Annotated in this window: 109 protein-coding genes, 1 pseudogene, 2 riboswitches and 2 other annotated features (2 of these 114 cut by a window edge); of the genes and pseudogenes, 25 read left to right on the top strand and 85 right to left on the bottom strand. The window is 51.0% G+C overall.

Annotation, left to right across the window (positions count from 1 at the left end; genetic code table 11):
• The 4 genes from EIZ37_RS26630 to EIZ37_RS11575 all read right to left on the bottom strand — a co-directional run.
• Nucleotides 1-1,731: the 5' portion of a S8 family serine peptidase gene (locus EIZ37_RS26630; protein ID WP_134684766.1), read on the bottom strand. It extends 2,049 nt beyond the left edge of the window; only the first 1,731 of its 3,780 coding nucleotides appear in the window; its start codon is at nucleotides 1,729-1,731; its stop codon lies off the left edge, out of view.
• A 521-nt stretch (nucleotides 1,732-2,252) separates the two neighbouring features.
• Nucleotides 2,253-3,002, bottom strand: coding sequence for a succinate dehydrogenase iron-sulfur subunit (sdhB, locus tag EIZ37_RS11585; protein WP_134684765.1), 750 nt, complete (start codon nucleotides 3,000-3,002; stop codon nucleotides 2,253-2,255).
• A 2-nt stretch (nucleotides 3,003-3,004) separates the two neighbouring features.
• Nucleotides 3,005-4,768, bottom strand: coding sequence for a succinate dehydrogenase flavoprotein subunit (gene sdhA, locus EIZ37_RS11580; protein WP_134684764.1), 1,764 nt, complete (start codon nucleotides 4,766-4,768; stop codon nucleotides 3,005-3,007).
• An 18-nt stretch (nucleotides 4,769-4,786) separates the two neighbouring features.
• The gene (locus EIZ37_RS11575; RefSeq protein WP_134684763.1) at nucleotides 4,787-5,401 is read right to left on the bottom strand and encodes a succinate dehydrogenase cytochrome b558 subunit; all 615 of its coding nucleotides are present in this window, start codon (nucleotides 5,399-5,401) and stop codon (nucleotides 4,787-4,789) included.
• 436 nt (nucleotides 5,402-5,837) lie between these two features.
• On the opposite strand from EIZ37_RS11575, the gene EIZ37_RS11570 reads away from it, so the two are divergent.
• Complete coding sequence (locus EIZ37_RS11570) at nucleotides 5,838-6,302, top strand: DUF2507 domain-containing protein (protein ID WP_134684762.1); 465 nt, start codon at nucleotides 5,838-5,840, stop codon at nucleotides 6,300-6,302.
• 42 nt (nucleotides 6,303-6,344) lie between these two features.
• On the opposite strand, the gene metX is transcribed toward EIZ37_RS11570, so the two are convergent.
• The 16 genes from metX to trxA all read right to left on the bottom strand — a co-directional run bounded on the left by metX (nucleotide 6,345) and on the right by trxA (nucleotide 23,277).
• A complete protein-coding gene (gene metX / locus EIZ37_RS11565; protein WP_134684761.1) occupies nucleotides 6,345-7,406 on the bottom strand; it encodes a homoserine O-acetyltransferase MetX in 1,062 nt (353 codons plus the stop codon).
• Between the two features lie 100 nt (nucleotides 7,407-7,506).
• Nucleotides 7,507-7,612: riboswitch (SAM riboswitch) on the bottom strand.
• A 62-nt stretch (nucleotides 7,613-7,674) separates the two neighbouring features.
• Nucleotides 7,675-8,919, bottom strand: coding sequence for an aspartate kinase (locus EIZ37_RS11560; protein ID WP_134684760.1), 1,245 nt, complete (start codon nucleotides 8,917-8,919; stop codon nucleotides 7,675-7,677).
• A gap of 194 nt (nucleotides 8,920-9,113) precedes the next feature.
• Nucleotides 9,114-9,303, bottom strand: a riboswitch (Lysine riboswitch).
• Nucleotides 9,304-9,394: 91 nt separating this feature from the next.
• Complete coding sequence (gene uvrC, locus EIZ37_RS11555) at nucleotides 9,395-11,167, bottom strand: excinuclease ABC subunit UvrC (protein WP_134684759.1); 1,773 nt, start codon at nucleotides 11,165-11,167, stop codon at nucleotides 9,395-9,397.
• Between the two features lie 114 nt (nucleotides 11,168-11,281).
• Nucleotides 11,282-12,028: an amino acid ABC transporter ATP-binding protein gene (locus tag EIZ37_RS11550; RefSeq protein WP_134684758.1), complete on the bottom strand. Its 747-nt coding sequence runs from the start codon at nucleotides 12,026-12,028 to the stop codon at nucleotides 11,282-11,284.
• 14 nt (nucleotides 12,029-12,042) lie between these two features.
• Nucleotides 12,043-12,702 (bottom strand): amino acid ABC transporter permease, encoded by a 660-nt coding sequence (locus EIZ37_RS11545; RefSeq protein ID WP_134684757.1) that lies wholly within the window; start codon nucleotides 12,700-12,702, stop codon nucleotides 12,043-12,045.
• Between the two features lie 65 nt (nucleotides 12,703-12,767).
• Complete coding sequence (locus tag EIZ37_RS11540; protein ID WP_134684756.1) at nucleotides 12,768-13,544, bottom strand: amino acid ABC transporter substrate-binding protein; 777 nt, start codon at nucleotides 13,542-13,544, stop codon at nucleotides 12,768-12,770.
• Between the two features lie 155 nt (nucleotides 13,545-13,699).
• Nucleotides 13,700-15,352, bottom strand: a complete 1,653-nt coding sequence (locus EIZ37_RS11535) for a multicopper oxidase family protein (protein ID WP_134684755.1) — start codon at nucleotides 15,350-15,352, stop codon at nucleotides 13,700-13,702.
• A 79-nt stretch (nucleotides 15,353-15,431) separates the two neighbouring features.
• Entirely contained in the window at nucleotides 15,432-16,394 is a 963-nt protein-coding gene (locus EIZ37_RS11530) for a class I SAM-dependent methyltransferase (protein WP_134684754.1), read from the bottom strand.
• Nucleotides 16,395-16,421: 27 nt separating this feature from the next.
• Nucleotides 16,422-16,679, bottom strand: coding sequence for an ATP-binding cassette domain-containing protein (locus EIZ37_RS11525; RefSeq protein ID WP_235827967.1), 258 nt, complete (start codon nucleotides 16,677-16,679; stop codon nucleotides 16,422-16,424).
• Between the two features lie 213 nt (nucleotides 16,680-16,892).
• Nucleotides 16,893-17,609 (bottom strand): ABC transporter ATP-binding protein, encoded by a 717-nt coding sequence (locus EIZ37_RS11520; RefSeq protein ID WP_134684753.1) that lies wholly within the window; start codon nucleotides 17,607-17,609, stop codon nucleotides 16,893-16,895.
• The gene (locus tag EIZ37_RS11515) at nucleotides 17,609-18,370 is read right to left on the bottom strand and encodes an ABC transporter ATP-binding protein (protein ID WP_134684752.1); all 762 of its coding nucleotides are present in this window, start codon (nucleotides 18,368-18,370) and stop codon (nucleotides 17,609-17,611) included. Before EIZ37_RS11515 ends, EIZ37_RS11520 begins: the two co-directional genes overlap by 1 nt.
• On the bottom strand, nucleotides 18,371-19,330 hold the full coding sequence (locus tag EIZ37_RS11510) for a branched-chain amino acid ABC transporter permease (RefSeq protein WP_134684751.1): 960 nt from the start codon (nucleotides 19,328-19,330) through the stop codon (nucleotides 18,371-18,373).
• Nucleotides 19,331-19,342: 12 nt separating this feature from the next.
• On the bottom strand, nucleotides 19,343-20,209 hold the full coding sequence (locus EIZ37_RS11505) for a branched-chain amino acid ABC transporter permease (RefSeq protein WP_134684750.1): 867 nt from the start codon (nucleotides 20,207-20,209) through the stop codon (nucleotides 19,343-19,345).
• A gap of 131 nt (nucleotides 20,210-20,340) precedes the next feature.
• Nucleotides 20,341-21,519 (bottom strand): ABC transporter substrate-binding protein, encoded by a 1,179-nt coding sequence (locus EIZ37_RS11500; protein ID WP_134684749.1) that lies wholly within the window; start codon nucleotides 21,517-21,519, stop codon nucleotides 20,341-20,343.
• 154 nt (nucleotides 21,520-21,673) lie between these two features.
• Nucleotides 21,674-22,477: a LysM peptidoglycan-binding domain-containing protein gene (locus EIZ37_RS11495; RefSeq protein WP_134684748.1), complete on the bottom strand. Its 804-nt coding sequence runs from the start codon at nucleotides 22,475-22,477 to the stop codon at nucleotides 21,674-21,676.
• A 482-nt stretch (nucleotides 22,478-22,959) separates the two neighbouring features.
• Nucleotides 22,960-23,277 carry a thioredoxin gene (gene trxA, locus EIZ37_RS11490; RefSeq protein ID WP_134684747.1) on the bottom strand — a complete coding sequence of 106 codons (318 nt, stop codon included), beginning with the start codon at nucleotides 23,275-23,277 and terminating at the stop codon, nucleotides 22,960-22,962.
• 157 nt (nucleotides 23,278-23,434) lie between these two features.
• Between trxA and EIZ37_RS11485 the strand changes: the two genes are divergently transcribed.
• Nucleotides 23,435-23,743 (top strand): hypothetical protein, encoded by a 309-nt coding sequence (locus tag EIZ37_RS11485; RefSeq protein WP_134684746.1) that lies wholly within the window; start codon nucleotides 23,435-23,437, stop codon nucleotides 23,741-23,743.
• A gap of 11 nt (nucleotides 23,744-23,754) precedes the next feature.
• Here the strand turns inward: EIZ37_RS11485 and EIZ37_RS11480 are convergent, their stop codons facing one another.
• The 15 genes from EIZ37_RS11480 to EIZ37_RS11410 all read right to left on the bottom strand — a co-directional run bounded on the left by EIZ37_RS11480 (nucleotide 23,755) and on the right by EIZ37_RS11410 (nucleotide 39,762).
• Complete coding sequence (locus tag EIZ37_RS11480) at nucleotides 23,755-24,582, bottom strand: carbohydrate ABC transporter permease (RefSeq protein WP_134684825.1); 828 nt, start codon at nucleotides 24,580-24,582, stop codon at nucleotides 23,755-23,757.
• Nucleotides 24,583-24,596: 14 nt separating this feature from the next.
• Nucleotides 24,597-25,910 carry a carbohydrate ABC transporter permease gene (locus EIZ37_RS11475; RefSeq protein ID WP_134684745.1) on the bottom strand — a complete coding sequence of 438 codons (1,314 nt, stop codon included), beginning with the start codon at nucleotides 25,908-25,910 and terminating at the stop codon, nucleotides 24,597-24,599.
• Between the two features lie 195 nt (nucleotides 25,911-26,105).
• Nucleotides 26,106-27,434: an ABC transporter substrate-binding protein gene (locus EIZ37_RS11470; protein WP_134684744.1), complete on the bottom strand. Its 1,329-nt coding sequence runs from the start codon at nucleotides 27,432-27,434 to the stop codon at nucleotides 26,106-26,108.
• 52 nt (nucleotides 27,435-27,486) lie between these two features.
• Complete coding sequence (locus EIZ37_RS11465) at nucleotides 27,487-28,542, bottom strand: Gfo/Idh/MocA family protein (RefSeq protein WP_134684743.1); 1,056 nt, start codon at nucleotides 28,540-28,542, stop codon at nucleotides 27,487-27,489.
• Nucleotides 28,543-28,552: 10 nt separating this feature from the next.
• Nucleotides 28,553-29,521 carry a sugar phosphate isomerase/epimerase family protein gene (locus EIZ37_RS11460; RefSeq protein WP_134684742.1) on the bottom strand — a complete coding sequence of 323 codons (969 nt, stop codon included), beginning with the start codon at nucleotides 29,519-29,521 and terminating at the stop codon, nucleotides 28,553-28,555.
• 5 nt (nucleotides 29,522-29,526) lie between these two features.
• Entirely contained in the window at nucleotides 29,527-30,528 is a 1,002-nt protein-coding gene (locus tag EIZ37_RS11455) for a LacI family DNA-binding transcriptional regulator (protein WP_268898744.1), read from the bottom strand.
• Between the two features lie 203 nt (nucleotides 30,529-30,731).
• On the bottom strand, nucleotides 30,732-31,691 hold the full coding sequence (locus tag EIZ37_RS11450; protein WP_134684741.1) for an electron transfer flavoprotein subunit alpha/FixB family protein: 960 nt from the start codon (nucleotides 31,689-31,691) through the stop codon (nucleotides 30,732-30,734).
• A 17-nt stretch (nucleotides 31,692-31,708) separates the two neighbouring features.
• A complete protein-coding gene (locus tag EIZ37_RS11445) occupies nucleotides 31,709-32,476 on the bottom strand; it encodes an electron transfer flavoprotein subunit beta/FixA family protein (RefSeq protein ID WP_134684740.1) in 768 nt (255 codons plus the stop codon).
• Between the two features lie 15 nt (nucleotides 32,477-32,491).
• Nucleotides 32,492-33,268: an enoyl-CoA hydratase gene (locus EIZ37_RS11440; protein WP_134684739.1), complete on the bottom strand. Its 777-nt coding sequence runs from the start codon at nucleotides 33,266-33,268 to the stop codon at nucleotides 32,492-32,494.
• A 139-nt stretch (nucleotides 33,269-33,407) separates the two neighbouring features.
• On the bottom strand, nucleotides 33,408-33,995 hold the full coding sequence (locus EIZ37_RS11435; protein ID WP_134684738.1) for a TetR/AcrR family transcriptional regulator: 588 nt from the start codon (nucleotides 33,993-33,995) through the stop codon (nucleotides 33,408-33,410).
• Between the two features lie 248 nt (nucleotides 33,996-34,243).
• Nucleotides 34,244-35,947 carry a long-chain-fatty-acid--CoA ligase gene (locus tag EIZ37_RS11430; protein ID WP_134684737.1) on the bottom strand — a complete coding sequence of 568 codons (1,704 nt, stop codon included), beginning with the start codon at nucleotides 35,945-35,947 and terminating at the stop codon, nucleotides 34,244-34,246.
• 114 nt (nucleotides 35,948-36,061) lie between these two features.
• Entirely contained in the window at nucleotides 36,062-36,367 is a 306-nt protein-coding gene (locus EIZ37_RS11425; protein ID WP_134684736.1) for a hypothetical protein, read from the bottom strand.
• Between the two features lie 24 nt (nucleotides 36,368-36,391).
• Nucleotides 36,392-37,408, bottom strand: coding sequence for an LCP family protein (locus EIZ37_RS11420; RefSeq protein ID WP_134684735.1), 1,017 nt, complete (start codon nucleotides 37,406-37,408; stop codon nucleotides 36,392-36,394).
• A 130-nt stretch (nucleotides 37,409-37,538) separates the two neighbouring features.
• Complete coding sequence (locus EIZ37_RS11415) at nucleotides 37,539-38,711, bottom strand: thiolase family protein (RefSeq protein ID WP_134684734.1); 1,173 nt, start codon at nucleotides 38,709-38,711, stop codon at nucleotides 37,539-37,541.
• A 127-nt stretch (nucleotides 38,712-38,838) separates the two neighbouring features.
• Nucleotides 38,839-39,762, bottom strand: coding sequence for a 50S ribosomal protein L11 methyltransferase (locus tag EIZ37_RS11410; protein ID WP_134684733.1), 924 nt, complete (start codon nucleotides 39,760-39,762; stop codon nucleotides 38,839-38,841).
• 294 nt (nucleotides 39,763-40,056) lie between these two features.
• Between EIZ37_RS11410 and csaB the strand changes: the two genes are divergently transcribed.
• From csaB to EIZ37_RS11395, 3 genes are all read left to right on the top strand, one after another.
• Nucleotides 40,057-41,154, top strand: coding sequence for a polysaccharide pyruvyl transferase CsaB (gene csaB, locus EIZ37_RS11405; protein WP_134684732.1), 1,098 nt, complete (start codon nucleotides 40,057-40,059; stop codon nucleotides 41,152-41,154).
• A gap of 33 nt (nucleotides 41,155-41,187) precedes the next feature.
• On the top strand, nucleotides 41,188-42,039 hold the full coding sequence (locus EIZ37_RS11400; protein ID WP_134684731.1) for a class I SAM-dependent methyltransferase: 852 nt from the start codon (nucleotides 41,188-41,190) through the stop codon (nucleotides 42,037-42,039).
• Nucleotides 42,040-42,107: 68 nt separating this feature from the next.
• Entirely contained in the window at nucleotides 42,108-43,187 is a 1,080-nt protein-coding gene (locus EIZ37_RS11395; RefSeq protein WP_134684730.1) for a GerAB/ArcD/ProY family transporter, read from the top strand.
• A 13-nt stretch (nucleotides 43,188-43,200) separates the two neighbouring features.
• On the opposite strand, the gene EIZ37_RS11390 is transcribed toward EIZ37_RS11395, so the two are convergent.
• The 5 genes from EIZ37_RS11390 to EIZ37_RS11370 all read right to left on the bottom strand — a co-directional run bounded on the left by EIZ37_RS11390 (nucleotide 43,201) and on the right by EIZ37_RS11370 (nucleotide 49,030).
• Entirely contained in the window at nucleotides 43,201-43,404 is a 204-nt protein-coding gene (locus EIZ37_RS11390; protein ID WP_134684729.1) for a hypothetical protein, read from the bottom strand.
• A complete protein-coding gene (locus EIZ37_RS11385) occupies nucleotides 43,404-44,576 on the bottom strand; it encodes a Ger(x)C family spore germination protein (protein ID WP_134684728.1) in 1,173 nt (390 codons plus the stop codon). Before EIZ37_RS11385 ends, EIZ37_RS11390 begins: the two co-directional genes overlap by 1 nt.
• 16 nt (nucleotides 44,577-44,592) lie before the next feature.
• Nucleotides 44,593-46,104, bottom strand: coding sequence for a spore germination protein (locus tag EIZ37_RS11380; RefSeq protein ID WP_134684727.1), 1,512 nt, complete (start codon nucleotides 46,102-46,104; stop codon nucleotides 44,593-44,595).
• Nucleotides 46,070-47,194 carry a GerAB/ArcD/ProY family transporter gene (locus EIZ37_RS11375; RefSeq protein ID WP_134684726.1) on the bottom strand — a complete coding sequence of 375 codons (1,125 nt, stop codon included), beginning with the start codon at nucleotides 47,192-47,194 and terminating at the stop codon, nucleotides 46,070-46,072. Before EIZ37_RS11375 ends, EIZ37_RS11380 begins: the two co-directional genes overlap by 35 nt.
• A gap of 162 nt (nucleotides 47,195-47,356) precedes the next feature.
• Nucleotides 47,357-49,030 (bottom strand): putative polysaccharide biosynthesis protein, encoded by a 1,674-nt coding sequence (locus EIZ37_RS11370; protein ID WP_134684725.1) that lies wholly within the window; start codon nucleotides 49,028-49,030, stop codon nucleotides 47,357-47,359.
• Nucleotides 49,031-49,184: 154 nt separating this feature from the next.
• On the opposite strand from EIZ37_RS11370, the gene EIZ37_RS11365 reads away from it, so the two are divergent.
• Nucleotides 49,185-50,558: a phenylacetate--CoA ligase family protein gene (locus EIZ37_RS11365; RefSeq protein WP_134684724.1), complete on the top strand. Its 1,374-nt coding sequence runs from the start codon at nucleotides 49,185-49,187 to the stop codon at nucleotides 50,556-50,558.
• Nucleotides 50,559-50,565: 7 nt separating this feature from the next.
• On the opposite strand, the gene murJ is transcribed toward EIZ37_RS11365, so the two are convergent.
• Entirely contained in the window at nucleotides 50,566-52,095 is a 1,530-nt protein-coding gene (gene murJ, locus EIZ37_RS11360; protein ID WP_134684723.1) for a murein biosynthesis integral membrane protein MurJ, read from the bottom strand.
• Between the two features lie 170 nt (nucleotides 52,096-52,265).
• On the opposite strand from murJ, the gene EIZ37_RS11355 reads away from it, so the two are divergent.
• The 4 genes from EIZ37_RS11355 (at nucleotide 52,266) to megL (ending at nucleotide 57,327) form a co-directional block, all read left to right on the top strand.
• On the top strand, nucleotides 52,266-53,528 hold the full coding sequence (locus tag EIZ37_RS11355) for an O-antigen ligase family protein (RefSeq protein ID WP_134684823.1): 1,263 nt from the start codon (nucleotides 52,266-52,268) through the stop codon (nucleotides 53,526-53,528).
• A gap of 21 nt (nucleotides 53,529-53,549) precedes the next feature.
• The gene (locus EIZ37_RS11350; protein WP_134684722.1) at nucleotides 53,550-55,184 is read left to right on the top strand and encodes a hypothetical protein; all 1,635 of its coding nucleotides are present in this window, start codon (nucleotides 53,550-53,552) and stop codon (nucleotides 55,182-55,184) included.
• A complete protein-coding gene (locus tag EIZ37_RS11345; protein WP_134684721.1) occupies nucleotides 55,177-56,004 on the top strand; it encodes a hypothetical protein in 828 nt (275 codons plus the stop codon). Before EIZ37_RS11350 ends, EIZ37_RS11345 begins: the two co-directional genes overlap by 8 nt.
• Before the next feature lie 132 nt (nucleotides 56,005-56,136).
• Nucleotides 56,137-57,327, top strand: a complete 1,191-nt coding sequence (gene megL / locus EIZ37_RS11340) for a methionine gamma-lyase (protein ID WP_134684720.1) — start codon at nucleotides 56,137-56,139, stop codon at nucleotides 57,325-57,327.
• Nucleotides 57,328-57,388: 61 nt separating this feature from the next.
• On the opposite strand, the gene EIZ37_RS11335 is transcribed toward megL, so the two are convergent.
• Nucleotides 57,389-58,789 (bottom strand): glycosyltransferase family 4 protein, encoded by a 1,401-nt coding sequence (locus EIZ37_RS11335; RefSeq protein ID WP_134684719.1) that lies wholly within the window; start codon nucleotides 58,787-58,789, stop codon nucleotides 57,389-57,391.
• A 128-nt stretch (nucleotides 58,790-58,917) separates the two neighbouring features.
• Between EIZ37_RS11335 and EIZ37_RS11330 the strand changes: the two genes are divergently transcribed.
• From EIZ37_RS11330 to EIZ37_RS11320, 3 genes are all read left to right on the top strand, one after another.
• Nucleotides 58,918-60,060: a glycosyltransferase gene (locus EIZ37_RS11330; RefSeq protein ID WP_134684718.1), complete on the top strand. Its 1,143-nt coding sequence runs from the start codon at nucleotides 58,918-58,920 to the stop codon at nucleotides 60,058-60,060.
• Between the two features lie 27 nt (nucleotides 60,061-60,087).
• The gene (locus tag EIZ37_RS11325) at nucleotides 60,088-60,912 is read left to right on the top strand and encodes a M55 family metallopeptidase (RefSeq protein WP_134684717.1); all 825 of its coding nucleotides are present in this window, start codon (nucleotides 60,088-60,090) and stop codon (nucleotides 60,910-60,912) included.
• Between the two features lie 452 nt (nucleotides 60,913-61,364).
• Entirely contained in the window at nucleotides 61,365-62,567 is a 1,203-nt protein-coding gene (locus EIZ37_RS11320) for a saccharopine dehydrogenase family protein (protein WP_134684716.1), read from the top strand.
• A gap of 187 nt (nucleotides 62,568-62,754) precedes the next feature.
• Here the strand turns inward: EIZ37_RS11320 and EIZ37_RS11315 are convergent.
• Nucleotides 62,755-63,102 (bottom strand): annotated as a pseudogene (locus tag EIZ37_RS11315) (aldo/keto reductase); the annotation flags it as partial.
• A gap of 675 nt (nucleotides 63,103-63,777) precedes the next feature.
• Here EIZ37_RS11315 and EIZ37_RS11310 point away from each other — a divergent pair.
• Complete coding sequence (locus EIZ37_RS11310; RefSeq protein ID WP_134684715.1) at nucleotides 63,778-64,101, top strand: DoxX family protein; 324 nt, start codon at nucleotides 63,778-63,780, stop codon at nucleotides 64,099-64,101.
• A gap of 76 nt (nucleotides 64,102-64,177) precedes the next feature.
• On the opposite strand, the gene EIZ37_RS11305 is transcribed toward EIZ37_RS11310, so the two are convergent.
• The 6 genes from EIZ37_RS11305 to EIZ37_RS11280 all read right to left on the bottom strand — a co-directional run bounded on the left by EIZ37_RS11305 (nucleotide 64,178) and on the right by EIZ37_RS11280 (nucleotide 69,573).
• Complete coding sequence (locus tag EIZ37_RS11305; RefSeq protein ID WP_134684714.1) at nucleotides 64,178-65,158, bottom strand: quinone oxidoreductase family protein; 981 nt, start codon at nucleotides 65,156-65,158, stop codon at nucleotides 64,178-64,180.
• A gap of 110 nt (nucleotides 65,159-65,268) precedes the next feature.
• On the bottom strand, nucleotides 65,269-66,270 hold the full coding sequence (locus tag EIZ37_RS11300) for a siderophore ABC transporter substrate-binding protein (RefSeq protein ID WP_134684713.1): 1,002 nt from the start codon (nucleotides 66,268-66,270) through the stop codon (nucleotides 65,269-65,271).
• 126 nt (nucleotides 66,271-66,396) lie between these two features.
• Nucleotides 66,397-67,155: an iron ABC transporter ATP-binding protein gene (locus EIZ37_RS11295; RefSeq protein ID WP_134684712.1), complete on the bottom strand. Its 759-nt coding sequence runs from the start codon at nucleotides 67,153-67,155 to the stop codon at nucleotides 66,397-66,399.
• Entirely contained in the window at nucleotides 67,149-68,099 is a 951-nt protein-coding gene (locus EIZ37_RS11290) for an iron chelate uptake ABC transporter family permease subunit (RefSeq protein ID WP_134684711.1), read from the bottom strand. Before EIZ37_RS11290 ends, EIZ37_RS11295 begins: the two co-directional genes overlap by 7 nt.
• Nucleotides 68,092-69,042, bottom strand: coding sequence for an ABC transporter permease (locus EIZ37_RS11285; protein ID WP_134684710.1), 951 nt, complete (start codon nucleotides 69,040-69,042; stop codon nucleotides 68,092-68,094). The genes EIZ37_RS11290 and EIZ37_RS11285 overlap by 8 nt, the downstream gene beginning before the upstream one ends.
• Nucleotides 69,043-69,285: 243 nt before the next feature.
• Nucleotides 69,286-69,573: a hypothetical protein gene (locus EIZ37_RS11280; protein WP_134684709.1), complete on the bottom strand. Its 288-nt coding sequence runs from the start codon at nucleotides 69,571-69,573 to the stop codon at nucleotides 69,286-69,288.
• 128 nt (nucleotides 69,574-69,701) lie between these two features.
• Between EIZ37_RS11280 and EIZ37_RS11275 the strand changes: the two genes are divergently transcribed.
• Nucleotides 69,702-70,610, top strand: a complete 909-nt coding sequence (locus EIZ37_RS11275) for a DMT family transporter (RefSeq protein WP_134684708.1) — start codon at nucleotides 69,702-69,704, stop codon at nucleotides 70,608-70,610.
• 11 nt (nucleotides 70,611-70,621) lie between these two features.
• Nucleotides 70,622-71,452, top strand: coding sequence for a DUF5995 family protein (locus EIZ37_RS11270; protein WP_134684707.1), 831 nt, complete (start codon nucleotides 70,622-70,624; stop codon nucleotides 71,450-71,452).
• Here EIZ37_RS11270 and EIZ37_RS11265 read toward each other — a convergent pair.
• From EIZ37_RS11265 to EIZ37_RS11240, 6 genes are all read right to left on the bottom strand, one after another.
• Nucleotides 71,445-72,014, bottom strand: coding sequence for a DinB family protein (locus tag EIZ37_RS11265; protein WP_235827966.1), 570 nt, complete (start codon nucleotides 72,012-72,014; stop codon nucleotides 71,445-71,447). The genes EIZ37_RS11270 and EIZ37_RS11265 overlap by 8 nt on opposite strands.
• 26 nt (nucleotides 72,015-72,040) lie before the next feature.
• Complete coding sequence (locus EIZ37_RS11260; protein ID WP_134684706.1) at nucleotides 72,041-72,985, bottom strand: helix-turn-helix transcriptional regulator; 945 nt, start codon at nucleotides 72,983-72,985, stop codon at nucleotides 72,041-72,043.
• A 69-nt stretch (nucleotides 72,986-73,054) separates the two neighbouring features.
• Nucleotides 73,055-74,353, bottom strand: a complete 1,299-nt coding sequence (locus EIZ37_RS11255; RefSeq protein WP_134684705.1) for a nucleotide sugar dehydrogenase — start codon at nucleotides 74,351-74,353, stop codon at nucleotides 73,055-73,057.
• 256 nt (nucleotides 74,354-74,609) lie between these two features.
• Entirely contained in the window at nucleotides 74,610-74,906 is a 297-nt protein-coding gene (locus EIZ37_RS11250) for a 2Fe-2S iron-sulfur cluster-binding protein (RefSeq protein WP_134684704.1), read from the bottom strand.
• Between the two features lie 20 nt (nucleotides 74,907-74,926).
• Nucleotides 74,927-75,337, bottom strand: coding sequence for a DUF350 domain-containing protein (locus EIZ37_RS11245; RefSeq protein WP_134684703.1), 411 nt, complete (start codon nucleotides 75,335-75,337; stop codon nucleotides 74,927-74,929).
• 34 nt (nucleotides 75,338-75,371) lie between these two features.
• Nucleotides 75,372-77,726: an endonuclease MutS2 gene (locus EIZ37_RS11240; protein WP_134684702.1), complete on the bottom strand. Its 2,355-nt coding sequence runs from the start codon at nucleotides 77,724-77,726 to the stop codon at nucleotides 75,372-75,374.
• A gap of 181 nt (nucleotides 77,727-77,907) precedes the next feature.
• Here EIZ37_RS11240 and EIZ37_RS11235 point away from each other — a divergent pair, with 181 nt between their 5' ends.
• Nucleotides 77,908-78,282, top strand: coding sequence for a phage holin family protein (locus EIZ37_RS11235; RefSeq protein WP_134684701.1), 375 nt, complete (start codon nucleotides 77,908-77,910; stop codon nucleotides 78,280-78,282).
• Nucleotides 78,283-78,345: 63 nt separating this feature from the next.
• On the opposite strand, the gene EIZ37_RS11230 is transcribed toward EIZ37_RS11235, so the two are convergent.
• Nucleotides 78,346-78,795: an SRPBCC family protein gene (locus tag EIZ37_RS11230; RefSeq protein ID WP_134684700.1), complete on the bottom strand. Its 450-nt coding sequence runs from the start codon at nucleotides 78,793-78,795 to the stop codon at nucleotides 78,346-78,348.
• Nucleotides 78,796-78,913: 118 nt separating this feature from the next.
• On the opposite strand from EIZ37_RS11230, the gene EIZ37_RS11225 reads away from it, so the two are divergent.
• Complete coding sequence (locus EIZ37_RS11225) at nucleotides 78,914-79,738, top strand: helix-turn-helix domain-containing protein (protein ID WP_134684699.1); 825 nt, start codon at nucleotides 78,914-78,916, stop codon at nucleotides 79,736-79,738.
• Between the two features lie 40 nt (nucleotides 79,739-79,778).
• Here EIZ37_RS11225 and larB read toward each other — a convergent pair whose 3' ends face one another.
• The 5 genes from larB to pheS all read right to left on the bottom strand — a co-directional run bounded on the left by larB (nucleotide 79,779) and on the right by pheS (nucleotide 85,312).
• Nucleotides 79,779-80,528 (bottom strand): nickel pincer cofactor biosynthesis protein LarB, encoded by a 750-nt coding sequence (gene larB / locus EIZ37_RS11220; RefSeq protein WP_134684698.1) that lies wholly within the window; start codon nucleotides 80,526-80,528, stop codon nucleotides 79,779-79,781.
• Complete coding sequence (gene larE / locus EIZ37_RS11215) at nucleotides 80,521-81,390, bottom strand: ATP-dependent sacrificial sulfur transferase LarE (protein WP_134684697.1); 870 nt, start codon at nucleotides 81,388-81,390, stop codon at nucleotides 80,521-80,523. Before larE ends, larB begins: the two co-directional genes overlap by 8 nt.
• Before the next feature lie 88 nt (nucleotides 81,391-81,478).
• Nucleotides 81,479-81,754 carry a cell division protein ZapA gene (zapA, locus tag EIZ37_RS11210; protein WP_134684696.1) on the bottom strand — a complete coding sequence of 92 codons (276 nt, stop codon included), beginning with the start codon at nucleotides 81,752-81,754 and terminating at the stop codon, nucleotides 81,479-81,481.
• 89 nt (nucleotides 81,755-81,843) lie between these two features.
• The gene (gene pheT, locus EIZ37_RS11205) at nucleotides 81,844-84,264 is read right to left on the bottom strand and encodes a phenylalanine--tRNA ligase subunit beta (protein ID WP_134684695.1); all 2,421 of its coding nucleotides are present in this window, start codon (nucleotides 84,262-84,264) and stop codon (nucleotides 81,844-81,846) included.
• A 13-nt stretch (nucleotides 84,265-84,277) separates the two neighbouring features.
• Entirely contained in the window at nucleotides 84,278-85,312 is a 1,035-nt protein-coding gene (pheS, locus tag EIZ37_RS11200) for a phenylalanine--tRNA ligase subunit alpha (protein ID WP_134684694.1), read from the bottom strand.
• A gap of 45 nt (nucleotides 85,313-85,357) precedes the next feature.
• Nucleotides 85,358-85,595: a binding site (T-box leader), on the bottom strand.
• Nucleotides 85,596-85,699: 104 nt separating this feature from the next.
• Here pheS and EIZ37_RS11195 point away from each other — a divergent pair.
• Nucleotides 85,700-86,407, top strand: a complete 708-nt coding sequence (locus EIZ37_RS11195) for a DUF2225 domain-containing protein (protein ID WP_134684693.1) — start codon at nucleotides 85,700-85,702, stop codon at nucleotides 86,405-86,407.
• A gap of 7 nt (nucleotides 86,408-86,414) precedes the next feature.
• Here the strand turns inward: EIZ37_RS11195 and EIZ37_RS11190 are convergent, their stop codons facing one another.
• The 3 genes from EIZ37_RS11190 to EIZ37_RS11180 are packed head-to-tail and all read right to left on the bottom strand — an operon-like array spanning nucleotide 86,415 to nucleotide 88,095.
• Nucleotides 86,415-86,654: a hypothetical protein gene (locus tag EIZ37_RS11190; RefSeq protein ID WP_134684692.1), complete on the bottom strand. Its 240-nt coding sequence runs from the start codon at nucleotides 86,652-86,654 to the stop codon at nucleotides 86,415-86,417.
• Nucleotides 86,626-87,438, bottom strand: a complete 813-nt coding sequence (locus EIZ37_RS11185; RefSeq protein ID WP_134684691.1) for a TrmH family RNA methyltransferase — start codon at nucleotides 87,436-87,438, stop codon at nucleotides 86,626-86,628. The genes EIZ37_RS11190 and EIZ37_RS11185 overlap by 29 nt, the downstream gene beginning before the upstream one ends.
• 3 nt (nucleotides 87,439-87,441) lie before the next feature.
• Nucleotides 87,442-88,095 carry a potassium channel family protein gene (locus EIZ37_RS11180; RefSeq protein WP_134684690.1) on the bottom strand — a complete coding sequence of 218 codons (654 nt, stop codon included), beginning with the start codon at nucleotides 88,093-88,095 and terminating at the stop codon, nucleotides 87,442-87,444.
• A 169-nt stretch (nucleotides 88,096-88,264) separates the two neighbouring features.
• Here EIZ37_RS11180 and sspI point away from each other — a divergent pair, with 169 nt between their 5' ends.
• A complete protein-coding gene (sspI, locus tag EIZ37_RS11175; protein ID WP_134684689.1) occupies nucleotides 88,265-88,501 on the top strand; it encodes a small acid-soluble spore protein SspI in 237 nt (78 codons plus the stop codon).
• 61 nt (nucleotides 88,502-88,562) lie between these two features.
• On the opposite strand, the gene EIZ37_RS11170 is transcribed toward sspI, so the two are convergent.
• The 5 genes from EIZ37_RS11170 to EIZ37_RS11150 form a co-directional block, all read right to left on the bottom strand.
• The gene (locus EIZ37_RS11170; protein ID WP_134684688.1) at nucleotides 88,563-89,645 is read right to left on the bottom strand and encodes a M42 family metallopeptidase; all 1,083 of its coding nucleotides are present in this window, start codon (nucleotides 89,643-89,645) and stop codon (nucleotides 88,563-88,565) included.
• Between the two features lie 31 nt (nucleotides 89,646-89,676).
• The gene (locus EIZ37_RS11165) at nucleotides 89,677-90,030 is read right to left on the bottom strand and encodes a DUF1294 domain-containing protein (protein ID WP_235827965.1); all 354 of its coding nucleotides are present in this window, start codon (nucleotides 90,028-90,030) and stop codon (nucleotides 89,677-89,679) included.
• A gap of 6 nt (nucleotides 90,031-90,036) precedes the next feature.
• Nucleotides 90,037-90,651 carry a DedA family protein gene (locus EIZ37_RS11160; protein ID WP_134684687.1) on the bottom strand — a complete coding sequence of 205 codons (615 nt, stop codon included), beginning with the start codon at nucleotides 90,649-90,651 and terminating at the stop codon, nucleotides 90,037-90,039.
• 175 nt (nucleotides 90,652-90,826) lie between these two features.
• Nucleotides 90,827-92,599, bottom strand: coding sequence for a B12-binding domain-containing radical SAM protein (locus tag EIZ37_RS11155; protein WP_134684686.1), 1,773 nt, complete (start codon nucleotides 92,597-92,599; stop codon nucleotides 90,827-90,829).
• A 34-nt stretch (nucleotides 92,600-92,633) separates the two neighbouring features.
• Complete coding sequence (locus EIZ37_RS11150; protein ID WP_134684685.1) at nucleotides 92,634-93,140, bottom strand: MogA/MoaB family molybdenum cofactor biosynthesis protein; 507 nt, start codon at nucleotides 93,138-93,140, stop codon at nucleotides 92,634-92,636.
• A gap of 185 nt (nucleotides 93,141-93,325) precedes the next feature.
• On the opposite strand from EIZ37_RS11150, the gene EIZ37_RS11145 reads away from it, so the two are divergent.
• The 3 genes from EIZ37_RS11145 to EIZ37_RS11135 all read left to right on the top strand — a co-directional run bounded on the left by EIZ37_RS11145 (nucleotide 93,326) and on the right by EIZ37_RS11135 (nucleotide 95,746).
• Nucleotides 93,326-93,709: a sigma-w pathway protein ysdB gene (locus EIZ37_RS11145; RefSeq protein ID WP_134684684.1), complete on the top strand. Its 384-nt coding sequence runs from the start codon at nucleotides 93,326-93,328 to the stop codon at nucleotides 93,707-93,709.
• A gap of 67 nt (nucleotides 93,710-93,776) precedes the next feature.
• Nucleotides 93,777-94,379, top strand: a complete 603-nt coding sequence (locus tag EIZ37_RS11140) for a DedA family protein (RefSeq protein WP_134684683.1) — start codon at nucleotides 93,777-93,779, stop codon at nucleotides 94,377-94,379.
• A gap of 14 nt (nucleotides 94,380-94,393) precedes the next feature.
• Complete coding sequence (locus EIZ37_RS11135; RefSeq protein WP_134684682.1) at nucleotides 94,394-95,746, top strand: TrkH family potassium uptake protein; 1,353 nt, start codon at nucleotides 94,394-94,396, stop codon at nucleotides 95,744-95,746.
• A gap of 79 nt (nucleotides 95,747-95,825) precedes the next feature.
• Here EIZ37_RS11135 and leuB read toward each other — a convergent pair whose 3' ends face one another.
• The 16 genes from leuB to EIZ37_RS11055 all read right to left on the bottom strand — a co-directional run bounded on the left by leuB (nucleotide 95,826) and on the right by EIZ37_RS11055 (nucleotide 114,473).
• Nucleotides 95,826-96,926, bottom strand: a complete 1,101-nt coding sequence (gene leuB, locus EIZ37_RS11130) for a 3-isopropylmalate dehydrogenase (protein ID WP_134684681.1) — start codon at nucleotides 96,924-96,926, stop codon at nucleotides 95,826-95,828.
• Nucleotides 96,927-96,973: 47 nt separating this feature from the next.
• Nucleotides 96,974-98,512, bottom strand: a complete 1,539-nt coding sequence (locus tag EIZ37_RS11125; protein WP_134684680.1) for a 2-isopropylmalate synthase — start codon at nucleotides 98,510-98,512, stop codon at nucleotides 96,974-96,976.
• 49 nt (nucleotides 98,513-98,561) lie between these two features.
• Entirely contained in the window at nucleotides 98,562-99,587 is a 1,026-nt protein-coding gene (gene ilvC / locus EIZ37_RS11120; protein WP_134684679.1) for a ketol-acid reductoisomerase, read from the bottom strand.
• Nucleotides 99,588-99,650: 63 nt separating this feature from the next.
• The gene (gene ilvN, locus EIZ37_RS11115) at nucleotides 99,651-100,151 is read right to left on the bottom strand and encodes an acetolactate synthase small subunit (protein ID WP_134684678.1); all 501 of its coding nucleotides are present in this window, start codon (nucleotides 100,149-100,151) and stop codon (nucleotides 99,651-99,653) included.
• Between the two features lies 1 nt (nucleotide 100,152).
• The gene (ilvB, locus tag EIZ37_RS11110) at nucleotides 100,153-101,886 is read right to left on the bottom strand and encodes a biosynthetic-type acetolactate synthase large subunit (RefSeq protein WP_134684677.1); all 1,734 of its coding nucleotides are present in this window, start codon (nucleotides 101,884-101,886) and stop codon (nucleotides 100,153-100,155) included.
• 61 nt (nucleotides 101,887-101,947) lie between these two features.
• Nucleotides 101,948-102,211, bottom strand: a binding site (T-box leader).
• Nucleotides 102,212-102,464: 253 nt separating this feature from the next.
• Nucleotides 102,465-103,634 carry a sulfate adenylyltransferase gene (gene sat / locus EIZ37_RS11105; protein ID WP_134684676.1) on the bottom strand — a complete coding sequence of 390 codons (1,170 nt, stop codon included), beginning with the start codon at nucleotides 103,632-103,634 and terminating at the stop codon, nucleotides 102,465-102,467.
• 14 nt (nucleotides 103,635-103,648) lie between these two features.
• Entirely contained in the window at nucleotides 103,649-104,350 is a 702-nt protein-coding gene (locus EIZ37_RS11100; RefSeq protein ID WP_134684675.1) for a phosphoadenylyl-sulfate reductase, read from the bottom strand.
• 177 nt (nucleotides 104,351-104,527) lie between these two features.
• Nucleotides 104,528-106,306 carry a methyl-accepting chemotaxis protein gene (locus tag EIZ37_RS11095; RefSeq protein WP_134684674.1) on the bottom strand — a complete coding sequence of 593 codons (1,779 nt, stop codon included), beginning with the start codon at nucleotides 106,304-106,306 and terminating at the stop codon, nucleotides 104,528-104,530.
• A 147-nt stretch (nucleotides 106,307-106,453) separates the two neighbouring features.
• Nucleotides 106,454-106,813, bottom strand: coding sequence for a 50S ribosomal protein L20 (gene rplT, locus EIZ37_RS11090; protein ID WP_134684673.1), 360 nt, complete (start codon nucleotides 106,811-106,813; stop codon nucleotides 106,454-106,456).
• A 108-nt stretch (nucleotides 106,814-106,921) separates the two neighbouring features.
• On the bottom strand, nucleotides 106,922-107,119 hold the full coding sequence (gene rpmI, locus EIZ37_RS11085) for a 50S ribosomal protein L35 (protein WP_134684672.1): 198 nt from the start codon (nucleotides 107,117-107,119) through the stop codon (nucleotides 106,922-106,924).
• Between the two features lie 30 nt (nucleotides 107,120-107,149).
• Nucleotides 107,150-107,656: a translation initiation factor IF-3 gene (infC, locus tag EIZ37_RS11080; protein WP_134684671.1), complete on the bottom strand. Its 507-nt coding sequence runs from the start codon at nucleotides 107,654-107,656 to the stop codon at nucleotides 107,150-107,152.
• A 336-nt stretch (nucleotides 107,657-107,992) separates the two neighbouring features.
• Nucleotides 107,993-109,906, bottom strand: a complete 1,914-nt coding sequence (gene thrS / locus EIZ37_RS11075) for a threonine--tRNA ligase (RefSeq protein WP_134684670.1) — start codon at nucleotides 109,904-109,906, stop codon at nucleotides 107,993-107,995.
• Between the two features lie 333 nt (nucleotides 109,907-110,239).
• Complete coding sequence (gene ytxC / locus EIZ37_RS11070; protein WP_134684669.1) at nucleotides 110,240-111,154, bottom strand: putative sporulation protein YtxC; 915 nt, start codon at nucleotides 111,152-111,154, stop codon at nucleotides 110,240-110,242.
• Nucleotides 111,155-111,926: 772 nt separating this feature from the next.
• Entirely contained in the window at nucleotides 111,927-113,069 is a 1,143-nt protein-coding gene (mqnC, locus tag EIZ37_RS11065) for a cyclic dehypoxanthinyl futalosine synthase (RefSeq protein WP_134684668.1), read from the bottom strand.
• 145 nt (nucleotides 113,070-113,214) lie between these two features.
• Entirely contained in the window at nucleotides 113,215-113,433 is a 219-nt protein-coding gene (locus EIZ37_RS11060) for a hypothetical protein (RefSeq protein WP_134684667.1), read from the bottom strand.
• Between the two features lie 74 nt (nucleotides 113,434-113,507).
• Nucleotides 113,508-114,473 carry a spore coat protein gene (locus tag EIZ37_RS11055; RefSeq protein WP_134684666.1) on the bottom strand — a complete coding sequence of 322 codons (966 nt, stop codon included), beginning with the start codon at nucleotides 114,471-114,473 and terminating at the stop codon, nucleotides 113,508-113,510.
• A 162-nt stretch (nucleotides 114,474-114,635) separates the two neighbouring features.
• On the opposite strand from EIZ37_RS11055, the gene EIZ37_RS11050 reads away from it, so the two are divergent.
• Together EIZ37_RS11050 and EIZ37_RS11045 are read left to right on the top strand one after the other, a co-directional pair.
• A complete protein-coding gene (locus EIZ37_RS11050) occupies nucleotides 114,636-115,205 on the top strand; it encodes a YqaA family protein (RefSeq protein ID WP_134684665.1) in 570 nt (189 codons plus the stop codon).
• A 120-nt stretch (nucleotides 115,206-115,325) separates the two neighbouring features.
• Nucleotides 115,326-115,343 carry the 5' end (the start) of a cell wall hydrolase gene (locus tag EIZ37_RS11045; RefSeq protein WP_134684664.1) on the top strand. Its footprint extends 405 nt past the window's final position, so 18 of the gene's 423 nt are visible here — the first part of the coding sequence; the start codon lies at nucleotides 115,326-115,328; its stop codon lies off the right edge, out of view.

The raw sequence follows: 115,343 nt of genomic DNA, 5'->3' as shown, positions 1-115,343 counted from the left end.
GGTCTGAATGGCTTTCGCGATTTGCAGCATGCCAGCTCCCTGCACACGCGGTGAGTAGGGGAGCTCGCCTTTTTGGCTTCCTACAGTGGCAGTAGCGGTTTCTCGCGGATCTAAAATCGGTTGGGCTGTGTTCATCGCGGCAGCCTTCATCGTTTCGACGAGGGCCCTTCCTTGCAGGGTGCGTCCCATTTTTTGATAAGATTGCTTCATCAAAGCCATTGCCCCCGCCACATGCGGAGTCGCCATGGACGTCCCGCTTTTTACCGCGTAATCGCCCTCTTTTACCGTAGAGAGGATGCCACCGCCGGGCGCTGTAATTTCCGGCTTGAATTGCAAATCTGGTGTCGGCCCCCAAGAAGAGAAGGAAGAAATCGTGCCACCGTGCGGGTAAGGCAAGAGATTTTGCCCATATTGGCCATCGAAAGAGATACTGACCTTTTTCCCTTTTTTCAGCGCTGCGGCCAGTGTTTCTCCTGTCTGCTTCAAGATGGAAACAGCAGGGATATTCTTGCTTTCTTCCGCACTGATGATGATGGGGCCCGGTTGATCATTGTACACGATGACTCCCGCAGCTCCTGCTTCTTTGGCCAAGCGAAGCTTCTCATCAAAGGTAATGACACCCCGTTCTACCAGCACTACTTTTCCTTTGACCGAGACGTTGTAATCTTCCTTTTTCCCTTTTCCCATGTAGATGAGCGGGTATTCCCGCGTAAGCGCCTGGGTTGGACGCAAAGACTCGCCATTGCTTGCATGTGCCTGCAGGTAGACCACACGCTCGAGTCCCTCCACTTGCTTGACGGCAAAGCTTACCCCCGCCAATGTGGTGCTGTTGGCAGAAGCGACAGAGAGCGCATCCGGCGCAAGTCCTGGCGAACCGACCATGGACGTATCCGGATTTTGCTCCAATACTTTATCGCTGCCAAAGTAACCATCATTTCCTGCGGCGGCAACCACGATCACACCGTTGTCAACCGCCCGCTTGATTGCATATTGCTCCATGTTCGTATCATCCACATAGCCTGCGGAAGAGCCGAGGCTTAGATTGATTACATCCGCTTTTTTGGCAATCGAGTCATTGATCGCAAACAGAATCGATTCCGTCAAGCCCGGTACGTCTCCTTGATAATTGCTGAATACCTTTTGGCTGAGCAGCTGGGCTTCTGGCGCGACACCCTTCACCTTTCCATTGCCTGCCGCAATGCCTGCGACATGCATCCCGTGCTGCGATTCTCCGACATCTTTGGTGACTTGGTCACGATCGGCCCAGTTATATCCGGGAATGACTTTTTGCGTCGATCCTGCTTTTTGCTGGGCGCTGCGCTTGTCCCTCGGAGGAGCCATGTCCGGATGCTTCGGGTTGATTCCGGTATCGATCACGGAGATCAGCATCCCCTCGCCTCTCACCCCATATTGCTGCCATGCCTTTGTGGCCTCAATCATTTCCAGGTTGGAGGAAGGCCCTTCATTCACTTTTTCGCCCAGTACCACTTCTCCCACATTCATCCATTCATCAGCGGTCATCCCATTCTTTTTGGTTGCTGCGCCGCTGCCTGGAAACGCGTTGTATACACGCGCTGCATGAATATCCTGGGTCACTTGTTTCGTGAACGTATCACGTGAAGAAACAGACTGAAACGGTTGTGCGTTTGCGGAAGTTTCGGGGGAATAGACCGAGATGGGAAAGATGAGTAATGATAACGCTGTTCCTGAACTGATCAACCGTTTTTTCATTGCAACCTCCTATCGAAAACTTGCGTTCGCCAACGGTTTTCGCTTGGCCATCGGGCACACTTCTCCGTTTTACAAAAGATGTGCCATTTTCATCAGTTTTCCATCCGAGGCAGAAAGGTATTCATCAGCGAGCAGGATAAAAATTGAATAAACAAGCTTTTTGGCGTTGGCTGTTGTGCATTTCCAGCTTCCTGAAGCTGCTCCCTGCATTACTTATTCAAAAAAGCTTCTGCTACGCGGGTGAGCATATTCCGAAACGGAGCGCCTGCGGAACCCGACCCAGCGGAGCAGTGAATCGTGGGAAAAAGGGGTGCAAACCCGGCTAAACTGCAAAGCGATACCACTTTTTGCACACCCCGCGATTTGCTGCGGAGCGGCCAGTCCCACCCACAGCGGGGTGGAGAATGAAGCGGAGTTTTGGAATATACTCACCCCCACCGCAGTAGCGGAAGCACCACCGCAGCAAAAAACAAAACCCCTTGCCGGCTTTTTTACCGACAAGGGGCTCTTTTTCCGCAATCTTAGGAGAAGAAAAACTTCTTGATTGCGTGTTTGGTTGTTTCTTTATTCATATGCGCGATGGAAGTGGTGAGTGGAATGCCTTTCGGGCAAGCCTGTACGCAGTTTTGCGAGTTACCGCATTCCTGGATACCGCCTTCTTCCATCAATGCTTCCAGACGCTCGTGTTTGTTCATTTGACCAGTTGGATGCTGGTTGAACAGACGCACTTGGGAGATCGCGAAAGGTCCGATAAACGCTGTTTTGTCATTCACGTTTGGACATGCTTCCAAGCAAACCCCGCAAGTCATGCATTTGGACAGTTCATACGCCCATTGGCGCTCAACCTCTGGCATGCGAGGTCCAGGTCCCAGATCGTGTGTACCATCAATCGGAATCCATGCTTTTACCCGTTTCAGAGCATCAAACATACGGCTGCGGTCGATGGACAGGTCACGTTGGACTGGGAATGTGCGCATTGGTTCCAGACGGATCGGCTGCTCCAGCTTGTCAATCAGTGCTGTACATGCTTGGCGCGGTTTGCCGTTAATCACCATGGAGCATGCTCCACATACCTCTTCCAAGCAGTTGGATTCCCAGGTGATAGGAGATGTATGCTGCCCGGTTGCATTGACTGGATTGCGCTGAATCTCCATCAACGCGGAAATCACGTTCATGTTGGGACGATATGGAATCTTGAATTCTTCTTTATATGGAGCGCTGTCAGGACTGTCCTGACGGGTGATGATCAGGTGAATAACTTTTTCCGCCATGATCATTCCCCACCTTTCTTATTTTGAGAGTAGTCGCGTTTACGCGGCGGGATCAACGAAATATCGACGTCTTCGTAGTAAATTTCCGGTGCTGTAGTCTCAGCGTTGTATTTCGCCATCGTGGTTTTCAGGAACTGCTCGTCATTACGCTCAGGGAATTCAGGTTTGTAGTGAGCGCCGCGGCTCTCATCACGCTGCAGTGCGCCCAGTGTAATGACACGAGAGAGCACCAGCATGTTCCACAGGTGACGCGTAAATGAAGCTCCGCTGTTGCTCCAACGATTGGTATCGTTGATGTTGATGCGCTTGTAACGCTCCATGAGCTCCTGAATTTTCTCGTCTGTTTTTTGCAGACGATCATTGTAGCGCACTACCGTCACGTTGTCTGTCATCCATTCGCCCAGTTCGCGGTGGATCACATATGCGTTTTCGGTCCCGTCCATTTTCAAGATGTTGTCGTATTTCTCTTGCTGCTGTTTCGTAGCTGCATCAAACATCGTGGTGGACATGGAATCCGTGCTTTGCTTCAAGCCATTGATGTATTCCAATGCTTTCGGACCCGCTACCATTCCGCCGAAGATGGCAGAAAGGAGGGAGTTAGCACCGAGACGGTTCGCACCGTGCTGGGAATAATCACACTCACCTGCTGCGAACAAGCCAGGAATATTGGTCATTTGGTTGTAGTCAACCCACATGCCGCCCATGGAATAGTGAACAGCAGGGAAAATCTTCATAGGCACTTTGCGTGGGTCTTCGCCTGTGAATTTTTCGTAGATCTCGATGATACCGCCGAGCTTCACATCCAGCTCTTTTGGATCTTTATGCGACAAGTCCAAGTATACCATGTTCTCGCCGTTGATCCCCAGCTTCAAATCTACGCAAACATGGAAAATTTCGCGGGTTGCAATATCGCGTGGAACCAGGTTTCCGTAAGCCGGATATTTTTCCTCGAGGAAGTACCATGGTTTCCCGTCACGATAAGTCCAGATGCGTCCGCCTTCTCCACGAGCCGATTCCGACATGAGACGGTTTTTGTCATCCCCTGGAATCGCAGTCGGGTGAATTTGGATGAATTCGCCGTTTGCATAAATAACGCCTTGTTGATATACCGCAGAAGCAGCCGTACCAGTGTTGATGATGGAGTTGGTCGTTTTCCCGAAGATGATCCCCGGTCCGCCTGTCGCCAAAATGACGGCGTCAGAAGCGAAGGAAACGATTTCACCGGAACGAAGGTTTTGTGCGGTAATCCCGCGACAGGTACCCGCATCATCCTGTACGATTCCGAGGAAGTCCCAATACTCATATTTTTTCACAAGACCTTCCGCTTCAAAGCGGCGCACTTGCTCATCCAATGCATACAGAAGCTGTTGACCGGTCGTTGCACCCGCAAATGCGGTACGGTGGTGCTTCGTTCCACCAAAACGACGGAAATCCAGCAAGCCCTCTGGTGTACGGTTAAACATAACACCCATGCGGTCCAGCATGTAAATGATTCCAGGTGCCGCATCACACATTGCTTTTACCGGTGGTTGGTTCGCGAGGAAGTCGCCGCCGTAAATTGTATCGTCAAAGTGTTCCCATGTAGAGTCGCCTTCCCCTTTTGTATTAACCGCTCCGTTAATACCGCCCTGCGCACAGACAGAGTGAGAACGTTTTACAGGAACCAGGGAGAAGAGATCTACAGGGACACCTTTTTCTGCTGCTTTAATTGTCGCCATCAAGCCGGCAAGTCCACCGCCGACGATGATCAGTTTGCCTTTTGCCATCGCGAAAGTCCCCCTATCCTACTGAATGAATGCTGCCATCGCGCGCAAGCCAATGAAAGACACCACGACAAAGATACCCATTGTCAAGTATGTTGCCAAGCGTTGCGAACGAGGACCAACAGTGATTCCCCAATGAACAAGGAAAGACCAGATTCCGTTGGAGAAATGGAAAACCGCGCTCAAGATCCCGATGGTATAGAATACAACCATCGCAGGGTTGCTCAAGATGTCCGCCATCATTTGATAATTCAATTCTTTATTCCCCAGCGCAAATTGAATCCGTGTTTCCCATACATGCCATGCAATGAAGATCAGCGTAATAATACCTGTAATGCGTTGCCACATAAACATCTGGTTGCGTCCATAGCTAAAGCTTCCTACATTGTGCTTTGCCTGAAACGCGATATAGATGCCCAGGATCGCGTGGAACAGCAACGGAATGTAAATAATGACGAATTCAATTACGATCAAAAATGGCAAGCTCTCGATCAAACCTACCGCTTGGTTGAATGCCTCAGGACCTTTTGTTGCTTGATGGTTCGCCAACAAGTGGAAAATCAAGTAGATACCGATTGGAAACAAACCAAGCAAAGAATGAAGCCTGCGACTTAAGAATTGATGGCTATTCGCCATGCATGGGTCCCCCCTTCGTAGTATGTAAAGCAGTAAACCAACGGAAAAGCGCTCTGCACTTTTCCATTATCCCCTTTTCCCCACTATCCTTACCCATTGTATAGCACCTTAATCGCCTTGAAACCGTGCGAATCTATCTTGTCTACGCGTTCTTTTCTCCTTTTTCTTGCAAAAAGAAAAGAGTTGCATTTGCACAGCAAAATCGCCTTCTTCGTTCCCTAACAATGACAGTAAAGTATAGCAGGTAAAAGTGAACTAAAAGTGACCAAAACCATTGTACTCCTGTGGCTTGACAGCGTCAAGAAGTGATTAGACTGATTCTATTGTTAGAATAATCACATAATTTCAATGCACCTCTTTCTCTTCTTTTCTGTCATTTTCTCTACCCTTTTTTCATAGGATAGTAACACGAAAAAGAAGAAAGGTGATAGGTGACATGAAAACCACTCAGGATAAACTGGCCCAACTGCTGCCTGCTGATTTGATTGCACACGCCGAACGGACAAGCATGCCCTATCTTGGCTATCATGTGCTCCGCCAAACGATTTGCCAACAGCTCCTCGGCGATTCGGAAGCGCCCATTTTGCACTGGATCGGCAAAGACATCGGCCGAAAAATTCCGATCACCTCCTCACAAGGACTGCTGTTCCCGTTCATTCGTCTGGGATTGGGCAAGCTGGAACTGCTGTCCGAATCGGCCAATCGGTTTACGTATCGGCTAACACATCCTATGTTCGACTATCTTCCCGCGGAACGATTGGGGCAGAGCTTGTCCCTGGAATGCGGGATTCTCGCGGGAGCCATCGGTCGTTGGCAGGAGAAAGAGGCTGAGGTGCACATGGAAATACATCAAGTCGCGGACGGCACCCAGCTGGAGGCACGCATAACCGTCAGCTGTTAGTCAGAAAAAAACCAGCTTAGCATCACGCCAGCCGGTCATCACCTATGCAAAGTATGGGGTAATCAGCGGTGCGATCTTGTGAAAATCGACCAGAAACGCATCGTGCCCGTAAATCGAATCGATGGTGTGAAATTCCACCTCTACGCCGTTCTGCTGCATGATCTCAACCATTTCGCGCTGATGGTCAACCGGATAAATCAGATCATTCTGAATACCGATCGCAAGAACCCTCGCACGTACCCGGGAGATGGCTTCGTGTATGCCGCCTCTACCTCTGCCGATGTCATGCGTATCCATCGCTTTCATTAAATGCAGATAGCTGTTCGCATCGAATCGGTTGACCAGCTTTTCTCCTTGGTAACGCAGATAGCTCTCGATCTGGAATACAGAACCGGTCAACGGATTATCCACCTGTTCACGCATATTGCGGCCAAATCGTTCCTCAAACAGCTCCGTGGTGCGGTAGGTGAGCATGCCAACCATCCGGGCGATCGAGAGTCCCTGTCTTGGCCCCTCTCCAGGATAGTAATCGCCATTCTTCCATTCAGGGTCGCTGCAGATCGCCTGTCTGCCTACATCATTATAAGCGATGCCTACTGCAGACATCCGTGCACAGGTGGCGATCGGTACGGCCAAATCAAAGAGATCGGGATATTCGACCATCCATTCGTATACCTGCATGCCGCCCATGGAACCGCCAATGACGGCGTACAGATGATCAATGCCCAGTTCGGCAATGAGCTTCCTTTGCGTCCGTACCATATCCCGTACGGTTACCACCGGAAAGGACGAGCCGTATGGCCTGTTGGTGCGGGGATTGATGCTGGCAGGTCCGGTCGTGCCATAACAGCCACCCAGGACGTTGCTGCAGATCACAAAATATTTGTTCGTATCCACCGGCTTGCCGGGACCAATCAGCCCGTCCCACCAGCCTTCCTGTTCTTCATCCGTTACGGCATAGGCCGTTCCTGTCAAGGCATGACAGACCAAAATGGCATTTCCCCGATCGGGATCATAGGTGCCGTACGTCTGGTAAGCGACTTCCACGTCGTGCAGTACATCGCCAGATTCCAGCAGCACTTCGCCCAGTCTAGCCTTTTTCATCCTTGCTTTCGCCTCCATCCCGGTATAAGTCTTCGCTTGCCGCAGCAGAAAAAGAAAAACCCCTCTTCGAAAAGAGGGGTTGTCTTGCGAAAGTCAACCACTCTTATCTGCCAGACGCGTGTGACGTCTGCTGGAATTAGCACCTCTCCGCATTGCGGGGTTGCCGGGTTTCATCGGGCCAGTCCCTCCACCACTCTAGATAAGAGAATCCGTATGCATTTGTCTCCATGATACGTTGCCTAACGCATGCTGTCAATATCCACCAAACTTACAGACCGTGAACAATCGCTATTTCTTCCAGCGTATCGAGGCCAAAGGCGGTGTGCAGCGTACGCACCGCAAGCTCCGTAAATTCTTGCGGAACCACGCAAGATACTTTGATATCGGAGGTCGACACCATTTTAATCGGAATATCCTGCTCAGCCAACTGGCGGAACATCTCTGCGGCTACACCCGGATTGTTGATCATGCCTGCACCTACGATCGATACTTTGGCCAATCCCATTTCGTGATCGATCTTCTCAAAGCCGAGCTGCTCCCGGTTGCTTTCCAATGTTTTCAATGCGCGGGGCAAATCGCCCAATGCGATGGTAAAAGAGATATTGGTAACCGCCGCTTCATAAGAGCTTTGGATGATAATATCCACATTCACTTGATTGCTTGCCAATGTATTAAACAAACCGGACAGCGTTCCCACTCGGGCCGGCATCCCGACGACCGTGATCTTCACCACATCATCATCATGCGCTACACCGCTTACCACTCTTCCTGTTTCCATGCCGGATACCTCCTCAACATACGTACCTTCTTCCGCTGTAAAGCTGGAGCGGACAACGAGTTTTACCTGATGTTTTTTTGCCACTTCCACAGAACGTGGATGCAGGACACCTGCGCCCAGATTGGCCAGCTCCAGCATCTCGTCATACGAAATGGCCGGCAGCTTCTGCGCTGTCGGGACCACTCTCGGATCTGCCGTGAATACGCCGGAGACATCTGTGAAAATCTCACATTTATCCGCTTTCAGGCCGGCAGCCAATGCTACCGCCGTCGTATCTGATCCACCTCGCCCAAGCGTGGTGATTTCTCCTTCTTCACTGATACCTTGAAATCCTGCCACAATAACAACGCGGCCACTGCGCAATTCCCTAAAAATACGCTCGCTGTTCAGCTTTTTAATCCGCGCTTTGCCGTGCACCGATTCAGTCATAATCCCTGCCTGCCATCCGGTCAAGGAAACGGCATCATATCCTTTTTGCTGCAGCGCCATGGACAGCAGCGCAATCGAGACCTGCTCTCCTGTCGTCAGCAGCATATCCATTTCCCGTTCCGAGGGATTCGCCGAGATTTCTTTTGCCATGTCTACCAGGACATCCGTGGATTTCCCCATTGCGGATACGACGACGACCATGTCATGGCCTTCTTTTTTGTAACTGATAATCCGATCCGCTACGCGCTGAATACGTTCGATGGTGCCGACGGAGGTGCCGCCAAATTTTTGTACGATAAGACCCATGTTCGCCTACTCTCCCTTGTTTTATGTTTGTTCCTTTGTCACGATAATTTGCATACCCGATTGTTATTGTTTCCATATACAAAAAAACAACGACAAGGAATAAACCTGCCGCTGTCTGATAGACATACTGGTTCCCCCTTCCCATGCACGTCATCGGAATTGCTACGAAAATTTCTCGTACCAATCATCCGATTCGGTGAGATAGCGCTCCATCCGGACTGCGGGTAAGCAGTCGGGATGACAGTCCTGCACTTCTTCAATGCAGACCCAGCACGGTCGTCTAGGGCGACGCACCGCACTTCGGCGAATTCCCCTTTCCTTTCTGATCACTGAATCCCCATTCTCCCAGAAAGTACTCTTGGTTTTCGCGCCTCTACCTCACTCCTTTGCGGGAAGTGAGGTACTTATTTAGTTGTTGTTTGGCATTATATCATGATGTGGAAAGCAGCGCAATTCGTTTATGCGTAAAAAGATCCTACAGCTTCCGCAAATGGGCGATGATCTGCTTCGCCAGCTTGTCGCCAATCCCCAGCTGGCGGTATTCTTCCACGGTCGCTTCCTTCATGCGGCCGAGAGATCCGAAGTGCTGGAACAGCAGCTTGCGCCGTTTCTCCCCAATGCCCGGAATCTCATCAAGCTGGGAGGAAAGCATCGTCTTGGTCCGGCTTTGCCGATGGAACGTGATCGCGAATCGGTGCACCTCGTCCTGGATCCGCTGCAGCAAATAAAATTCATAGCTGTCCCGCTTCATCTCGACCGGCTCAGGTGGATCGCCAAACAGCAGCTGTGCGGTCCTGTGCTTGTCGTCCTTGGCCAGCCCGCATACCGGGATATACAGACCCAGCTCGTTTTCCAGCACGTCCATGGCGGCGCCGATCTGCCCCTTTCCCCCGTCGATGACGATCAGATCGGGCAAAGGCTGATTTTCCCGCAGGACACGCGTATAGCGGCGGCGGATCACTTCCCGCATCGAACCGTAATCATCAGGTCCTACCACGGTCTGGATTTTGAATTTGCGGTATTCCTTTTTGTCCGGGCGGCCATCCGTAAACACGATCATCGCCGAAACAGGCTCAACGCCCTGAATATTGGAGTTGTCAAAGGCTTCGATCCGATGCGGGGTATTGATCCCCAAGATATGACCGAGATTGTGGACCGCTTGGATCGTCCGCGCATCATCTTTTGACATCAGGGCAAATTTCTCCTGGATGGCGATCTTGGCGTTTTCACAAGCCATATCGACCAGCTCTACCTTTTTGCCGCGCTTCGGCGTGACAACCTTGACGCCGAGCCACTGCTCAAGCAGCTCCGGGTCGCTTTGCTGCGGCAGCAGGATTTCTTTCGGGAGTGCCTGCTGCTTGTCGTAATAAAACTGGGTGACAAACGACATGAAATCTTCCGTTTCATCCCCATAGTACGGGAAGCTGGTCGTTTGCCGCTCAATCATTTTGCCTTGGCGCATGTAGAAGACCTGGATGCACATCCAGCCTTTTTCCACGGCAAAACCGAAAATATCGCGGTCGATAGTATCCGTAAAGGTGATCTTCTGCTTCTCCATGACCGCTTCAATGTTGCGGATCAAATCCCGCAGCTCTTTGGCCCGCTCGAATTCCATACTCTCGGCGGCCTGCATCATTTTCTCGGTCAGCTCCGCTTTCATCGCCGCATGACCACCATCGAGGAAATGCGCGATCTCCTCCACCAGCCGTTGGTTTTCAGCTTGGTCCACCTCATACTCACAGGGAGCCAGGCATTGTCCCAAGTGGTAGTACAAGCATACCTGCTTGGGGATGTTCTTGCATTTGCGCAATGGATACAGCCGATCCAACAGCTTCTTTACCTCTGCCGCAGCTCCCGCATTCGGATAGGGGCCAAAATACTTGGCTTTGTCCTTCAAGACCTTGCGCGTAATTTCCAGACGGGGGTGGGTCTCGTTGGTAATCTTGATGTACGGATACGTCTTGTCATCCTTGAGCATCACATTGTAGCGAGGATTGTATTGCTTGATCAGATTGATCTCCAGCAGCAATGCCTCTACTGCGGAGGCGACTACGATATATTCGAAATCGGCAATTTCACTGACCAGCATCTGTGTTTTTCCATCATGGCTCCCTGTAAAATAGGAGCGTACACGATTTTTCAACACCTTGGCCTTGCCGACATAGATGACTTCACCATTACTGTTTTTCATCAAGTAACAGCCGGGTTTATCCGGAAGAACCGCGAGCTTGTCTTTGATCGTGCTCATTGGCCTCCCCCTTTCTCTTTCTCATCCTCCATGGTAGCACAGAAGCCTGCTTTTTTTGAACTGGCTGGAAAAATTACATAGCCGCTCCCTCTATTGTCAAAGGGAGCGGCCCGGTTATTTCAACGCTCGATTCAAAAACGCTCTGGTCCGTTCAAATTGCGGATTCGTAAACAATTGCTCCGGCGTGCCTGCTTCAATCACCTCGCCGTTGTCCATAAACATGATTTTGCTCGCGACTTCCTTGGCAAACCCCATCTCATGGGTGACCACCATCATCGTCATATGTTCCTGGGCCAGCTGCTTGATCACCTGCAGCACCTCACCGGTCAACTCCGGATCAAGCGCCGAGGTCGGTTCATCGAACAGCATGATATCCGGCTGCATCATGAGCGCCCGTGCAATCGCGACACGCTGCTTTTGCCCACCGGAGAGCTTGGCCGGATAGACGCCCGCTTTATCGGACAAACCTACCTTCTCCAACAGCCCGTTGCTTCTTTGGCGAATCTTTTCGTCCGACTCGCCTTTGACGAGCTTCGGTGCAAGCTCCAGATTTTCCTGGACGGTCAAGTGCGGGAACAGATTGAAATGCTGGAACACCATCCCCATTTTTGCGGTAATCCGCTTCAGCTCCTGGCTGCCGGCATAGGCACCATCCTTGACGAGATAGTCGTCCTGGATGCGGATGCTTCCTCCGTTCACCTGCTCCAGATGAACCAGACTTCTCAGCATGGTGCTTTTCCCTGAGCCCGAAGGACCAATGACCGCGACTACCTCATTTTTTTCTACCTCAAACGATACACCTTTCAGCACATCCAGATTGCCGAACGATTTTTTTAGATTGGACACATGAATAATCGCCATTTTTCGCCAGTCCTTCATTCAAAAGTAAGTCTTTTTTCGATCCATTTAAAAAATGCCGTCAATACCAACGTCATGAGTAAATAAATAATGGCTGCGATAAAAAAAGGAACAATCGTAAAGTCGCGGTTCACTGCCGTCTGGGCAAAATGCAGCAGCTCGGGAACGGCCACAGCATACAGCAGAGCCGTATCTTTTACCAAGGTGATCGCTTCATTTGAAACGGCTGGCAATGCGACGCGGAACATCTGCGGCAGAATGATTCTCGTCGTCGTCTGATAACGGCTGAAGCCCAGCACCTGCGCGGCCTCATACTGCCCCTTGTCGATGGCGAGCAGACCCCCGCGGAAAATCTCCGCAAAATAGGCGGCATAATTAAGGATAAACCCTACGCAAGCCGCAACGAATCGGTCCATCACGAGGTATTCCCCGACGAATGGAAGAAGGGGCAAACCAAAACAGAAAAACAACAGCTGCAGCAAGAGCGGAGTGCCGCGCATCACATAAATGTACGCATTCGCCAATGCGGCCAGCCATTTGATGCTGCTTTTCGCCATTACGGTGATCAAAAAACCGAGCGGAATGGACAGGACGATCGCGATGAGGAACAACAGGATGGTCATCTGTGCCCCTTCCAGCATCGGCTTGGTAATATTGATGATATATTCGAGGTTCATGGGAATTTGCTCCTAATCGAAAACTTGGGCTACGCCAAACGAAGGCGTAGCCTGACTGATCAAACCTATTTCAACACTTTATCTTCGCCAAACCATTTTTTCGAGATTTCCGCTGCCGTTCCATCCTGATTCAGCTCGTCCAACGCTTTTTGCAGGGCATTCAGCAGTTCTTCGTTGCCTTTTTTCACGCCGATTCCGTATTCCTCAGGAGCGAGAGACTCGTCCAAGATTTTATAGGTATTCGCTTCCTTGGTCATATAGTATCTTGCAACGATCTCATCAATAATCACGGCATCAATACGCCCGGTTTTCAAATCGCTCAAAGCCAACACGTTGTCCGGAAATTCGCTGACGGTTTTGATTTTCTCCTTGATCGGATTCGCATTCAAGGCATCCGCAGCGGAAGAGAGCTTTTGCAGACCGACATTCTTATCCGCCAGATCGTCCATCTTGGTCAGCTTAGAATCCGCCAATGTCACGATCACTTGCGCATTTTTCAGGTATGGCTTGGTAAACAATACTTTCTCTTTCCGCTCGTCGGTGATGGTATATCCATTCCAGATCAAATCGATGCGGCCGCTGTTCAATTCGGACTCTTTCGCGCTCCAATCAATGGGCTGGAAGACTGCCTCTTTTCCCATTTTGGCCGCAGCTGCTTTCGCGTAATCAATATCGAAGCCGACGATTTCGTTTTTCTCGTCACGGAAGCCCATTGGTGCAAATTTATCATCGATCCCGATCACCAACTGCTTGTCCTCGGAAGCTGTATTCGCACTCGAACAACCGACAATCAGTGAAAACGTCATAGCAAGCAACAAGCCCAATGATGCAAATTTTCTCATGATGATCCTCTCCCAAATTCGTATATTTTAGTATGGTAAAGTGGTAAAACGTTAACAAGGTATCATGATAGCACATCATCGAAAAAGAGTCGAGACTAAAAATGAAAAAGCCACTCTTCCTGTTTCATACAGTAGAGAATGGCTTTCTGCTCCCCTTAGGTATGCGTTGCATGCTTATCCTGCACGGGATGTGTATCGGTTATGACTCTGAGCGGTCTCATCATATCGTGATCTTCATGCTCCAAAAAGTGGCAATGCCAGACGTAATTTCCCGTATGCTCCTTGAAGTGCATGATGATTTTCGTCACCATGCCGGCTTCGGCTCTCACTGTATCCTTCCAACCTCGCTCATAATCCTTCGGCGGCTGCGCGGGTCCGGTGTACTCAATAATGCCTTTCTTTTGGAACCGCTCGATGTTGAAAGGTCTTCGCTCCAAAATCCGAAACTGCACCAGATGCACATGAATCGGGTGCGGGCCCCCTGTGAGATTGACCAAATTCCAGATCTCGACACTGTCATAGGCTGGTTTTTCGGTGGCCGGATCATGCCACATCCGCTCGCCCAGCAAAAGCATCGGTCTGCCGAATTCATCAGTGGTCGCGCTCAGCGTCAGGTCCCTGACCGTGTGGGCCGTATGCTCGTGCAGCTCCATCGCCGGATACAGCTGTGCGGGAATTTGCGAACGGTCTTCACCACGCAAAGGCAGATCGACCCTGAATTGCAACACCACGCTGAGATGGGGACTTGGGTCATCGTTTTGCAAAGTGATCGTCTGCCCTTGCATCGTGGAAAAGTCGATGATCAGATCCGCCCGTTCTGCCGGCTCCAGGCGAATGGAGTTCAGCTGCACCGGGCTTGCCATCAGCCCTCCGTCGGTCCCAATTTGCGTGAACGCTTCCTGATTGGAAAGGCTTAACGTATATCCCCTTCGATTGGAGGCGTTGACGATCCGGAACCGGTATTTTCGTGGTTCCACACGTAAATGCGGCCATACTTTCCCGTTCACCACGATTGTATTCCCCAAAAATCCCGGCACGACGGACGGATTGACAGACACCGGAAAAGGCGGTTGATCCGGATAAAAAAGCGAGCCGTCTTCCTTGAAGCTCTTATCCTGAATCATCAGCGGGATTTCGTAGTCACCGCTTGGCAGCTTCAATCTCCGCTCAAGGCTGTCACGAATCAAATAAAAACCTGCCAAGCCGGCATACACATTCAGCCGGGTAAGACCAATCGCATGGTCATGATACCAGAGTGTCGTTCCTTGCTGATGATTGGTGTATTCATAGACCATTCGTCTGAAGAACGCACCGGTGCGTGCATAGTCTTTGGTAAACCAAGCCTCGGGATGTCCATCGCTTTCCCAGTCGACATTGGCACCATGCAGGTGAACCACTGTCCGAACTTCCGGCGAATCAATCGCGCCGTGGAGCGTGTGATCTACCGGCAAAAAGTGCTTGAGCGGGAGGTTGTTTATCCATTTGACTTTGACGAGTTGATCCTTCGCGACATCAAATGTCGGACCTGGCACCATACCGTCATAGCCCCAGACTGTCGTCAACGGGAAATAGCTGTGAAATTGGTGCCTGGCTTCTCGCATTTCAATCTCATAATAGGAATCATGAAAGACGGGTTTTGCGACTGGCGGGATGGGAAGAGGGTCGATAAATTTGGGGATCGTTTCTGGATCGGCTGGATTGACTGTGGGCTGGTTATTCGCCAACCTCCTCCTCCGAAAAGCAACCGGTTTTGGCTTCAACTTTTTCTTCGCAAGCGCGGTTTTCGCTTTGCGTGTCTCATCTGGCATAGGATCGGCCCCTTTGCATATAACGCTACGATTTATATATGTGCTGGGCACGTACACAGTTCGTTCGCTTCGATCCTTTTCATTCATCCTTTAACCGGTTGCGCTTTACTTCCAAAAAATAAATGGAGCCTGTCTCATCTGGATAAATGCGGATCTGATCGATCTCCTCCGGGGGGATTCCTTTGAGCAGCTCTTTCATCGCCGGTTCGTTGCGGTATACCAGCCACCAATCACAGCAAGCCTCGATATAGGCCGCACAGAGATGATCGGGCTGGAAGTTCGCCACGAGCAGCACTCCCCCCGGCTTTACCATCCGAAACAGCTTTTCGGTCAAGCGTTTCGCCACTTTGTCATCGAGGTAGTCATATAAGCCCGCTGAATAGACAAAATCGAAGGAGGCAAAGCTGACCCCCTCCCGGATCAGATCCAGCACATTCCCCTCACAGGTAGTGACTCCTTTCTTGCCAAGCGTGAGATGCACATGCTTGATCGACAACGGATCGCTGTCCAAGGCGATGTATCTGCCAACTCTCCCTTGACGAAAGGCGACGGAATGCTGTGCTTCGCGCAAATGGCCGCAGGCTACCGCCAAAACTTCCGGTTTCTCTGTTTTTCCCGCAATCTCATCCAGCTTTTTCGCAATGATATCCTTGCGATTTCGCACACTTTGTGCGGTAGAAAGCTTCAGCACCGATTGGTAGAGGTTCAACCCTGCCCTGGTTTCCTTTCCTTCCAGAGGAGCAGCGACTGAACCGTCCCCCGCATAAAGCAAATCCATCATGATGGCGTCTCCTGCGTATCCGCGCGGCTTATAAAAAGCTCGGTTGGTAAACGGATCCTGTAACAGAAAAGCTTGCAGCGGATGTGTCAAGGAGGATTGGATGACGCTGTTCCTCCATTCCACAAAAGGCATGCTCTTTTTCAATTCTAATAAATGTTTGCAAAAGGCTGTGAGTGTCTCATCATAGTTCTCTTGCTTTTCCCTACTCCGGCTGCGCATCTCATCAAGGATCGATGATAAATCCTTACAGGTCTGTGGCATTGTTCTCTCTCTCCTGTTCGCCTCTATTTAGGGCTTCGCTTGTTTTTGACCGCACAGATAAGCTACTTTTACTCGCTTGTCATTCAACATGGTCTCGACGGAGCCTTCGTGCAGGATTTGCCCGACTTCCAGCACATAGCCATAGTCCGCAATTTTCAGAGCCTGCTTGACGTTTTGCTCCAGAATCAGCACGGTGGTTCCCTCATGCATGATCTCTAGCAGATTTTTGCAAAACGAAATGAGTGTTTCGTCATAAGATGAGAAATCCTTTCCGGTTTGTATCATGGTCCCCCTCCTTTACTCCCTTGTTCTCTTTTTAATGGAATAACTATAGCAACGGGCTTTTCCCAATCACTAGAGGAAGCGTATCCTTATTTTCCGTGAACATTTCCCAAAAAGAATGCAGGAAAGACATCGGGAAAAGAAAAAGCCCCGCCAAGGAAACTTGACGGAGCCTCATGATCTTTTCCATTCATTTACACATCCAATACCCGAGCGTCACGCGTGTTTGCGTCCGCCCAGATACGCTTCTTTCACCCGCTCATCATTCAGCAAGGCTTCTCCGGTGCCCTCATGCACAATCTGTCCGACCTCCAGCACATAGCCGTAGTCCGCAATTTTCAGGGCCTGCTTGACGTTTTGTTCTACGATCAGCACGGTGGTTCCTTCCTGATTGATTTGCCGAATGACTTTGAAAATATCAGACACGACGATCGGAGCCAGACCCATGGACGGTTCATCGAGCAGCAGGAGCTTGGGACGAGACATCAGCGCACGCGCGATCGAGAGCATCTGCTGCTGCCCGCCGGACATCGTGCCGCCCAGTTGGTTCAGCCGTTCCTTGAGGATCGGGAACCAGGTCATCATCTTTTCCATATCGTCCTTGATTCCCTGTGCATCCTTACGCTGAAAAGCTCCCATCTCCAGGTTTTCCAGTACGGTCATCTTTCCGAGAATCGCCCGTCCTTCTGGCACGAGCGCCATGCCCGCTTCCACCAGGCGATGCGGCTTCCAGCCCTCGATGCGCTGCCCGCAAAAGGTAACGGTACCGCTCTTCGGCGTCAAGAGTCCCGCGATCGTTTTCATCGTCGTGGTTTTCCCTGCGCCATTGGCGCCGATCAAACTGACTATTTTTCCTTCCGGCACATGCAAGGAGACGTCCCGGATTGCCTTGATCTGTCCATAGGAGGTACTCAGATTTTCCACTCGAAGCATTACTCATCCTCCTCCTTGCCAAGATAAGCTTCAATCACATCCGGATTATTCTGGACAACATCCGGCGTACCTTCCGCAATCTTCACCCCGAAATTGATACATACCACGCGATCGCAAAGATTCATGACGAGACCCATATCATGCTCGACCAGCAGAACGGTTTTGCCATCGTCGCGAATCTTTTCGATCAGCTCCATCAGTTCCTTCGTTTCACTTTCAATCATCCCCGCGGCCGGCTCATCCAGCAAAAGCAGCTCAGGCTCGGTGGCCAAAGCCCGCGCGATTTCCAGGCGTCTTTGCTGGCCATAAGCCAGCGTATCCGAGCGAACGTCCTTCACATTGGAGAGACCGACAAAAGCAAGCAGACGCTCCGCCCTCTCCTGGACTTCCCGCTCCTCAGCCTTTTGCTGCGGCGTATGCAGCAGCGATGCCCAGAAACCGCTTTTTGTCCGGGTATGACAGCCTACCTTGACGTTGTCGATCGCGCTCATATGTCCGAACAATTTGATATTCTGAAACGTTCGGGCGATGCCACCTTCCGTGATTTTATGCGGAGCCACACCGTTTAAACGTTTTCCGTTAAAAAACAACTCACCCGTAGTCGGTTCGAAGATGCCTGTCACCATGTTGAAGATCGTCGTTTTCCCTGCGCCATTTGGGCCGATCAGCCCGACGACCTCGCCTTTTTTGACGGTAAAGGAGACATCACGCAATGCCGTAATACCGCCAAAGCTCTTGCCGATATTGGTCAGTTCCAGCATTTAGAATTCCTCCTTTTTTGCAGCAGATGCCTGCTTGCTGCGGCGACGAAACAGCTTCTGGAAGGTATCTGCCGCAATCAAGCCGTGCGGACGGAACGCCATGACCAGCACCATGATCGCGCCGTACATGATCATCTTGTACTCGGCCAGACTACGCAGCAATTCAGGCAGAGACGTCAACAGCAGCGCACCGAACAATGGTCCCCAGACAATCTCGCTGCCCCCGATCACCGCAAAGGACAGGATCTCCACCACTTTGTGATAGTTAAAATCGTCCGGTGTCACCGTCGTGGTGATGTGGGCGAACAAGCCTCCGCAAAAACCGGCCAAAACCGAGCCGATGATGAAAGCCAGCATCTTATAGTAGGAGATCTGCAGACCCATCGCTTTGGCCGCAGTCTCATCCGCCTTGATCGCCTCAAAAGCGCGCCCGATCCGGGAACGATTCAGTCGCAGGGTCAAAAAGAGGATGACGGCAAACAACAGGACCAGGAAAAATAATGTCAACAAAGCCTTCATTTGCATGACGGAGACTCCAACGGACTGCGCCGAAACCCCGATTGCCTTTTGCCACTCATACAGTGTGTTGCCGATGGATTTCAGACCAGTCAGACCCAAAGCTCCATTCGTGATTTCCATGTTCAGCATGATGACACGAACCACTTCGCCGAAGCCCAATGTAGCGATGGCCAAATACAGACCGTGCAGCTTCAGCGTAGGTGCCCCAATCAGCAAGGCAATCAGCCCTGCCGCCAGAGCGCCCAGCAGCAACGCTGCAAACAGGGGAAGATCCGCCTGCTTGGTCAAAATGCTGGCCGTGTATGCACCGATGCTCATAAATCCGGCATGTCCCAGCGACAACTGGCCGGTCATCAAGGTAATGTAAATACTGATGGCCAAGATGCCATTCAGCACAATAAATGTGATTACTTGCAGATTATACGGATTAAGCAAATCCACGGTTGTCCCTCCCTACGCCTTGCTGCCAAACAATCCTTGTGGCCGTATCAGCAAGATGAGAATAATTAAGCCAAAAGCGACAGCATCCCGGTAAGACGAATCCCCGTACGCAACGGCAAATACTTCGATCACACCGAGCAGCACTCCGCAGACCATCGCCCCTGGAATGCTGCCAACACCGCCCAGGATCAACACAGCCAGTCCCTTGAAACCGAGTGTGAGCCCCATCGACGGGATCAGTGCGGAATAGGTCATCCCGATCATCATGCCGGCAATTCCGCCCAATCCGGAAGCAATCATGACAGTCAATACGATGACCAGATTGGTATTGATCCCTAAAATGCTTGCCGTATCGCTGTTTTCAGCGGTAGCGCGGATCGCTTTTCCGAGCTTTGTGCGTGTAATCCAAAAATGCAGCACAAACATCAATACAAGGGAGATCCCGATAATCAACAAGTCAACCCCGCGAATCTGCATGATTCCCAAATCAAAGACTTTCCCGCCGAAAACCTCCGGGAAGGAACGGGAATCTGCTCCAAACAGCTTGTGCATGCCTTCCTCCACAAGGGTAGCGAAACCGATCGTACTGATTAAGGAGGCCAAATGCGGCACATTTTTCTTCCGCAATGGGCGAAGAGCCGTATACTCCAAAATGATTCCCAGGATTGCCGAGACCACGATCGCCACTACAAAAGCGACCGGTAAAGGCAAATCGGTGCTGGTCATCAACGCCAGACCGACCAACGAACCGAAGATAAAGATTTGTCCATGCGCCATATTGATGATGCCGAGAACGCCGAAGATCAACGTATACCCGAGCGCGATCAGCGAATACGTACTGCCCACGATCAAGCCGTTAGCCAATTGCTGCCAAAACAAGTTGAACCACCTCACATGGAAATACCTGCTTGGAAGAGGGAAAGCCCGCCTTCCAGACAGTAATCAAATTGCCATTCAGTAGAAAAAAGGGCCCGGGCAGCCCCGGGCAAGCGTCCTAAAGATTTTTTGGTTTAGAAAGGTACGAATTTGCCGCCTTTTACTTCTACTACCACCGCTTCTCCAACCGGTGTCCGCTTCTCGTCAAAAGAGAGCTTTCCGGATACGCCTTGGAAGTCTTTCAATTGAGCAAGCTGATCACGAAGAGCATTGCGGTCTGCCTTACCCGCTGCAAGCAGAGATTGAGCAATGATATACAGACCGTCATACGCTTGTGCGGCAAATTGGTCCGGCTTTTTGCCGTATTTGGCTTCGAACGCCTTTACAAATGTTTGTACTTTTTCATCCTGCTTTTCCGGGCTGAAAGGAGTCGCTACGATCAAGCCCTCAGCAGCATCTCCGGCGATTTCGAATACTTGCGGGTTGTTAAAGCCGTTTCCGCCGATGATCGTTGCCGTGATGCCCAGCTCACGCGCCTTTTTCACCACGAGGGAGCCTTCTTTATAGAGAGCGGAAACCAGCAGCACGTCCGGATTCAGCTCTTTGATTTTGGTCAACTGGGCGGAAAAGTCTACGTCACCGTTCGAGAAGGTTGCTTCGCCGAGGTTTTCCAGACCCATTTGCTCAGCAGTAGCTTTCATGGTCTTGAAGCCGGATACGCTGAAGTCGTCATTGGCCGCATAGATGAAAGCTGCTTTTTTGAAGCCTTTTTTCTCTTGGGCCGCTTTCATTGCTGTCGGAATGGCGATGGATTCGGGCAGGGAATTGCGGAACACGTATTCTCCGATATCATTGATGCCCTCTGCCGTATTGGAGATCCCGAAAATAGGGGTTTCCGCTTCGTTGGCTACCGGACCTGCGGCAAACATTTCCCCGGACAGAGTCGGGCCGATGATCGCTACCACATTATCTTGATTGATCAATTTATTGACCGCGTTAATCGCGCTTTCTTTTTTACCACCGGAGTCTTCCATTTGCAGCTCAATCTTGAGCTTGCCTTTATTCGCTTCATTCAGCTCGGCCAGCGCCAGCTCCAGACCTGCCTTTTGCGCTTCACCGTATGCTGCGCCCGTTCCGGAAAGGAAGCTGACGACACCGATTTTCGCTGTAATTTCTCCGCCTGCGGATTGCTGTGCTTCTCCTCCGCCTGCCGGTGCTGGTGTGCTAGTCGATGCTCCGCCACCGCAACCAGCCAAGATGGTTGTCCCCAGCAAGCATGTCGCTAACAGTTGAGAAAATCGTTTCTTATTCATGTGGTTCCCCCTCGTGAAAGTTCTCTGTGTAAATTTATGTTTATCATTCTATATAAAATTAATAGAAAACGCAAATAATTTAGTATAATCAAACGCATTTGAAAATTAATAAAGCTCCCCCACACTTCTGTTGAGAGAGCAAATCCATTGGATATTAAAATACAACGGGAACCTCGACTAAGTCTTGAATGCTACCATCGCGGGCACTGCGTGTGTACACTATCAATATGCCTGTCTGCGTGGTGGGCGTTTGATCGAATGGAAGCTGTACATCGAATATACCGTAAGCGGGAGCGCCTTGTGACGTCGTTGCAGCCCGTTCTTGTGTCACGATTCGCCCCATCGCGTCACGAATTTGATAATTGATCGTCGCTTCGAATGCGCGGGCATTGCCTGCCAAATGCTGTCCAGGGGCAATCCTCGTTCCGGGTATCGGCTGGGACACGACAATATTCGTCGAGGATGGCAGCGGAACGACCAAACGAAAACCGGGATAAAGGACATCGGGAGATACCCCTGGTCGATTCCGGTTGGCGCGAATCAATTCACTCAATGTCGTTCCGAAACGGCGGGAAATCTGATACAGAGAGTCCCCTTGCTCTACTTCGTACACAAAGGCGGCGATGTATAGCATTTGGCCGACGCGAAGATTGTCTGGCTGTTGCAATTGGTTCAAACCAGCCAACATGTCCACGCTGACGGAAAACCGCTCCGCGATCTGATATAGCCTATCTCCCGGCTGAACTTGATAGATAACGGAACTTTGCTCCGCCATACCTGGCAATCTCACCAACAGCACTTGACCAGGGAAGATTCGGTCGGGATCTGTAACAGGGGGAACCAACGAATTCATCCGCACCATCGACGGTACATTGGTTCCCAATTGGTCCGCAATCGTATACAGGCTGTCACCCGGGCGTACAGTATACAGCAGATGGGTACCTGGAGAAATCGGCATGGAATTGCAACTCCTCTTAAGTAGGTTTTTCCCCATCATATGCCAGATTCAACGGTTAACGTGATTACCGTGTTCTCGAAACCAGCTTCAGTGAATGACGTGATGGTAAATTCGCCTGAAAGAACTGTGATGTACTCTTGAACACCCTCATTGTGCGGCGTAGACACATAGCTTGCTTTTGGTTTTAACACGATCGTGAATTTTTCGATTTGGGTTTGTGGGTTGAACGGAAATAACACATAAACGTGACCATTTACCATTATCCTCTGTTATATCGGGCTCTTCCTTTCGATTCACAATGGATATGGTAGATTCGTCTTCTTTTATTAATGATGAAAAAGATATATTCAGTCCCGTAGCAATTTTCCAAACGGTGGTAACTGTTGGTTGCGTTCCCCTCTCTCAATTTGCCAGCTGGTCAGCAGTACGGAAAAAGGCAGCATCGCGAAAAGTGCGATGCTGCCTTTTTACAAGCAAAAAGCTTACAGATGTTTGCCAACAGTTGCCATGAGGGCTTCCTTCGGTTGGAAACCAACTACCTTGTCAACTGGCTGACCATCTTTGAATACCAAAAGGGTAGGGATCGACATGATGCCGAAACGACCTGCCGATTCCGGATTGTCGTCTACATTCACCTTTGCGATTTTGAGCTTGGATCCCACTTCTCCATCGATTTGCTCCAGTACTGGTGCGATCATTTTGCATGGTCCGCACCAAGGTGCCCAGAAATCGACGAGGACGGTGCCTCCTTGTTCTACCTCTTGGGTAAAAGTTTGATCGGTTACGTTAACGATAGCCATGTGAGTTACCTCCTTTACTTTCAGGATCGATGATATCTTTCGACGGCTTTCAGTATACCATTCTCTTCCTGAAAAGACTATGGCAGGCGACACTTTCCGCCACACATATTCTACCCCTTTTTGAATCACCCTATTGCTAAAAAGGAGGACACCGGTTGTGGCAGCGATTATTGCATTTTTCCCGCACGAAGATGAAGCCATGCGGTTTATCCGGCAATCCGCTCTGGAGACGACGATTCACTCGATCACCTTTTTAAATAGTGCCAAATCATCCAATGCCGACGACTTTCAAGCCACATCGCTCTCCGATACCCTTTACTCCCAAGGCTTTCATGCGGAACAATGCGACAATTGTGTACGAGCCCTGGATGGCGGTCAGGTTGCTGTTCTGCTGGAATGCGATGATGCCGCAGACATGCTGGTCGCTTTGCATAGCCACGGCATCCGCGATTACCACATGGCGTAGTTGTTGTCCCCTTATTCTTTGACGGCACCGGATGTAAGCCCGGAGACAATCCGTCTTTGGAACACCAGCACGAGTATCACCAGCGGGACTGTGACGATGATGGAAGCTGCGGAAATTTCACCCCACGGCATCGTGTATTGTCCCTGAAACATCACGATTCCCACAGGTACGGTCTTCATCGCTTCCTGAGTATTGATCGTCAATGCAAAGAGGAATTCATTCCAAGCTGCAATAAAGACGAGGATTGCGGTCGTAAAAACACCGGGCATCGCCAGCGGAAAAAAGACTCTCGTCATCGTCTGCCAGATGCTGGCCCCATCCACCTTGGCGGCTTCCCCCAGATCGATCGGGATTTTGCGGAAAAAGACGGTCAAGTTCCAGATCGCAAGCGGCAAGGCAAACGTCGTATACGGAATGATCAGGCCCAAGTAACTATTGGTTAACCCCATCGACTGCATAAACATAAAAATCGGCGAAATCGTAGCGATCTGCGGAAACATACTGACAGCCAAGACCATCCCGAGGACGATGCTTTTTCCTTTAAACGGAAGCCAGGCGACCGCATAAGCGGCAAAGGAAGCGATCGTAATGGCATAAAGCGTCGTCAACGTGGCCACTACAGTGGAATTCCATAGATACGTGCCAAATGGACGCTCGGTAAATACCCGGGCAAAATTGTCCAAGGTCGGATTTTCAATGATAATCTGAAAGGCATGCGCGCCAAACAGCTCATTTGGCGGCTTCAACGCCGCCAGCAATACCCAAAGGAAAGGAAACATGATGACGAACAGAAAGATCAGCAAGAACAAATAGAAGAAGGGCCCCGCTTTCTTTTGCATACTCATCTTCGTCTTTACCTCCCTCTGCTCTCACCGATCAAGTCGGCTCCCAATATTTTGATGTAACCGATCGAGATCAGCGCTACACAGAAGAACACGATAATCGCCAGTGCCGATCCTTCTCCAAAGCTCATTTGGGCAAACATCGTTTTGTAAGCGTAGACGGAGATGGTCTCCGTGGAATTCGCTGGCCCTCCCCCTGTCAGCGCGTAGATCAGATCGAACACTCGAAATGCATCCAATGTCCGAAACAGCAAAGCCACCAAAATGCTTGATTTCAACAGGGGCAAGGTGATTCGGAAAAACTGCTGTGATTTGGATGCGCCATCTACTTCCGCTGCTTCGTACAGGCTTTGCGGGATCGTCTGCAAACCGGCAAACAGCAGCAAAGCCATAAACGGTGTCGTTTTCCACACATCGGCGAAGATGACGGAGAACATCGCGCCACCCTTGGTCGTCAAAAGCGTGCCCATATCATCCAACAGTCCGACTTGTTCGAATAAAAAAGCAACAATGCCATTTTGTCCGTCATATAGAAATTTCCACATCAACGCAGAGATCACGGTAGGCACGGCCCACGGCACCAGCACAGCCGCACGAATCAGCCCGCGCCCCATAAATTGCCGATTGATCAGCAGGGCAATCCACAAGCCCAATACGAGCTCGAGACTGACTGAAATCACGGTAAAGAATAATGTATTGGAAAGAGCTGCCCACAGTCTGCCATCCGTCAGGTATTGCTTGTAGTAGGCAAAGCCCACATAGTTTGGCTCGATCAAGGCAGAGGATATACCTTGAATGACTCCGACCGCACCCTCCGGTTTTTGCAGTAGCTTCTGATTGGCCATGGTTAGTAAAGCTTTTTCTACCTCTTGCAACGTGTTCCGCATCAAATCCGTCTGTTCTTCCGTTAACTCGACGTACTTCAGCTCCTGCGGTACAGGTTTGAATGCAAGCAAAAGCTGATCGATTTGTTGATAGCGGGCAGCCACTTCCCCCGTCTGACCCAGGGTATCCCTCATCTGTTCAATTTGCAGCTTCATGCCAAGCAATTGATCCTTGTCCGTCCCTTGCGCGGTGTTCGCCTCCCGGTCCAGGTAACGAAGCAGGTTGGGCAGCGTATTGACATACCGCTCCATATCCAGGCCGTACGTTTCATGAATTTCATTTTTCGTCGGATCATTCAGCCGGACATCATGCAGGCTGATCCAAAAGGAACGGATCACCGGCCAGATCGCGATGATCAGTATGATAAGCAGGGCAGGTGCGATTAAAAGATAACCCATCTGTTTTTCCGACAGCGAGCCTTTCGTCGTCATCCGATTCATCCATTCACCATCTTCCCCTTGTGATCAATTGGAAAAACTTAGCTACGCCAAGTCTTTGGCGTAGCTTCGCTGCTCTTATGTCGATGGGAATTTATTAAATTCATATCGACGAAAAAAGAGCTGCCAGGGCACTAGGCCGATTATGCTTCCACCATCCATCGATCCACCTGCGTGCTGGCAGCTCCATCTCCCTGCTTATTTTTGGATCAATTCCTTCATGGCTTTTTCCATGTTTTGCACGGTCTGCTCAGCGGTTTGCTGTCCTGCGAGCGCTTTTGAAACCTCAATCTGGATGACCTCGGAAATTTTCGGATAGATAGGGGTGGTCGGACGAGAGACGGCTGCGCTCACGCCGTTGATGAAATCCTTGTTGGCGAACAATGGGCTTGCTTTTTGCACCTCCGCATCTTCATAGACCGGCAGGTAAGTAGGAGCTAAGCCACCATGAACGGCGGAAATCTTTTGCCCTTCTGGACCTGTCATGAACTTCAAAAATTCCCATGCTTCTTTCGGATGAGTCGAGTACTTGTTGATGCCGCCCATCCAGCCTCCCAATGCGGCAGCCGAACCAGCATCTCCGGCTGGCAGCGGTGCAATCGCAACCTTGCCAACGATTTTGGACTGGGCTGCATCTTGAGCCAACGCAAATTGATACGGCCAGTTACGGATGAAAGCAGCTTGCCCTTCAATGAAAGCCGTATGGGATTCGGTTTCCGTGAATGTCGTGATATTCGTCGGCACGAATTGCGACTGGACGACCTCCATCATCTTTTTCAAACCTTTGATAGTGCCCGGATTATTGACAACTACATTGCCCTGCCCATCGAGAATTTTTCCACCGTAAGCTGTGCTGAACTCCACGAAGTTACATACCAACCCCTCATATTGCTTTGCCTGCATGAGATAACCAAATTTTGTCCCGCCCTGACCATTCGCTGCCTGTGCTGCTTTGATCAGATCATCCCATGTCTTTGGCGGTTCTTTCACCAGGTCGGTGCGATAGAAGAGCAGCCCGGCATCGATGAATTTGGGTATCGTCCACTGCTGGCCGCCAAAATTCCCTGCATCCATGGCCCCCTTGATGTAATTCTCGGTCTTGATGCCATCCTGCTCCATCAAGCGATCCAAAGGCAGCAGATATCCCGCTTGGGCAAATTCGGCCGGCCAGATCACATCCAGGTCGAACACATCGATTTCAGAGGATTGCGCGCTAAACATCGTCACATATTGATCATGGCTCTGGCCCGTATCGGACGGCATCTCCCGCACTTCCACATCGATGTTAGGATGGGCCTGCTCAAACGCTTCAACCAACTTAGCAGTCCCTTGAGTGACATCTTTGCCGCGGGCATAAACGATTTTGACTTTTTCGGTATCGGCTGGTTTTGGTGTTTCACTTGCGGAAGGAGTTGGTGCGGGCGGTGCGGCTGGAGTGGTTGTTTGCTGTGGTTGTGAGCATGCTGCCAATGAAAGTGCGATTGACAAGGAAAATCCGATCTTTGCTACTCTTTTGAAACCCTTCAATGGAATAACCCCCTCATCATTTTTGCATAGGGACTACTATTCTTTCAGGTGTTTACAAAGTGACAGCCTCGCCTGTTTCAGCGGATTGGTAGATGGCATCGATCAGTTTGTTGATATAGAGGGCGTGTTCGGGAGTGCATACAGGCTGAGCTGTTCCTTCCAGAGAGTTGATGAAATTGCGGAACAAGAGGAGACGCTCATTGACTTTCGGCGGTTGAAGCGTGGTGGTGGAAGGCGCCTCGTTCCACTCATGGAAAAGGGTGAACTGATCGTCCAGCAACTTCAAAGAGGAACCGCCTTCGGTGCCGTACAATTCTAGGAAAACGTTTTCCTTTTCGATATGGGATGCCCAGCTTGCTTCGAGCGTTAAGGCTGCTCCATTTTCGAAGGTGATCATGGCCAATGCCAGATCTTCGACATCGAATTTCCCATGGTCGTCTCTGCGACCCCATTCCGAGAGCCCTTTTTTTCGCGGTCCGAAATGAGCGTACGTCTTCCCTAACACCTTGGCCGGCTTCGGATGTCCGAGCAGCCACAAGGTCAGATCCAGCATGTGGACGCCAATGTCGATCAGCGGTCCTCCGCCGGCCAAATCTTTCTGCGTAAACCAGCTGCCCCAGCCGGGAATGCCGTAGCGCCGGATCCAACCTGTTTTCGCTACGTACACCTCTCCCAGCTTCCCCTCCTCTACGAAACGTTTCAGTGCAAGGGATTCTGCGCGGAAGCGATTGTTTTGTCCGACCATCAGGGTTTTTTCGGCCTGCTTGGAGGCGGCGATCATTTCCTCCGCCTGCTGGACACTCATCGCCATCGGTTTTTCGCAGAGAACATGCTTACCCGCTTGCAGGGCGTAGATGGCTGCCTCGTGGTGCAGATAATTCGGTACACACAGGACGACTGCATCCAGCTCGATTTGCGCCAGCATGTCTTTATAATCCGTAAATACATGCGGAATCTGATGCCGCTGTGCCCGATGGGACGCCATGTCTTGTGACACATCGGCAATTCCTACGACCTGAGCCCGGGGCTCCTCCTTGATGGCTTCCAGATGCACCTCCGAGATTCCGCCCGCTCCAATGATTCCCATTTTCCAGATTTTCTGTGTCATCGCTGACCTCCTATACCCACCAGGGTGTGCTTACCGAATCGCGGATGATGACCTGCTGGAGATTTTGTACCGCTCGCTGGAAGCCTTCTTCAATCGACATCAGCGCATCCTCGTGCTCAATGCTGATCACGTAATCATAGCCGTGCATCCGCAACGCGCTCATCATGTTGGCCCATTCGTGCATGTCGTGACCATAGCCGACGGTGCGGAAATACCAAGCTCGCTCGTTCAGGTTCGCGTACGAGTTCATATCGGTTAATCCGTACATGTTCACTTTCTCTTGATCGATATAGGTGTCTTTCGCATGGAAGTGATGGATTGCTTTTTCCTTGCCGAGGATTTTTATCGCTGCAACTGGATCGATGCCTTGCCACCACATATGGCTCGGATCAAAATTGGCCCCGATCACCTCCCCGACCCGGTCGCGAAGCTTCAGCAAGGTGCCGGGAGTATGTACGAGGAAGCCGCCGTGCATCTCCAACGCTACCTTCACATGGTGAGACGCGGCGTATGCTCCCCATTCCTGCCAATAAGGAACCAGCTTCTCTTCCCACTGCCAGTTGAGGACATCCCTGTATTCGTTCGGCCATGGCGCGACTGGCCAGTTCGGATATTTTGCTCCTTCATGATCCCCAGCCGTCCCGGAAAAGCAATTGACTACGGGCACCTCCAGCTTTTCCGCCAACTGCACGGTTTTGACGAAGGTATCATGGCAGAGCTTGGCAAAAGATTGATCCGGGGTTAAGGGATTGCCGTGGCAGCTTAATGCGCTGATCGTCAAGCCGCGGCTTTCAATCGCTTTTTGGTAGGCACGCAGTTTCTCCGGATGCTCCAGCAGCTCATCCAGATTGCAGTGGGCGCTTCCCGGATAGCCATTTGTCCCGATCTCCACGGCCTCCAAGCCTGCCGCTTTCACATAGTCAAGCATTTCCTCGAAAGATTTATCCCCAAACAGTACAGTAAAAACTCCCAGTTTCAAGTCATTCACTCCTTCGTACGATTCTTTTCGTAAGCGCTTACACTTTTGCGAATCACTAATCGGTGGGGGACCACGCTTCTCCGTTCAACCGGTTCGTTTCTCAGCATCTTCAGCAATTGTTCACCTGCCGCTTTTCCGTACATGAACGGATCATTATGTACCGTTGTCAGCATCGGCCGTGCAAGCGAAGCGATCTCCAGATTGTCAAAGCCCATGACCGAGACGTCTTCCGGCACTCGAATCCCTTGGTCGTGGAGATAATTCATGGCACCGACCGCCATCAGATCGCTGGCAACAAAGACAGCGGTAGGACGCTGCTGCGCCTGAAAAATCCGCCCCATGGCTTCATAGGCGCTCTCGGCGGTAAAGTCTCCCTCTGCCATAAACCCATCTGGTATCGGAATGCCATGCGCCCGCATCGCCTTGCGATATCCGCCCAAGCGATCCAGACCGCATGGCGGATCCCACAACGGGCCGGAAATGCAGGCAATATGGCGATGGCCTTGTGCGATCAGATAGGAGACCGCATCATAGGCAGCCTGCACGTTGTTCACATTGACCGTCGGGATATCAAATTCGGGCAGATCATGGCCAGTGACGACAAGCGGGATCTGATTTTCCGCCAAAATGTGTTTGTGCTGCTCCAGGAAATGGATGCTGGCGACAATCATGCCATCCAGCTGTTTCTCCTTGAACAAGCGGAGGTACTTCAACTCCTTTTCCACTTCTTCGTCCGAGATGGCCAAAAAGAGGCTGTAGTTCCACTCATGGATGATGCTGTCGATCCCATTAATCAAGCTCGAAAAAAAATTGTTGGAGATGTCAGGCACCATCACTCCGATGATTCTCGTCTCCTTGTTGACCAGACTTCTGGCAATTGCGTTTGGCTGAAAGCCCGTTTCCGCGACAATCCTCATCACCTTTTCCCGCAATTCCGGACTTACGGGCTTCGATTGATTGAGCACGCGCGAGACGGTAGCAATCGAGACGTTGGCAAGTTGGGCGATATCTTTGATCGTGACGGAAATGTTCGCTCACTCTCTTCTCTGCGATTAGGAAAACGTTTTCCTGAATTAACCATACAACCGCCCGGATCAATTGTCAATATTTTCTGTTAATTTATTTTCCCACTTTAATGGGTTCATTTTTGTTGAAACCATGCAAAAAGCAGCACCCCAAACGGATGCTGCTTTTCTCTCTATGAAAAGGCTTATGCCAATGCCTTTTTAAATTCTTCGGTCAGCAGTGGAACCACTTCAAACAGGTCACCGACAATGCCGTAGTCCGCTACCTGGAAGATCGGTGCTTCCGGATCCTTGTTGATCGCTACGATCACTTTGGAGTTGGACATGCCCGCCAAGTGCTGGATCGCACCGGAAATGCCGCATGCAATGTACAGGTCAGGGGTAACCACTTTACCGGTCTGACCGATCTGCAGCGCGTAATCGCAGTACCCTGCATCGCATGCACCGCGGGAAGCGCCTACTGCTGCTCCCAGTACATCGGCCAATTCCTGCAGCGGCTTGAAGCCGTCTTCGCTCTTGACGCCGCGACCACCCGAGATGATCACTTTCGCTTCGGACAGATCGACTTTTCCTGTGGTCTTGCGCACGACTTCTTTGATGATAGTGCGCAGATCCTTGATGTCCGCATCCAGTGAAACGATCTCAGCTGTCTTGCCAGCTTGCGGCTCATTTACCGGAATGTTGTTTGGACGAATCGTTACGAAAATTTTGCCGTCGACGAATTTGCGTTTTTGGAACGCTTTTCCCGCATAGATCGGACGAATAAAGGCAGGTCCCGCTTCGATGCCTGTCGCATCGGAAATCAAGCCATAGCCGAGGCGAGCCGCCACGCGTGGAGCCAGATCGCGACCGATGGCTGTATGTCCAGTCACGATAGCATCCGGTCCAACTTGCTCGATCACTTGTGCGAGCGCCTGCGTGTAAGCGTCTGGCGTATAGGCATTCAGCGCATCATGCTTTACCAGATATACTTTGCCTGCACCGTGCTCGGCAAGCTTGTGTGCCAATGCTTCATCAGCACCACCGAAAATGGCGGCAACAACTTCTCCACCCTCCGCAATCGTCGCGGCTGCAGCCAAGGCTTCAAAGGAGACGTTGCGCAATTGATTGTCACGAGTTTCTGCCAAGACCAATACTTTTTTCATTTCGATCCCCTCTTCCCTTAGATTACTTTCGCTTCGTTGCGGAGCAATTGGACAAGCTCGGATGCTTGATCTCGCAGGTCGCCTGTCAGGATGCGTCCAGCTTGTTTTTTCGGCGGGAGATATTGATCGACAATCTCCGTTTTTGCTTGCACATCGGAAGCGGTGATTCCCAGATCATCTGCCGAATAACGATCCAGCGGCTTTTTCTTCGCTTTCATGATTCCTGGCAAGGATGGATAGCGCGGCTCATTCAAACCTTGCTGAGCGGTAATCAGCACAGGCAGGCTGGTCTCGACTACCTCCAGGTCGCCTTCGATGTCACGCTCTACACGGACAGCAGTCCCGTTAATCTCTACTTTCACCGCAGTCGATACGTGGTTGATGCCGAGCTCTTCTGCCAAGCGTGGTCCGCCTTGACCTGCCCCGGAGTCAACGGCCATTTGACCGCCCAGAATCAAATCAAAACCGACTTTTTTCGCAACGGCAGCCAGTACCTTCGCGGTCGTGTACTCATCGCCAAACAGAGATTCGTCATCGACGAGCACCGCTTTGTCCGCTCCCATCGCCAGCGCTGTACGAAGCGCGCTTTCTGCGTGATCCGGTCCGATTGTGACGACTGTTACCTCACCGCCTAGCTCATCTCTCAGCTTGATGGCTTCTTCTACGGCGTACTCATCGTAAGGATTGATGATGCGTTCTACGCCGTCTTCACTGATTTTGCCGTCTTGGATCACGATTTTTTCTTCTGTATCAAAAGTCTGCTTAAGCACTACCAGAATATTCATGCGATTACCCTCCCTCTAACGGTCCGAGAATTGCGGTTTCCGCTTCTCGATGAAAGCGGCAACCCCTTCTTTTACATCTTCTGTGCCAAAAGCTTCGCCAAACAGCTCTGCTTCCCGTTTGAGTCCAGCTTGCAGATCAAGGTCCTGACCTTCATGGATGGCAGCCAGCGCCAGCCTCATCGTTACGCTGCTCTTTTGAGCGATGGTGTGAGCGAGCTTTTTCGCTTCCGCCAACAGCTGCTCGACCGGATAGACCGCTTCCGCAAGTCCAAGACGATAAGCTTCGTGTCCGTCAATCATTTCCGAAGTCAAGATCATTTGCGTCGCCCTGCCTCGCCCGATTAACCGGGGAAGACGCTGTGTGCCGCCGTAGCCCGGGATGAGCCCTAGGTTCAGCTCTGGCAGTCCGAGCTTCGCTTCCGCTGCCGCCAGACGGATGTGGCAAGCCATGGCCAATTCCAATCCTCCGCCTAGGCAGGCTCCGTTAATGGCAGCGATCACCGGCTTTGTAAGCCCTTCCAACTTATCGAACAGGCGCTGACCTTTTTCCGCCATCAAGCGCGCGTTATCCCCATTCAGCTGGGTGAATTCCTTGATATCCGCACCTGCGATGAAAAAGCGCCCTTCTCCTGTCACGATGATACCCTTTACCTGCGGGTTTTGCTCCAGCTCATCAATCGCTTGCTCCAGTTCTTGCAGCGTGGTCTGGTTCAAAGCATTTGCCGGAGGATGGTTAATCGTTAATACCGCTATGCGATCCTCCAACTGTACCTGTAAATTGCTGTACGCCAAGCTCTCTCCCTCCACTTCAATGTGAGATCAATACTTGTCTAACCGAGCGATCGCTCAGTTTTGGGATAGCTCCCGTTTGCAGGCTTTACTAGGCTATTGTAACAAACGTTAGTTGCCAAAGAAAGCGTTTTTCTGTTGGTTATTTCCGCATCAGACCATACAGGAAGAGGTTATGGATGGGATCAACAGAAGAAACCAGGTCGTACTTGCACTGCTTCATGACCCAAGACGATACTGCCTCATCCAACGTACCGAAGATCATCATACGTGCAATGCGTTTGTCAATATCCGGGCGGAATGCCCCTTCCTCGATCCCCGCGACAATCACTTCGTCGATCAAGTCAAAGTAATGCTTGACGACCTCCATGATCGCCTTGCTCACTTCCGGATTGGACTGGCGCAGCTCAATTTGCGTGACCTTTGCCATATCCGGATCCTGAGCCAGCTGGCCCAAGTGCGACTTGACTAGCACGTACAACTTTTGTTCAAGAGTGTCAGCTTCCGCAATACGTCCGCGGCAGGTCTCAATGAACTGTCCCATTTTTTCTTCAAACAAAGAAATCAGGATGTCATCTTTGTTTTCAAAATAGAGATAAATCGTCCCGTCAGCCACCTTCGCCTCCTTAGCGATGCGCGAAACCTGTGCGTTATGATAGCCATGCTTCGCGATGACAGTGACTGCCGCTTCGATAATGGCTTGATACTTTTCCCCCGTTTTCTTTGCCATGTGCTTACCTCCGTAAAATCTTTCGATGACACGTTCACTGAATGACCATTCATTCATGTTCAGTTTACCCTATCATCTCAAATGGTGTCAATGCTTTCCTAATGGCTTATTGTAATCTTCCAGGCTCAACTTTACACAGAAAATCGCCTTGGTTTGTCGGAAACCCGGCCAATTGTCATGATTCGGTCAAAAAAGAAAACGGTTTCTTTTCTGATGATTGAAAAGAAACCGTTTTGTCTGAAAATTAGTTAGCCAAGCTTGGTATCTTGCTCCGCTTCCCTGCGCAGTTTTTCTTCCTCCAACAGCTTGCGGCGCAGCACTTTTCCCACCATGGTTTTCGGCAATTCTTCAGGGAATTCATACAACCGCGGCACTTTGTAGGATGCCAGGCGCTTGCGGCAGTGCTGATTGAGTTCTTCCTCGGTCACACTCTGCCCTTTCTTGAGGATGACGAATGCTTTTACCGTTTCCCCGCGGTATGGATCAGGAACGCCGATAATCGCAGCCTCCTGCACAGCTGGATGTTCAAACAATACTTCCTCCACCTCACGCGGATAAATATTGTAGCCGCCAGCGATGATCATATCCTTTTTGCGGTCGACGATATAAAAATATCCTTTTTCATCCATATAGCCCATATCACCGGTTAACAGCCAGCCGTCCTTCAAGGTTGCCGCCGTATCTTCCGGGCGATTCCAATAGCCGCGCATGACTTGTGGTCCGGATACGACCAATTCGCCCACTTCTCCCTGCGGCAGCTCTTCACCGGTAGCGGGATCCACCACTTTGCAATCGGTGTCCGGCCACGGAAGACCGATACTGCCTGAGATCCGCTTGCCCCATAACGGATTGGAATGGGTCACCGGCGAGGCTTCCGTCAAGCCATAGCCTTCTACCAGCTTGCCTTTGGTGATTTCCTCGAAACGCTGTTGCACCTCCAGCGGCAAAGGGGCGGACCCGCTTACACAAGCTTCGATGGATGACAGATCGTACTTGGGCAAATCCGGATGATTGATGAGTCCGATATACATGGTCGGTGCCCCTGGAAACATGGTTGGCTTCAGCTTGTGGATGGATTCGAGAATCTGCTTCACATCAAAGCGAGGAATCAAGATGATTTCAGCTCCCAGCTTGATGCCCTTGTTCATGACCGTGGTCAACCCGTACACGTGGAAAAACGGCAGGGCGCCGATGATTCGTTCCTGACCCGGTTTCATTTTGTACAGAATTTCCCCGCATTGGACGGTATTGGCGACCAAATTCATATGGGTCAGCATGACGCCTTTGGCAACGCCCGTCGTGCCGCCCGTATATTGGAGCAAAGCCAGATCCTCTTCAGGGTCTACTTCTACATTCACTGGATTGGTAGCGCTTTCTTTTAAAATGGAAAGAAAAGGCTCTATCGTATTGTCATAGGCAATCGCGGGTGGTTTTTGACCCTGTTTGCGCTGGACAAGCGGATATGCCCATTTTTTCACAATTGGCAAAAAATCGGAAATACTGGTGAAGATCACGTGTTTCAGAGGAGTCGAAGCTTTCACGCTCATTACGCGATTGTACAGCAGGTCCAAGGCGATCAGCGTTTCCGCACCGGAATCATTGATCTGATGAACGAGCTCTCGTTCGGTGTACAGCGGGTTCGTCATGACCACAACCGCACCAGCAAACAATGCCCCATAATAAGCGATAACTGTTTGCGGAAGGTTGGGCAGCATAATCGCCACGCGATCTCCTTTTTTCACGCCTCTGGAGATCAACGCATTCGCGCATTGGTAACTGAGTGTCAGCAGCTGACTGTAGGTGATGCGCTTGCCCATAAAGTACAGGGCGGGGTTTTCCGGATAATTTTTGGCAGATTCGACAAGAAAATGCGTCAAAGAAACACGGGGGTATTCCAGTGACGCAGAGGTTTCAGACGGGTAGCTGGCAATCCAAGGTTTGGCAACAGACATTCACTCTTACCTCCATCCCTAATTGGCCTACTTCTCCCATACAATCAACATTCATAACCTCTTCCTGTCTTTATTGTAAGACAAATTTGAAAATAATCCAATATGAATTGTCTCTCAGGCGTTATATTGACCGATATCATGCTGGCCGATAATGAGTGTGATTGGCTCCAGATACGCCTGTACGATTGCATCATTGCGCAAGAGATTCAGTTCAATGTCAATGACCTTATAGCGTGCGACCTCTTCCTTACGCTTGTCATATACAACCTCAAAGCCTTGCAGGCCGAGTGGATACGTAACGACAGAGCCTCCGATCGGGAGGAATACGGTTTCGAAATGCCCGTGATCAAATGTCACCTCACTGAGCACTTCTTCATTCAGATCAACTATGCGCACGACTTGGACGATATGGTATTTCATTGCAGCAGTCTTCCTTCCTGGGGTTCACTTTTGTGTCAGTTCTTGAGCAAGTCGTTTTTGGATCCGTTCACGTTCTGCTTTCGGAACGAGATAATACCAGCCCCGTATTCCATGGCGCCAGATTCTTTCATCTGTGCCCTGCAAGGTATCCGTCTCCAAATGATTATGCTCCGGGTCGTAATAGGTAGCCAACAGGGAAGCGATCTCATCCTCGCTAATGTCTGTTTTAACATGTTTACCCAAGATCTCCATCAGCTTAAACGCTTTTATGAACGCTTGTACCGATGTCCCTTTGTTGGCCAACGCCTTGATTACTTCCTGCTGACGTATAATTCGCTGCGCATCGCTGTCTTCCCTGCCCATGTCGCTTTTGCGGTAACGGACATAATCCAGCGCCTGCTCACCCGTCAATGTTTGCAGACCCGGCTTTAAATCGATGTAAGTGTCATCAGTAGGATCGGTATATTTCATCCGCTTCTTCACGTTCACCTCGACACCGCCCAGCTCGTCCACCACTTTGCGGAATCCATCAAAATCCATCGTCATATAGCGATCGATCTTGACCGCAAAGAACTGCTCCAAAGAAGCCTTCAGCAGCTTGGGACCACCGAATGCCATCGCGTGATTCACCTTATCAAAGCCGCGTCCAGGGATTTCCATGTAAGTGTCCCGGGGTATCGAAAGGAGATAAGCCTTTTGGTCAGCCGGACGTATCACAGCCAGCATCATCGTATCGGCGCGTGCCTTTTCTCCATCTCTGCTGTCAGTGCCGATTAATAACAACGTGAACGGCTTCAGCGGTTTGGGGGCCGGCAGTACGTCCGCAGCCGGTCGCTGCTGCACCTGAACAGGCTGCTCCGTCGGATGTGCCTGAATCTGTGTGCGCGGTTCTTCCGTAAGCGGCTGATACCATTCAGTTGTCATTTTTTTGTATTGATTGGCTGAGTAGCCAATATAGGCCGCACTTCCCGCCAGCAATAGCAAAATGGCTGCGACAAAAAGACGTTTCCCGTATCGACCCAAAAAGGTTTCTCCCATCATACTGTCCTCCCTATGTATAAAGCCCATCGCATTTTTGCACTGCTAAAAAAGCCCCCACCACAAAAAACATTTGGATGGGGGCTGTTACCAGTGTAGCCAGTATGGAACGGGCTTATACAGGAGGGAGAGCCTAGCGCTCGACGATCATGGTCATACCCATGCCGCCACCGACACAAAGGGTGGCAAGTCCGCGGGAGACACCCCGTTTTTGCATTTCATGAATCAAGGACACGACAATCCGGCAGCCGGTGGAACCTACCGGGTGACCGAGCGAAATTCCGCTTCCATTCACATTTGTTTTTTCACGCGGCAGCTCCAACAGCTTTTCCACGGCGAGATATTGGGCAGCAAACGCTTCATTTACTTCGATCAAATCCATATCGGCCAGCGTTAAGCCTGCTTTCTCCAGCGCCTTTTTCGTAGCCGGTACGGGACCATATCCCATCAGATCCGGCTCTACTCCCGCCCACGCATAGGACACAATCCGGGCGAGCGGAGTGAGCCCCAGCTGTGCAGCACGGCTCTCTTTCATGAGGATCACAGCAGACGCTCCATCATTGATTCCGGAGGCATTGCCTGCCGTCACCGTGCCATCGGATCGGAAGCTCGGCTTTAATTTCGCGAGGCTTTCCAAGGTAACATCACGCCGTGGATGCTCATCGGTTTGAACCAGTACCGTTTCCTTCCGCTTTTGAACGGGAACAGGAATGATTTCATCCTGAAAACGCCCGCTGTCGATCGCGTGAATGGCATTCATCTGCGAACGATAGGCGACCTCGTCCTGCTCCTCCCGTTTGATGCCATATCGATCAACGAGCCGCTCTGCCGTTTCCCCCATCAGGATCTGATGATGCGGATCAGTCAAGAGCTCCCACATGGAGTCTGTCATTTCTCCGTGCGTGATACGGTTCCCCCAACGGGCACTTTTCAGCACATATGGCGCATTGCTCATGCTTTCCACTCCACCGGCTACCACGACTTCCCGATCTCCCAATGCAATCTGGGCAAAGCCGCTGACGATGGCTTGCATCCCTGACGAGCATTGGCGCTGCACGGTAAAACCGGTCACTTCCTTGCCCAGTCCGGCGTCAATGGCAGCAACGCGTGCGATATTCGCCTCATCAGATCGCTGCAAGCAATTGCCCAAGATGACCTCATCCACCAATCCTGGATCGATCCCAGCGCGTTCAATCACACTGCGGATCGTGATTTCCGCCAATTTGCGAGCGCTTACATCTTTCAAAACACCGCCAAACGAGCCAATGGGTGTACGGCCCGCTGCCACGATTACGATGGGTTCCATCGACGTCTCCCCCTTCATTTCTAACTCTTCTTTATCTTCTCACAATCATGGCAAACTGAAAACAGACTGGATTCGCATTTTGCCTTCGCCATCCAGTCCGTTCCCAATGTTCCTTTATTTATATCGGTTACCGCTTCATGACAAGTGTGACCCACTCATCGCTTTGCCTTTTGGCTACGGTGTGAAAACCGATCCTGCCATAGGCTGTCTCCACTTTTGGCAATATCCACTCCACGATCCCCGAAAGAATAATCTCGCCATCCCGGGCAAGGGTTCGCTCAACAATCGGCAGCATGGCGATGTCTTCATCACCGCCAATATTAATCAAAATCAAGTCAGCTTCCGGCGGCAGCTGCTTTGCGGTATCCGCATCGAGCGGATCTCCGATGATGACCGTAACCTCTTGTGGACTGCGGCCATTTTGTAGTAGGTTTTGCTCGACCTCATAATTCGTTTGCGGGTTGATGTCAACCGCGTAAATCGGAAGCACCGCTCCATTCATCGCAGCAAAAATCGAGAGAATCCCCGAACCTGTCCCGATATCCAGCACCCGCTTCCCGGCAAGCTTCATTTCCTGCAGAAACAGCAAGATGTCTTGTGTCGTGCCATGGTAGCCTGTCCCAAATGCGGCACCCGGATCGATCCACAGAATCTTTTCTTTTCCAGCAAGGCGCTCCGCAGGTGTCCAGGAGGGAGCGATCCACCAATCCCCTACTTCTACCTCCTGATAGGCTTCTTTCCAGGAATCATTCTCCTCCTCGACTACCTCGACCAGTGCCAGCTCGACATCCGGTTTCCACGGGGCAATGAACGCCTCCAGACGTTGGATGAGGACATCCTGCCCTTCTCCGTTCATCGGTTCGAACAGATAGGCAGTGATGGGCAGCGTATGGTTTTCTTCATAATCATAGCCGTTTTCCGTCACCAGCACCTCGATGCGCGGCTCCGTCCAGCCAAATGTATAGGGACTATCCAGCACGGTGGCGACAAAGGCTTCCTCCTGCTCACTCGCCACATGCAAGATGTATTTCAGCCACTCGTTTTTTTGCATGAAATTCCTTTTTCTCCTTCCTGTTCATTTGGTAGTCTTCCAGCCAACGGGCGTGGTATGATGGGAGAATGGACTACCAAATGGAGGTTACTGCCATGTTTGATGAATTCTTTCAGCGCCGCAAAAACAACGGGCCCATGCTCTACTTTATGATTTTTCTGATACTCTTGGGCGTCGGTCTCTTTGCTGCAGGCTTTGTCTATCTTTTCTAGTTTGCTTTACTTCCCTATAATTACTCGATTATACTTGAGAATGTGTGATTTTACATAGGTTTTATGGAAAGAAGGTTCTCTCATGCCGCGAATTCTCATCTCCGGTTACTACGGATTTAATAACGCCGGAGACGATGTCGTTCTGTACGGAATCATCTCCTCGCTTAGACGGGAACAACCGCATATATCGCTGTCCGTCCTGTCCAATCAGCCTGATCGTACAGCCGCGTTATTCGGAATCGAAGCCCACAATCGCTGGAGATTGTCCACGATTGTTCGTGAGCTGTCCCGCTGCGATCTTCTGGTTATGGGCGGAGGAACCTTGATGCAGGACGTCACGAGCCCTCGCAGCGTGCTCTATTATCTCGGTATTGTAACCATTGCAAAAATGCTGGGGAAACCCGTTGTTTTTTATGCGCAAGGCTTCGGTCCAGTCGTGAAGCCATTGAGCCGATTCATGATCAACAAGGTCGTGAACAAAGTGGATGTCATTACTGTGCGTGATTTTGAATCGGGAGAAGATTTTAAAGCGTGCGGAGTCAAAGCGCCTTTGTATGTAACGGCGGACCCTGCCCTGACTATTCATCCGGATGAAATCGACGCGGCTCCCGGGAAAGCGCTGCTGGCCTCGCTGTTTCCGGATATGTCCCGTCCTTTGATCGCGTTTTCCGTCCGCAACTGGAAGCAGGAGGAGCGCTTCAAGCAAGACATCGCCCGGGCAGCCGATGCATTCGCACAAAAAGGCTGGAATGTGCTCTTTCTACCGATGCATTATCCGAGCGATATTCCCCCTTCCAAAGAGATCATGGAAATGATGAAGCAGCCCGGAGCGCAGGTCATCGATCAACCGGTCACTTTTCACGACATTATGAGTCTGTTGAAAAGCTGCCAGTATGTAGTCGGCATGCGGCTGCACTCGCTGATCCTAGCCTGTATGCTGCAGGTGCCCTTTACCGGAATCTCCTATGATCCGAAAATCGATCGCTTCGTCGAGCGTGCCGGCATGCCTTGCGCGGGCCATATCAAGGATTTGGATGGAACGGCTCTGTTGACCTTGCTGGAAGAACGGACGAGCCAGCTCGACCACGAGCAAGCGCTGATCCGTGAGCATTCCCTCACGCTGGCGCACGAAGCTGCCAAAAGCAGCGAGCTTGTCCTGCAAGCTCTGCAGCGCCGTTAATAAACTCTACTGTAATGGAAAGGAGGGTGCAGCATGTCTGTCGCTGCTCGTCTCTTGTGCCAAGTTAATAAATGGTTTCCCTTGCCCGTCCATCCCTTCAACCTTGCAAACGACGGCAAGATGAGCTATACGGAATGGCAATTCGTCAAAGGGGAGCAAACGATCCAGTTTTTCCTTCCTTACCACTCCCAAGAGCAAATGTTTCGGGACAAAACCGTGCTCGATATCGGCTGCGGCGGCGGGGGAAAAACCTGCTACTACGCCACTTTTCAACCGAAAAAAATCATCGGGATCGATGTGGTGGAGCATTATGCGGAAGAGGGAAATGCGTTTGCCCGAGAAAAAGGCCTTGGGGAGATTGCTACCTTCATGACTGCGGATGCGGCGAATATGCCGTTTGCGGATGAATCGTTTGACACGATCATCATGAACGATGCGATGGAGCACGTTGATCAACCGGAGAAAACGCTCGAAGAATGCTTTCGCGTGCTGAAGCCCGGGGGGCATATTTATATCAATTTTCCTCCCTACTTCCATCCGTACGGTGCCCATCTCTCCGATGCGATCGGGATTCCTTGGGTGCATTCGTTTTTTTCCGAGCAGACCATGATCGACGCGTACAAGGAACTCGTTTCCACCCTGCCGGACGGTCAAGATCGCATTCGCTTTCGGATCAGCAGAAAAGCCGACGGAAGTGAATACTTCTCTTATATTAACCGCATGACGATCGCCCGTTTTCGCCGTATCCAGCAGGGGGTAAAGCACCCGGCTGTCTTTCAGCGAGAGATCCCTTTACGCTCTGCTGTTTCCGGCTTGGCGAAGCTTCCAGGTTTGCGCGAGTATTTGGTGAAAATGGTTGTGTGCGTCTATCAGAAAAAAGCGTAAAGAAAAAGAGGTGCAAGGTATATCCTTGTACCTCTTCTGTCTATAGTAGGGAAAGAGGTGACTTTCCTATGCGGCCTAGCTTGACCCCCTTTCAATTTGTTACCTTGTTCATCACGTGCTTTATAGCGGTTCCCATTTCACTGGTTCCGAACACATTGATGAAAACATCCGAGCAGGATTCGTGGGTTGGTTTGCTAGGGGGCTATGTTCTCTGCTATCTCCTTTTTGGGTTCATGTATCTGGTTTATCGGATTGCTGAAAAGAAAAGGGATCGTCTCCCCCATGCACTCAATCGGACATTTCTCTTTCTCTTTCTCCTGTTCATACTGGCCAACGCCGCGTTTACCACGCGAAATTTTACCGAGGTTACCCATAATTATTTTTTAACCAAGACACCGCCCGTCTTCGTTTCGCTGTTGACCTTGTCCGTCGCTGTCTACGGTGCCTGGTATGGGATCACCAGCATCGCAAGGCTATCCTTGATCAGCTTCATTCTGAGTGTCATCGCCTTGATCGCGATGCCCCTTATGGCTTTTGAGGTAGCCGATCCTTCCTTTCTGTTTCCTTTGCTTTCCCACTCCTGGTTGAACTTGAGCTATTCTATCTGGCAGGCATTGGGGGCTTTTCTCGAGTCTTTTTATCTGCTTTCCCTGCTCCCCCTTGTCTCGATTCAACCTCAGAAACGAGCTTTTTTACTTACCTTTTCCTGCCTGCTCGGCATGCTTTTGTATACCATCATGTTTGCGTTGGATTTTTTGGTCTTCGGTCCTTATTTGGCCAGCAAATTTGTCTTCCCTTCCGTCGAGTTGATCAGGTACTTAAGCTTGGGCGAGGCGATGGAGCGGCTGGACATTATGCTCATTTCGATCTGGGCCGTCATCATGACTGTAAAAGTCGCTGCATTGATCTGGATCAGCGCACTGGACGCTGCAATCATTTTTCGCCTGTCCGACATCCGCAGTACCTTGATTCCCATCTCCATCGTTTTACTGTTTACATCCGAGATGTTTGCGGGTAATACCATTTCTTTCTACTATCTCTATCAGCATTATTGGACATTTCTTGTACTCTTCGGATATTTTTCTTTCTTAGCTTTTTATGTAACCTCCGTACGTATGAAAAAAGACGGCAAGCTCTCCTCCACCTGAGAGCTTGCCGCCTTCACTTCCAATTGGGGAACAACGGTTGCGTCGGGCTTGGCAAACGGAAGTCGAACAAAAAGAGAATGCCCGTGATCCAGGCAATTCCCATCCACCCCACAAATACCCAGCCCTCTCGTCGATATCCGCGAAAAAACCAATACTTGGCTTGCCATAAGCTCATCAAGATCATGCCAGCTGAAAAGAGAAACACCTTTCCCCACATTATTTGGTCACCTCTTTTTCTGGGAGCTGCATGGGTGCACCCGTCGCCCCGATATCTCGTATAACAGACTCCACTTTCCATGTTACTTTCTGTTTCGGATACATTTCTGGCCATTTCTTTTCGATTTTTTTCCAGTATGCAGGGTCCTTGCGGTAAACCATATTTCCCAGCCCTGCGCTATCTGCCTTGTATGTTTTCTGGAGCTTCTCAAATAGCTTGGCGTATTCCTTTTCCAGCTGTTTGGCAAATGCCTTGTTGTATTGTTCGATATAGCGGGGATTGCTCAAGTCCACAGGAGAATCGGTTTCCGTGATACTGCCGATGGCTTGGGCCGTAAATGAAAAAGTCAGCTGGTCTCCCTTCTTTTTTACCTCCTCCTTCACTTTAATTTCTCTCACCTGTACCGACACTTTTCCGGGCACCTCTGGAATCCCGATCCGCATGAAGCCAAATACGTTTTTCCCAATAATCGAATTGAGCAGCATAATTTCATTGCCTTCCAAGTACCCTACCAGCTTAAAATCTCGAAAGATCGCAACATGATTCAGCATGTAGCGCGGGTACTGTCCCTTTGATATGGAAAATGCAGCGAGGCTGGGCTCTCTTCCCGGTAATGTCGATTGCACAAAGAAATCGCGCAGTGTGGTAGGAAATTCCATCTGCTGCTTAATCATTTCTCTTAACGCTTCAGAGGGGAAGGGCTCCAATGCATAAGGTTCTTTCAAGAAATCTTTGGCCTCCATCCCTTTGGTTATCACGAGCAGCGTGCGCAGGCGATTTTGCGGATTGCGGCTGAATTCATCCAACACTTCTTTCAAGCCGCGTTTTGCGATTTTCTCCCCAAAAACAAGCACCCTGCGATGGGCGGTCAGCATTTCACGAGACATTTGCTTCTCCAGATCAATCCGATTCTTGTCAAGGCTGCGGTTCTCCGCTGCGATGGTCATGTAAGGGGGGCCTTGTTGCCCTCCACTTGAACCCGTTTGCCCTCCCCCCATCTTTTTCGGAATGGCGATGCGCACCGTGGATAGATAAGTCCCCGGCTCCTTGCCCACATCCAATGCCGACACGATCACAAAGCCGACATCATTAATCTCCCTGCGATCCCAGCAGCCCGTCAAAGTCAACATAATGAGCAAACCGCACAACCATACCAGCGCTTGCTTCTTCACAGCCTTACACTCCTTCTTACTTCTGCATATCCGCACTTTCTGTTTCTGCAAAAGGGAGGCGATAAAAATCAAACGGTTGTTCTTCCATCGGAGGTTGATTATACGGGACCCGAATTTGATTGTCCTTGACCAATTGGGCAGGCCTTTTGTTCATTTTCCAGATCGGAGCACGAATTACCAGGTCCTTCAAACCGGTGATTGTAAGCGGAGCAAGCGGAGTCATATAGGGAACACCCACCGAGCGAATCCCCGTCATATTGATCACGAGGGCCATCAAACCAAACACGATGCCATACAATCCCAAGGTTCCCGCCAAAATGATCAAAGGGAACCGTAAAATGCGGATGGCAAAGCTCATGTTGAACCGAGGAATCGTAAAAGAAGCGATCCCGGTAACGGAGACCACAATCACCATGGGTGCCGAGACGATTCCCGCTTGGACCGCAGCCTCTCCGATAACAAGCGCACCTACGATGCTGACCGCTTGTCCAACCGGGCGGGGCAGACGCACCCCAGCCTCCCGCAGCGCTTCAAAGGTAATCTCCATCATCAACGCTTCGATCAAAGCGGGAAAAGGAGTGGCTTCACGGGCAGCTGCCACGGAAAACAACAAATTCGTCGGAAGCATCTCTTGATGAAAAGTAGTAATGGCCACATACAGGGAGGGCAGCACAAGCGCAATCACGACAAAGATTGCTCGGATGAGCCGTACGAAAGTCGCATAAATGAAACCCGAATAGTAATCCTCGCTTGATTGAAAAGCGGACCAAAATTGCATCGGCAGGATCAATACCATCGGTGAATTATCCACCACAACCGCCACTTTCCCCTCCAAAAGTGCGGAGACCACTGCATCCGGTCTTTCGGTATACTGGACGGTTGGCAGCAAATTGACAGGGTGATCGCGGATCATCTCCTCGATGTAATTGCTCTCCAGTACGCCATCGATGCGGATATTGGAAATTCGGCGTGAGACCTCTTCCACAATCTCGTTCTGGGCGATGCCCTGCAAATACAAAAGCCGCACCTCAGTCCTGCTCTCCGTACCGATATGCCAGTACTTCATCCGCAGCTTATCACTTTTCAAGCGCCTGCGGATCAACGCCATGTTGATTTCCAACAGCTCGGAAAAACCTTCTCTGGGCCCTCTGATGACGGCTTCCGTCTGCGGTTCTTCTACTCCCCGATGAGGAGTGGAAACCAGATTGGCCAACAATACTTTCTTGCTGGAATCCGATGCCATCACGACAAAACCGCTCACCAACGCTTGCACGACCTGCTTGTATTCCGTCGCTTGCCGCATCCCTCCGATATTGACGCTGTTTACATTCAGCTGATTTGCCTTGGACAATGGCCCGATCAGTTCTTCTTCCAGCCTCAACAGATCAACCATCCCGTTTATATAGAGCAATATAAAGCTTCCTACTGAACGGACAACCAAATCAGGAGGAGATCCCAGATCCTCCTTGAGCCTTTCCACAAACATTTGCTGGCTATGCAGAATTTGTTCCAGGGTCACTTTTTCCATCTGATTGGTCACGCCCCTTTCTTTTCCACCAGGCAATGGGCAACAGCAGCAACGGAATCATGATAAACAACGGGACCCACAATACCCAGGGGACCCACTGTAATCCAACGAAAACATGGCTTGAAATGTTGTCAGTCATGTAAAAGGCTAGCAGCCACACGAGGATGGCGACAGGCAATACGATGCTGCGATGATCCCGGAGCCGCCATTGCGATGTGATCGCGGTGCAGGCCCCATAGAAAAAGATGAGGATTTTAAATAACCCCCCGAATAAAAAGATCGTGACAACCAATGGATCCACATTTTCGATAAAGTCGGCAAGGCTGATCAACTGGAATGAAACCAGCAGCGGATAGAGCGTACGGCCGAATAATTCTGGCCCCAATGTCAAAATAGCCAAGAAATCGAGTATGATCAGCAACAAGCCGGAGCTGGCCGAAGCGAAAAGCATGGTGTTTCGATACATACGCGGGGAGCCAACAAACGCATACAGCATGGTAAATACAATGGATTCACCATAAGGAACTGTTACACCCAAAGGAAAAACGGTCGTGCCGATTGCTTTCCAATCGGACGCTACGGGAAAAAGCCACTGAAGCTCCATCGTTTCCGAAAACAGGATGAGTATTAACAAAATGAGCAGATAAACAAGGACAATGGGAATACATAGCTCTGCCAGACGAGCCATCCTTTCCACTCCCACGCCGGCCGCATACACTACGAGAAACAAAAAGAGGAACATGGTGACGCCGATCGGTGTCTTCGGCAAGATATAGGTAGCGATCAACTCGCCAAAATCACGCAATACCCTCCCTGCAACATAGATAAAACTGACGATATAAATCATGCCGATCGCTTTCCCAGCGACTCTGCCCAATAGAGCTTCCAGCAGCTCCACCCAGTTGTTCCGATCGCCCCATTCGCAAATTTTTGCATAGAGTACGATAAGTCCACACCCCAGCAGACAACTGATGCCGGCCGCAATCCACGCATCCTGCTTGGCTCCGGATCCAAAGCCGAAAACCACATTACTCCCAATCTGGAAAAGAAGTACAAGGCACCATAATTGATTGGTGGAAAGAACCGTCATCAGTTCAATCTCCTATGTTTGGTAATATCCGAAAGCTGATTCGAAAGGCAATTTCATCCTTGTTTTATGTTTTCCACTTCTTACCTGAATATGTATCGAACCGCGTCCCTTGCCATTGCCGATGCTTTCGCAAAATGCAAAAAAACCGTTGATCGTAATCGATCAACGGTTTTCCCGTTTCACAGCAGGATTGTATTCACCAGACTCCGGTGTTCTACGCAGCTTTGAACGAATCGTTCGCAAGTAAGCACCGCCGGGAATCCATTCGAACTCCTTTTCCTCAATCAGCGGAATAAGCAGGATCGCGCCCAGATAAATGGCTAGCCCTACCGCTACCCCCACGACCGTCTCTACGGCCCCAAGCAAACGCGCACTCAGATGGGACGAGACGAGGTAGTGGATGACTTCCATCGCTCCCCAAGCCAGCAGCAGCATGCTGTTGGCTGCTATCAATGGCAGGGTCAAATCAAAGCGTTTTTTCACTTCCACCTGTACCAATCTGGCAATGACCTTCATGTTTAACAAGCACACGACCGCCGTCGCGCACAGCCACGAAATCGACAGCCCGTCAATTCCCAACACGGAGGCAAAGAGCAGCGTCGTTACAATTTTGGCGGCTACGCCCCAAAGCAAATGCTTGGCCGGAATTTTTTCATGCCCTAACCCCTGCAAGATTCCGTTTGTAGCCAGCAGCAAAGAAAGCGGGACGGCACTGACTCCGAGTATCGCCATCGCCCTCGTACCGTCTATGTCTCCATACAAGGCGAGATTGGCCCCTTCCGCCACAGCGGTCAAGCCCAATCCGGCAGGCAAGCCGATTAGCCAGGCAAATCGGTAAGACAGTCGGATCAGCGTGCTTACCTTATTCGTATCTCCCAAGCGACGCGCCTCGGCAATGGCCGGTACGATGGACAGCGCGATCGAAGCGCCGAACAGGCTGGCAAGCTGCAGCAGCGGGCCCCCACGGCTGTAGATGCCAAACCAGCTGTCTGCTGTAATCCCGTCCACATGCCAGACATAGCGGAAAATATTAATGGCCAAAAACGAATCCACCAGGCTGAATATCGGGATGACCAGTGCACTGATGCAAATCGGCCAAGCGATCCGCCACATTGTCAAGTAAAAGGAACGGTCGCCCCACCACTCACGGCTGCGCCAGCTCCCCCGAGCCTCCTCCGCGGATGGCGCGGATTGCTTCCGTCGGTGCCACCAGAGAAGCAGTACGAGAAAGCCCAGGCTCAGCAGCGTACTGATCATGGTACCAAAGTTGACTCCCGTGATCACATTGTCGGTATCTTCTCCTAATGACACGAGGTAAAGCGAAGCAATCAGGATGAAAGCGACCCGCAATGTCTGTTCCACGACCTGTGACAATCCCACGAACACCATATTTTGATGTCCGTAAAAATAGCCGCGCAGCACCGCGATGATCGGCACAAATAACAGGGACAGCGATATCGCCCTGATCGGCTCTACCAGATGCGGATTGCCCATCATCCAGGCAATGAGCGGAGAGCTTAGGTACAGAATCGCAAACAGGAATAATCCGATCGTCCCCATCAAGGCCATGCTGCGGGCGAGAATTTGATTGATCTCCCCTTGCTTTCCTTCCGCCAATGCCTCCGCAATCATCCGCGACAATGCCACCGGAATGCCTGCTGTCGCGAGGATTAAAAAGGTGAGGTAGAGCGGATACACCTCTTGATAGAGTCCAAGCCCATTATTTCCCACAATCTCCTGCAAGGGAATCCGGTAAAACATCCCGATTGCCTTGGACAAGATGCCCGCCACAGCCAAAATGATGGCTCCTCCGAGAAAATGACTTTTCTTTACCATCTATCTATTCTCCTTATCACTTCTACCATTCTTGATCAGGTGAAAATGCTCCACTCCCACCTTAAAGCATGCAAGCAGGTATAGCAAGTGCTTTCGGCAGGAATAATGGGTGAACAAACTCCCTATTTTTCCCGGAAAGAGGTGTTTTCACCCCATGCCCCTGACGAAATACATGATTCGCCATGTTCATTGGCCCTTAATGGAAAGGTGGAAAGGCAACCGGACCCGCACCTATATCCGTGAATTGCAAGATGCCCAGCATCTGACGAACGAGCAGCTGGCCAACCGACAAGCTGATAAGCTTCGGAATCTGCTGCAGCATGCCACTGCGCAAATACCCGCCTATCAGGATTATCGAAGTGAGTTTTCTGAGGATTTGTCGCAGCCAGCCGAACGATTGAGGCAGCTGCCCATCCTGACGAAAAAAAGCTTCCGCGAGACCAGCGATCGCTATTTGGCGCCGGATGTACCTCCTGCAACACTCATTCCGAACCGTACGGGCGGTTCTACGGGCGAGCCTACCCGTTTTTATCTGGACCGCGCCACGGTGGAGCGCTATGAAGCTGCACGCTGGCTCGGTTTGTCTTGGCACAATATCGGGATTGGGGATCCATGCGTGATGATCTGGGGCAATCCGTTGGAATTGAACCAACAGCAGTCGCGCGCATTTCGCTGGAAGGAGCGTTTCCTGAAAAATCGGCTGCTGCTTTCCGCCTATGAGCTGCGGGAGTCACAGATTCCTGCCTACTTGCGTCTGATCCGCTCGTTTTCCCCCACCTACTTGTATGGTTACGCCTCGGCCCTGCATCTTTTTGCCGAGCTGATCTTGCAAAAAAAGGAAACCTTGGGCATCCCGCTAAAAGCGATCGTCTCTACTGCGGAGAGCCTCCAACCTTTCCAACGGGAAAGCATGGAAAAGGCATTCGGTGCTCCGGTTGTCAATGAATACGGTGCGCGCGACGGCGGGATCATTGCGTATGAATGTCCCGCAGGCCGTATGCACGCATTTACGGATAACTATTATATGGAAATTGTAGATCCGATCACCAAGGAGCCCGTCCCTCCAGGAAAGCCAGGACTGCTCTTGGTCACGGATCTGCACAACTATGTCATGCCCAGGCTGCGCTATGAACTCGGCGATATCGTCCAGCTGGCGGCAGAGCCTTGCACCTGCGGGATCTCCTATCCGGTGCTGGATCAGATCGACGGTCGAGAGGATGATATGTTTCTTTCACGACACGGCCATTATGTGCACGGTCATTACTTTAATCACATCATGCGCAATCTGGAAAGCTTTTACACCTTTCAAATCATCCAGCATGCGCCTGACCACGTCTCCCTCAAGCTGGTGAAGCACCCGGAGAAATACGATCCTGTAGAGGAAGAAATGTTTTTGGCCAGCATTCGCAAGTCACTCGGTGACGATGTGACCATCGATGTTTCCTATGTGGACCAGATCCCCCCCAGCGCTTCGGGCAAATTCCGCTACGCCATTCGCGAGTTTCCGCTGTCTGGAGTTACACGCTAGTAACTCGTCACACCCTTTGCGTGCCAGCAGAGCGTTTCAGCAATTTGCCGATCACTTCTTTTACGAGCGGTTCACGCAGCAAGAGCAGGACTCCCCCGTAAATCACCGCAGAGACAATGATCCCGACAGCAAGATAAAGCCACAGCGGGAGAACGGACAGCCACGGATCCGCCAAATAGATGAATGCAGACATGAGACCGGCCGCCACTGTCGCCTTCCAAACGGTTGCGGCAAAGCTCGCGGCAATCGGATTGCCGATTTTTCGCCACAGGCAAATAAAAAGCAGCAAGAGCTGAGCTGCGGCAGACACGGAGGCGCTGAACGCCAGGCCGCCGTGGTCAAGCCAAGGGATCGTCAGCCAGGAAACAGCCAGATAGACGACGATCCCTACCGCTCCGATGATGACGGGAGTCTTTGTATTTTCCAGCGCATAAAAAGCACGGGTCAGCAGGTCGCGACCGGCAAGCGCATAAAGTCCGATGCTGTAAAAAATCATGCCCCAGGCCGTCCACACAACAGCCGTGTCGCCAAACTCCCCGCGTTTATAAATCAACGTAATCAGTGGCTCCGCATACAAGATGAGCCCGAGTGTGACGGGTAGCAGCAGAATCCATAGGTAGGCCATCCCTTTTTGCAGGGTGGTTTTCATCAAGCCCATTTCTCCCCGCTTCACATAGCTGGACATGAGCGGGAAAAGCGGCAGCGTAAAAGCCCCGACAAAGACCGCCATCGGCAGCTGGACGATGGTGTTGGCATACATCAGCGCGGCGATTTTCCCGTCCCCCAGCGCTCCGGCGAAGCCTCGTTCCAGAAACGTAGTCGCCTGGGCGATGACCGCACCGATCAGGATCGGAATGACACGCTCCCCCATGCTTTTCATCTCTTCGTCGTTTTTCCAAGAAAAAGCGAAACGGTGCAAATACCCAAATCGTCTTAACGTAGGGAGCATGGTCAGCGCCGCCGCGATATAGCCGATCGTCGTAGCCATCGCAAGTCCGGTCACCCCGTAGGACGGCACCAACAGATACATCGCGATCAGTACCAAGGCACCATTGGCTACCGTGCCAAGGGTTGGTGTAAAAAAGTGCTGGTGCGCATTACAGACGCTTGACCATAGACCTGTCAAGCCAATGAACAGCGCAGCCGGCCACATCCAACGGAGCAGCTCCGCGGTCAGCAGCAGCTTCTCGCCCGTCGTGCCAAACAGCATGGCGATTTGCGTGGAAAAGACCACACCCGCTATGGATAGCGCTGCGAAAACAAGCACGATGGCACTGAGTGTTTTATGGTAAAGCTCGCCAGCCCGTCTGTGATCGGTTTTATCCAACAGTCCGCGCATCGTAGGGATCAGCACTGCGTTGATTGCACCCGGTATGACGAGAAACAAGGTCAACGGAATAGTAGAAGCGATACCGAATGCGTCTGCCTCCATCCCCGTCCCGTACAGATTGGAGACATACACATTGCGAAAAAAGCCGAGCAAGCGGCCGACTAAGGTCATCAATACAATTAAGGAAGCTGTTTTCAGTAAATTCATGCAAACCGTTCTCCTACTTTGTTATCTCTCGGTGAAAACCTATCAGTAATCATAGCCCAATTCTATGCTTTCTACCAATCTTTTCTCCCAGGGACCATGTTTCTTGCTACATCAATGATTGATTCATTATAATAGTAAAGTTGAACTTATTCACAGGAGGACGTACCTTGATGGGACAAACGCTGCGCAATTGGGCTTCCCGCTCCGACACCTGGCTGTATGTGCTGTTGGGATACCCAATCATTGACTACGTGTTGCGAAACATTCTGCCGATTCCCGTCGTTTCCTCGCTATGGGACGATGGACTGCTTTTGCTGCTTTTGCTTTTTACTTTTGTGGCCTATTTCAAAGGGATGCGGAAAATGCCCGGCATCAAGCACACGATGCTCGCTTTCTTTGTGCTTGGGGTAGCATTCACGGTAACGGATATGACCAATTGGGAAGCTAGCGTGGAAGGCTTTCGGGCGATTTACCAGTACATTCTGGCTTTCTTCATCGGATTTTATCTGATTCAACAAGGCTCCCAGTTTGAACGCTTTATCAAAGTCCTTGCCGTGGTCGGCTTCGTGGTAGGGCTGATCGGAGTTGGCCAGGTCGCTCTGGGTGTGGAGACATCCGGCGCTTGGGTGAACGCGGGTGAAGCCACCAAGACGAGAGCTTTCTCGATCGTGACGAGCCCGAACGTCCTGGGCAGCTATATGGCCATGATCGTACCCGTTGCGATGGGCTTGCTGCTTAACAGTAAGAATCGCAGGGAACAGCTGATCTGGGGAGGTATCGCGCTCATCACGCTGGCTGCCCTCGTCTTTACCGCATCACGCGGGGCCTGGTTTGCTTTTGCATTTGCCGTCTTCATCGGTTGCCTGGCCTGGAAACGCAAGGTCGCGATGTACCTGCTGCTCGCAGCGATCATTGGTATCGTAGCGATGGCCTTCATGCCAGACTTGCCGGTGATTGGTTCGGTGAAAGACCGGATCGCTACCCTGTTTACGGCGGAGTATTTCGAAAAGAGCATCCAGGATGGTCGGATCAAACGCTGGTTCGATGCGTACAACCAAATGCGCGTAGAACCGTTGTTCGGAGCCAGCCCGGGACATCACGGTGGCGCGGTTGCCGATCGTCATTTCGGGACGACCTACACGGACAGCTATTTCTTCAAGAGTCTCGCGGAGCTGGGGCTCATCGGCGTCGGCATGCTGTTCGCCCTGATGCTTACCGTCATCCGCTATGCGTATAAGCTGGCCGCCAAGGCAAAACGGACACCTCATTTCTTCCTGATTCTTGGACTGGCTTGCGGCATGTTTGCTGTCGTGCTGCACAATTTCGTGGAAAACATCTTTGAAGTGCCGTTTATGGCTCTGTACTTTTGGTTGTTTGGCGGCTTCCTGACTGGCCTGCTCGCCGATCAATCCCAGGCGAAGCAATCGCTGTAAATCATCCGAAAGGTGAATGCCATGCGACAACTATTTCGAATGCAAACGTTGTGGTGGGCTTTATACGCCCTTGCCCTGTTTCTGATCTATCACCTGCTCGTGCAGGTCGCGTTCCTTGATCTATCCTGGATCGCGCTGGTACTTTTTATCCCGGTTCTGCTTCTCGCTTACTATGTGATCCATCCAAGCGAGCGCAGGCAGGTGATCGTGTTTAGCCTTGGCTTTCTGCTGCTGGACCGCGCGTTGACAAGACTGGATGTGAAATCTCCAGTGGCGGTGATTGTAGGCGGTCTGGTCGCGATTCTGGTCGTGGCGATTTTGGCAAAATGGTACGGCAAGCTGCGTGCCAATGCGATTCTAGCGCTGGTTCTGATCGCAGTGCTGGTCAACGTCAGCTTCAACCGTGACAATTTGTCCGTATTGAATCATTTCTATGTGAAATATGAAACGGACCGGCTGTACAGCGGCGATTGGGTGGATTACTTCCCGATCACGCTCGTCGATGTCGACGGCGACGGCAAGCAGGAGATCGTCACCTACGGCAGTAAAGAAGTAAAGTCCGAAGATGAAGAAACCAAAAAGCCGGAAACCGAAGCGGAACGCAAGGCTTTGGCAGAAAAGCTGCTTCCTCTGCAAGCAGAGGATATCGCGCTCTATGTCTTTAGCTGGAAGGATGGGCAGCTGACCCGGCTGAATAATGAACAGCTGAGTGCTGAGGCGCTTGCCCAGATTCAGCAAAAAATGCCTGCAGACTTCCCGGGCTTCCCCTACTACACCATGAAGGATGGCCAGCTTGTCCCGAATGTGCAGCGTCAAAGCTATGCGGAAGGGATGCTCCAGGTAGGTACAGCTCCATATCGGGCGCTGCTTTTGGATCTGGCTAACATTGACTTTTTGCTACAGCAAAAACATGGCTTGATGGACGTGCAAGCTTCTTTTGCCAAAGATTCCAAGTACCAAAACGTCTCGATTGGCGCTGGACTGATCGAAGGCTCGTATGATGGCAAAGGCTTCGTGGCACCATCACTGGCAACAAAGCTGTTGGGCACGATCCATCTCCCGAATGGTGAGGAAGGACTGATTACGCAAGGCGATCGTATCAGCATTTACACGCCAGACGGAAACGGAACGTTGACTGAAGCCTATTCGCTGACCAAGGACCAGATCTCGCTGGCCAATTCCGATTACATCCCGGCCGATATAGACCAGGATGGTGTGGATGAGCTGTTAATCGGCGGTACGCCTTCTTATATCTTGAAGCCTGCCCCTGAGGGGAAATGGCAAATCCTCTGGAGAAGCGGTGAACATGATGAAAGCTTCCGTTTCAGCGCCTTTGATCAAGTGGGCCATGAGGAAGGAAAGCAAATCGTCGCCCAAGCAAAAAGCTGGGTCAGCAGCCATCCGCTGCGATATTTGAGCGGATTTACGTACACGAATGAAGGATTGGAGCAGCAGTGGCGCGTTTATCTGCCGCTCATGAACATCCAACTGGGTGATGTGGACGGGGATCAGGAAAACGAAATCATTGCCACAAGCTATGACTCTCATCGCTTGCTCGTCCTGAAACAGCATGACATTCCCGTATTGCCGATCGTCAGCATCCTCTTTATCGGGCTGTTCGGCTATGGTGTAGTAAGGAGGTTCCGCCATGAATAAGATCGCGAAAAGAAGAGGCGTTCTCTCTCTTATGGCACTGATGCTGCTCTTAGGAGGCTGCACTTATGAATCGGGGCCAAAGCAGTTTGCGCTGGAGACCGCTGCTGCTGCCAAGCCTGCGGACCAGGGAAAGGTCGAGCAGACGGCATCGGGACGTGCGATGCTGGAAGCGGCCATTCAGAAGGCGAAGACCGATCCGAAGTCGCAAAAGTTTTGGTACAAGGGCCATGTCAAAAATACACTGCTCTCCCGTACGACCACGAGTATGTTTGAGGGCGCGGTTGTCAAACCGGACGGCTACAACGTGGACGCACGTATCGCTCGTCAGACGTATCAGTATTACCAGATTGACGGCAAGCGCTACGTTCGTGTTGGAGACGCTTGGATTACCGCACAGGAGGATCCGCTCCCCTTTGACGTCATGCACGGCTTTGAGGACATACTTCCGCTAATGGATCGCGCCGAGCAGGTTAAAGTCGGCGACAATAAGATCTATGGAGTGGAATGCATCCCCTTCCAGATCAAGATGAATGTAACGGAATGGCTGTCCATGAGCAAAAGCGAGCTGTTTGAGCCATTGCGTCAACAGCTGGCCGGACGCCCCGACATGCAGAAGATCCTGGATAACTCTACTGTGAAGATGACCGTCTGGGTCGGGAAAGAGGATCAACGTTTCTATCAATATGAAACCTGGATCATCCTGCCGTTCCCGGATGGGGGCTACATGGACCAGCAGATTTTGTTCAGCTTCTATAAATACAACGATCCCGGCATCAAGATCAAGGACCCGGAAGAAGTCGAGAAGTATTTGTTGTATTAAGACTCTCTTGCTTGCAAGCAAGAAGCCTAACCACTCCATGGTGGTTAGGCTTTTTTGCTCTATACGTACAAGTAGAGGCTGCCGACAGGTCACTTTATGAATCCGCTTACATAAACTGTAGGGGGTGATCTTATGGAAAAGAAGATTCCTGACCAACAGCATGGCTTTCAGACCATCGCCGTTCATGCGGGTGACCAGCTTGATCCCATTACGGGCTCTTTGACAACACCCATATACCAAAGCTCCACTTTTGTGTTCCCGACTGCTGAAGCAGGTGGAGCACGTTTCGCAGGGGCGGAAAATGGCTACGTCTATACACGGCTGGGGAATCCTACTCTCACTGTCCTGGAGCAAAAAATCGCGGCCTTGGAAAAGGCTGAGGCTGCACTGGCCTTCTCATCGGGCATGGCTGCTGTCTCTGCTATCCTGCTTGGGCTTTTGCATAGCGGCGATCACATCCTTTGCTCCAAAGGGCTGTACGGCTGTACGTTCGGCCTGCTAACCATGCTGAAGCGGCAATTTCAGATTGACCATTCGTTAGCAGACCTGACCGATGAATCCTCTCTGCTCTCCTCCATCCGGCCAAATACACGCATCATTTATGTGGAAACGCCGATCAATCCCACCATGGAGCTCGTCGATCTTGCCATGATCGCTCGTGCGGCCAAAGCCAGGAGAATTACCACCGTCGTCGACAACACCTTCCTTTCCCCGTATTTGCAGCGACCGTTAGAGCTGGGCTGCGATCTCGTATTGCACAGCGCGACCAAGTATATTGGCGGTCACGGAGATGTAATTGCGGGTGTGGCAGCCGGAGCCAAGGATCTGATCGATCAGCTGCGCATGACGGCGCTCAAGGATATTGGCGGTGTCCTCTCCCCCTTTGATGCTTATCTGTTGATCCGCGGATTGAAAACGTTAGGGATCCGCATGCAAAAGCATTGTGAAAATGCGCAGCTGGTAGCCGAATTCCTCGCCAACCATCCGCGAGTCCAATCTGTTTATTACCCAGGCCTGCCTTCTTTTCCTCAGCATGAGCTGGCCAAGCGGCAGATGGACGGATTCGGCGGTCTCATCAGCTTTGAGTTGAAAGGCGGTATGGCTGCTGGGATTCAGATGATGAACCGCCTGCAGCTCTGCAAGCTGGCCGTCAGTCTTGGCGATGTGGAGACACTCATCCAGCATCCCGCTTCCATGACGCACTCGATCGTGCCTATGGAGGAACGCAGAAAAATGGGAATCACCGATGGGCTCATCCGGCTGTCCGTGGGGATTGAAGATGTGAAAGATATTATCGCCGATTTATCACAAGCTTTGGAATGAAAAAAGGGCAAATGCATTCTCGGACACTCCATACACGTCCGTTGCTGCAGTTGCCTTTTTATTATGATTCACCCAGTTGTTGCTGTTGATACGCCCGCTGGACCAATTCATCCATCAGATGCGCCAGCTGACGCGCTTGCTCTCTTCTTTCATATGGCTTTACCCGATCAAAGAAATCTGCGGATCGGCTTACGCTACCATCATCAGCGACAGACTGCTTCGCCTTCCAATCCTGATACAATCGGTAAAAGGCTTCCTTGATCTCGAGCTTGTCCGTTGGGTTGGCAACTTGTCCGAGCTCAAAGCGCTGAATGATCTCGGTGGCCTCTCCCGCCATATTCAGTGCGAGGATGGGCTTCCCGATCCCCATGTATTCATACAGCTTCCCGGGTATGTAAGCCCCTGCATCCGCAGAAACATCCCCGATCAGGAGCTGAAAATCAGCTGCCTTCATTAGCTGCAAAGCTTCCTTATGCGGCAGGTTGCCGACGATGCGGACGATTGATTCCAGATTCAGTTCTTTGACACAGTCCGCATTTTCCGAATAGCCCGGATAATCAAAAACCCCCGCAAACGTGAGCAGCAAATCGTCCTGCGCCACTTTTCCTTCGTCGATCAGCTCCCGGATCGCCCGCAGCAGCAGCCGCGGATTTCGCTTCTGATAGAGAATGCCGGCATAGACACCGTGGAGCTTTCCATTTGCTTCCGGTACTTCAGCAGGCGCCAGCTCGCGAAAATCGGCCTGGTCGAAGCCATTGTAAATCAGCTCCATCCGCTTGATCCGCTCCCCATATTTCTTCCGGAAGTTCTCAGCAAAGGTAGCCGTTACCGTTGTGATCGCATCTGCCTTGCTCATCACCCGCGCCTCCATCCGCTCTTCCAGACGCTCCCTCCATGCAATCCCGCTGCGGTGCATGTTTTGCGTCCACGGATCGCGGAAATCAGCAATCCAGCGGCAGCCGAACTCTTCCGCCAGCTTCTGTGCCACCAGATGATTGGTCACAGGTCCGGAGGTAGAGAAAATGACGTCGATCTTCGCCGTTTTCATGACCTCACGTCCGCGCTTCACCGCTTCGGGATACCAGAGAATCTGATCATCTGGTATCATTAGATAAGGCTTTACTTTTTTCAGCATCGAGATGATGGCGCGCTTTGCCTTTGTGGCAAACGATGGCCTAGGCGATGGTCCTCCTGCTTGTGCAGTGGCTGGCCCGGCAGCAGCTGCAGCTGATCTTTGCAGGAGCGAAAACTCTTTTGCCCGATGAATGGCGACGTCGTTTGGCAGCTGCGCCAAGAGCGACTGGTCGAGCGTGGCATGATAAGCAGGATCAGCGGTCAACACATGAACCCCCCAGCCAAATTCCCCGAGATATTTGGCCATTTTCAGAGGGCGAGGCACACCGCCGCCGCCGATTGGGGGAAATATATAAGCAACGATCATCACGTTGGGTCTAGAGTTCATTTCGCAATTCCTTCCTTATCTGACGAATATCAATCCTAAAGATACCATAAGTCTAGTGTTATTGCGAATCTACTATCCATCTGCTATAGTGAAAATGGTTTTGCTTGGAAAGGTACGGGTGGATCACAATGAAGAAATTACGCATCCTCCACGTCATCGGTGGAGGGGAATATGGCGGCGCCGAACAGCATATTCTCAATTTGCTTTCAGCCTTTCCGAAAGAGAAGGTAGAAGCAGCCGTTGTCTGTTTTTATGACTCCGCATTTGCCGAGCAATTGCGCAAAGCGGGGATTCAAGTGATAACATTAGACCAATACGGACGTTTTGACCTGCGCCTTTTCTCGGGTCTGAAACGGACGTTTTTTGACTATAAGCCGGATATTATCCATACACACGGCGTGAAAGCCAATTTCTTTTCGCGCATCGCCGCGCGCGGGATCTGCCAAGCGCTGCTCACCACCGTGCACAGCAATTTGCGCTTCGATTATGTCAATCCGCTTGCCTACACGATTGTTTCCTTGATGGAGCGTTCGACACGCCCCTGGAACAGCCACCATATTGCCGTCAGCGGTGCGCTCGGAGAAATTTTGCAAAAGGACGGGATTCCTGCCCGTTCCATCAGCGTCATCTACAACGGTCTCGATATCGAGCCGTTTCGCCGGACCGAGGATCAGGGGCAGCAGCGAGCGAGCCTGCACGCGGAATGGGGTATCACGGATGATGAGTATGTGTTCGGCTGCGTAGCCCGCTTGGTTCCGGTAAAAGGGCTGTCTTATTTGCTGGAGGCTTTTTCCAATTTCCGACAGGATGAGGCGGCTTCAGAGAAAAAGTATCGCCTTGTGCTTGTCGGTGACGGCCCGGAACGCGAGCCGCTGCAGCAGCTGGCCCGCTCCCTGCAGATCGAGCAGCATGTCACCTTTGCCGGATTTCGCCGTGACATCCCTGCTTGTCTGCATGCTTTCGATGCTTTCGTCCACTCCTCCATTTATGAAGGCCTTGGCTATACGATCATCGAAGCGATGGCTGCCGGCGTCCCTGTGGCTGCCACTAATGTAGGCGGGGTCAAGGAGTTTGTCAAACCGAACAGCACGGGATTGCTGGTCGAGCCTGCAAACAGTGAGCTTTTGGCACAGGCGATGAAAAGGCTGGCGTTCGATCCGCAGCTTTGTGAGAAAATGACGCAGGAAGCCTTGAGACTCGTGGAGAATACCTTTACCATCGAGCAAATGGCCGAAAAAACGCTTGCCCTGTACCATCAACTCACGACATAATGGGCGGCTCGGGAAAGGGAGAATCGTATGAAGCTATTTATTTCCGCGGATATGGAAGGTTCCACTGGAATCATTGATCCAAGCTATTGCAACCCTGGGGATAACAACTATGAACGCGGCCGCCGCTTGATGACCGGCGACGTGAATGCCGTCATCGAAGCGGCATTTGCACACGGCGCAACCGATGTTGTCGTCGCGGACAGCCATCATAAAATGAACAATCTCCTGATCGAGGAGCTACATCCAAAAGCAACCCTGCTGTGCGGCTCCCCTCGCGATTTTTCCATGATGCAGGGATTGGACAACACGTTTGATGCAGCCTTCTTCTTGGGCTATCACACGCGTCATGGCGTACCCGGAGTGCTCAGCCACACGATGTCCGGCGTGATCAAAAACATGTACATCAATGGTCAAGTGGTGGGCGAATTTGGTTTTAACGCCATTTATGCAGGACTGACGGGAGTCCCGGTCTGCCTCGTTTCCGGCGATGACCAGACCGCTTTGGAGGCAAAGGCACTGATTCCGGAAATTCGTACGGCGGTGCTCAAAACAGCCGTATCCCGAACCTCAGCCCACTGTCTGAGCCCTGCCCAAAGCGCGGCCGTTTTACAAGAAGAAACCAAGATTGCCTTGGATCTTGCCAAACGAATCAAACCTACTCTGGCGACATTGCCCATTGAATTGACGATCGAATTCGCACATACCGGTCAAGCCGAAATGGTCTCGATCATTCCAGGCATGGAATACCGCAAAGGCACCACTGAGGTCTCCTGCAAGGTGCAAGACCAGTATGAGATGTACAAAACGATGCGTGCCATGTTAAACCTGGCCGATACAGTGCAATTTTTCTAAATTGGATTTTCCTCCTCTATTCAACTTCATCGACCACACTTCTAAGCGGGGGCCTGCATGCAAGCGGCCCCTTTTTTTGTCCCTATTTCCAACCATCCCTTCTTTGCTTACATGTTTTCCGCATTCGATCATACATCTTTCTTACAAGGAGGTGAGGAGCATTCCCACGCTGCATGATTTGTAGCTTCCCTAGTCGCTTGACCGTCGCTGACCATTTCAGCGGCCCATTTCCCAATCGGAAGGAGACCCTTTAATGAAACCTCGTGAACCGATCGACATCCTCGAACAGGCTGTACCACGGACAGGAGCAAACACGGGCACAGCGACCCTGTTCCGTGCGTATCGACCTGACATGTTCGCTGTGCATGTACCAAAAACATGTTGGGAAGCGCATGATCGCATGTGGTTGTTACGAATACGAAGATAGTGTTACACACGGAGAGGAGGACTCTATGAGAGTCGCGATATTAGGAGTTGGCGGCGTAGGCCAGGTGAGTGCCTGCGAGCTTGTCAAAAGTGATTATTTGGAAAAGTTGATTTTAGCGGATATTTCCATAGACCCTGCCGAGGAGCTTGCTGCCGATTTGCGCAGGGAAACCGATGTGGAGATCGAGGTCAAACGTGTGGATGCACGGGATGTATCCAGCGTGCAATCGATCCTGGACGGCGTCGATGTGCTGCTGCATATCGGCTTGCCGGAAAACAATTTTGAAGTCATGAAAGCCTGCCTCAATACAAAAACGCATTATATTGATACAGCTTCCAGCGGGCCCGTCTGGCTCCGCAAGCAGCTCGCCTGGAACGACAAGTTTCGCGCAGCCGGCATTATCGGCATCATGGGGCTTGGCTGCGACCCCGGCTTCTCCAACATTGCTGCCCGCTATGCCGTGGATCAATTGGATGAAGTCGATGCCATTTTGATCCGCGATGGTGATAATTCAGTCGCTGATTACGACGGATTTTGCTCGTATTTTAGCCCACAGACCGCCATTCAGGAATGTCTGGCCAAACCGAACTACTGGACGCCCGATAAAGGCGAGCAGCTGTTTCCGACCCCTTTTGCCAATAAGGAAGAATTTGAGTTTCCAGAACCGATCGGCTGGCTGGATTGCTACAACGTCGAGCATGAAGAAGCCACGACGCTCGGGGAAACCATCGGCCGGGCAAAAGGCTGCAAATATGTAGACTTCAAGTATGCCTTGCATCCCGACTTTGTCAACACGCTTCAGGTACTCAGCTATCTGGGGCTGGACAGCGATGAAGAGATCGAAGTGAAGGGAATCAAAGTGGCGCCTCGGGATGTGGTCGTCACGACCATGCCCAAACCGGCTGACCTGGCCGGAAAAATTCACGGCTACTCGTGCGTGGGTGCGCTTGTCAAAGGCAAAAAGGATAACAAACGAAAAGAACTTTACGTCTATACCATGGCCAATCATGACGAAGTCTTCTACAAAACGGAGTTCCAGGCCACCATTTGGCAAACCGGAATCCCGCCTGTTGTCGCTGTTGATTTGATCGCGGAAGGTCTCTTGACCACTACCGGCTGCATCCCGCCCGAGCTGATTGAACCGATGAGCTTTCTGGAACGATTGCGGGCAAGGGGCATGGATTGGCAAGTGATTGAGAAAACCTCCCCGCTTCTGACGATCAGGTAAGGCGTAAGCATAGCATAGATAAAAAATAGATGGTTGAATGGAAGAAGGGAGTCGCTCAACTTGTGGCGGCTCCCTTTTTCATGATGCTGTAGAACTGTCGAATCCGTTATCATAAGTCTTCCGGGCGATCCCGCTAATGATGCAAGGATATCCCAGTCACTCTGCTATTCGCAGCATTGCCATACAATTACAGAGCTCCAACGACCGGATGCGGAACGTACGGCTCTTCCAACATAGCCATTTCTTCTGGTGTTAACGTGATCGACAGTGCAGCTGCCGCATCTTCCAGATGGGACATTTTCGTAGCACCGATAATGGGAGCAGTTACCGATTCTTTCTGCAGTAACCAAGCAAGTGCGATATGAACACGGGAAACACCACGCTTTTCTGCGATGGCAGCAACCCGTTCTACGACCAATCGATCGGCGCTTGCAGTCGCATCGTATTTTGATTTCTGAACCTGGTCGGTTTCGGAACGGTGGGTTGTATCCGCCCAATCACGGGTCAATCTACCTGAACGGAAGTGTGAAAAAGGCAGCTGATGAACTTGTCTCAGCTGCCTTTGCCTGTTGTCGTTATTGAAATCCCGCTCATGTGATCCCATGCAAATTGCTTACATTCAATCTCTTCACTTGTTCTTTTCTACCGCGCAAGCAGCTCCATTTTTGGATAATAGCCTTCTCTTTCATGGCTCTTTCTCTCTTCAAGAGTCAATTCATCTCCTAATGGATATTTATCAGAGTCGATCCATATTCCTAGCAACTTATAGCTCGAATCAATCCGTTTTTCTGGCATGAAAGTACATACGCCTCCATGAAATTCCCCATTGGTATTCAGATGATTAAACACTACTTGCTGGAAGGTATCTTGATTAATGCACAAAGCAATCGGAATTGTTCATTATTCCTCAAGGCAAATAGGAACAGACAGAAAAACCGTCATGTTGCATAGCCGTTTTTGTCATGTTCTCTACCACACTGGGGGTATGTTGTTAGAGAGGAATCCGTAATAACAAGATTAGCCTTTAAAGAAGGAACTACCAAAAAAGGAGCAGCTGCCCTAGGCAAACTGCTCCTTTTTTCGATGGATGATTCAAAGGAAAGCCTTTTTTGTTGGCTGAAAGGAGAAGAATCGCAATCGATAAGAAATGCAGCGATGCGATCCACCTTATAATCAAAGGCGAACTTATATCGAGAGGAGTAGATCTACAATGAAAAGAACAAATATCGCCTACTGGGTGTTTACCGGGCTGATGGCCGTCCTCATGGGGATGGGAGCGATTCCGGATATCTTGATGGTACCCGATGCGGTAACCATGATCACCGAGCATTTAGGCTATCCAGCCTATTTCCTCCCCTTTATTGGCGTAGCAAAATTGCTAGGGGCTATCGCGATCCTGATTCCAGGCTTCCCGCGCATAAAGGAATGGGCGTATGCCGGATTTACTTATGATTTATTGGCTGCGATCTATTCAAGCATCGCTGTTTTCTATCACAAAAAGCGAAAAGCCGCTGCTCTGCAGCTGGGACAATGAATGCAACTGCTCCATCTGATCACGAGGCAACCACCCGCTTACCTATTCTCAGCAAGACGAGCCTAGCCTCTGGTCGTTACGATTGTACCTGCAGGATCACTTTCCCAGTGCTTTGCCGGCTTTCCACCCACTCATGGGCGAGTGCTGCCTCTTCCAATCCATAACGTTTGCCAATCATAATGCGCAGTCGCCCATCCGCTAAATAGGGCAGCACGCGTTCCGCAATCGCTTGCAGCAAGTGCGGACGCTTGCTGCGAGTCGTGCCGAAACTGAAGCCTAGAACGGATCGACAGCTTGCATGCAGGTCAATCGTCTTGAAAGTCCCCACTTCCCCACTCGCATTGCCAAAATGAACCAAACGGCCGTACGGGGCGAGGCATTCGATACTTTTTTCAGACACCTGTCCGGAAATAGAGTCAAGAATTACATTGGCCCCTTCCCCTTCTGTGAGCTCCATGACCTTTTCGGCAAAATCTTCTTTGGCATGACAAATGACGCGATCCGCACCCGCCTCCTTGGCGATGGCGATCTTGTTTTCACTGCCCACCGTGCCAATGACGGTTCCAGCTCCCAGCAGCTTGGCCAGCTGGATCGCAGTGGTACCGATTCCCCCTGCCGCTGCATGGATCAAGACGGTCTCCCCCTGCTCCAGCCTCGCCACATCTGCCAACAGCTTATAGGATGTAAAGGAGACGATGCCGCATGCCGCAGCCAGCTCAAAATCGATCTCATCCGGAATGGGAAAGGTAAGCTGTTCGTCCACGGCGATGTACTCTGCATAAGACCCATCGCTCGGAAAAGCGATGACCCGTTGCCCGACCCGCAATCCTTGCACCTGGTCCCCTACGCGCTCAACGACACCGGCTGCCTCCAATCCAGGTAAAAAGGGAAGCTTCCCCCCGCCCTTTTTGCCGTATCTAGCCTTGATATCGGCGAAATTTACACTTGTCGCAACCACGCGAACCAATACTTGATGCGGTTTGATAGCTGGCGTATCAATCTCGGTGACTTCCATGTTCTGCGGCCCGCCAAAGGCAGTAACCAGGACAGCTTTCATGTCGTTCTCCCCCAAGCATTTCTTTTTCTTACTCTTTTCAATAGTATATCATCCCATATATAGATAAAACCCCCGTACCATACGGAGGTTTCTTCCTGGGACTGATGCTCTTATTTAATGGCTGCTTCTACTTCTTTGATCATCTCAGGAACCGAGATCAAGCCGCTTCCAGAAATGTACCAGAAGCTAGGATTCAAATAGATCAGCTTGCCATTTTTATAGGCGTTTGTTCCTTTGACGAGATCGTTTTCGATGACGTCTTTTCCGCTGGTTTGCGCGCCATTACCTTTCACGACTGTATCTCTGTCCACGACAAACAATACATCCGGATTTTTCTCCGCTACAAATTCAAAGGAAATGCTTTGGCCATGGGTCGATACTTGAATCGTAGGATCAACCGGTGCAAAACCGAATACGTCATGAAGGATACCAAAACGGGAACCTGGTCCGTATGCGCTCACTTTGCCGCCATTTTGCAGGATAATCAGCGCCTTTTTCCCGCTAGCGGTTACTTGTTCTTTCAGCTTCGCAATGGAATCGTTAATGGCAGCCAGTTCTTTTTCAGCTTCGGCTTGTTTGCCAAAGATTTTACCGAGCGTCGTCACGTTTTCGGTAAAGGATTCCATGAATTTCTTCGTATCCACCCCCATATGGATGGTAGGACCAAGCTTGCTCAATTCCTCATATTTTTCAGCAGCGCGTCCAGAGATGATGATCAGTTCCGGTTTCAATGCGCTCAATTTCTCAAAATCCGGTTCAAACAAGGTTCCCGCGTTCGTATATTTGGCGTCTTTATACTTGCTCAGATGCGGAGGTAGGCTTTCTTGCGGTACTGCAGCTACTTCGACACCGAGTTTATCCAATGTTTCCAGCACGCTGTAGTCAAACACAACTACATTTTTCGGGTTGGTTTTCACTTTTGTTTCGCCCAGCTGATGCTTGATGGTCAGCTCTTCTTGTGCCGCACTGCCTTGAGCTGCATCTGCTTTTGGAGCTTCTGCCTTTGGCGCTTCCGTTTCAGCTTGAGTCGGTGCTGCAGTATTCGAACCGCACGCCGCCGCAAAAATGGCGATCATGGCTGTCAGGAGAATCATAAGAAACTTTTTCTTCACAACGTTCACCTCTAAAAAGTATTTTTATGTAACATCAATGGCCTTGCTCAATTTGATACTGAATCTTATTCTCAATCAAATAGCTAAAAGACCACCGGATTATTACCAAAAGCAAAGCGGGAGGATTTATGCGTAGTACACACAAATCCGGTTGCTGTTCACATTCTGGATATGGAAATCCATTTCATAAATATCCTTGAGGACATTGGAAGCGATCATCTCATCGACATGGCCTTCCTTTACGACTGCCCCGTCTTTGAGTGCGACGATGTAGTCGGAATAACAGGACGCAAAGTTGATGTCATGAATCACGAGAATGATGGTCTTGCCCAGTTCATCTACGAGCCTGCGCAGCACCTTCATGATTTGTACCGAATGCTTCATGTCCAGATTGTTCAGCGGCTCATCCAAGAGAATATACTCGGTGTTCTGCGCTAGCACCATCGCGATGTAGGCGCGCTGCCTTTGCCCGCCGCTCAGCTGGTCCAGATACTTGTGCTGAATGTCTTCCAGCTCCATGTAGGCGATCGCTTCATCGACATACTTCCAGTCTCCCTTAGTCATATTTCCCTGGGAATAAGGGAAACGTCCAAAGCTGACCAGCTCGCGAATGGTCAAGCGAATATTGATGTTATTGGATTGCTTCAGAATCGAAATCTTTTTGGCCAGCTCGTTGCTTTTGCACTTGCCGATTTCCACACCATCGATATAAATCTCACCCGTGTCTTTCGTGAGCAATCGGCTGATCATGGACAGCAAGGTACTTTTCCCCGCTCCATTTGGTCCAATGAACGACGTGATTTTCCCTTTGGCAATTTGCAAGGATACCGAATCGATGACTGTCTTATTCCCGTATTGCTTCGAGACTCCTCTTACCTCTACCATGATTTATTCTCCTTTAACAGAAGATATAGAAAGTACACGCCACCCACGAAGTTGATGATCACACTGATCGTGGTCGAAAATGTGAATACATGCTCCACAATGAATTGACCGCCGACAAGGGCAATGACGCTGATCAGGCTGGCCCCGAGAATCAGCCATTTATGCTGATAGGTTTTCAGCACTTGATAGGCTACATTGGCAACCAGCAGACCCAGGAAGGTAATCGGACCGACCAGGGCAGTCGCGATAGAGGTCAGTACCGCGATCACGATCAGCAGTCGTTTTACCACATGGTCATATTCGATGCCCAGATTGATCGCATGCTCTTTTCCCAGCGACAGCACATCCAGGAATTTCAGATGCCGATACGAATAGCCGATGGTTGCCAGCACGCCGACGATTGCCAGGACGAGAATGTCCTTGTTGACGTTGTTGAACGTGGCAAACATCTTGTCCTGCAATGCCTGGAAATCATTCGGATCGATCAGGACCTCCATGAATCCGGAAACGCTCTGAAAGAATGTGCCGAAAATCAATCCAACCAGCAGCAGATAATAGATGTTTTGGCCTTCTCGTTTGAAGAGAAACTTAAAAAGAAAGGCTGCGAAAATCACCATGAGTCCCACCGAGAGCAAAAAGTGAACGTTCCTGCTCATCGTCGTCAAGCTCGTCGCGCCAAACAGAAACACGATAAAGGTTTGAAACAGCGAGTACAGCGAATCCAGGCCGATGATCGAAGGGGTCAGGATTTTGTTATTCGTAATCGTTTGAAACATCACGGTTGAGTACGCGATCGCCACGCCCGTCAGTACAATGGCTACGATCTTGATGCTTCTTCTCTCCAGCACATAGCTCCAGTCGCCTTCCACATTGGCGAACAGAAAAATGGCGACGATGGCAGCCGAGAGAATGGCGAGTATACCGAGGCGTGCTTTATCATTCATATGCCTTTCTCCTCATGAGCAAGTAAAGAAAAATGCCGCTTCCCAATACTCCGACAGTTAAACCGATCGGAATCTCGTATGGAAAAATCACGACGCGTCCGAGAATGTCACAGAACAGGACAAACACGGCTCCCAACAACGCGGTGTGGGGCAGATTCTTTTTCAGATTGTCCCCATTGAAGATGGATACGATATTCGGAATGATCAGCCCCAGGAAGGGAATCGTCCCAATCGTCAGAATCACCACGGAAGAGACCAGGGCGACAATGATCAATCCGGTATTGACCACTCGTCGATAATTCAGCCCCAGATTGAGTGAAAAATCCTCACCCATCCCTGCAATCGTGAATTTGTTGGCAAACAGGTAGGCAATCAACACTAACGGAATGCTGAGATACAGCAGTTCATAGCGCCCGGTCATGATGACGGAAAAATTGCCCTGCAGCCAAGCGGAAGCGCTTTGGATCAGATCATATTTCAAACCGATAAACGTCGTCATCGAGCTGATGATGCTTCCAAACATGAGGCCGACGAGCGGAATGAAGATCACATCTTTGAATTTGACCTTTTCCAATATTTTCATAAAGATAAACGTTCCCAACAGTGCAAACGCAAAGGCCACGATCATCTTTTCCAATGCGCTGGCTGATGTGAACAAGATCATCGCCATCAGGACGCCCAGCCTCGCCGAATCCATCGTGCCTGCCGTGGTAGGCGAGACAAATTTGTTGCGGCTGAGCTGCTGCATGATCAAACCGGCGATGCTCATGCTGACCCCCGCGATAATGATGCTGATCAGGCGCGGAATCCTGCTGATCAGCATGATTTGGGCTTGGTCCTCCGTCATCGAGAAAAGATCAAGGGGATGAATATCCTTGACGCCGATAAAGAGCGACGTGATCGAAAACAGTATGAGTGCTATCAGTAAATACCATATTTTCATAGCGATTCCTTACTCTTGGGTTATTGGCGGCTGCCTACCATACTTTCATATGCTCGTCATAAATGATACTCATTATCAATCTCATTGATAACAGTTATCATTATACCCTCTAAGCAGTTTTTGTCAATAGAACGACTGTATCCCTGACTTCATCCGCACAGGTAAAACCCCAAAAAAAGACTGCCATTTAAGGCAGTCCATCCGCTTGTGTCAACTTTGTAACATCTGGAATTGTTCACCAATCTATTCGATTTCCCCTATCCACTGACGGAACATGTCCGTCGCTTCTTCGATCGTCTGGAAGGTTGCTTCTTTTTCCGTTTCATACTCGGGGAAATCCACGATGCGCTGTTTTTTCACCGTAATGCCGTCCTCCTGGCAGCGTATCTCTACGAAGGCTGGAAGCATTTCCTCCTCATATTCATCCGCAAACTCATATGTTCTCACATGCTCCAGGATCTTGATCTCGCTTGGCTTTAGCGCCCGCGCATTCTCTCTCGACATCACCATTTCGTTCGCATAATAATACATGCATGACCTCCTGCTTTGCTTCATCCGCCTGGTGCTTTCTGGGAAAATTCCAATGGAAATCTTTCTTCCTAGATGATACCATTCTTTTGGATATGTGAAAACGCAACTGCGGCAAGGAGAGAATCTGATTGCCTACCACCAAACAAACACTACTCGCTGACTTTTCGTTGCTGTTCATCGCGATCAGCTGGGGATATACCTTTGTTCTCGCGAAGGATTTGCTTTCCGAGATGTCTCCCCTCTATTTTCAAGGAACTCGATTTCTGCTGGCAGGACTGCTCCTGGCTATCTGGCGATTCAAGGATCTTCGCAAGCTGGATCGTTCTTTGTGGAAGCTCGGGTTTTACACCGGCTTTTTCCTGTTTCTTTCGTTCACCTTTCAAATTTTCGGAATCGAGCGGACGACACCGGGTAAAGCTGGAATGATTACGGGGCTTACGGTCATTTTTGTCCCGTTCCTCTATTTCCTATGGTCGCGCACTCCTTTGCAAAAAGGCCCGATCATCGGCAGTCTGCTCGCCTTCCTCGGGCTGTGTCTGCTTTCATCTGGGGGCAGTCTCACACGGTTTGGTTTGGGAGATCTGCTTGTATTTTTCTGTGCCATCGCCTTTGCCATACATACTGTCTTGGTCGACCGCATTTATGATAAGGAACGCAGCATCGACCCGCTTCTGTTTGCCATGGTGCAGCTGCTGGTGGTCGGCGGGATTTCGACTGTACTCGCCGTGATGGTGGAACCGGTGCCTGGACCGCTTACTCCCTATGGCTGGTTTGCGTATCTGTTTGAATGCCTCATCGGGACAATGCTCGCTTATGTCATACAGATCAAAGCGCAGCTGTATACGCCGCCTACTCATGTCACCATGATTTTATCGCTGGAATCGCTTTTTGCTTTTTTGTTCTCCTGGGCGATCTGGGGAGAACCGCTGACAACCTGCGTCTTGATCGGAGCCTGCTTGATGCTTGCAGGGATCGGTGTGACGGAAATGCATAACATAGCGGGAGAAATAATGGGAAGGAAAGTCAAGAAGAGTTAGGAGCTTGATCTATGAGCGCTGCAAACAAACCCGGCTTTGCTTTGGGCAATGCCGCCAGCATCGATGAAGTGATCGACCAGATGAATCTGCTGATCGAGTGGTCGATTCGCAATCAATCCCGTCTCGGCTATTTTGCGGCCTTGTATCGGCTGGTTACCATCCAAGTCAAACAAGGCATACGCACCGGATTTTTCGAGAACGGTCCGAGGATGGAGCGTCTTGACGTGATTTTCGCCAATCGTTATCTGGACGCGCTGCAAGCCTATATGCATGGCCAGCCGGTTTCGGAAAGCTGGCGCCTCGCTTTTACACAGGCAGATAACCCTCGGCTGCTTGTACTCCAGCATTTGCTGTTGGGCATGAACGCCCATATCAATCTGGATCTTGGCATCGCCAGCGCACAGACGTGCCCCGGCAAAGCGATTGCCGACTTGCGTCATGATTTCCTCGCCATTAACCGGATTCTATCATCCCTCGTGGACGAGGTGCGCACCGACATCGATCGGATTTCTCCCTGGATCGGTTTGCTCGATCACGTCAGTCCTGCTGCCTCGAAAGCCATCATCAATTTCAGCATGGAAAAAGCGAGAGGCGCTGCGTGGGAATTCGCATTGTCTCTCGCTCCCCTTCCGGAAGAACAGAAAACCGTTTACTGTCATGAAAAGGATAAGCAAGTTACCGGTATCGGTACGCTCGTGTACCAGCCGCCTGGATTCCTCTTTCAGACGGGGCTTTTTTTCATCCGCCTGCGGGAATCCACTGATATTGGCAAAAACATCCGCTTGCTGCAAGAAAGGAACCTTCCGCCAGTCTCGGATACCGGTCAACCTTTTTCTATGTAGCAGCCACCTGCTCCTTCAGGGTGTCCAGCTGACGCAAGTGATGACGGTAATGCATCTCCACCAGGCGAAACCACTCCACCGCATGCAAATCGCCAAGGCCAGGGTGCGTAAGCGTATGGTCCGATGAGGCTTCCCGCATCGCGGGCTCTACTTCATTCATTTTCGCTAACACCTGCTGGATCCCTTCGTGGAGCTGCTCCTTGCTCACTGGCTGTTTGGGCGTATACTGCTCAGACGGTGGGACGTGTATCTTGATCGGCGGAAAGCTTCCCAGCGTGTAGACGGCAGCTCCCCGCTCTGTTTTTTGCCCTCCCAGCTTCGTGCCCGGCGCTTTTTGAGAGCAGGCCACCGCGTTCGGCAGGTGCAGAAACAGCGCTGATTGAATCAAATGGACATATAGCTGCCCCAGCGACCACGCTTCTTCCCTTGGCTTTCTTGTGAGCTCCTCCATCTCCCATGCATCGAGTTCCCGCATATACTGTGCTGCCAGTGCTTCAAAACGTGTCAATATCTCTTTTGTATTCATGGAAATTGCCCCTTTCAACGTATCTAAGGCAATCATACAAAACCGCTCCTGACAGCAGTGTGTCAGTAGTGATTCAGCATCGCAACAAGTTCTTCCCGCATGCGCTGGCACAGTGACTCCGGCTCCAACACCTTCATATGCGCCCCCCAGCCCAATAGCCATTGCAGGATCTCCTCCGGCTGCCGCACACGAAGCGTGACCAGCAAGCCATCTTCCTGCTCGACCAGTTCATCCATATAAAAATGGGGGGATGTTCGCAATTCATTGGCGATTTCGGCATCGGCCCACACCTTGACGACCAGCTGACGATCATCAACCGGGGCATACGCATGCAAATCAAAGTCTGTGGGCTTTTTGGCTGCTTGTGCCAACAAATCGACTTCACTCATCCGCTTCAGGCGAAAATGGCGGATCTCTTTTCGCAAATGGCAATATCCGATCAGCACCCATGATCCATCGATAAGCACCAAACCATACGGATCGACCTCACGAACACTTTGCCGTTCTGTGACCGTGCCCATGCCGCTCTTTTCATAATGAAATCCCACCCTGCGCTCTTCGAGAATGGCGGAACGCAAACGGGCAAGGGTCTCCATTTCCTGCCCGATGATATGCTTTTTTGCAGTCAACAGTCTCATCCCTGCGCGCAGGCGCTCGGCTTCCACCTTGACTGGCTCGGGCAATATCCCTTCGATCTTTCGTCTTGCGGCAACAGCACGGATTCGGTACTGTTCGTCAAACTGCCCTGCGACAAAATCCGCGCCCAGCAGTGCCGCGACAGCCTCCTCGGCTGTAAAACTGACGGGCGGCAAAAAATAGCCTTCCATCAACGTGTAGCCTTGGCCCGGCAAGCCGGCAACGGGTACGCCTGCCTCGCTTAGCGCTTGAATGTCACGATAGATGGTCCGGACGCTTGTCTCAAAGGTCGCGGCTAAATCCTCTGCCCGCTGCGTCCCTTTGCTCTGCAGCTCCAATATGATGGCCAGCATTCGCTCGGTTTTGTTCATGTTTTCACGTCCTCGTGTACAGAAAAAGCTGCCGATTCAATCGACAGCTTCTGCATGTTGTACCTAACGTTAGATGCGTACCACGGTCACTTGTTTATCAACCGTCCGTGGAATGCGGTTTTTCGTATCAAGCAGGATTGGCGAGCGACCCATCAGTTGGGCAACCTCGTTCCAGTCGAGCTCGGTAAATTCTTTCTGTACGGCTGTAAGCAGCAATGCGTCCGCTCCTCTGACCGCATCCTCCAGCGTGTCCGCCTTGTGCTCATAGCGTGTCGGAACAGCGGGGTCATAGGAAGCGACATGGACGCCTCGCGATAGGAGCACTTCGATGACTTGGTGCACCGGGCTCACGCGGTCGTCGTTGGAAAAGTCTTTCATGGCCAGACCCAGTACTGCTACACGGCTGCCGGATAAGGTTTTTCCTGCTTTCTGCAGCGCCGCTTCCAGCATGTCCACAATCACGGATGGCACGCTGTCATTGATCCCGCGAGCCTCCTGCAGAAGTCGCAACGAAACGCCCAACTCATTTGCCTTTGGCTGCAAATAATACAAGGCATTCGGCAGACAGAAGCCGCCTACGCCTGGACCGGGCGTCAGCAGATTGACACGCGTATGCGTATTGGCTACTTTGATCAATTCAAATGTATCGATGTTAAACGCTTCAGCAAAGCGGGCAAATTCCTGAACCATGGCAATGTTCACATCACGCTGGATGTTCTCGATGACTTTGGCTGTCTCTACGACGGGGATCGGAGCGATCGTGATCTCGGTTTCGCTGATATGGGAGAGCAACTCTTTTCCTTTTTCCGCGCTCGCTTCATTCACGCCTCCCAGCACAAGCGGCATGTGAATGAATTCTTCAAATGCGCGCCCCTCTGCAATGCGCTCCGAGCAGTAGGTCAGGTAAAAATCGGTGCCGGCTTTCAAGCCGCTCGCTTCCTCCAATATCGGCTGCAAGACTTCTTCCGTCGTACCCGGTACAACGGTGCTGCGAATCATTACTGTATCGCCTTTTTTGAGCACTTTCCCCAGAGTCTGCGCACAGCTTTTCAGCGGACGCAAATCCGGATCACCGTTATGTACAGGCAAACCAACCGTTACGATGTAGTGATCGACTTGCTCTGCTGCCTCGTCATAGGAAGTGGTCGCACGGAAGCGGCCCGCTTCCAATTGCTCTTTGAGAATATCTTTCAACAATTTTCCTTGATAGCTTTCCAAATGATGCGATTCGGCACGATTGATCTGGTCGATCAGGCTTGGCATTACATCCACGCCTACTACATATGCCCCTTTCATCGCATAAGTTAATGCCAATGGCAATCCAACAAAGCCAAGACCTACGACTGCGACACGTACAGGTTGTGTCATTCGGATCTCCTCTTTCAATATTCTAGTCTATCCCCTGCAACAGAATAGCTTCCGGTCGACGATTGCGGCTGAGCGGGAGTTGCCGGTACTTTTGGCAAATAGTAGACCACATATAGAATTCCTGCTGCAAAAAAGACGATACAAAAAGCAATAAGCACCTTGTACAAGGTTTCCAAGGTGGTCTTCCCCTCTCTTCCATTTCCGATATAAATCGACAAGCCGGCAGTAAACAACTGAAATTATAACAAGGCTTTCTCTATAAGTAAACGGTTAGCGGCCCTTGGACATACAGTTGACACGATAGACGGTAGCCTTCTTGGCATGCTTGCTGGCCCAGCCGGTACACTTCCGTTTCACTGGCGGGAGAGGCGGAGCCCGGTGGAATCGACATTTTACATCGACAGGTGGTGCATTTCCCCGTAGTACACATGAAATCGATGGGTAAATTTGCCTTTGTCATGGCCAGCAGCAAATTTGCTCCTTTTTCTACCCGAAGAATGGTTTCTTGTCCCCCGTGGACGACACGCACCTCGACAGTCTCCTTCGCTTCCAAGTGGCCTCCCCCTCTTCTTTTTATAATGACAAGCTCGCCCCGATGACGTACGAAAATCCTACCGAGATGACCATCGCAATAAATCCGACTGCCCGATTGTCTTGGGCGATTTCCTGATCTACGTTGTAGCTTGGTGTCATGAATTCAAAAATGAAGTAGCTTGCCAGCAGCAGCAGGTAGCCGAATGATCCCCAGATCAACGCTTGCCCCATGCTATCGTGCTGCTCGATGGAGAAGCGAAAAATGTTGGCCACGCCAAAAATTTTTCCCCCTGTTGCCATGGCCACTGCGAGATTTCCTCTTCTCAATTCATCCCAGACACGATAACGGGTGACCAGCTCAAAGATGGTAAGAAACAAGATCATGGCTAGACCGGTCACCGTGTAATACGCGGTGACCGCAATGTATGGATTGTGCAATAAATCTGCCAATGACGCTCCCCCTTTTTGCCAATTGGCGTCAGCACTACTTTAACTCGACAATGGTGGCTCCAACGCCGCCTTCCCCTTGTCCCCCTAGTCGATGGGACTTCACCAGCCGGTGATGGCGGAGATAGTCCTGCACGGCCTTGCGCAGCGCCCCGGTTCCGTGTCCGTGAATGATGGAGACGGTATGCAGACCCGCTAGCAAGGCCTCATCCAGATACTGATCAATTTCGCGCAGGCCATCCTCTACCTTGAAGCCGCGCAGATCCAGCTCCATTTTGACATTGCCGCGGGCTCTTTTGACAGAGGTGTAAGTGACCTGCGGCTCGGCTTTCACCGGATTGACCACGTGCATATCGTCCTGCTTGACTTTCATCTTCATGATGCCGATCTGCACCAGAAACTCTTTGCTGCCTGTTTTTTCCAGCACCGTCCCGCGCTGATTGAAGCTCGTCACCATCACTTCATCGCCTGGCTTGATTTGCGTCGCGCGCACGGCTTTTGCCGGTTTTTTCACTTTTTCCTTTTCCAGCTCGAGGACAGCCTCGCCCAGGCGTTTTTTCGCATCAATCAGCTTATGCTCTTTGATATCGATGCCTTCCTTCATCATGCCGCGCAGCTCGCGAATGATGGTGTCCGCCTCTTCCTTGGCCAATTGGACGGCGAGGCGCGCTTCTTCCTCCGCTTTTTCCAGCAAGCGGTTTTTCTCCTCGGCAAAACGGGCCCGCTCTTCCTCCAATTGCTTGCGCAGCTCCTCCGATTCCTTGCGCAGCGCTTCCGCATCGTGCCGTTCCTGCTCGGCCTTTTTCCGGTTGCGTTCCAACGAGGCGATCATCATTTCCACTTGATTCTCTTCCTCGCTGATCGAGCCTTTGGCGCGCTCGATGATTTCCTCTGGCAGGCCCAACCGTCTCGAGATGGCGAACGCATTGGATCGCCCGGGAACCCCGACCAGCAAGCGATAGGTCGGACGAAGCGTCTGAACATCAAATTCCACACTCGCATTGATCGCTTCCGGCCGCTCGTAGGCGTATGCCTTCAGCTCGCTGTAGTGGGTGGTCGCGATGAGGCGCGCCTTTTTATCGATCACATGGTCGATGATGGACATCGCCAAGGCAGCGCCCTCCGTCGGGTCCGTACCTGCGCCCAGCTCGTCAAACAGCACAAGGCTGCGCTCGTCCATCGATTTCAGGATGTGAATGATATTGGTCATATGGCTGGAGAATGTCGACAAGCTTTGCTCGATCGACTGTTCATCCCCGATATCCGCGAAAATAGAAGAGAAGACCGTCATCTCGCTTTCTTCCTCAGCCGGTATGTGCAACCCTGACATGGTCATCAAGGAAAGCAGCCCGACCGTCTTTAAGGAAACGGTTTTCCCCCCCGTATTCGGGCCTGTCACGACGATCGCGGTATACTCACCGCCCAGCTCCACATCAATCGGCACGACCACATCGCGGGAAATCAACGGATGGCGGCCTTTTCGCAGCCGGATATATCCGCGGTCATTGAGCTTCGGACCGATTGCCTTCATACTGTAGGCCAGCTGCGCTTTGGCAAAAATGAAATCCAGCTCCGCAAGCGCCTCAACATTTTCCTTCAACGGCTCAAGCTGTTCGGCCACCCGTTCTGTGAGCTGATAAAGAATTTTCTCCACTTCCCGCTCCTCTTTCAAGCGGAACTCACGCAGCTTGTTGTTCATGGTGACAATCGCTTCCGGCTCAATAAACAGCGTAGCACCGGATGCCGACTGATCATGAACAATTCCCCCGAAGACATGGCGGTACTCTTGTTTAACCGGGATGACGAAGCGATCGCCGCGAATCGTGATGATCGACTCCATCAGCATCTTCTGATAACTGGAGGAACGTACCATCTGATCGAGCTTTTCCCGAATACGCGACTCCAATTGTCTGATCTCTTGGCGGATTGTACGCAGCTCAGGACTGGCGCTGTCGAGTACGTCGCCATTTTCATCGATGCAGCGTTTGATTTCGGATTCCAGCTCACGCAGTCCTTCGATCCGCTCTGCTTCCGCTTTGATGATCGGCAGTTCATTTTCCTCACACACATCCAGCAGCATGGTCTTGAGACGACGTCCCGCAAAGATGGTGCTGGCGATGTCCATCAGCTCCATCGGGGCCAACATCGACCCGAGACGAGCGCGTTGAGACGAGCTGCGTATATCGCGAATTCCGCCAAGCGGTACGCTTCCTTTTAGACGTAGCACAGTCGCCCCTTCTGTGGTGGCTTGCTGGGAAAAACGCACCTGATCCATGTTGGATGAAGGAAAGAGCGCTTGGGCTTTTTCTTTTCCAACATTGGACGTGGCTTTTTCCACCAGCAGGGCAACGATTTTATCATACTCAAGGGTTTTCAATACCCGTTGTTCCACGATGATCCTCCTTCAAGCTTTCGACCGTTTCTGCTATGTTGAACGATTCTTTTTCTGTGATTATTCCCTCCATTATAGCATTGACCGATGGAAATGATAAATTTTACATCGCAATTCAGCACATAGATTCTTTGAGACTGCCAATAATGTTAGTACAACTACGAGCAAAGGAGGAATTTATATGACCATCGTGCGTCACATCATCCGTTTTGTCGTAGCAGCTGTGGTATTGATGTTTGTCGGCTTTCTCGTTCCTGGATTTTCGGTGAACAGCTTCTGGACCGCTTTTCTTGCGGCCTTGGTGATCGCAGGTATCGGATGGATCGTCGAGGCGATATTCGGGGATAAAATATCCCCTTACAATCGGGGGATCATCGGATTTCTCGTAAGTGCACTGGTCATCTATTTCACACAGTTTGTCGTGAGGGGATTCTATGTCACGATACTGGGAGCATTGCTTGCGTCGCTCGTCATCGGGATTATCGATCTCTTCATCCCGATCAAGTCGCGCATGGATCTGCGCAATGGAGATGAGCGAAATCGTCAAGGGGCATAGAAAATGGTTGCGACATGAAAAAGGGCTGCCCATGGCACATGACCACGGGACAGCCCTTCTCTTTTAATAGCCGAAGTTCAGCGTCTTTCCTGTTTCCGCATACGTTTTGATGTTGCTCAGTATCATCGACCAACCATTTTTGATGTTTTCATAGCTCGGGTGATTGGCCGGCCACTGATCATTGACCAAACGCAGTTTTGTGCATTCCCCTACAGGCTCAAGGGTGAACGTGACACGAGTCTGCAGCTCGGCATGATTGGCATGGTAAGACGGGCCTGGATGCTCCAAAAAGCTGAAGGCCCGATTCGGCTCAAACGCCAGAATCTTGCCGTATATGTGCACAGTCTCATCTCCATCATTGCCCGGCCCTACATAGGTAAGCTCGTCCCCTACCTGGAATGTGGAGCGGATCACACTGCCGTAAAATATCTTGGAAACACCTTCATCAGAGACAAGAACCTCCCAGACGTCTTCCGGTTCTGCCCCGATGTACACCTCGTAATGCAAATCCATAAAAAAGCACCTCCTAGCTTGCGAAATCAATTTGCGCTTGGCTCATTCCACTGCTACGCTTAGTATAGGAAAATCATGGAACGTTGTATTGTAAAAACGCGACAAGGGAGGAACTTTTATGGACGTGAAGGCGGATACGCAACGCTTGGAAACAAGCAGAAAACTGCCAAAGGGAATCCTTCATCCGCAAACGAGCGAACAGAAGTTTACGCTGAATCGCTATCAGCCTTCTCAAGATATTGGATATTTCGTGCAGCATTACTGGACGGTCCGATGGGATTTGCGCGGCCAAGAACCTTATGCAAGTAAGGTGATTGCCTATCCCAACATCAATCTCGTTTTCGAAAAAGACGGTTCCCGCATTTACGGTGTCAATAAAACGACTTCCGTCCACATCCTTCAAGGCCATGGCCATGTGTTCGGCATTAAATTCCGCCCAGGCGGGTTTTATCCATTCCTGAATTCACCTGTCTCCATGCTTACGGGGGGTTCTATTGGGTTGGAAGAAGTATTCGGCCCCAAAATCCCCCCGCTTCACGACGAGATTTTGGATCAACCGACTGATGGGCGCATGGTACAACGCGTGGAAGCCTTTTTAACAGAACACCTGCCGGAACGTGACCCGAATGTGGAAATCGTCGCATCGATTGTCTCCGCGATTCGCGACCAACGAGACATCCTCAAAGTAGAGGACGTGGTCGAACGGACAGGGATGAATATTCGAACGCTGCAACGATTGTTCGCTCGTTATGTGGGAGTAAGCCCCAAATCGGTCATCCAACGATTCCGATTGCATGAAGCTGCGGAGCGAATCGATCGAGAAGGCTTGCGGGATTGGCTCGATATTTCCATCGAACTCGGCTACTATGATCATTCGCATTTCATCAGAGATTTTCGTACGGTTGTTGGCATTTCACCTGAGGAATACCGTCAATACGGTTAAAGGGCTGTCCCGCCATTTACACGGGACAGCCCTCTTCTTTTTATTCAGGCAGCGCCATCCGATGGATCATGCCCGCCATATAGCCCGCACCGAAACCGTTGTCGATATTGACGACCGCTACTCCATTGGCACAGGAGTTGAGCATCGTCAAGAGAGCGGACATCCCGCCAAAATTCGCACCATACCCCACGCTGGTCGGCACGGCAATCACCGGTTTATCCACCAGTCCTGCCACCACGCTGGCCAATGCGCCTTCCATCCCGGCCACACATACGATGGCACAAGCCCCGCGAATTTCGTCCAGACGATTGAACAAGCGGTGGATACCCGCCACTCCCACATCCGCGATGACTCTCGCCTCACTGCCGAAGCAGCGGACCGTCCAAGCGGCTTCCTGGGCGACCCGCCAGTCGGATGTCCCGGCTGTCACGATGGCTACATAGCCGCTGCGCTGCGGCTGGAGCGGCTCTCTACTCCAGATCGCGATACCGGCTTCCGGATCACTGTGTATCTGGGGAATGGCTTGAAGCAGGCCTTCCCGCTGCTCCTGTGAGACACGCGTCGCCAATACGACCGACTGATGTCCCATTAACCGTTGAAAGATGGATATCAATTGGTCTACACTTTTTCCCGCAGAAAAAATGACCTCGGGAAACCCGGTTCGTTTTTGCCTTTCCAAATCAAGAGAAGCAAAGCCCAGATCACTGATTCTCGTGAGCTGCTCCTCCGCTTCCTCCAAGCTGATCGCGCCCGCCTGAACAGCTGCCAGTACTTCCTTTACATTACCCATGCTGCGCTTTCACTTCCGTCCCGAGGACAGCATTCAAGCTGCCTGTCTGATAGCCCATCAGATCAAGAGTCACATATTGAAAACCGATGTCACGCAAAGTCCGGTTGATCTCGTCATGGTGCGCGAAGACAAGCGGGAATTCATCACGGCCTACCTCAATGCGTGCAATATTGTCATGGTGACGCACGCGGATCTGGTGCAAGCCAAGACTAAGCAAGTACCCTTCCGCCTGATCAATCTGATTGATCTTCTCCAGCGTAATCTCCGTGCCATACGGGATGCGCGAGGACAGGCAGGCAAAGGAAGGCTTGTTCCAGGTCGGCAATCCCATTTCCTTGGACAGCTGGCGAATCTCATCCTTGTAAAAGCCAGCCTCCTGCAGCAAGCTGCGCACCCCACGCTGGGCCGCCGCGATACGTCCCGGACGATAGTCGCCCAGATCGTCCATGTTTGCGCCGTCACAGATCACCGCATTCCATTGATTTTGTTCGGCTAAGTCACCCAAATGGGAATACAGCCCGTCTTTGCAATAGAAGCAGCGATTCACCGGATTGGAGGCAAAATTCGGATTGTCCAGCTCATTGATCTCAGTCGTGACAAAGCGTGCTTGCAGCCGCTTTGCCAAATGCTTGGCTGCTTCAAATTCACGGACCGGAAACGTCTCCGAGGAGGCGGTTACCGCGATCGCGTTTTCTCTCAGCTCTTGTACGGCTCTCGCCAACAAAAAGGTGCTGTCGACTCCCCCGGAAAACGCGATCAGGACAGTCCCGAGTTGTTGAAGCAGTTCCCCAAGCTTTGCATTTTTCTGCTCCAGCGTCAGCTGTTTTGCCTGGCTGACCAGTTCCTCTTTTGTCAACGTCATTTCCCTCTCCTCCTTTTTGATCTGGCTGCAGGCCTTTTAGCCGTTCGTTTAAAAAAGAGAGGCTGGTTTGGCCTCTCTTTCACTCCGTTTATTCGTCTTCGTTGCCTTTCGCATCTTCTTGCAGAAGCTTCAGCAGCTGTTCATACTCCTGACGCAAGCGGGCATATTCGTCAGCGATGTTTACGGCGCTCAATACGGCAATTTTCGCAGTATCCAAGCGCGGGTTCATTTGCGCAATTTCCGTCATCTTATCATTGACAAAACCGGCGATCATGCGCATGTGATTCACACTTGCCTTGCCGCTTAACCGATACTGCTGCCCATAGATTTCCACCGTTAACCGATTCTTCCCGTCCCCTTGCACGAAGGTTTCCTCCTTCAATAACCGTTCCTACATCTTTTTTAGGTTACTGAAAATGACAGTTTTCGTCAAGATTATCCGTCTGACTTCTTCTAGCCGCGAAGCTCTGCCCCTTTTTGCGCCAGTGCCTGGATGACCCGAGACGTGACTTCCTGGATCTCTTCATCCTGCAGCGTACGCTCCGGATGGCGATATACCAGCGAGTAGGCCATGCTCTTCTTGTCGGCTGCAATCCGATCTCCCGTGTACACATCAAACAGTGTCAGGGACTCAAGCAGCTCGCCAGCGGCCTCACGGATGGTCTCCGACAAAGTGGCGGCTGCTGTGGAACGGTCCACAACCAAGGCCAGATCGCGTGTAACCGCTGGAAACTTCGGCAGCGCCTTGTAATTGTCCATGCGGGTAGCGTGGCTCATCAGCAAAGCGACGTCAAATTGAAACACGAACGTATCATCCAGATCGTAATCTTTTTCGGTTTGCGGGTGAAGCTGTCCGACATAGCCTACTGTGTTTCCTTCGATCAGCACATCTGCTGTACGTCCCGGATGCATGCCGATGCGATCTGCGACCGGACGGAAATCTGCATGAGCCAATCCAAGTCGCTGGAAGAGTGATTCCACGATCCCCTTCACCAGGAAGAAATCGACCGGCTGCTTCACGCCCTGCCAGTTTTGCGGCACCCACTGGCCGGTCAAAATCCCGCCGAGGTACAGACGCTCTTCCGGCAGCTTGGTCAGACGCTCTTCTTCGCTCAAAAATACATTGCCCAGCTCGAAGAAGGCCAAGTCATGATTTTGACGATTTTTATTGTATGTGACGGTTTCGAGCAAACTTGGCAGCAGACTGACACGCAGCACGCTATGCTCTTCGCTCATCGGCATCGCCAGAGGAATCGCTTTTCGATCACCCTCGTGCAGACCGGACACCGCTTGATTGCGTTCCGGATGCACCAGCGCATAAGAGATCGCTTCGGACAGGCCAAGACCGATCAAATGATGGCGAATGCTGCGGCGGAGCGCCTGTTCATGAGTCAACCCGCCTTGTGTCGATTCACCGCCTGGAAGCGTGGTTGGAATATTGTCATAGCCGTACAAGCGGGCGATTTCCTCGATCAGATCTTCCTTCAGCGTGATATCGCCGCGGCGAGTCGGTACCGTCACCAACCAGCTGTCCCCTTGGGCTTGGAAATCAAACTGGAGACGATCGAAAAGCGGAGAAATCTCTTCTGCTGTCAGCTGTGTTCCCAGATGCTCATTGACTTTTTCCAAACGCAGTGGAATGGTCACCGGCTCGGCTTCTTTGACAACAGCATCCGCAACGCCTCGGGAGACAGTTGCCCCTGCCAATTGCTGAATCAGCATGGCAGCACGCTCACCTGCGATGGCTACACGCGCTTGATCAACACCCTTTTCCCAACGAACGCAGCCTTCCGTACGCATGTTCAGCGCACGTGCCGAGCGGCGGATGGATTGCGGTGTGAAATAAGCCGCTTCCAGAATGATTTCCGTCGTATCATCCACGATCTCGGAATTGGCTCCGCCCATGATACCCGCAATCGCCAATCCTTTTTCCCGATCCGCAATCAACAGCGTTTGCTCATCCAACGTACGTTCTTGGTCATCCAGCGTAGTCAGCTTTTCTCCTGCTTGGGCCAGACGCACCACGATGGAGCGATCCTTCACTTGGGTCGCATCGAATGCGTGCAATGGCTGTCCGTATTCCAGCATTACGTAGTTGGTCACATCTACCACGTTGTTGATGGGACGAACACCTGCCGCCATCAGACGGTTTTTCAGCCATTGCGGGGAGGAGCCGATCTTGGCATTGGTAAAATGTCTGCCCGCATAGCGGTAGCAATGGTCTTGTGCTTCGATCTCGACGGATACCGGATTGTCGCCGCCGTTTTCCTGTACCTCAATGTGCGGCAGCTTCACTTCCCGTCCTAAAATCGCAGCCACTTCATAGGCAACACCGATCATGCTCAGACAGTCGGAGCGGTTTGGCGTCAAGCCCAATTCCAGGATCACATCATCCAGCCCGAGGTATTTCACCGCATCCATGCCGTTTTCCGCTTCCTCCGGCAGAACCAGAATCCCTTCTTGCTGATCCTTGGCCAGGAGCTTGTCGTTGATGCCCAGCTCTTTGGCCGAGCAGATCATCCCGTTGGATTCCACACCGCGCAGCTTGGAGCGCTTGATGTTCAGTCCGCCAGGCAGCTTCGCACCGGGCAACGCTACCGGTACTTTTTGCCCTTGGGCGACGTTCTGTGCTCCGCAGACAATCTGCAGATCTTCGCCTTGCCCCGCATCGACGAGGCATACGCTCAGGCGATCCGCATCCGGGTGTTTGCTGCGTTCCTTCACATAGCCGACGACCACCTGTGAAACACCTTGATTGCGGTACTCCACGGCATCGACCTCGACACCGCTGCGGGTCAGCTTCTCCGCCAGTTCCTCTGGCGTAATATCAGACAAATCAACGTACTCGGATAACCATTGATATGAGACTCTCATTTGTTTATTCCTCCTAACCTCTGTTGAACTGACGCAAGAAACGAACGTCATTTGTATAGAAATGGCGAATATCCTCTACGCCATAACGGAGCATCGCAATCCGCTCTACACCCATCCCGAAGGCAAAACCGCTGACTTCCTCCGGATCATACCCTGCCATTTCCAAAACGCGCGGATGCACCATACCAGAGCCAAGAATCTCGATCCAGCCTGTGTGCTTGCAGACGCGGCAGCCTTCTCCACCACAAATCACGCATTGGATGTCCACCTCCGCGCTCGGTTCCGTGAACGGGAAGAAGCTTGGGCGCAGACGGATTTGCTGGTTCGGTCCGAACATTTGACGGGCGAAAGAAAGCAGTGTGCCTTTCAGGTCGCTCATGCTGATGCCTTTTCCGATGACCAGCCCCTCAATCTGCGTGAACTGGTGGGAATGGGTCGCATCGTCGTCATCACGGCGATATACGCGGCCTGGGCAAATGATTTTTACAGGTGTTTTCCCTTCTTTTTTCAACATCGTTCTCGCTTGCACCGGCGAGGTATGCGTACGCAGCAGAATCTCCTCGGTAATGTAGAAGGAATCCTGCATGTCACGAGCCGGGTGATCCTTTGGCAGATTGAGCATTTCAAAGTTGAAGTGATCCAGCTCGACTTCCGGACCTTCCGCTACTTCAAAACCCATTCCAATGAAGATATCTTCTGCCCGCTCGATGATCTCGGATAACGGATGCATCGTCCCTGCCGGCACATGACGGCCAGGCAGCGTCACATCGATTTGCTGGGAAGCCAGCTTTTGCTGCAAAATCGCTTGCTCCAGCTCCTGCTGCTTGCTGGTAAAGGCCGCTTCCAATGCTTCGCGCACTTCATTCACCAATTGTCCGACCACCGGACGTTCTTCGGCAGACAAACTGCCCATCCCGCGTAGGATCTCGGTCAACTCGCCCTTTTTGCCCAAGTATTTGACGCGCACGTCCTGCAGCGCCTGCGCATCCGCAATCTGATTGATCTGCGCCAGCGCCGCTTGCTTCATTTCCTGTAATCTTGCTTGCACCACTACATCGCTCCTTTTTGAAATAAATAAAAAAACCCGCCCCCCAAAAGGGACGAGTTTACACTCGCGGTACCACCCTCGTTAGGCCAATAGTCACGGCCTCACCTCAGAACATCTGTAACGGGATTACCCGGTCGCTCCTACTTTCTCCCTATAAAAAGAGGTTTAGAGGACAGTTCAGGAGGGAATTCAGCTGTATAGTAGTAGAGTGCTCTCAGTCTTTGGCACCTCTTCCCTGTCAAAACTATAGGACCAGCGTACTAGTCTCCATCATCACATTCGGTTATACTATTCATTATCAGGTAAATTATACCGTACTTCCACTGGTTGCGCAAACATCCACGAAAAGTTTGACATGTATCATACCATGTCGAGGGGGTTCATGCAATGGCAATTAACCCAGATCACTTTTACGATAAAAATTATACATGCTTGCACTGCGATACAGCCTTCACTTCCAAAAGGATTCGTTCCGGTTCACAAGCCTCTGTTAAACGAGACGCAGATTTCTGCACCTATTTTAAAAACCAGCGGATGAATCCCATTCTCTATACCGTGGCGGTTTGTCCGGCCTGTGGCTTTGCCTTTACCGATCAATTCGACAAGACGATGACACCCTTGGTCAAAAAGCTCATTGCCGAAAAGCTGGCATCCAAATGGACACCGAAGGATTATGGCTCTCACCGCAGCATGGAAGAAGCGATCGTGACGTACAAGCTCGCGATCTACTCGGCCAGCATCAAAGGGGAAGCCCACAGCATTTTGGCTGGTCTTTATTTGCGTGTTGCCTGGCTGTACCGCTTCTTGGAAAAAGAGACAGAAGAAAAGCGCTTCTTGTCTCTGGCTGTGACGGAATACGAGCAGTCTTACATTCACACCGATTATGTGAAAGACGATAAAGAAATGTCGGAAGTCCGCGTGCTGTATTTGATCGGTGAATTAATGCGCAGAATCGGGAAATACGATCAGGCGATTCGCTATTTCACCAAAGCCGTTGCGTTCAAGGAGCGCACGATTGAGACGGGGATCATTAATATGGCCCGTGATCAATGGTCCTTAACCCGGGAAGAGTATAAAAGCACACATCCGGCCTAAATGATTGTCATGTTACCGGAACATACGCATGGGGGATACGATAAGTATTCCCTTTTTTTGCTTGGTCGATTTGAAAAATTCGATCGATTGCTTCTGTATCGCCGCCTCGGGACTGGTGATCAACATTCGCAAAGCAGGCCCCCGTCGCTTCACAGGCATAAGATAAACTTAAACGAATCCTCTTGAAGATACAGTAAACAAAGGCAGCAAGAGCAAATTTATGCTCTTCGCTGCCTTTGTGCTTCATACAGCATAATCCCTGATGCAACCGCTGCATTCAGTGATTCAGCCGCACCATAGATGGGGATATGAACCAGCTTGGTGGCGGCTTTTTGCATGTCTGCCGAGACGCCCCGTGCTTCATTCCCAATGACGATCCCGATTTTGCCTTCATACGAAACCCGGTCGTAGCTTTCCGTCGCTTCGCCCAGAGAGGTTACCAGCAGTGATCCGCCCCGTGCCTTGATTTGTTCAGCTACTTCCGTCAGCGAGCCGGTAAAGACCGGCAAACGAAATAAAGCTCCCATCGTGGCACGGACGACTTTCCCGTTATATAAATCAACGCTGCCATTTCCAAGGATGACGGCATCCGCTCCAGCCGCTTCCGCCGTGCGCAGGATGGTGCCAAGATTGCCCGGATCCGCGATGCCATCCAGCAGCAGCAGCAAAAAAGGCTGATCCTGCATTTCCTGCAAAGCAGCGCCCCAATCCCTGCTTTGCTTTTTGACCTCCGCTACAATCCCCTGAGGGGTTTTCGTCTCCGATAATTTCGCCATCACCGCAGATGACACCGGTATGACCTCGACCTCATCGGCGCGCTGTTCCAGTGCTCGCGCGCAGACCGGATCGATCCCTTTTTCCTCTTCATACAAAAGCGTTACCACATGTGCGCCTGAGCGCAATGCTTCTTCTACCAGATGCACTCCCTCGACCAGAAACGTCCCCGAAGCTTCTCTTCCTTTGCGTTCATGAAGCAAGCTAAGACGTTTTATGAGCGGATTCTGCACCGAGGTGATCAGTGATTTCTCCATCGATTAGGCATGCTCCTCAAAATCTTTTAGATCTTTATTATGTCCGATTACGACCAGCACGTCGCCGGTGCGAATGATATCATCCGGTCTCGGTGAAATGTTGAATTCGTTTCCGCTTTTGATAGCGATTACGTTGACGCCGTACTTGGCACGCACATCGAGCTGTCGCAAATTTTTGCCAACCAGCTTGGGGGATACCACTACTTCCGCTACGCTGTATTCTTCCGCCAATTCGATAAAGTCGAGCACATTGGCAGAGATCAAATTATGGGCAACTCGCACGCCCATGTCGCGTTCCGGAAACACCACGCGATCGGCTCCCACTTTATATAGCACCTGGCCGTGACGCTCATTTTGCGCTTTGGCCACAATTTTTTTCACACCCATTTCCTTCAGCTGCAACGTTGTCAAGATGCTTGCCTGAATGTCAGCGCCAATCGAGACAACGACGACATCGAAATTGCGGATGCCAATCTCCTTAAGCGCCGCTTCATCTGTTGAATCCGCCACAATCGCATGGGTCACGTTTTGGATATTTTCGTTGATTCTCTCCTCATCCTCATCGATGCCCATGACTTCGTAATCCATTTCGTATAATGTCCGGGCCACACTTGACCCAAAACGTCCCATGCCAATCACCGCAAATTGTTTCGACATAGACCTTCCACCTCATTCTGTTGGCGATAGCTTGCTTTTCCTCATGATTTTCTGGCTTTTCCTTCCGCATTATACCATATCGACTTTCCCATCTCCAAAAACGTATTGACACCCCGCTCCAAACGAATACTACACCTAGGTTTTGATACTTTTTAAGGAGGAAAGCCCTGTGAATATCAATGCCCTCAACCTTCGTCAGGCGATCATGTATAAGATGCAAGGCTCGAATGATCAAGCCGTAGCCGATACGATTACGGATGCAGTCTCTTCCGGCATGGAAAAAACATTGCCTGGCCTCGGTGTTCTTTTTGAAGTGCTCTGGCAAAACAGCGACCAAACCGCCAGACAGCAAATGGTCCATACAATCGCCAGCAATCTGCCTCAACAAACCGCATCGCCCGTATAAGCGAACGCGATTCAGCCATGAAAAAACTGCCGTCATTGCCACGGCAGTTTTTTCATTGTTTTTATTCGTAGGTCCGAAGCGCTTCCACTTGCTTTTGATCCAAGCGGCGCATCAGCGCAGTCACCAGCTTGATCAAGTTCTCATAATCATCATAATGGATGATCGATGCATGACTGTGGATGTAGCGAGCAGGAATCGAGAGAGCCAATGATGGAACACCGCTGCCGATCAGGTGCAAGGAGGCTGCATCCGTCGCTCCCCCTGGCACAGTCGTCAGCTGATAGGGAATCTTTTCCTCTTCCGCGACTGCCATCACAAAATCACGCAGACCCGTATGGGCGATCATCGCCGCATCGTACAAGCAGATCTCTGGCCCTGCCCCCATTTTCGTCGGCATCTGCACCTTGCCGACACCGGGTGTGTCAGCGGCAATGCCCACATCAATGGAGAAAGCGAGATCCGGCTGCAGATATTGCCCCACCGTCCGTCCGCCTCGTCTGCCGACCTCTTCCATCACGGTGGCGACACCATGAATCGTATTCGGATGCTCGGTGCCCTGAAGCCGTTTGAGGACCTCAATGACAACCGCACAACCTATGCGATTATCCCACGCTTTTGCCATGAGGAGCTTTGGATTTTTCATGACCGTCAACGGCATGACCGGAACGATGGCATCCCCCGGCCGGATGCCGTATTCTTCCGCTTCGGCACGGCTGGATGCACCCACGTCGATAAACATATCATCGATTTCAACCATTTTGCGGCGCTGCTCCAACGTCAACAGATGGGGAGGAACGGAGCCGATCACCCCTTCGATCATGCCATTGCGTGTCTGGACCTGAACCCGCTGCGCAAGCATGACTTGTGCCCACCAGCCGCCCAGCGTGCGAAACTTCAGATAGCCATCCTCGGTAATTTGCGTCACCATGAAGCCGACCTCGTCCAAGTGAGCAACAAGGACAATGCGCGGCCCATCCGGCGTCCCCTTCTTTGTTGCGATCAGGCTCCCCAGTCCATCATGGTCAATCTCATCGGCAAACGGCGCGATATACGAACGCATCACGTCGCGAACCACATTTTCGCGTCCGGGCACACCAGGGGCTTCTGTCAAATCACGAAACATCTGTAATGTAGCAGCATCCATCATTCATGCTCCTTTCCATCTTTTCTTTACGTTAGCGAATCATAGCCAAGGCAAGCCATACATGCAAGCAAATTACCGCCGGAACTCCGAGGCGAAAAGAGAGATGCTTGGTTTTATGGCGAAACAACAGCATCGCAGCCCATAGGCCGGCTGCCCCACCCAATATGGCGGCTGTCCACAGGCTTGCTTCTGGAACCCGCCAATCATGCTTTTTTGCTGCGCGCTTGTCTTTCCACGCGAGTATAAACGAGTATGTATTCAGGAGCAAAAGTCCAAGTAAAAGAAGGGTAGCTTCTTTCCTTAACCAGCTCCCGATCAACAGGACAAGTCCCGCTGCTAATACCAAGAAGAACATGCGCTTGTGAGCCTTCAGATAATCACCCATTTGCCATTAATCTCCTTGTGCTTTATAGGGGCGGTTCGCCCATTTTTGGCGGGCAAACACCCCGACGATGACCAGCAAAATCAGCCCCGCCAGCGCATAGAGTCCGTAGTGGCGGATGAGATGAATGACCATTTCCACATTTTTCCCAAATACATAGCCGATTAAAAAGAAAAACACCGTCCACACAAAGCCAATCGAATAGGATAGTGCGGCATAACGGCGAAATTTCATGCCCCCCAAAGCCACCATATAAGGAACAATATGGCGCACCACGGGAAACAGGTAGCTGATGCACAAAGAAAAAGTGCCGTACTTTTGAATCAACTCGGTAGAGCGCGTGATCATCCGCTTCATTTTTTCCTTTTTGGACAGCCAGTCGAGAATGGGCCGGCCGAACCACTTCCCAAGCATGAAGCCGATCGTCAACCCTGACATCACCCCCAAATAACCGGACAAAAAAGAGTAGTACGGATTCAGGATCTGGATCGATGCCAAAAAGCCGCCGGTGGCGACAACAAGCTCATCCGGGATCGGCAAACCGACGATGCCCAGCCACAGCAAAAAGAAAATGGCCACGTATCCGTACTGTTCAATTATCGAAATCAGAAGATTCATTTCCATCGAGAGTATCTCCTAAGTGCTTCCGATGCGAATGACAACTGCTGCATGATCGCAAATCGGACAGGTATGTTCGTAAGACCTTTTCTTTTATACGTATTAGGATACGTAAAGGTTACTTGTCTTATTGTGCGATAGAACAACCGTGTTTACAAGAAAAGATCTTGGATGAAGTGGCCTACACTGTCCTTCGTTTTACGACTGCAAACGTATTTTCCCGATTTTGCTGGTACGGGTAATACACGACCAGATGATACTCGCCCGGAATCACTTCACCTGCAGTCAGCCATCGCTCAATATCAAACGACACCCTTGCGACCATCGTATGTTTAAAATAATCCTTCTCGTTCGCTGCATGTGCCGCAAAATCATCGCGCAAACGCTCGCGTTGTTCAAACACCTCAGCGTAAATCTCCTGCATTTCCCGCTTCTCCGTAATATCTTCCCACCATACTTTGCGCGGGCGATGCTTTTGATTGCGCAGGTAATCAAACTTCATCAAGCTTTCCACGTGAACGGCATCAGGTGATTTGACATTTTCCAGATACAAGCGAAGGCGGGTAAACAGATCCTCCAATTGGTGGCCCAGCCTGCTCCAGCCCTGCTTTTCCCAAAAGTCGCCAAATGCCTGGAAGAAGTCAAAGGGAGTTCCATAGCTTTCTTGGGCAAAAATCCATTCGAGCGTCGTATCCATCCGATGGGCATTCCAGTATTTTTCCAGAATGTCCTCCACCCGCTTGATTCGCTGCATGTCGTCAAAGCTGAGTACATTATTCCCGAGGATTTCATAAGGGGCATCCTCCATGTACACATAGCCGTGGTTCGCGGCACGGGCACGCACACCTGTTCCCCGCAGCATTTTCAGAAAGCCCAGCTGCAGTTCTTCCGGACGCAAGGCGAAAACATCATTGAACGTTTGGCGAAAAGACGCGTAATCTTCTTCCGGCAAACCTGCGATCAAATCCAGATGCTGAGCAATAATGCCCGACTCTTTGATTCTGGTCACATTTGCGCTCAACCGGTCAAAGCGTTGAATCCGCTGCACCAGGCGATTGGTCTCGTCATTGGTGGACTGAACGCCGATTTCAAAGCGAAAGATGCCAGGGGGCGCATTTTCCAGCAGAAATTCCACGACATCGCTCCGCAGGATGTCTGCGGTAATCTCAAATTGGAAAATCGTTCCGTTATGATTGTCGATCAGGAATTGGAAGATCTCCAAAGCGTACTTTTTATTGATGTTAAACGTTCGATCCACGAATTTGATCGTTTTCACACCGTGATCGATCAGCCTTTTCAAATCTTGCTTTACCCGCTCAAGCGGAAAATAACGGACCCCGTCTTCAATGGAGGAAAGGCAATATTGGCATTTGAACGGACAGCCGCGGGACGCTTCAAAATAAACCACCCGATTGTCCAATTCGTGCAAATTGTCCTCATACGGAGAAGGAATGCTGCCGAGATCCTCAATTTGCTCACGCGGCTTCGAGAACCGGACAAAGTCCCCGCTGCGGTAGGCAATCCCTGCGACACCCGCCAAATCAGGCTGTTCTCCGGTTTTCAAGGCTTTTTCATACGCCTGACACAGCTCGAGAAACGTCACTTCACCTTCACCGATCGAGATCACATCAATATACGGATGTTTTTTCATCCATTCGTCTGTATCATAGGAAACCTCTGGCCCTCCCAAAATGATCGGCAGGTCGGGGCGAAGTTTTTTCAAGGTGCGCACGACATCCAGCGTCTCGCGAATGTTCCAGATATAACAAGAAAAAGCGACAAGATCCGGCTTCCTTTTATATATGTCCGACACGATATTCAGCATGACATCATTGATCGTATATTCCACTAATTCAACGTTCTCGTATACTTGCTTCGCATAGCTGCGCAAATAACGCAGCGCCAACGACGAGTGAATATACTTCGCATTGAGGGTCGTCAGCAAAATATTAATGGTGGTTCACTCCAATCTTTCCTTCTGGTTGTATTTACTTATGAAGCTCTCTGACCACATGGCCCAGCTCAGGGATGATCAGCTTCGTCATCGCCAACTTCACGGCACCTGTAGAGCCCGGCGTGGAAAATATCGCTTTCCCTTGGTACACACCGGCAATCGCACGGCTTAAGATCGCGGCAGAGCCGATATCTTCTGTATAGCTTAACATGCGGAAAATCTCGCCGAATCCCGGCATCTCTTTTTCCAACAATGCCTTCACGGCTTCGTACGTCGTATCTCGTTTGGAAATGCCCGTTCCGCCATTCAGCAGGATCACCTGTACATCCGGATGCTGGATGCCTCTTTCAATCGCAGCCGTGATTTCTGCAGGCTCGTCCCTGACAATTTCATATAAGACCGTACGATGGCCTGCTTCCGTCAAATGCTGTTTCATGGTTTGACCGCTCTTGTCTGTCTCCTCCGTACGTGTATCCGATACGGTGATCACCATGCATGTGACCATTACGGGCGCTTGCGCCTTATGCTCTTGTGAACTCATCTGCAATCGATCCTTCCTAGCCAACCGCTTTCCAGTCATAACTCTCCTAGCACATCATACCACCCAAATAGCTAGCGAATCCAGCTTTCCGCCTGAATAAAGGCCGCAAAGTGAAACCAATTACCCCTATTTACGTAAAAGCATAGCAGAATCTTTGTCTCGTTTGACAGAAAGGGCTGAAAGCTGTGGTGCTGATCCTTCGCTTTTTGTTTTTCGCCGCCATCCTCGGTTTGATCATTTTCAGCATTCGTTATTGGGTTCATCCGAAGCGTAAGCTCGAATCGGCTCACGAGAAAAAACGTACCTTCCTCCTCGACGATCGTCATGACGTGCGCAAGAACTTCCTTTTGACTTACAAAGGTGTCATGTTTGAAGGAGAAAAGCATCTGGGCATGACGGATGACGCCTTTTCCATTACGCGCATTTTTATTTGGGTGCGGGATCCGGCAAAGCTGAATGGCTTGGAAAAGGAAGATTTCTTCGAATGTGAAATGCTCATTCACCAATACTATCCCCGAGCAAAAATCGAGTGGAAGAGCCCGATTCGCGAGCTGCTATCTCGCCCATAATCTCCCGTGAAAAATTGGTTTTCATTTCCGATGTTGTCCAGTATACTAGCATGAGGTGATTTTTGAGATGGTCACGGCTGTATGGGAGACTTTCCAGGAATGGGTATTGTCTCTCGGGTATCTGGGCATTTTTCTCGCAATGATGATTGAAGGCATTGGTCTGCCCTTCCCGGGTGATGCTACCCTTGCCTTTTTTGGTTATCTGAGCAGCTCCGGTCATCTGCTCCTACCTGCTGCGATCCTCACAGGTTCGCTCGGCAGCACAATAGGGTCATTGATTGCATTTGCACTCGGGAAACGATATGGGCTCTCACTTCTCACGCGCTATGGCAAGTATTTGCTGCTTTCCGTACGCTCCATCGATCAGACGGTCCGCCTTTCCAGCCGTTATGGGGTGCTCGTCCTGCTGTTCGGCAGGCTATTCCCCGGTGTCCGTACGCTTTCCTCTTATATTGCGGGGATCGGCGGTATGTCCTGGCCCATTTTTTTACTGTTCAGTTTTGCCGGCTTCGTCCTGTTCTGCAGCTTTTGGACGCTGATCGGCTTTTGGCTTGGCGAGAATTGGCCCGTCATCGTTCATTTGGTAAAAAAGTACACACTAGGAATCGTCATCGCGGGCATGATACTCGTAGGCTTATATTTCTTGAAACACATCTTACATAAAAGATAGAAGGTTTTCATTTCATGGAGAAGAAACGTAACGGTACTGGCTTTTTCCAATTGAATCCCCCTAAGATTTTGGTGTTAGGCTTTGCCGCCATTATTTTGATCGGTTCGATTTTGCTACATTTACCTGCAGCCACAGAGGACGGTCAAGGCCTTCCCTGGCTGGATGCCATTTTCACGGCGACTTCAGCCACATGTGTGACCGGATTGGTCGTGGTCGACACGGGCAGCACCTTTACCTTATTTGGGGAAATCGTCATCCTGTCCATGATCCAGATTGGCGGGCTGGGCTTTATGACATTCGCCACACTATTTGCGCTGCTGATGAGAAAAAAAATCTCCTTGCGTGAACGATTGCTGCTGCAGGAATCATTCAATCAACTGTCGATTGAAGGTGTTGTCCGGCTGACGAAAATGGTCCTGATCTTTAGCGCTTTGATCGAATTGGTGGGAGGACTGCTGCTGTCTTTGCGCTTTTCCTTCGATATGCCTGTAGGAAGAGCATTTTATTTCGGTTTCTTCCATGCCATTTCGAATTTTAACAATGCCGGTTTTGATTTGATGGGCGAATTCCGCAGTTTGACCGGATATGTGGGTGATCCGCTTGTCAATCTGGTGGTTTGCAGCTTGATCATTCTGGGGGGCATTGGCTTCATGGTGATGAGCGAGCTTTACGAGTACCGCCATGTGCGACGCTTGTCCCTGCATACCAAGGTCGTGCTTACGACTAGCGCGCTGCTCGTCTTCTTGGGGACCCTCTTCATCTTGATTCTTGAATTCAACAATCCGAAAACGTTGCAGCCCTTATCGGCTATGGGAAAAGTCCTTGGGTCTTTGTATCAATCCGTCACCACGCGGACAGCTGGTTCCAATACGCTCAACATTCCCGATTTGCAGCAATCTACGTTGTTCCTGATGATATTCCTGATGTTTATCGGGGCTTCTCCCGGTTCTACCGGAGGCGGTATCAAGACGACCACGTTCGCGACTCTGCTCGGAGCAGTCTGGACGCAGATCAAAGGAAAAGAAGACGTCATTTTCTTCCGGCAAAGGATCTTGCCGCACATGATCTATAAATCCCTGACGGTGACCATGAGCGGATTGTTTATCGTGATACTGGTAACCATGATCTTGTCCATCACCGAGAGTGGAACGGATTTTCTGATGCTGTTGTTTGAAGCGACATCAGCCTTCGCAACGGTTGGACTCTCGATGGGGTTAACTCCTCATTTATCCCCGGTAGGCGAGACGGTCATCGCCATCACGATGTTTGCCGGGCGGGTCGGTCCGCTTACCATCGCGTATGCGTTGGCGCAGCGGAATAAAAAAGAGTACTATCGCTACCCGAAAGGAAAAATCATGATTGGATAAAAAGGGACCACAGCTGCGGGCGGAAGATGTCTATCCGACACCGTCCACTGCAGCGTGGTCCCTTTTCATTATCCAAAAATCAGGCAGTTTCCCACTTTTCCAGCTCTGCCAGAACAAGTTTGCCCATTTCTACTGTTCCAAGCGCCTGACTCTTATCGGCAGCAATATCACCCGTCCGATGCCCAGCATCCAGTACGCTCCACACCGCTTTCTCCACGGCATCCGCAGCTTCATCCAAGCCCAGTGACAGTCGCAGCATCATGCCTACCGACAGTATCGTTGCCAGCGGATTGGCGATTCCTTTGCCTGCGATGTCTGGCGCAGACCCATGCACAGGCTCATACAAGCCGAAGCTTCCTTCCGCGAGACTAGCCGAAGCCAGCATGCCAATCGAACCAGTCAACATGGCTGCCTGATCGCTCAGGATATCCCCAAACATGTTTTCCGTGACGATGACATCGAACTGCTTCGGAGCTCTCACCAGCTGCATCGCGCACGAATCAACAAGCATATGGGAAAGCTCCACGTCCGGATAGTCAGCTCCTACGCGCTCCGCCACTTTCCGCCAGAGACGAGAGCTTTCAAGCACGTTTGCTTTATCGACCGAGACCAGCCGCTTGCTGCGCTTGCGGGCCAATTCAAAGGAAACCCGGAGGATCCGTTCGATTTCCGCTTCATGGTAGATGAGCAAGTCTTCCGCTACTTCTCCGCCATCCGCCGCCGTATAGCGCTTTTTCTCTCCGAAGTAGATGCCGCCCGTCAATTCACGCACAACAATCAGATCGACGCCGGCGACTGCTTCCGGTTTGAGGGAAGAAGCGTCTACCAGACTCTCATGCATGGTTGCTGGACGCAGGTTCGCAAACAGACCAAGCGCCTTGCGAATCCCCAACAATCCCGCTTCCGGACGAAGATGGCCCGGATTCTGGTCCCATTTCGGGCCGCCTACCGCCCCAAGCAGAACAGCATCGGCACGTTTGGTGATCTCCAATGTTTGTTCCGGCAAAGGTGTGCCGTCTGTATCGATTGCGATGCCGCCGATGCGTCCGTATTCCACATCGATGGTGACACCCGTTTTACGTGCTACTAGTTCAATCACTTTGACCGCTTCCGCCACGATTTCCGGACCGATTCCGTCGCCTGGCAGAACCGCAATGGTATATTGCTTCTTCTTCTCCATCTGAACGACTCCCGTATATGAGATGTTGACCGCTTTAAGGTTTCCTTCTATACCTTGCCGCTGACGGCTAAAGGCTCTCCCCGGCGCTCAATGATTTTATTGATCGCCCGCACATAGGCGATGGCGCTCGCCTCCAAAACGTCCGTGCTCACTCCGCGTCCTTGTACGGTGACATCGCCTTGCTGCAGTCGTACAAAGACTTCGCCCAACGCATCCTTACCGTGGGTAACCGAAACAATCTTGTAGTCGACCAGTGTGACTTCTTCTCCCGTCGCCCGGTCAATGGCCTTGTAGATGGAGTCGACCGAGCCGTTTCCGCATGCTGCTTCTTCGCAGGTCTCCCCGTCCGCGCGCAGCAGGCGTACGCTTGCGGTCGGCACGGATTGATTACCGTACGAGAGCTGCACGGAATCCAATTGATACGTCTCCTGTACACCGATGATTTTCGCATCCACCAGCGCCAAAATATCTTCGTCGCTGATCTCTTTCTTTTTATCGCAAAGCTCTTTGAAGGCAACAAACGCTTTATCGATTTCTTCTTGGTCCAGATGATAGCCAAGCTCGGTCAGCTTATCTTTAAACGCGTGACGCCCGGAGTGTTTCCCCAGCACGAGCAGGTTGGACTTGAAGCCAACAGATTCCGGACGGATGATTTCGTACGTAGAGGCTTCTTTCAATACGCCATCCTGGTGAATGCCGGATTCATGCGCATAGGCATTGGCTCCGACGATCGCCTTGTTCCCCGGGACGATCATCCCGGTGAGACGGCTGACCAGCTGGCTGGTACGGGCAATTTCCTTCAGGTTGATGTTGGTGCCTACCTGGTAATAATCCTTGCGCGTTTCCAACGCCAGCGCAACCTCTTCCAATGCGGTATTGCCGGCGCGCTCGCCAATGCCATTGATCGTACCCTCTACTTGGGTCACACCTGCCTCAATGGCTGCCAAGCTGTTGGCTGTTGCCATCCCCAAGTCGTCATGACAATGGCAGCTGAGCTTTACCTTTTCAATGCCAGGCACGCGTGCCTGCAGCTCACGGAAGATGTTGCCGTATTGAACCGGGGTCATATAGCCTACCGTATCCGGTATGTTGATGATGGTAGCACCGGCTTTGATCGCAGCCTCTACTACTTCTGCGAGAAAGTCAATCTCGGTACGAGCTGCGTCCTCAGCGGAAAATTCGACTTCCGTCAGATACTTTTTGGCGTATTTGACTGCTGCAACCGCCCTTTCCACCACCTGCTCCTTGCTCATCCGCAGCTTGTGCTGACGGTGAATCGGAGAAGTAGCCAAGAACACATGCATACATGCACTTTCTGCATGGCGCAGCGCCTCGTAGGCCTTATCCATATCACTTTCGACAGAGCGGGCCAGGCTCACAACCGTAGCCTGCTTTATTTTTTTAGCCACTTCTGCCACAGAACGCTGGTCCCCTGGAGAGGCGGCAGCAAATCCCGCTTCAATGCGTGTAACTCCCAGCTTCTCCAGTTGGAGAGCGATCTCCACCTTTTCATTCAAGCTTAAGTTCACACCCGGCGATTGTTCTCCATCGCGCAATGTTGTATCAAAAATTTCGATCGTACGCATTTCTCTCCACCTCCGTAAAATTTGATGATGCTTTTCTTGCTTTTATCGTTTAGCGATTGTTCGCTGCGGCTTCTGCTTTTTTCTCATCCTTTTGCAGCCAGGACATCATCTTGCGCAATTCCTGACCAACCTGCTCGATTTTGTGCTCGCTTTCCAGACGGCGACGAGCGCTGAAAGCGGCACGATTCGCTTGGTTTTCCAAGATCCAGTTGCGGGCAAATGTACCATCTTGGATTTCTCCGAGCACTTTTTTCATTTCTTTGCGAGTCTCTTCGGTGACGATGCGGCGGCCGGTGCTGTAGTCGCCAAACTCAGCGGTGTCACTGATGGAGTAACGCATGCGGGCAAGGCCGCCTTCGTACATCAAATCGACGATCAATTTCAATTCATGCAAGCATTCAAAGTAGGCGATCTCTGGTTTGTAGCCGGCTTCCACCAGTGTATCGAAGCCAGCTTTTACCAGCTCGGATACACCGCCGCAAAGCACAGCCTGCTCCCCGAACAAATCGGTTTCGGTTTCTTCGCGGAAGGTTGTTTCCAATACCCCTGCGCGTGTACCGCCCACACCGCTCGCAAAAGCCAGTGCGACATCCTTCGCTTTGCCTGTAGTGTCCTGATACACTGCGATCAACGCAGGAACACCGAAGCCTTCTGCATAGACACGGCGTACAAGATGACCCGGTCCTTTTGGCGCGATCATGACAACATCCACGTCAGCTGGAGGAACAATTTGTGCAAAATGGATGTTGAAGCCGTGGGAGAAGCTGAGTGTTGCGCCGGATTTCAGATTTGGTGCGATTTCCTCACGATACACTTGCGCCTGTCGCTCGTCTGGCAACAGAATGTGAACGACGTCTGCTCGCTGTGCAGCTTCTGCTACGGTATATACTTGGAAGCCATCCTCGGCTGCTTGCTCCCATGATTTCCCTGGACGGAGACCAACAATGACATGGTAGCCGCTGTCCCGCAGGTTTTGCGCTTGAGCGTGGCCTTGGCTGCCATAGCCGATGATTGCGATTGTTTTGCCGAAAAGTACGTCCTTGTTTACGTCTGCTTCATAGTACATTTTTACCATTGTGAGTTCCTCCTTTTATATAAAAAGCAATTTACAGGGTACGTAAGTTGGTCGGTATCAATATCAAGCATGCACAGGTGCGGAGACAGCGCTTCTCGCCATCGCCATGGAACCGGTGCGGGTCAATTCAAGAATGCCGTAAGACTGCAGCAGGACCAGCAGGGCATCGATTTTCTCCGTATCACCCGTTACCTGGATGATCAGCGAGGCTGGCCCCACATCCACGATGGTGGCGCGGAACGGCTCAACGATGCTTTTCAGTTCCACCAGTTGGCTCGGCGTCGCATTCACCTTGATCAAGGCAAGCTCGCGGGAGACAAATGGATCCTTGCTCAGATTCGTGACGGAAATGATATCGATCAGCTTGCGCAATTGCTTCATCAGCTGATTGATCTGGTGATCATCCCCGCTTGTCGTGATGATCATACGGGATAGTCCCGCTTCTTCACTGCTGCCTACTGTAATGCTGTCAATGTTGCAGCCACGCTGTCCGAAAAGGTTGGCAACACGGGTGAGTACCCCCGGACAGTCGTTGACCAACACTGCGATCGTATGACGCTCCATCTCACTCATCCCCCATTACCATTTGGTCCAATGTATCTCCAGGCGCTACCATCGGCCAGACGTTTTCCATGTTGGCTACACGGAAGTCGATGACTACCGGGCCATCGTAAGCAAGCGCTTCTGCCCAGACTGCTTTTGCTTCCTCGGAAGTAGTGGCCCTCATGCCTTTTACCCCGTAGGCTTCCGCCAGCTTGACGAAATCTGGGCTGCAAGTCAGGTCGATCTGGCTGTAGCGTGAATCGTAGAACGTCTCCTGCCATTGGCGAACCATGCCTAAGCATTGGTTGTTCAGGATGACCACCTTCACCGGAATGTTATACTGGTTGACGATCGCCAGCTCCTGATTGGTCATTTGAAAACCGCCATCGCCTACTACTGCAATCACCGTACGATCCGGATGCGCGACTTTCGCTCCAATCGCTGCCGGGAAGCCGAAGCCCATCGTGCCCAAGCCGCCGGAGGAGATCAGGGAACGGGCATGCTTGAATTTGTAATATTGCGCCACCCACATCTGATGCTGACCGACGTCCGTGGTCACGATCGCTTCACCCTGTGTCGTCTCAAACAGCATTTCGATGACTTCCTGCGGCTTCAGCTCCGCTCCTTTTTGATACGTATATGGATAGGCTTGCTTCCACGCATCCAGCTGCTTCAGCCAATCCGCTGTATCGCAGGCTTGCGCGAGCGGCAGCGCTTTTTGCAAGGTGCTTTTCACATCGCCCGCGACCATGACCGCAGTCGATACGTTTTTGCCCAATTCAGCCGGATCGATATCGACATGGACTTTTCGTGCTTTTGGCGCGAATTCTTTTGTCCGCCCCATCGTAATCCGGTCATCGAAGCGTGCGCCCAACGCAATGACACAATCAGCCTCCAGGAGTGCGTGGTTCGCCGTGTAGCTGCCATGCATGCCGGGCATCCCAAGCGCTAATTCGTGAACACCGGGGAAACCGCCCAACCCCATAAACGTGTTGATCACGGGAATGCGTGTTTTCTCAGCAAATTCTAACAATTCTTGATGAGCGCCTGCACTGATGATGCCGCCGCCAGCCATGATCACGGGTCTTTTCGCATGCTGGATCGCTCCGATAAAGCGTTCCACATCGTCGTCGGAAGGAATCAAGCTGTCCTGATATCCCCGGATCTCCACACTTTGCGGATAGTAGAAAGGCGCCTTGGCATTGCTTACATCCTTTGGTATATCGATCAACACCGGACCCGGTCTGCCTGTGGTCGCGATGTAGAAGGCTTCCTTGATAATGCGGGGAAGATCGCGTACATCCCGCACAAAATAGTTGTGCTTGGTAATCGGAATCGTAATTCCCGTAATATTTGCCTCTTGGAAGGCATCTGTTCCGATCAAAGACTGGAATACGTTGCCGGTAATGCACACCAGCGGAACGGAATCCATTTGAGCGGTGGCAATGCCTGTCACGAGATTTGTCGCTCCCGGACCGGAAGTCGCAATGACCACCCCTGCCTTGCCGGTAGCCCGCGCGTAACCGTCGGCCGCATGAATCGCTCCCTGCTCATGCCGCGACAGCACATGCTTCAACATGCTTGAATACAAGGAATCGTAAATTGGGAGTACCGCTCCCCCAGGATAACCGAACACATACTCGACGCCTTCAAGAATCAGACTGCGAAGCAATGTTTCGGATCCTGACAACTCTTCTCCAAAACCAAGGTTTGGCATGCCATGTTTCCCATCCAATTCGGCGATTTCAAGAATCATTCTCTCTCCTCCATCCTGAAAATAATAAAAACCCTTCCACCCCGACATAGCTTTTATGTCTGTTTGGGGCGAAAGAGTTCGCGGTACCACCCAAGTTCGTTGGCGCCTCACGGATCGCCAACCTCTCGCAGTCGTCATTATCTAAGATTACGGACTGCGACACCGTAACGTGTGTCAAGCGGTCCCCCCTATGAATCGCTCTTGCTGATGTTCGAAGGGACGGCTCGGAGGTGAGTAATGGTTGCACATTCTTGTCTGGTTCTCAGCACCCCAGACTCTCTGTGAAGAAGAGGTGTACCATTCATGTCCTCGTCATTGCCTTATAATTATCGTAAAATTTGAAATTGTGTATTGTAGTCAGAAAATAAATGTTATGACTGATTATAGCTAGGCAAAATCGGGGTGTCAACGAAATAAAAATCTTTTTACCAACCTTTCGCCCGAACGAATGTTCAGTCGAATTGGCGAAATGTATGTGTTCTACCAATGAAAGCGCATTCATTCTTGTCCTGCCTTTTTCATAAAAAAAACGGACGGCACCTCTGCCATCCGTTTTGCAAACGTCACGAATTGTTCATTTATGCCTGCGTTTGTTTCTCTTTCATCCCTTTGATAAGGATTTCCGCTACCTCGGGACGGGTGAATTCCTGCGGGGGCTTCTGCCCATTGCGCAGCAATTCCCGTACCTTTGTCCCCGACAGAGTCAGATGATCATGGGACTCATGCGGACATGTTTTGGTCGTAGCCATTCCCTGACATTTGGTGCAATAGAAGCTGTGCTCAAAAAATAACAAGGAGATGCCCAGTTCCTCAGGAGCAAACTCGCTAAAGATGTGCTGCGCGTCATAAGTGCCGTAGTAACTGCCTACACCAGCGTGATCTCTGCCGACAATAAAGTGGGTGCAGCCGTAATTTTTCCGGACCATTGCATGAAAGACAGCCTCACGCGGACCCGCGTACCTCATCGCCGCTGGAAATGCGCCAAGAAAGACACGATTGGACGGATAGTAGTTTTTCAGCAGCACTTCATAGCTTTCCATACGGACTGTTGCAGGTACGTCATCGGCTTTTGTGGCGCCAACCAATGGATTGAGGAAAAGTCCATCCACGATCTCCAGTGCTGTTTTTTGAATATATTCATGAGCCCTATGGACCGGGTTGCGCGTTTGAAAGCCAACGACTGTCTTCCAGCCAAGCTCAGCAAACAAGGCTCGCGTCTCGGCTGGCCGAAAATAGTAGGCTTGAAATTGCGCGGGAACCGGTTCATGGAGAACGTCAATCGGTCCTCCCAGGTAAAGCCTGGGGCGCTCATACAATCGTTTTACACCGGGATGCTCCTCATCGGTTGTCCGGTAGACCAAAAGCGCCTCTTTTCGCTTGTCGGGGGTGTATTTGCTCGTCACCGTCAATACGGCATAATCGATTCCATCTTCCCCGCGCAGCAGCACTTTGTCTCCAAGCGCAAGACGTTCATGGCGCTCATCGACTGCCAGCGTAATCGGGATCGTCCACACCGTCCCATCCGCCAATCTCATCTTTTGCAGGACTGACTCATAATCTTTCTCGTCAAGAAAACCCGATAATGGCGAAAATGCCCCCATCCCCAAGCAGTGAATATCCGATTTTGCCCAGGAATCGATCAGTATGACCGGTAGATGACGGGCTTCCTGAAGCAGCAGCTCCCTCTGTGCACCGCTCACAAGACGGTTGATCAAGACTCCCCCGTGCGGCAAATTGTTATGAATCATCCCCATCCCCCCGATCATTTATGCAAGCCGCATTCGGTCTTGGCAAAGCCAGACCAGCGACCTGCCCGCGGATCTTCTCCAGGCAAGACGGGTCTTGTGCAGACACTGCAGCCAATGCTTGGATAATGTTGGTCGTGCAAAGGATTGTAAGGCACATCATGTACACGGATATAACTCCAGATGTCATCATAGGTCCACGAGGCTAGCGGGTTGCATTTGAGCAATCCGAATTTGCCATCCCATTCTACTTTTTTGGCATTGGCTCGCGTGGGGGCTTGTTCTCGCCGAATACCTGTGATCCATGCGCGGTACTGTTTGAGGATATCCGTCAATGGCTTTACTTTGCGCAGATTGCAGCATAGAGTTGGATTCGTGCTCCACAGATTATCGCCATATCGCTCTGCCTGCTCCTCCAAGGTCAGCTTTGGCAGCACTTGAATAAAGGGAACGCCGTATCTTTCCTGCAGACGATCCCTCGTCTCATAGGTTTCAGGAAAATGCTTATTCGTGTCCAGGTAAAAAACAGGTGTCTTGGGAGCCACATTTTGCAGCATATCAATGAGCACTACATCTTCAGCGCCGAAGCTGGACGCCAGAACGATGTCTGTGCCGTAACGTTTTGTTGCCCAATAAAGCAAATCTTCTGGACGCTCATTTTCAAAGCGGTCCGCCCAGCGTTGAATCTCTTCTGGTGACATATCGCGATGATCTGTCATCTCTCTTGTTGTCCCCTCCTCGCCTTTCTTTCGTTTCTCATCATATGAAACGGGAAAATGACTGGATATTCGTCCCGTTGAAAAAAGCGGAGAAAAGAAAAAAAGATACCCCGTTTTGGTCGGGATATCCTTTCATCGAAGCCACTTCTGGGCTTTTGACTATTTTTTCATGGCAGCCTATACCGTAAACGTGCGAACCTTGTCATCCAGGTCGGTGATTAAACGGGATACTTCGGATACGGAGGCAACCGTCTCCTCCAGCGTAGCTGTCTGTTCTTCTGCAGCCGAGGCAATCATTTCCATGCCTCCTGCTATTTCTGCGGTGACTGCATTTCCTTTTTGCATCAAACCGATCGCCCGCGAACCTTCTGTTTTCATGGTCGTGGAGGCCTGATAGATTTCCTCGATTTGTGAGGTGATGCCTTCTACCGAGCCAGTGATTTCCACGAACGCCTTTGCGCTGCGATCAACGAATCCATCTACATCCGCGACTGTAGTGACCCCGCTTTTCATCGCCAAGACCGCTTCGTTTGCCCCCTTCTGGATCTCCGCCAGCACGGTAATGATTTCTTCCCCTGCATGGCTGGTTGCTTCCGCAAGTTTACGCACTTCATCGGCCACCACCGCAAATCCGCGTCCATGCTCACCAGCTCGTGCCGCTTCAATCGCAGCGTTGAGGGCGAGGAGGTTGGTCTGCCGGGCAATCGTGGTAATCAGCTGCGTAATTTCGCCGATTTTCTCCATCTGTCTGCCTAATTCGTCAACCACGCTGGCCGATTGCTGCACCACCTGGTTGACACGCTTCATCTCTGCTTGCGCCTGATTGTTTGCCTGTAAACCAGCTCGTGCACTGTCCATCGCTTGCTGCGTGGATTCGGTTGCCGTTTTCAAGCGATCCGTGATATCCATGATCTCTTGCTGCAATTGTTCGATCGCGTACGTGGTATGAACCATATCCTCCTTCAAGGAGACTGCGGACTCGGCCATATCCGTAATGGTTGTCGCAATCTGCTCGGATGCCATACCGGTTTGGCTCGCTCCGTCGTTCAGAAAGCGGATATGTGCCGTCACCTCTCCCGATACTGTCTTCACATCCTTCAGCATATCCCCCATGCTTTGGAGCGCCTCATTCAGATGGCGTCCAACCTGGGCAAATTCGTCGCTCCCTTTCACCGCTGCGCGAACCGTAAAGTTTCCGCTGCCCACCTGTGAAATGATATTCCCGATCTCGCGAAGTTTTTGGCTGTTCGTTTTCGCGAAATACCAGGCGCATCCTCCACCAATGATAACGGTTGCAAAGATGATCCCCATCAGAAGATACTGCAAATAGCTGATGGATTCATAAAATTCAAATTCATAAGCAGCTACACCGATATATGCTTTCCAAGGTGCAAATTCACGCAAATAGCCGATTTTCAAACCGATTTTGGCATTCGGATCATCCTTGTTTTCTCCCGGCAAAAAATACGGAAACTGGACATAGCGCTCCGCTTCGTTTGGCTTCAAGGCGATTTGCTGCAGCATCGGGATGATTTCCACGCCATCCTTGGTTTTAATCGGAGCCAACTCCCCGTTTTCCCCAAAAATCGGATGCACATAGGTATGCAGAACCTTGTCGGCTTCGGTGCTGTTTACAAAGAGATACCCGGTTTTCCCAAAGCGGAAGGATGTCTGCGTATAGTCTCGTTTCTTTCCGTCAGGCTGCAACGGCCCTGCCAAAATATCATTGGCCCGTGTGATCGCCTCTTCTCGCGTCATGTTTCCGGCCTGTACATCCTTTTCCAGCATGCTAAGCACTTCATAAGCATGATCGACTACCTGCTTGATTTCCCTTACATTGCTGTCATAAAGAGCTTCCTTCGCCTGAAAATAGCTGATGGAGCCGACAATCGAAGATGGAAGTAATATACAAAGAACAAATAAGACCATTAATTTTCCCCGATAGCTTTTTACCATACTGTTCCCCCTCTATCTGCCAGTAAATTCTCTTTCTACTCTATATGTAGCCCGTTTATATAAAGCCGAAACATTTTTTAAAAGAAATTGGTTGTAAAAAACAAAAACCACCTGTTCTTCAACAGGTGGTTTCGTTATACGGATTTCTTACGCGTTGATTTTGCTTTTTGCCAAAGCAGCCAATTCGTTGAATGCTGCTTTGTCGTTTACAGCCAGATCAGCCAACATTTTGCGGTTCACTTCAATGCCAGCTACTTTCAGACCGTGCATCAGACGGCTGTAGGACAGACCGTTGAAACGAGCTTGTGCGTTGATACGAGTGATCCACAATTTGCGGAAGTCGCGTTTTTTCTGGCGACGGTCGCGGTATGCATACATCAGGGACTTCATTACCTGTGCATTCGCGGATTTAAATAAACGGTGTTTGGAACCGAAATAACCTTTTGCCAGCTTCAAGATTTTCTTATGACGACGACGTGTTACGGTGCCACCTTTTACTCTTGGCATACTAAATTCCTCCTGATCTGTCGCGCATGGCGGTCCATTCTGGATGGACACTTAGGGAGCTCATGCAGCGCGTATTTTTTCAAGTTTTTAGAACGGTTGAAGCTCGGATTACAAGTAAGTGATCATTTGCTCAATGCGTTTTTGATCACCTTTGGAAACCATCGCTGCTTTACGCAGATGACGCTTTTGTTTCGTCGTTTTGTTTGCGAACATGTGGTTACCGAATGCACGGTCACGTTTCAGGCCGCCGCTGCCGGTCTTTTTGAAGCGTTTCGCAACCGCTTTATTGGTTTTCATTTTAGGCATGTTGAAAGTCCTCCTTTTTGAACAACAACTTTACTTGTCCGTCGTTTTCGGTGCCAAAATCATGATCATGCTGCGACCTTCGATTTTGGGCTTGCGCTCAACGATCGAGATATCCTCTACCTGAGCAGCCAAGCGGTCCAGGACCTGCTGACCGATCTCGGAGTGAGTGATTTCACGTCCGCGGAAACGAATCGTGCATTTCACCTTGTCTTCTTCCTCGAGAAACTTGCGGACGTTGCGAAGCTTCGTCTGAAAGTCGTGTTCCTCAATATTGGAAGAGAAGCGAACTTCTTTGAGCTCGATGATCTTTTGGTTCCGACGTGCTTCCTTCTCCTTTTTCGCCTGCTCGTACTTGAACTTTCCATAGTCCATGATTCTGCAGACGGGAGGCTTCGCTGTCGGTGCTACGTTAACCAGGTCCAAATCGGCTTCCTGAGCAATGCGCAGTGCTTCTCGAATCGGAACTACTCCCAATTGAGCGCCATCGGCTCCAATCAAGCGAACCTCACGGGCACGAATCGCTTCGTTAACTAACATCTGATCCTTGCTAATAGTTTGCCACCTCCACTTAACTTTCGAGAGACATAGAATAACTCCAGATGCGCGGGCATCAAGCCCTTTTTGCACATTACGACCAACAAGAAGTTATGCTCTCCTGTGGTGAAACCAAAAAATGTGCGAACGCGAATGCGCCCGCACATATCTCACCTAGCAAACACAACAATAGTGTAGATGCTTTTCCATGAGTACCCGTCAACAGTCCCAAGACGTCGATCCAGGTGAGAAGCTGGGCGCTTCTGCTTGTTTCTCGAAGGTTGAAGTTCATTTATACTCAATCAATATTACCTAGTAAACAGGTGATTGTCAAGCCCATTACTTGTAATTCTTGATTTCGTCCAGCAATCCGGCAATAAATTGGTCAACCGGCTGTGCTCCTGCATCGCCTACGCCGCGTTTGCGCACGGACAAAGTGCCTTCTGCGGCTTCTTTTTCCCCAATGACCAGCATGTAAGGAATTTTGTTAACCTGTGCTTCGCGGATTTTGTAGCCGATTTTCTCGTTGCGCGCATCCAGCTCGACACGGATGCCCGCCTCCGCCATTTTCTCCTTCACCTGTTGGGCAAATGGCACATGGACCTCATTGATGGTCATGATGCGTGCCTGGATCGGAGATAGCCAAGTTGGGAATGCCCCTGCGTAGTGCTCGATCAAGATTCCGATGAAGCGCTCCATTGAACCATACATCGCTCGGTGCAGAACGACCGGACGGTGTCTTTCATTATCTTGCCCAACATAGCTCAGATCAAACTTCTCCGGCATCTGCAAGTCGAGCTGGATGGTTCCGCATTGATGCTTGCGTTTCAGAGCATCAGTGATCTGGAAGTCGATCTTCGGACCGTAGAATGCGCCGTCGCCTTCCTTGATGTAATAATCCAGACCTGCTTCTTCCAATACCTTTTTCAAGGAGCTTTCCGCAAAATCCCAGAATTCCAATGTTCCCATATAGTCTTCCGGACGAGTCGACAACGCTACGGAGTATTCAAAGCCGAATACTTTGTAGATCGAATCGATCAGGGAAATCATGTTTTTGATTTCGCTCTCGATCTGGTCTGGTCGAACGAATACGTGGGCATCATCCTGACAGAAAGAACGCACGCGCAGCATTCCGTTCAACGCGCCGGAATATTCATGGCGGTGCACCTGGCCAAACTCGGAATAACGAATCGGCAGATCGCGGTAGGAATGATTTTTATTTTTGTAGATCAGCATGTGACCCGGACAGTTCATCGGTTTCATCGCATAGGTCGCATTTTCTACCTCGGAGAAATACATGTTCTCATGGTAGTGATCCCAGTGACCCGATTGATGCCAGAGGCGCACGTTCATCATGAACGGCGTGCGTACTTCGGTGTACTGCGCCAAGCCTTGCAAACGTCGGGAGAATTGCTCCAGCTCATTGCGGACAGTGAAGCCGTTCGGGAGATAGAAAGGCATTCCCGGCGCTTCTTCGGAGAACATGAAGAGCTCCAGCTCTCTCCCCAGCTTACGATGGTCGCGCTTTTTCGCTTCCTCGATAAAGTGGAGGTATTCGTCCATATCCGCTTTTTTCGGCCAAGCTGTGCCGTATACACGCTGCAGCACTTGGTTTTCCGAATTTCCGCGCCAGTACGCACCAGCCACGCTCATCAATTTGAACGCTTTGATCACGCCTGTGGACGGAAGGTGCGGACCGCGGCACAGGTCGAAAAATTCGCCCTGCTCATAGATGGTGATTTCCGCTTCTTCCGGCAAATCGCGGATCAGCTCCAGCTTCAGGTGATCGTTAATGCCTTGGAAAATGTGCAGCGCTTCTTCGCGGCTTACGACTTTGCGGCGAATCGGCAAATCTTCCTTGATGATCTTTTCCATTTCCGCTTCGATCTTGCCCAGGTCATCCGGCGTGAGGGAAACGGGAATGTCCATGTCATAGTAGAAGCCGTCTTCGATGACTGGCCCGATGCCCAGTCTAACCTCAGAACCATAGATGCGCTTTACGGCTTGTGCCAGCAAATGCGCTGTGCTGTGGCGATATACTTCCACGCCGTCTGCGGAATCAAGGGTGAGAATCTCTACTGCCGCATCCTCGGTGACCTGCGTATAGAGATCCACGGCTTTGCCATTGATTTTTCCTGCTACCGCTTTTTTCTTCAGACTCGGGCTAATGGAAGCCGCGATGTCCTCGATTGTGCTTCCCGCCTCAACTTGGCGGACCGCTCCATCTGGGAGTGTAATGTTTACCTGTGCCATTGCTCTCTTCCTTTCTTTTGCTGAAAATGCAAAAAAACACTCAATCCCCTAAGGGACGAGTGTTGTTGTAACTTACGCTCGTGGTACCACCCTACTTCAATTTGGCTACGTCGAAAACACGAGCCAAATCCTCGTTTTTTTGATAACGGGTTGCATCAACCCGGCGTACCGTTACTCTGGAAGCCTCCATTTCACAGCAGCTACTCGAAGGGGGTAGTACATTATTCCATCTGCAGTGGGCTTGCAGCCAATGACCCACCTCTCTGCGGCATAGAAAATAATGACCATGTCCTTCTCATTGTATTTGCTACTCTTGAAAACTGTTAGTTGCTATTATAGTCGAGTCGGTTGCTGCAAGTCAAGCGGGCGGCCTGTGAGTAAACAATGGGCGCAAGAGGAACAATAGGAAACCCTGCCTTCAAAAATGCTGCTGACCGTTTGCGCCACCCCTTGCCGCTTTTCTGTCTGGTGAAAGACAATTTTCTCAGGAGCCAGCGTAATCAATGCACTGATCAAACCATCTTCGCTGCGCTCAGGTGTGTCCATCATTCCCAGCATCGTCTCCAGCTTTTCCAGCGCAATCAGGCTTCCATGTTCATCAAACAGCTCAAAATGCTTCTCCGTCGGAACCACATGTACCGTCTCGTACTGCGTATCCTGGGTGGAGATAAAATAGCGGAGAAGCTCCAGAAACTCTTCGTACTGCTTGTCTTCCTGATATTCCTCCAGCGCTGAGGTCACAGCCTCCCTGACCTCTTTCTGGTACTCTTTTAAGCGGAAACGGGCAAAGCCGTGAAGATGGATTTCCCGGTTTTCCAACAAATACGTGAAAAATGTCCGATACAGCCTAGCCTTGCGCATCGCCGTCCGTCCTACCTCATGCTGCGTGCACACAGGCTCATTCAAAGCGCGTTTGATATATGGTTTCACCTTTGGCCATTCATTATTTGTCATTGGCAGCTCTTGTCGTATGCAGTCCGATACAATTTGCGGCTCCATTACGCGAATGATCCATTCGACGATGACCAAAGAAACAAATGCCCGTACAATATCAATGGTTTCGATCGTATATTCTTCCTGAGACCAACTGACGAACCTGAAGACGGCGAGGTGCTCCTCCTGTGTCAGGCGCGGTTCGATTGTAACGGGATGAGTCTGCACCTTTGACCGCATCCTCTCCACGATCGACTGGAACTCGTCAATGTGGGAAGGGTTGTCTGCCTGCAGCATTACGGAAATGGTCTGCACCTTCGTCACCTCCAACCGGAATGTACTTACAGTATATGTCCCGCCTGCGACTATATACTTTCAAACGGTTGGAAAACGATCATGATGGCGCGTCTTTGCTTATGGTGACTGTGTTGTGCCATTCGTTTCCTCCTTTTGCTGCTCTATTGGATCTTTTCCGCGATTTTAGTGGAGTTAAACATCTTTTGCTTTTCCCGTTTACTTTAATCGGGCAGTAGTGGTGGGGAAGGGAAACACGGCGTGCTGCGTTCTTGCCACACTGCTTGGGTGTCTGGACTGTCCGGTTCCGCTTGCAAAATCGGTACGTCGCCCAAAAGCCCCAAGGGGCGCGGGTAACTTCAGCGAAGCGGTTGGGCGACAAGCGTGTACCGATTTTGCAAGCTCCACCTGGGTAGTGTGGCAAAGACTCCGCTCGTCCCGTGTTTCCCTTCCTTCTCCAGCTTTTGCATGTAGTCGGAGCTCGTAAAGATAAGCCCCTTTTAAAAATGTTGTTGCGAAAGAGAGCATGTTTCCTTGCCGCGCGACTTGCGGAGCCCTGACCTAGCGGAGCAATGAGCCGCGGGTTAAAAGGGGCGCAACCCTGCCAAAACTTCGGAGCGGCTACCACTTTTGCGCACCCCCGCGGGTCATTGTGGAGCGGACAGTCTAACCACCCTAGCGGGCGGAGAATCGGAGCACAGGCAAGGAAACATGCTCTCCCCACCCCAGCACCTTCGGACACAAAAAAAAGCGCACCACCCGTTTCCGAGTGATACGCTCTTAACCTATGCTATTAGTTTTGCATGACAAAATCGACTTCCGCCATTTCGCCTTCTTTGAACACACGCAAGATTTCATATTTGGTATTTCGCTGAGCAGGGATTTTCCCCGCTTCCCGGATGTATTGCAAAATGAGATTGGTGTTCACTTTGTGTGCACACTTCGCTGCGGATACGACGTTCTCTTCCATCATCGTCGAACCAAAATCGTTCGCCCCGTAGCTGAGTGAAATTTTCCCGATTTCCGGCCCCATGGTGACCCAGGAAGATTGGAAATTATCGATATTGTCCAGCATCAAACGGGAAATCGCCAGCGTTTTCAGGTATTCCTCCGGCGTGTTGTTCACCGCTTTCATATTGGTATTATCCGGCTGGAACGTCCAGGTGATGAATGCTTTAAAGCCGTTGGTCTCATCCTGCGCTTCGCGAATGCGCATCAGGGAAAGCACGCGCTCTTCCATCAGCTCGCCAAACCCGATCACCATCGTGGCTGTCCCTGGCAACCCTACACGGTGCGCTGTTTTTTGTGTGTTGATCCAATCTTTCCATGAGCCTTTCAGACGGGAAATTTTCCGTCTGGTGCGGTCATCGAGGATCTCTCCGCCTGCTCCCGGCAGTGAATCGAGTCCAGCTTCCTTCAATTGAATGAGAACCTCTTCCACACTCAAATTGGAAACTTCCGCGATCTTTTCGACCTCGGCTGTTGACAGGGAATGCATGGTGATCTGTGGAAAACGCTGTTTGATCCCACGCAGCAGATTCACATAATAGTCAATTTTCAGGTTAGGGTTCGTCCCGCCTTGCATCAAGATTTCAGTACCGCCTACGTCCACGGTTTCCTGGATTTTTTGGAAAATCACTTCATCCGGCAGCACGTAGCCTTCAGCAGAACCTGGCGGACGATAAAATGCACAAAATCGGCAATACGTATCACAAATATTGGAGTAATTGATGTTGCGGCCAATCACGAAAGTGGTAATGGGCTCTGGGTGCTTTTTGAGCATGACTTGGTTGGCGGCAGCACCGATTTTTTCGATCTGATCGCTCTCAAATAAAGCCAGGCCGTCTTCCAGACCCAGACGCTCTCCGGCCACTGCCCGCTCCAAAATTTTATCTATTTGCAAAAGGAACACTCCTCTCCGAAAGTTGATGCCCATTTCATCCTATCATAAATTCATATCGGCTGTACAAGAAAGAACGACAGTTTGACTGTCAAACAATGAAACCTTTTCCGCAATCATTCGTAATAACGAAAAAGAGCCCTCCATAAAAGAGAGCCCTCTGCTGAGCAGGATACGGTGATTATTCAAAACCGATCTGTTCATATACTTCAGCATCCCAATAGACGACCGTGCGTTCCAACGGAAAGTTGCTTTCCCGCGCTCCGTTTGGCTGGCCGTTAAAATAAATAATTTCGGTCACGACCACGCGATTGTTGCGGATGACGATTTCGCCTTTCGTCTCAATCTTGGTTCCGTCTGGTGCGTAAAACACAATCTTACCCGAGCCTATGTCCTTCATGGATACCCTCCACTTGTACGTGATGTATCTCTAATAGTAGAGGACATGAAAAGGCTCGTCAACGATGGATCCGCTTAGGTGGCGCTTGGCTTCTTTCGCTGTGCCCGGGCGGCAGGCTGAGCACTCATTGCGCTTGCCTCCGCTTGATCCTCCTCGTCGCTTTGCATCATACCTTCAAGCCCGGCTTGTTCCAAATAGGCGGGAGAAGAGAAGATGCTGCTGGCGTTGCCGACGGCCGGATTGCTTTCCTGTGGCATTGAGGCGCCAAGCATATTGCTTACGGGCTGCGACGCCGGTTGAGCATAGCTTTGCATCATTGTTTGGGATGTTTGCATCATTGGTTGAGAAGCTTGCATCATTGGCTGGGATGTTTGCATCATCATGTTGGCGCTTGGCATCGCATTCGCCGATGGCATCACGTTATTGGAGTACAACGTTTCCCCCATCACAGCCGGTGCTGCTGTAGGGATTGAAAAGCCGCCCGGGACAGCTTCGGAGGGGCTTGGCTGATACCCGCGCAATATGTGATTGTTGGCGATCTCCTGCATGCTATGTAACGGATAGTAGCCGCGGCGATTCATATAACCCCAGATGTCGTACGCTTGATTGGCGCAATTGTTCGCTCCTTGCATCAGCGTTCTGCGAATTTCCCAATCTGCGCATTCCAAAGCCGCATTCATCCTGATTTTTGCGCCTGATTTATGAATTCCAAGCACGGCTGAAGAAATATCGCGGTCATCCAGCTGTTGGGCATTTGCATTGGGCATCATCGCGTTAACAGGTGTCATCCCAGTCTGCTGGAAACCGTTTGTCCGCGGCCGGTACGGAATAGCCATGCCCGCTCCACGTCCGTTAATGAGATGGACCAAGCGATTATACTCATCCGTCATGAATTGCAGCTGGTTGGTCAAGATTTGCCGCAGTTCCGGATCTTGGGTGTGGGGCATATACAGCTGGCACGTATTGATCCCATCGATCGTCGCATTCATCACTTCATGAAGCTCCATTACCTCATGGGCACCATACTGGTGAGTTTGCATCCTGGTTTCCTCCTTTTTTCACTCGTGCTTTTTCTATCCATAACAAGTATGTCCGTAAACACCGCAACATAAAAGCACGTCTGGAAAACTGTTATATCCGATCGGTTTCCTGTATACTAATATCATGTAGGACTAGTAACGGGCTGTCCAAAGGAGACACTGATGTTTGATCAAATCACAGAAATTTTTATGCAATACGGAATATGGGGATTGTTTGGCCTTGCTTTTCTCGATTCGTTTATTTTGCCGGTTCCTCCGTTCTTTCTGCAGATTGGCATGAGCTTGATTGAACCGGAGGCAGCGCTTCGTTATGCCACGATCGCGTTTACCGGCTCCATTCTTGGTGCGCCCATCGGTTATATGCTGGGAAAATGGCTGGGCAAACCGCTCTTACATAAAATCTTGCCTGCAAAATGGACAGACGCTGCCACAGCGATGTTCGAAAAAAATGGGGACGGTGCCGTCTTGATCGGTGCATTCACCCCGATCCCGTTCAAGTTTTTCACCGTTCTTTCCGGTGTGTTTGGCTACTCTCTCCCCAAGCTCATGCTGTTTGCCATTCTTGGACGCGGGCTGAAATTTTTCCTGATCGGCATCTTGTTTTACCTCTACGGAAAGCATGCAAAGGTGCTGCTGGACGAATACCTCGAGGTAAGCGTTCTGGGCGTCGGGGTCATCGTCGGGATTGGTTGGTTTATTTGGAACAGAAGAAAAAAGCAGAAAGCTTCCTGATACCGTTAAAAAGCGTCTGCAGCCTAAAAAGCTGCGGCGCTTTTTTTATTGGCGGGATAATCACCTAATTGCATTTCCTCAATATATTGTAAGTGTCAGTTTGTGTGGGGAGGTGAAGGAATGGCCGTAATAAAAACA

The organism is Brevibacillus migulae (assembly GCF_004521915.1).
GTDB classification, from domain to species: Bacteria; Bacillota; Bacilli; order Brevibacillales; family Brevibacillaceae; genus Brevibacillus_F; species Brevibacillus_F migulae.
Note: the sequence above shows the minus strand (reverse complement) of the source record. Positions and strands in the feature narration are given on the sequence as shown.

Bases quoted from the DNA above. Each gene is read 5' to 3' on its own strand.
- EIZ37_RS11395 (WP_134684730.1), top strand. From the start codon at position 42,108: ATGCGGCCTAGCTTGACCCCCTTTCAATTTGTTACCTTGTTCATCACG.
- rplT (WP_134684673.1), bottom strand. From the start codon at position 106,813: ATGCCAAGAGTAAAAGGTGGCACCGTAACACGTCGTCGTCATAAGAAA.
- EIZ37_RS11135 (WP_134684682.1), top strand. From the start codon at position 94,394: ATGGAGAAGAAACGTAACGGTACTGGCTTTTTCCAATTGAATCCCCCT.
- EIZ37_RS11370 (WP_134684725.1), bottom strand. From the start codon at position 49,030: ATGGTAAAGAAAAGTCATTTTCTCGGAGGAGCCATCATTTTGGCTGTG.
- sdhB (WP_134684765.1), bottom strand. From the start codon at position 3,002: ATGGCGGAAAAAGTTATTCACCTGATCATCACCCGTCAGGACAGTCCT.
- EIZ37_RS11050 (WP_134684665.1), top strand. From the start codon at position 114,636: ATGTTTGATCAAATCACAGAAATTTTTATGCAATACGGAATATGGGGA.
- EIZ37_RS11260 (WP_134684706.1), bottom strand. From the start codon at position 72,985: ATGAACAAAACCGAGCGAATGCTGGCCATCATATTGGAGCTGCAGAGC.
- EIZ37_RS11310 (WP_134684715.1), top strand. From the start codon at position 63,778: ATGAAAAGAACAAATATCGCCTACTGGGTGTTTACCGGGCTGATGGCC.
- EIZ37_RS11480 (WP_134684825.1), bottom strand. From the start codon at position 24,582: ATGCAAAAGAAAGCGGGGCCCTTCTTCTATTTGTTCTTGCTGATCTTT.
- EIZ37_RS11400 (WP_134684731.1), top strand. From the start codon at position 41,188: ATGTCTGTCGCTGCTCGTCTCTTGTGCCAAGTTAATAAATGGTTTCCC.
- EIZ37_RS11230 (WP_134684700.1), bottom strand. From the start codon at position 78,795: ATGGATTTGCATTACGAGGTGTACATCGGGGCAGAACCGGAAGACGTC.
- EIZ37_RS11575 (WP_134684763.1), bottom strand. From the start codon at position 5,401: ATGGCGAATAGCCATCAATTCTTAAGTCGCAGGCTTCATTCTTTGCTT.
- pheT (WP_134684695.1), bottom strand. From the start codon at position 84,264: ATGAGAGTCTCATATCAATGGTTATCCGAGTACGTTGATTTGTCTGAT.
- EIZ37_RS11450 (WP_134684741.1), bottom strand. From the start codon at position 31,691: ATGAAAAAAGTATTGGTCTTGGCAGAAACTCGTGACAATCAATTGCGC.
- EIZ37_RS11160 (WP_134684687.1), bottom strand. From the start codon at position 90,651: ATGGAAATGAATCTTCTGATTTCGATAATTGAACAGTACGGATACGTG.
- EIZ37_RS11535 (WP_134684755.1), bottom strand. From the start codon at position 15,352: ATGCCAGATGAGACACGCAAAGCGAAAACCGCGCTTGCGAAGAAAAAG.
- trxA (WP_134684747.1), bottom strand. From the start codon at position 23,277: ATGGCTATCGTTAACGTAACCGATCAAACTTTTACCCAAGAGGTAGAA.
- EIZ37_RS11335 (WP_134684719.1), bottom strand. From the start codon at position 58,789: ATGAACTCTAGACCCAACGTGATGATCGTTGCTTATATATTTCCCCCA.
- EIZ37_RS11180 (WP_134684690.1), bottom strand. From the start codon at position 88,095: ATGTCGAAACAATTTGCGGTGATTGGCATGGGACGTTTTGGGTCAAGT.
- EIZ37_RS11150 (WP_134684685.1), bottom strand. From the start codon at position 93,140: ATGAGTTCACAAGAGCATAAGGCGCAAGCGCCCGTAATGGTCACATGC.
- EIZ37_RS11365 (WP_134684724.1), top strand. From the start codon at position 49,185: ATGCCCCTGACGAAATACATGATTCGCCATGTTCATTGGCCCTTAATG.
- EIZ37_RS11355 (WP_134684823.1), top strand. From the start codon at position 52,266: ATGGGACAAACGCTGCGCAATTGGGCTTCCCGCTCCGACACCTGGCTG.
- EIZ37_RS11350 (WP_134684722.1), top strand. From the start codon at position 53,550: ATGCGACAACTATTTCGAATGCAAACGTTGTGGTGGGCTTTATACGCC.
- EIZ37_RS11290 (WP_134684711.1), bottom strand. From the start codon at position 68,099: ATGAATGATAAAGCACGCCTCGGTATACTCGCCATTCTCTCGGCTGCC.
- EIZ37_RS11545 (WP_134684757.1), bottom strand. From the start codon at position 12,702: ATGAACCTCGAATATATCATCAATATTACCAAGCCGATGCTGGAAGGG.
- rpmI (WP_134684672.1), bottom strand. From the start codon at position 107,119: ATGCCTAAAATGAAAACCAATAAAGCGGTTGCGAAACGCTTCAAAAAG.
- larB (WP_134684698.1), bottom strand. From the start codon at position 80,528: ATGGGTAATGTAAAGGAAGTACTGGCAGCTGTTCAGGCGGGCGCGATC.
- uvrC (WP_134684759.1), bottom strand. From the start codon at position 11,167: ATGAGCACGATCAAAGACAAGCTCGCGGTTCTTCCGGATAAACCCGGC.
- sat (WP_134684676.1), bottom strand. From the start codon at position 103,634: ATGATTCATAACAATTTGCCGCACGGGGGAGTCTTGATCAACCGTCTT.
- EIZ37_RS11390 (WP_134684729.1), bottom strand. From the start codon at position 43,404: ATGTGGGGAAAGGTGTTTCTCTTTTCAGCTGGCATGATCTTGATGAGC.
- EIZ37_RS11195 (WP_134684693.1), top strand. From the start codon at position 85,700: ATGGCAATTAACCCAGATCACTTTTACGATAAAAATTATACATGCTTG.
- EIZ37_RS11500 (WP_134684749.1), bottom strand. From the start codon at position 21,519: ATGAATAAGAAACGATTTTCTCAACTGTTAGCGACATGCTTGCTGGGG.
- EIZ37_RS11280 (WP_134684709.1), bottom strand. From the start codon at position 69,573: ATGTATTATTATGCGAACGAAATGGTGATGTCGAGAGAGAATGCGCGG.
- EIZ37_RS11345 (WP_134684721.1), top strand. From the start codon at position 55,177: ATGAATAAGATCGCGAAAAGAAGAGGCGTTCTCTCTCTTATGGCACTG.
- EIZ37_RS11095 (WP_134684674.1), bottom strand. From the start codon at position 106,306: ATGGTAAAAAGCTATCGGGGAAAATTAATGGTCTTATTTGTTCTTTGT.
- EIZ37_RS11285 (WP_134684710.1), bottom strand. From the start codon at position 69,042: ATGAAAATATGGTATTTACTGATAGCACTCATACTGTTTTCGATCACG.
- EIZ37_RS11525 (WP_235827967.1), bottom strand. From the start codon at position 16,679: ATGATACAAACCGGAAAGGATTTCTCATCTTATGACGAAACACTCATT.
- thrS (WP_134684670.1), bottom strand. From the start codon at position 109,906: ATGGCACAGGTAAACATTACACTCCCAGATGGAGCGGTCCGCCAAGTT.
- EIZ37_RS11225 (WP_134684699.1), top strand. From the start codon at position 78,914: ATGGACGTGAAGGCGGATACGCAACGCTTGGAAACAAGCAGAAAACTG.
- EIZ37_RS11380 (WP_134684727.1), bottom strand. From the start codon at position 46,104: ATGGAAAAAGTGACCCTGGAACAAATTCTGCATAGCCAGCAAATGTTT.
- EIZ37_RS11540 (WP_134684756.1), bottom strand. From the start codon at position 13,544: ATGAGAAAATTTGCATCATTGGGCTTGTTGCTTGCTATGACGTTTTCA.
- EIZ37_RS11185 (WP_134684691.1), bottom strand. From the start codon at position 87,438: ATGGAGAAATCACTGATCACCTCGGTGCAGAATCCGCTCATAAAACGT.
- megL (WP_134684720.1), top strand. From the start codon at position 56,137: ATGGAAAAGAAGATTCCTGACCAACAGCATGGCTTTCAGACCATCGCC.
- murJ (WP_134684723.1), bottom strand. From the start codon at position 52,095: ATGAATTTACTGAAAACAGCTTCCTTAATTGTATTGATGACCTTAGTC.
- EIZ37_RS11265 (WP_235827966.1), bottom strand. From the start codon at position 72,014: ATGATTGCCTTAGATACGTTGAAAGGGGCAATTTCCATGAATACAAAA.
- EIZ37_RS11235 (WP_134684701.1), top strand. From the start codon at position 77,908: ATGACCATCGTGCGTCACATCATCCGTTTTGTCGTAGCAGCTGTGGTA.
- EIZ37_RS11295 (WP_134684712.1), bottom strand. From the start codon at position 67,155: ATGGTAGAGGTAAGAGGAGTCTCGAAGCAATACGGGAATAAGACAGTC.
- EIZ37_RS11570 (WP_134684762.1), top strand. From the start codon at position 5,838: ATGAAAACCACTCAGGATAAACTGGCCCAACTGCTGCCTGCTGATTTG.
- leuB (WP_134684681.1), bottom strand. From the start codon at position 96,926: ATGGAGAAGAAGAAGCAATATACCATTGCGGTTCTGCCAGGCGACGGA.
- EIZ37_RS11495 (WP_134684748.1), bottom strand. From the start codon at position 22,477: ATGCCGATTTCTCCAGGTACCCATCTGCTGTATACTGTACGCCCGGGT.
- EIZ37_RS11055 (WP_134684666.1), bottom strand. From the start codon at position 114,473: ATGCAAACTCACCAGTATGGTGCCCATGAGGTAATGGAGCTTCATGAA.
- EIZ37_RS11420 (WP_134684735.1), bottom strand. From the start codon at position 37,408: ATGATGGGAGAAACCTTTTTGGGTCGATACGGGAAACGTCTTTTTGTC.
- EIZ37_RS11270 (WP_134684707.1), top strand. From the start codon at position 70,622: ATGAGCGCTGCAAACAAACCCGGCTTTGCTTTGGGCAATGCCGCCAGC.
- EIZ37_RS11255 (WP_134684705.1), bottom strand. From the start codon at position 74,353: ATGACACAACCTGTACGTGTCGCAGTCGTAGGTCTTGGCTTTGTTGGA.
- sdhA (WP_134684764.1), bottom strand. From the start codon at position 4,768: ATGGCAAAAGGCAAACTGATCATCGTCGGCGGTGGACTTGCCGGCTTG.
- EIZ37_RS11165 (WP_235827965.1), bottom strand. From the start codon at position 90,030: ATGGGTGATTATCTGAAGGCTCACAAGCGCATGTTCTTCTTGGTATTA.
- larE (WP_134684697.1), bottom strand. From the start codon at position 81,390: ATGACGTTGACAAAAGAGGAACTGGTCAGCCAGGCAAAACAGCTGACG.
- EIZ37_RS11465 (WP_134684743.1), bottom strand. From the start codon at position 28,542: ATGACACAGAAAATCTGGAAAATGGGAATCATTGGAGCGGGCGGAATC.
- EIZ37_RS11305 (WP_134684714.1), bottom strand. From the start codon at position 65,158: ATGAAAGCTGTCCTGGTTACTGCCTTTGGCGGGCCGCAGAACATGGAA.
- EIZ37_RS11550 (WP_134684758.1), bottom strand. From the start codon at position 12,028: ATGGCGATTATTCATGTGTCCAATCTAAAAAAATCGTTCGGCAATCTG.
- ilvN (WP_134684678.1), bottom strand. From the start codon at position 100,151: ATGGAGCGTCATACGATCGCAGTGTTGGTCAACGACTGTCCGGGGGTA.
- EIZ37_RS11320 (WP_134684716.1), top strand. From the start codon at position 61,365: ATGAGAGTCGCGATATTAGGAGTTGGCGGCGTAGGCCAGGTGAGTGCC.
- ilvC (WP_134684679.1), bottom strand. From the start codon at position 99,587: ATGGTAAAAATGTACTATGAAGCAGACGTAAACAAGGACGTACTTTTC.
- infC (WP_134684671.1), bottom strand. From the start codon at position 107,656: ATGTTAGTTAACGAAGCGATTCGTGCCCGTGAGGTTCGCTTGATTGGA.
- EIZ37_RS11060 (WP_134684667.1), bottom strand. From the start codon at position 113,433: ATGAAGGACATAGGCTCGGGTAAGATTGTGTTTTACGCACCAGACGGA.
- EIZ37_RS11430 (WP_134684737.1), bottom strand. From the start codon at position 35,947: ATGTCTGTTGCCAAACCTTGGATTGCCAGCTACCCGTCTGAAACCTCT.
- csaB (WP_134684732.1), top strand. From the start codon at position 40,057: ATGCCGCGAATTCTCATCTCCGGTTACTACGGATTTAATAACGCCGGA.
- EIZ37_RS11520 (WP_134684753.1), bottom strand. From the start codon at position 17,609: ATGCTTCGAGTGGAAAATCTGAGTACCTCCTATGGACAGATCAAGGCA.
- EIZ37_RS11415 (WP_134684734.1), bottom strand. From the start codon at position 38,711: ATGGAACCCATCGTAATCGTGGCAGCGGGCCGTACACCCATTGGCTCG.
- EIZ37_RS11560 (WP_134684760.1), bottom strand. From the start codon at position 8,919: ATGGGTCTTATCGTACAAAAATTTGGCGGCACCTCCGTCGGCACCATC.
- EIZ37_RS11530 (WP_134684754.1), bottom strand. From the start codon at position 16,394: ATGCCACAGACCTGTAAGGATTTATCATCGATCCTTGATGAGATGCGC.
- EIZ37_RS11330 (WP_134684718.1), top strand. From the start codon at position 58,918: ATGAAGAAATTACGCATCCTCCACGTCATCGGTGGAGGGGAATATGGC.
- EIZ37_RS11190 (WP_134684692.1), bottom strand. From the start codon at position 86,654: ATGAAGCACAAAGGCAGCGAAGAGCATAAATTTGCTCTTGCTGCCTTT.
- EIZ37_RS11515 (WP_134684752.1), bottom strand. From the start codon at position 18,370: ATGCTGGAACTGACCAATATCGGCAAGAGCTTTGGCGGTATTACGGCA.
- ilvB (WP_134684677.1), bottom strand. From the start codon at position 101,886: ATGATTCTTGAAATCGCCGAATTGGATGGGAAACATGGCATGCCAAAC.
- EIZ37_RS11140 (WP_134684683.1), top strand. From the start codon at position 93,777: ATGGTCACGGCTGTATGGGAGACTTTCCAGGAATGGGTATTGTCTCTC.
- EIZ37_RS11410 (WP_134684733.1), bottom strand. From the start codon at position 39,762: ATGCAAAAAAACGAGTGGCTGAAATACATCTTGCATGTGGCGAGTGAG.
- EIZ37_RS11100 (WP_134684675.1), bottom strand. From the start codon at position 104,350: ATGACAGATCATCGCGATATGTCACCAGAAGAGATTCAACGCTGGGCG.
- EIZ37_RS11375 (WP_134684726.1), bottom strand. From the start codon at position 47,194: ATGACGGTTCTTTCCACCAATCAATTATGGTGCCTTGTACTTCTTTTC.
- mqnC (WP_134684668.1), bottom strand. From the start codon at position 113,069: ATGGGCATCAACTTTCGGAGAGGAGTGTTCCTTTTGCAAATAGATAAA.
- EIZ37_RS11170 (WP_134684688.1), bottom strand. From the start codon at position 89,645: ATGGATGCTGCTACATTACAGATGTTTCGTGATTTGACAGAAGCCCCT.
- EIZ37_RS11435 (WP_134684738.1), bottom strand. From the start codon at position 33,995: ATGGCAAAGAAAACGGGGGAAAAGTATCAAGCCATTATCGAAGCGGCA.
- EIZ37_RS11475 (WP_134684745.1), bottom strand. From the start codon at position 25,910: ATGAATCGGATGACGACGAAAGGCTCGCTGTCGGAAAAACAGATGGGT.
- EIZ37_RS11325 (WP_134684717.1), top strand. From the start codon at position 60,088: ATGAAGCTATTTATTTCCGCGGATATGGAAGGTTCCACTGGAATCATT.
- EIZ37_RS11125 (WP_134684680.1), bottom strand. From the start codon at position 98,512: ATGCGTACGATCGAAATTTTTGATACAACATTGCGCGATGGAGAACAA.
- metX (WP_134684761.1), bottom strand. From the start codon at position 7,406: ATGAAAAAGGCTAGACTGGGCGAAGTGCTGCTGGAATCTGGCGATGTA.
- EIZ37_RS11425 (WP_134684736.1), bottom strand. From the start codon at position 36,367: ATGAAATACCATATCGTCCAAGTCGTGCGCATAGTTGATCTGAATGAA.
- EIZ37_RS11445 (WP_134684740.1), bottom strand. From the start codon at position 32,476: ATGAATATTCTGGTAGTGCTTAAGCAGACTTTTGATACAGAAGAAAAA.